The organism is Leclercia barmai (assembly GCF_049312895.1).
Lineage (GTDB): Bacteria > Pseudomonadota > Gammaproteobacteria > Enterobacterales > Enterobacteriaceae > Enterobacter > Enterobacter barmai.
The window spans coordinates 171,006-254,163 of sequence record NZ_JBMNWZ010000006.1 but is presented as its reverse complement, the minus strand read 5'-3'; the positions used below and the strand labels follow the sequence as shown (position 1 = coordinate 254,163).

The 83,158-nt window shown below is 57.0% G+C and carries 73 protein-coding genes, 5 tRNA genes and 1 other RNA gene (1 of these 79 running past the window's edge); 39 read left to right on the top strand and 40 right to left on the bottom strand.

What is annotated here, in order from left to right; genetic code table 11:
* The 5 genes from ACOYA6_RS20315 to ACOYA6_RS20295 all read right to left on the bottom strand — a co-directional run.
* On the bottom strand, positions 1 to 87 hold an 87-nt coding region (locus tag ACOYA6_RS20315), incomplete at its 3' end, for a GTP-binding protein (protein WP_002436303.1).
* Positions 88 to 205: 118 nt separating this feature from the next.
* A tRNA-Thr gene (locus ACOYA6_RS20310) sits at positions 206 to 281 on the bottom strand.
* A 6-nt stretch (positions 282 to 287) separates the two neighbouring features.
* Positions 288 to 362, bottom strand: a tRNA-Gly gene (locus ACOYA6_RS20305).
* 117 nt (positions 363 to 479) lie between these two features.
* A tRNA-Tyr gene (locus tag ACOYA6_RS20300) sits at positions 480 to 564 on the bottom strand.
* 8 nt (positions 565 to 572) lie between these two features.
* Positions 573 to 648 (bottom strand) — tRNA-Thr (locus ACOYA6_RS20295).
* Positions 649 to 985: 337 nt separating this feature from the next.
* Here ACOYA6_RS20295 and coaA point away from each other — a divergent pair.
* A complete protein-coding gene (gene coaA / locus ACOYA6_RS20290) occupies positions 986 to 1,936 on the top strand; it encodes a type I pantothenate kinase (RefSeq protein ID WP_138370866.1) in 951 nt (316 codons plus the stop codon).
* Between the two features lie 49 nt (positions 1,937 to 1,985).
* Here the strand turns inward: coaA and dppF are convergent, their stop codons facing one another.
* From dppF to ACOYA6_RS20240, 10 genes are all read right to left on the bottom strand, one after another.
* On the bottom strand, positions 1,986 to 2,999 hold the full coding sequence (gene dppF / locus ACOYA6_RS20285) for a dipeptide ABC transporter ATP-binding subunit DppF (RefSeq protein WP_039031125.1): 1,014 nt from the start codon (positions 2,997 to 2,999) through the stop codon (positions 1,986 to 1,988).
* Entirely contained in the window at positions 2,996 to 3,979 is a 984-nt protein-coding gene (dppD, locus tag ACOYA6_RS20280) for a dipeptide ABC transporter ATP-binding protein (RefSeq protein ID WP_039031126.1), read from the bottom strand. Before dppD ends, dppF begins: the two co-directional genes overlap by 4 nt.
* 10 nt (positions 3,980 to 3,989) lie before the next feature.
* On the bottom strand, positions 3,990 to 4,886 hold the full coding sequence (gene dppC, locus ACOYA6_RS20275; RefSeq protein WP_039031127.1) for a dipeptide ABC transporter permease DppC: 897 nt from the start codon (positions 4,884 to 4,886) through the stop codon (positions 3,990 to 3,992).
* Between the two features lie 9 nt (positions 4,887 to 4,895).
* On the bottom strand, positions 4,896 to 5,915 hold the full coding sequence (gene dppB, locus ACOYA6_RS20270; protein WP_039031128.1) for a dipeptide ABC transporter permease DppB: 1,020 nt from the start codon (positions 5,913 to 5,915) through the stop codon (positions 4,896 to 4,898).
* 177 nt (positions 5,916 to 6,092) lie between these two features.
* Complete coding sequence (gene dppA / locus ACOYA6_RS20265) at positions 6,093 to 7,700, bottom strand: dipeptide ABC transporter periplasmic-binding protein DppA (protein WP_039031129.1); 1,608 nt, start codon at positions 7,698 to 7,700, stop codon at positions 6,093 to 6,095.
* A 644-nt stretch (positions 7,701 to 8,344) separates the two neighbouring features.
* Positions 8,345 to 8,476, bottom strand: a non-coding RNA gene (locus ACOYA6_RS20260) — RtT sRNA.
* Positions 8,477 to 8,511: 35 nt separating this feature from the next.
* Positions 8,512 to 8,588: transfer RNA gene (locus tag ACOYA6_RS20255), tRNA-Pro, on the bottom strand.
* Between the two features lie 91 nt (positions 8,589 to 8,679).
* A complete protein-coding gene (eptB, locus tag ACOYA6_RS20250; RefSeq protein WP_039031130.1) occupies positions 8,680 to 10,371 on the bottom strand; it encodes a kdo(2)-lipid A phosphoethanolamine 7''-transferase in 1,692 nt (563 codons plus the stop codon).
* A gap of 265 nt (positions 10,372 to 10,636) precedes the next feature.
* Positions 10,637 to 11,839 (bottom strand): L-lactate MFS transporter, encoded by a 1,203-nt coding sequence (locus ACOYA6_RS20245; RefSeq protein WP_039031131.1) that lies wholly within the window; start codon positions 11,837 to 11,839, stop codon positions 10,637 to 10,639.
* 205 nt (positions 11,840 to 12,044) lie between these two features.
* Entirely contained in the window at positions 12,045 to 12,749 is a 705-nt protein-coding gene (locus ACOYA6_RS20240) for an autotransporter domain-containing protein (RefSeq protein ID WP_039031132.1), read from the bottom strand.
* Positions 12,750 to 12,927: 178 nt separating this feature from the next.
* Between ACOYA6_RS20240 and tag the strand changes: the two genes are divergently transcribed.
* Both tag and ACOYA6_RS20230 read left to right on the top strand, forming a co-directional pair.
* Positions 12,928 to 13,491, top strand: a complete 564-nt coding sequence (gene tag, locus ACOYA6_RS20235) for a DNA-3-methyladenine glycosylase I (protein WP_138370865.1) — start codon at positions 12,928 to 12,930, stop codon at positions 13,489 to 13,491.
* Positions 13,488 to 13,934, top strand: coding sequence for an N-acetyltransferase (locus ACOYA6_RS20230; RefSeq protein ID WP_039031134.1), 447 nt, complete (start codon positions 13,488 to 13,490; stop codon positions 13,932 to 13,934). The genes tag and ACOYA6_RS20230 overlap by 4 nt, the downstream gene beginning before the upstream one ends.
* Here the strand turns inward: ACOYA6_RS20230 and ACOYA6_RS20225 are convergent.
* Positions 13,897 to 16,224 (bottom strand): molybdopterin guanine dinucleotide-containing S/N-oxide reductase, encoded by a 2,328-nt coding sequence (locus ACOYA6_RS20225; protein ID WP_422655291.1) that lies wholly within the window; start codon positions 16,222 to 16,224, stop codon positions 13,897 to 13,899. The genes ACOYA6_RS20230 and ACOYA6_RS20225 overlap by 38 nt on opposite strands.
* Before the next feature lie 168 nt (positions 16,225 to 16,392).
* Here ACOYA6_RS20225 and ACOYA6_RS20220 point away from each other — a divergent pair, with 168 nt between their 5' ends.
* The 6 genes from ACOYA6_RS20220 to ghrB all read left to right on the top strand — a co-directional run bounded on the left by ACOYA6_RS20220 (position 16,393) and on the right by ghrB (position 22,395).
* Positions 16,393 to 17,055, top strand: a complete 663-nt coding sequence (locus ACOYA6_RS20220) for an OmpA family lipoprotein (RefSeq protein ID WP_039031136.1) — start codon at positions 16,393 to 16,395, stop codon at positions 17,053 to 17,055.
* A 168-nt stretch (positions 17,056 to 17,223) separates the two neighbouring features.
* Positions 17,224 to 18,240, top strand: a complete 1,017-nt coding sequence (locus tag ACOYA6_RS20215) for a LacI family DNA-binding transcriptional regulator (protein WP_039031137.1) — start codon at positions 17,224 to 17,226, stop codon at positions 18,238 to 18,240.
* 103 nt (positions 18,241 to 18,343) lie between these two features.
* Entirely contained in the window at positions 18,344 to 19,093 is a 750-nt protein-coding gene (locus ACOYA6_RS20210; RefSeq protein WP_422655290.1) for a sugar phosphate isomerase/epimerase family protein, read from the top strand.
* A 4-nt stretch (positions 19,094 to 19,097) separates the two neighbouring features.
* Positions 19,098 to 20,036 carry a sugar kinase gene (locus ACOYA6_RS20205; protein ID WP_422655289.1) on the top strand — a complete coding sequence of 313 codons (939 nt, stop codon included), beginning with the start codon at positions 19,098 to 19,100 and terminating at the stop codon, positions 20,034 to 20,036.
* Positions 20,037 to 20,112: 76 nt separating this feature from the next.
* Positions 20,113 to 21,393, top strand: coding sequence for an MFS transporter (locus ACOYA6_RS20200; RefSeq protein WP_039031140.1), 1,281 nt, complete (start codon positions 20,113 to 20,115; stop codon positions 21,391 to 21,393).
* Between the two features lie 27 nt (positions 21,394 to 21,420).
* Positions 21,421 to 22,395 carry a glyoxylate/hydroxypyruvate reductase GhrB gene (ghrB, locus tag ACOYA6_RS20195; protein WP_039031141.1) on the top strand — a complete coding sequence of 325 codons (975 nt, stop codon included), beginning with the start codon at positions 21,421 to 21,423 and terminating at the stop codon, positions 22,393 to 22,395.
* Positions 22,396 to 22,450: 55 nt separating this feature from the next.
* Here the strand turns inward: ghrB and cspE are convergent, their stop codons facing one another.
* A complete protein-coding gene (gene cspE, locus ACOYA6_RS20190) occupies positions 22,451 to 22,663 on the bottom strand; it encodes a transcription antiterminator/RNA stability regulator CspE (protein WP_032615822.1) in 213 nt (70 codons plus the stop codon).
* A 269-nt stretch (positions 22,664 to 22,932) separates the two neighbouring features.
* Positions 22,933 to 23,643, bottom strand: coding sequence for a DUF3053 domain-containing protein (locus tag ACOYA6_RS20185; RefSeq protein ID WP_039031142.1), 711 nt, complete (start codon positions 23,641 to 23,643; stop codon positions 22,933 to 22,935).
* Positions 23,644 to 23,974: 331 nt separating this feature from the next.
* Here ACOYA6_RS20185 and ACOYA6_RS20180 point away from each other — a divergent pair, with 331 nt between their 5' ends.
* Positions 23,975 to 24,265, top strand: coding sequence for an HTH-type transcriptional regulator (locus tag ACOYA6_RS20180; RefSeq protein WP_039031143.1), 291 nt, complete (start codon positions 23,975 to 23,977; stop codon positions 24,263 to 24,265).
* 36 nt (positions 24,266 to 24,301) lie between these two features.
* On the opposite strand, the gene ACOYA6_RS20175 is transcribed toward ACOYA6_RS20180, so the two are convergent.
* The 4 genes from ACOYA6_RS20175 to ACOYA6_RS20160 form a co-directional block, all read right to left on the bottom strand.
* Positions 24,302 to 25,921, bottom strand: a complete 1,620-nt coding sequence (locus tag ACOYA6_RS20175; RefSeq protein WP_422655288.1) for an ABC-F family ATP-binding cassette domain-containing protein — start codon at positions 25,919 to 25,921, stop codon at positions 24,302 to 24,304.
* 232 nt (positions 25,922 to 26,153) lie between these two features.
* The gene (gene glyS, locus ACOYA6_RS20170) at positions 26,154 to 28,223 is read right to left on the bottom strand and encodes a glycine--tRNA ligase subunit beta (protein WP_223075537.1); all 2,070 of its coding nucleotides are present in this window, start codon (positions 28,221 to 28,223) and stop codon (positions 26,154 to 26,156) included.
* A gap of 9 nt (positions 28,224 to 28,232) precedes the next feature.
* On the bottom strand, positions 28,233 to 29,144 hold the full coding sequence (gene glyQ, locus ACOYA6_RS20165; protein WP_003860141.1) for a glycine--tRNA ligase subunit alpha: 912 nt from the start codon (positions 29,142 to 29,144) through the stop codon (positions 28,233 to 28,235).
* Between the two features lie 159 nt (positions 29,145 to 29,303).
* Positions 29,304 to 29,591, bottom strand: coding sequence for a YsaB family lipoprotein (locus ACOYA6_RS20160; RefSeq protein ID WP_375540655.1), 288 nt, complete (start codon positions 29,589 to 29,591; stop codon positions 29,304 to 29,306).
* A 198-nt stretch (positions 29,592 to 29,789) separates the two neighbouring features.
* Between ACOYA6_RS20160 and ACOYA6_RS20155 the strand changes: the two genes are divergently transcribed.
* A complete protein-coding gene (locus tag ACOYA6_RS20155) occupies positions 29,790 to 30,785 on the top strand; it encodes an acyltransferase (RefSeq protein ID WP_422655287.1) in 996 nt (331 codons plus the stop codon).
* A gap of 112 nt (positions 30,786 to 30,897) precedes the next feature.
* Here ACOYA6_RS20155 and xylB read toward each other — a convergent pair whose 3' ends face one another.
* Positions 30,898 to 32,352 (bottom strand): xylulokinase, encoded by a 1,455-nt coding sequence (xylB, locus tag ACOYA6_RS20150; protein WP_422655286.1) that lies wholly within the window; start codon positions 32,350 to 32,352, stop codon positions 30,898 to 30,900.
* Between the two features lie 59 nt (positions 32,353 to 32,411).
* Positions 32,412 to 33,734, bottom strand: coding sequence for a xylose isomerase (gene xylA, locus ACOYA6_RS20145; RefSeq protein WP_138370856.1), 1,323 nt, complete (start codon positions 33,732 to 33,734; stop codon positions 32,412 to 32,414).
* Between the two features lie 371 nt (positions 33,735 to 34,105).
* Here xylA and xylF point away from each other — a divergent pair, with 371 nt between their 5' ends.
* The 4 genes from xylF (at position 34,106) to xylR (ending at position 39,090) form a co-directional block, all read left to right on the top strand.
* Positions 34,106 to 35,098 (top strand): D-xylose ABC transporter substrate-binding protein, encoded by a 993-nt coding sequence (xylF, locus tag ACOYA6_RS20140; protein WP_039031150.1) that lies wholly within the window; start codon positions 34,106 to 34,108, stop codon positions 35,096 to 35,098.
* A gap of 70 nt (positions 35,099 to 35,168) precedes the next feature.
* On the top strand, positions 35,169 to 36,710 hold the full coding sequence (locus ACOYA6_RS20135) for a xylose ABC transporter ATP-binding protein (protein WP_138370855.1): 1,542 nt from the start codon (positions 35,169 to 35,171) through the stop codon (positions 36,708 to 36,710).
* Positions 36,688 to 37,869: a xylose ABC transporter permease XylH gene (xylH, locus tag ACOYA6_RS20130; RefSeq protein WP_422655285.1), complete on the top strand. Its 1,182-nt coding sequence runs from the start codon at positions 36,688 to 36,690 to the stop codon at positions 37,867 to 37,869. Before ACOYA6_RS20135 ends, xylH begins: the two co-directional genes overlap by 23 nt.
* A 42-nt stretch (positions 37,870 to 37,911) precedes the next feature.
* A complete protein-coding gene (xylR, locus tag ACOYA6_RS20125) occupies positions 37,912 to 39,090 on the top strand; it encodes a D-xylose utilization transcriptional activator XylR (protein ID WP_039031153.1) in 1,179 nt (392 codons plus the stop codon).
* A 35-nt stretch (positions 39,091 to 39,125) separates the two neighbouring features.
* On the opposite strand, the gene ACOYA6_RS20120 is transcribed toward xylR, so the two are convergent.
* Positions 39,126 to 39,950 carry a protein bax gene (locus ACOYA6_RS20120; RefSeq protein WP_072036702.1) on the bottom strand — a complete coding sequence of 275 codons (825 nt, stop codon included), beginning with the start codon at positions 39,948 to 39,950 and terminating at the stop codon, positions 39,126 to 39,128.
* A gap of 313 nt (positions 39,951 to 40,263) precedes the next feature.
* Here ACOYA6_RS20120 and ACOYA6_RS20115 point away from each other — a divergent pair, with 313 nt between their 5' ends.
* Both ACOYA6_RS20115 and avtA read left to right on the top strand, forming a co-directional pair.
* Positions 40,264 to 42,294 (top strand): alpha-amylase, encoded by a 2,031-nt coding sequence (locus tag ACOYA6_RS20115; protein ID WP_422655284.1) that lies wholly within the window; start codon positions 40,264 to 40,266, stop codon positions 42,292 to 42,294.
* A gap of 174 nt (positions 42,295 to 42,468) precedes the next feature.
* Entirely contained in the window at positions 42,469 to 43,725 is a 1,257-nt protein-coding gene (avtA, locus tag ACOYA6_RS20110) for a valine--pyruvate transaminase (protein WP_138370852.1), read from the top strand.
* Between the two features lie 4 nt (positions 43,726 to 43,729).
* Here avtA and ACOYA6_RS20105 read toward each other — a convergent pair whose 3' ends face one another.
* Positions 43,730 to 44,200: a 4Fe-4S dicluster domain-containing protein gene (locus tag ACOYA6_RS20105; RefSeq protein ID WP_422655283.1), complete on the bottom strand. Its 471-nt coding sequence runs from the start codon at positions 44,198 to 44,200 to the stop codon at positions 43,730 to 43,732.
* A 129-nt stretch (positions 44,201 to 44,329) separates the two neighbouring features.
* Positions 44,330 to 45,145: an IclR family transcriptional regulator YiaJ gene (gene yiaJ, locus ACOYA6_RS20100; RefSeq protein WP_039031158.1), complete on the bottom strand. Its 816-nt coding sequence runs from the start codon at positions 45,143 to 45,145 to the stop codon at positions 44,330 to 44,332.
* A gap of 225 nt (positions 45,146 to 45,370) precedes the next feature.
* Here yiaJ and yiaK point away from each other — a divergent pair, with 225 nt between their 5' ends.
* The 8 genes from yiaK to araD all read left to right on the top strand — a co-directional run bounded on the left by yiaK (position 45,371) and on the right by araD (position 53,567).
* On the top strand, positions 45,371 to 46,369 hold the full coding sequence (gene yiaK, locus ACOYA6_RS20095; protein ID WP_138370850.1) for a 3-dehydro-L-gulonate 2-dehydrogenase: 999 nt from the start codon (positions 45,371 to 45,373) through the stop codon (positions 46,367 to 46,369).
* A gap of 10 nt (positions 46,370 to 46,379) precedes the next feature.
* Entirely contained in the window at positions 46,380 to 46,847 is a 468-nt protein-coding gene (locus ACOYA6_RS20090) for a YhcH/YjgK/YiaL family protein (RefSeq protein ID WP_422655282.1), read from the top strand.
* 151 nt (positions 46,848 to 46,998) lie between these two features.
* Entirely contained in the window at positions 46,999 to 47,925 is a 927-nt protein-coding gene (locus ACOYA6_RS20085; protein WP_422655281.1) for a DUF4862 family protein, read from the top strand.
* Between the two features lie 47 nt (positions 47,926 to 47,972).
* A complete protein-coding gene (locus tag ACOYA6_RS20080; protein ID WP_422655280.1) occupies positions 47,973 to 49,292 on the top strand; it encodes an MFS transporter in 1,320 nt (439 codons plus the stop codon).
* 567 nt (positions 49,293 to 49,859) lie between these two features.
* Positions 49,860 to 51,365, top strand: a complete 1,506-nt coding sequence (locus ACOYA6_RS20075; RefSeq protein ID WP_422655279.1) for an FGGY-family carbohydrate kinase — start codon at positions 49,860 to 49,862, stop codon at positions 51,363 to 51,365.
* Entirely contained in the window at positions 51,362 to 52,015 is a 654-nt protein-coding gene (gene ulaD / locus ACOYA6_RS20070) for a 3-keto-L-gulonate-6-phosphate decarboxylase UlaD (protein ID WP_422655278.1), read from the top strand. The genes ACOYA6_RS20075 and ulaD overlap by 4 nt, the downstream gene beginning before the upstream one ends.
* Before the next feature lie 2 nt (positions 52,016 to 52,017).
* On the top strand, positions 52,018 to 52,878 hold the full coding sequence (locus ACOYA6_RS20065; protein ID WP_039031165.1) for an L-ribulose-5-phosphate 3-epimerase: 861 nt from the start codon (positions 52,018 to 52,020) through the stop codon (positions 52,876 to 52,878).
* Positions 52,872 to 53,567 (top strand): L-ribulose-5-phosphate 4-epimerase, encoded by a 696-nt coding sequence (araD, locus tag ACOYA6_RS20060; protein WP_422655277.1) that lies wholly within the window; start codon positions 52,872 to 52,874, stop codon positions 53,565 to 53,567. The genes ACOYA6_RS20065 and araD overlap by 7 nt, the downstream gene beginning before the upstream one ends.
* Here araD and ACOYA6_RS20055 read toward each other — a convergent pair whose 3' ends face one another.
* Positions 53,568 to 54,386: a helix-turn-helix domain-containing protein gene (locus ACOYA6_RS20055; protein ID WP_422655276.1), complete on the bottom strand. Its 819-nt coding sequence runs from the start codon at positions 54,384 to 54,386 to the stop codon at positions 53,568 to 53,570. It lies immediately after the preceding gene.
* A gap of 226 nt (positions 54,387 to 54,612) precedes the next feature.
* On the opposite strand from ACOYA6_RS20055, the gene ACOYA6_RS20050 reads away from it, so the two are divergent.
* Both ACOYA6_RS20050 and ACOYA6_RS20045 read left to right on the top strand, forming a co-directional pair.
* Positions 54,613 to 56,013, top strand: coding sequence for an MFS transporter (locus tag ACOYA6_RS20050; protein ID WP_422655275.1), 1,401 nt, complete (start codon positions 54,613 to 54,615; stop codon positions 56,011 to 56,013).
* A gap of 10 nt (positions 56,014 to 56,023) precedes the next feature.
* A complete protein-coding gene (locus tag ACOYA6_RS20045; RefSeq protein ID WP_422655274.1) occupies positions 56,024 to 57,979 on the top strand; it encodes a glycoside hydrolase family 127 protein in 1,956 nt (651 codons plus the stop codon).
* A 51-nt stretch (positions 57,980 to 58,030) separates the two neighbouring features.
* Here the strand turns inward: ACOYA6_RS20045 and ACOYA6_RS20040 are convergent, their stop codons facing one another.
* Positions 58,031 to 58,771 carry a MipA/OmpV family protein gene (locus tag ACOYA6_RS20040; RefSeq protein WP_039030128.1) on the bottom strand — a complete coding sequence of 247 codons (741 nt, stop codon included), beginning with the start codon at positions 58,769 to 58,771 and terminating at the stop codon, positions 58,031 to 58,033.
* A gap of 119 nt (positions 58,772 to 58,890) precedes the next feature.
* On the opposite strand from ACOYA6_RS20040, the gene ACOYA6_RS20035 reads away from it, so the two are divergent.
* Positions 58,891 to 59,853, top strand: a complete 963-nt coding sequence (locus ACOYA6_RS20035) for a LysR family transcriptional regulator (protein WP_139563945.1) — start codon at positions 58,891 to 58,893, stop codon at positions 59,851 to 59,853.
* Here the strand turns inward: ACOYA6_RS20035 and aldB are convergent.
* Complete coding sequence (gene aldB, locus ACOYA6_RS20030) at positions 59,850 to 61,388, bottom strand: aldehyde dehydrogenase AldB (protein WP_039030130.1); 1,539 nt, start codon at positions 61,386 to 61,388, stop codon at positions 59,850 to 59,852. The genes ACOYA6_RS20035 and aldB overlap by 4 nt on opposite strands.
* Positions 61,389 to 61,554: 166 nt before the next feature.
* On the opposite strand from aldB, the gene ACOYA6_RS20025 reads away from it, so the two are divergent.
* The gene (locus tag ACOYA6_RS20025) at positions 61,555 to 62,442 is read left to right on the top strand and encodes an ROK family protein (RefSeq protein ID WP_039030131.1); all 888 of its coding nucleotides are present in this window, start codon (positions 61,555 to 61,557) and stop codon (positions 62,440 to 62,442) included.
* On the opposite strand, the gene selB is transcribed toward ACOYA6_RS20025, so the two are convergent.
* The 5 genes from selB to ACOYA6_RS20000 all read right to left on the bottom strand — a co-directional run bounded on the left by selB (position 62,439) and on the right by ACOYA6_RS20000 (position 67,976).
* The gene (gene selB / locus ACOYA6_RS20020) at positions 62,439 to 64,292 is read right to left on the bottom strand and encodes a selenocysteine-specific translation elongation factor (protein WP_422655273.1); all 1,854 of its coding nucleotides are present in this window, start codon (positions 64,290 to 64,292) and stop codon (positions 62,439 to 62,441) included. The genes ACOYA6_RS20025 and selB overlap by 4 nt on opposite strands.
* Positions 64,289 to 65,674: an L-seryl-tRNA(Sec) selenium transferase gene (gene selA, locus ACOYA6_RS20015; protein ID WP_422655272.1), complete on the bottom strand. Its 1,386-nt coding sequence runs from the start codon at positions 65,672 to 65,674 to the stop codon at positions 64,289 to 64,291. Before selA ends, selB begins: the two co-directional genes overlap by 4 nt.
* 104 nt (positions 65,675 to 65,778) lie before the next feature.
* Positions 65,779 to 66,387 carry a glutathione S-transferase gene (locus tag ACOYA6_RS20010; RefSeq protein ID WP_422655271.1) on the bottom strand — a complete coding sequence of 203 codons (609 nt, stop codon included), beginning with the start codon at positions 66,385 to 66,387 and terminating at the stop codon, positions 65,779 to 65,781.
* A gap of 93 nt (positions 66,388 to 66,480) precedes the next feature.
* A complete protein-coding gene (locus ACOYA6_RS20005; protein WP_039030135.1) occupies positions 66,481 to 67,617 on the bottom strand; it encodes an HlyD family secretion protein in 1,137 nt (378 codons plus the stop codon).
* A gap of 2 nt (positions 67,618 to 67,619) precedes the next feature.
* Positions 67,620 to 67,976: a DUF3302 domain-containing protein gene (locus tag ACOYA6_RS20000; RefSeq protein WP_039030136.1), complete on the bottom strand. Its 357-nt coding sequence runs from the start codon at positions 67,974 to 67,976 to the stop codon at positions 67,620 to 67,622.
* A gap of 653 nt (positions 67,977 to 68,629) precedes the next feature.
* On the opposite strand from ACOYA6_RS20000, the gene ACOYA6_RS19995 reads away from it, so the two are divergent.
* From ACOYA6_RS19995 to trmL, 8 genes are all read left to right on the top strand, one after another.
* Positions 68,630 to 70,543 carry a PTS mannitol transporter subunit IICBA gene (locus ACOYA6_RS19995; RefSeq protein ID WP_039030137.1) on the top strand — a complete coding sequence of 638 codons (1,914 nt, stop codon included), beginning with the start codon at positions 68,630 to 68,632 and terminating at the stop codon, positions 70,541 to 70,543.
* A 108-nt stretch (positions 70,544 to 70,651) separates the two neighbouring features.
* Positions 70,652 to 71,800, top strand: a complete 1,149-nt coding sequence (gene mtlD / locus ACOYA6_RS19990; protein ID WP_072036667.1) for a mannitol-1-phosphate 5-dehydrogenase — start codon at positions 70,652 to 70,654, stop codon at positions 71,798 to 71,800.
* Positions 71,797 to 72,387 (top strand): mannitol operon repressor MtlR, encoded by a 591-nt coding sequence (gene mtlR, locus ACOYA6_RS19985; RefSeq protein ID WP_039030139.1) that lies wholly within the window; start codon positions 71,797 to 71,799, stop codon positions 72,385 to 72,387. Before mtlD ends, mtlR begins: the two co-directional genes overlap by 4 nt.
* Before the next feature lie 59 nt (positions 72,388 to 72,446).
* A complete protein-coding gene (locus ACOYA6_RS19980) occupies positions 72,447 to 72,809 on the top strand; it encodes a YibL family ribosome-associated protein (protein WP_039030140.1) in 363 nt (120 codons plus the stop codon).
* 269 nt (positions 72,810 to 73,078) lie between these two features.
* Positions 73,079 to 74,734 carry an L-lactate permease gene (gene lldP / locus ACOYA6_RS19975; RefSeq protein WP_138370834.1) on the top strand — a complete coding sequence of 552 codons (1,656 nt, stop codon included), beginning with the start codon at positions 73,079 to 73,081 and terminating at the stop codon, positions 74,732 to 74,734.
* Positions 74,731 to 75,504, top strand: coding sequence for a transcriptional regulator LldR (lldR, locus tag ACOYA6_RS19970; RefSeq protein ID WP_039030142.1), 774 nt, complete (start codon positions 74,731 to 74,733; stop codon positions 75,502 to 75,504). The genes lldP and lldR overlap by 4 nt, the downstream gene beginning before the upstream one ends.
* On the top strand, positions 75,501 to 76,688 hold the full coding sequence (gene lldD, locus ACOYA6_RS19965; protein WP_039030143.1) for an FMN-dependent L-lactate dehydrogenase LldD: 1,188 nt from the start codon (positions 75,501 to 75,503) through the stop codon (positions 76,686 to 76,688). The genes lldR and lldD overlap by 4 nt, the downstream gene beginning before the upstream one ends.
* Positions 76,689 to 76,789: 101 nt before the next feature.
* Complete coding sequence (gene trmL / locus ACOYA6_RS19960; RefSeq protein WP_039030210.1) at positions 76,790 to 77,263, top strand: tRNA (uridine(34)/cytosine(34)/5-carboxymethylaminomethyluridine(34)-2'-O)-methyltransferase TrmL; 474 nt, start codon at positions 76,790 to 76,792, stop codon at positions 77,261 to 77,263.
* Here trmL and cysE read toward each other — a convergent pair.
* The 5 genes from cysE to ACOYA6_RS19935 all read right to left on the bottom strand — a co-directional run bounded on the left by cysE (position 77,260) and on the right by ACOYA6_RS19935 (position 80,377).
* Positions 77,260 to 78,081, bottom strand: a complete 822-nt coding sequence (cysE, locus tag ACOYA6_RS19955) for a serine O-acetyltransferase (protein WP_039030144.1) — start codon at positions 78,079 to 78,081, stop codon at positions 77,260 to 77,262. The genes trmL and cysE overlap by 4 nt on opposite strands.
* 79 nt (positions 78,082 to 78,160) lie before the next feature.
* The gene (gene gpsA / locus ACOYA6_RS19950; protein ID WP_039030145.1) at positions 78,161 to 79,180 is read right to left on the bottom strand and encodes an NAD(P)H-dependent glycerol-3-phosphate dehydrogenase; all 1,020 of its coding nucleotides are present in this window, start codon (positions 79,178 to 79,180) and stop codon (positions 78,161 to 78,163) included.
* Positions 79,180 to 79,647 carry a protein-export chaperone SecB gene (gene secB / locus ACOYA6_RS19945; protein WP_039030146.1) on the bottom strand — a complete coding sequence of 156 codons (468 nt, stop codon included), beginning with the start codon at positions 79,645 to 79,647 and terminating at the stop codon, positions 79,180 to 79,182. Before secB ends, gpsA begins: the two co-directional genes overlap by 1 nt.
* Positions 79,648 to 79,679: 32 nt before the next feature.
* Entirely contained in the window at positions 79,680 to 79,931 is a 252-nt protein-coding gene (grxC, locus tag ACOYA6_RS19940; RefSeq protein WP_032615744.1) for a glutaredoxin 3, read from the bottom strand.
* Between the two features lie 14 nt (positions 79,932 to 79,945).
* Complete coding sequence (locus ACOYA6_RS19935; RefSeq protein WP_039030147.1) at positions 79,946 to 80,377, bottom strand: rhodanese-like domain-containing protein; 432 nt, start codon at positions 80,375 to 80,377, stop codon at positions 79,946 to 79,948.
* A gap of 248 nt (positions 80,378 to 80,625) precedes the next feature.
* On the opposite strand from ACOYA6_RS19935, the gene gpmM reads away from it, so the two are divergent.
* Positions 80,626 to 82,173 carry a 2,3-bisphosphoglycerate-independent phosphoglycerate mutase gene (gpmM, locus tag ACOYA6_RS19930; RefSeq protein WP_422655270.1) on the top strand — a complete coding sequence of 516 codons (1,548 nt, stop codon included), beginning with the start codon at positions 80,626 to 80,628 and terminating at the stop codon, positions 82,171 to 82,173.
* 33 nt (positions 82,174 to 82,206) lie between these two features.
* A protein-coding gene (gene envC / locus ACOYA6_RS19925; protein WP_422655292.1) for a murein hydrolase activator EnvC crosses the window boundary here: on the top strand, positions 82,207 to 83,158 show its 5' portion. 308 nt of this gene lie beyond the right edge of the window; the window shows 952 of its 1,260 coding nt (coding positions 1–952); the start codon lies at positions 82,207 to 82,209; the stop codon falls past the right edge of the window.

Below are 83,158 nucleotides of genomic sequence, written 5' to 3'. Positions count from 1 at the left end.
GGTCAGCGTTGTTTTACCATGGTCAACGTGGCCGATAGTACCGACGTTAACGTGCGGTTTTGTACGTTCAAACTTTTCTTTAGACATCGATTGTCCCTCTAAGACACGGATAAATCGGTGATATCACCACATCAACCAGGCGAAATGCCTGAACTGTTGAATACATTTAAATTGAAACAGAGAGAAACGGGAGGGAGAAGTGAAGTGGTGCTGATACCCAGAGTCGAACTGGGGACCTCACCCTTACCAAGGGTGCGCTCTACCAACTGAGCCATATCAGCACGTATTGGAGCGGGCAGCGGGAATCGAACCCGCATCATCAGCTTGGAAGGCTGAGGTAATAGCCATTATACGATGCCCGCATCCTGAAACTCGGCTACCCAGTTCTTTCTGTAACAAAAAAAGAGATTTCTCTCTTTTTAAGTTCGAGCTGGTTAATTTTTTCAACCAACTCCGGCGGCGTTAACGCTGCCAGAAAGTGGTGGTGGGGGAAGGATTCGAACCTTCGAAGTCTGTGACGGCAGATTTACAGTCTGCTCCCTTTGGCCGCTCGGGAACCCCACCGGACTTGATGGTGCCGACTACCGGAATCGAACTGGTGACCTACTGATTACAAGTCAGTTGCTCTACCTACTGAGCTAAGTCGGCATCAAGTAGCGCGCATTCTATGGAGACATGGGCAGTCATGCAACTAAAAATTTGCATAAATTGTTCTTTCGCTCACATTTTGTGCGAGAAGAGAGAATAACGCTGTATTTTCAGGCAAGCACGCGCAAATATTCACCATATACTGCCGTGAAAGGGGCCCAAACCCGGTCTGTGACGATTCCCGCTTAACGTAACATGGAGCCATATTTTTTCTTATTATTCGGCTCATCTGGTGTTACCCTCCTGCCCATTGTCCAAAATTAACTATTATGTGATGCGCCATACCCCGCATGGCTAGCCTCTGTTGTGGGATGAGACGCCTCACTCAAGCATGCTTATGAGCAAAAAAGAGCAAATGTTAATGACGCCTTATCTCCAGTTTAGCCGCAGCCAGTGGGCTGCTCTGCGTGATTCCGTCCCGATGACCTTAACGGAAGGCGAAATCGCACGGTTAAAAGGGATAAACGAAGACCTGTCGCTTGAAGAAGTCGCCGAAATTTATTTGCCTCTGTCGCGTTTGCTGAATTTCTATATCAGTTCCAACCTTCGTCGACAGGCCGTCCTGGAGCAGTTCCTCGGGACTAATGGGCAGCGCATTCCTTATATCATCAGTATCGCCGGCAGCGTGGCCGTGGGTAAAAGCACCACCGCGCGCGTGCTGCAGGCGCTGCTGAGCCGCTGGCCGGAGCATCGCAGCGTTGAGCTGATCACCACCGACGGCTTCCTGCACCCCAACGAAGTGTTAAAAGAACGCGGCCTGATGAAGAAGAAAGGCTTCCCGCTCTCTTATGATATGCATCGTCTGGTGAAATTCGTTTCAGATTTGAAATCCGGCGCGCCGAACGTTACGGCTCCGGTCTATTCGCATCTGATCTACGACCGCATCCCGGACGGGGACAAAACGGTGGTGCAGCCGGACATTCTGATTCTGGAAGGGTTAAATGTTCTGCAAAGCGGGATGGACTACCCTCATGACCCACATCATGTCTTTGTCTCTGACTTTGTCGACTTCTCTATTTATGTCGATGCCCCGGAAGACTTATTGCAAAACTGGTACATCAACCGCTTCCTGAAGTTCCGCGAAGGGGCGTTCACCGATCCTGACTCTTATTTCCACAACTACGCCCAGCTCTCAAAAGAAGAGGCCGTTAATGTGGCGACCGCACTGTGGAATGAGATCAACTACGTGAACCTGAAAGAGAACATTCTCCCGACGCGTGAGCGCGCCAGCCTGATCCTCACCAAAAGTGAAAAGCACGCTGTCGACCAGATCCGATTACGAAAATAGTGTCGCGCATCCAATAAAAAACCGGCGAATTCGCCGGTTTTTTTATGACTTACGCCTGAGGCTTCTCGCCGTTTTCGTCCTGGTCGACCGCAAAGCAGGCTACCAGTTGTCCGCCGTAGTCTTTTAACTGCGGTTGCAGCTGGGTGCACGGCCCAAAGCGACGACGGCAGCGGGCGTTGAAAGCACAACCCGGCGGTGGATTAAGCGGGCTTGGCAGCTCGCCGGTCAGTTTAATACGCTCCCGACGTTCATCCGGGTTCAGACGTGGCGTCGCAGAGAGCAACGCCTGCGTATACGGATGGCGCGGGTTATTAAAGATCTGATCCTTGGTTCCCTTCTCCACACAGCGGCCCAGATACATCACCATCACTTCATCCGCAATGTGTTCCACCACCGACAGGTCGTGAGAGATGAAGACGTACGACAGACCTAAATCCTGCTGCAGATCCATCATCAGGTTCAGCACCTGCGCACGAACGGATACGTCCAGCGCGGAGACCGGTTCATCGGCGATCACCACGTCCGGGTCGAGCATCAGACCACGGGCAATAGCGATACGCTGACGCTGGCCGCCGGAGAACATATGCGGATAGCGATCGTAGTGCTCGGTCTTGAGCCCCACCTTGGCCATCATCGCCAGCGCCTTCTCGCGACGCTGCTCTTTGCTCAGCGTGGAGTTAATCTGCAGCGGCTCCTCCAGAATCTGCCCCACCTTTTTACGCGGGTTCAGCGAACCATACGGGTTCTGGAACACAATCTGGATTTTCTGGCGACGCAGTTTCTGCGCGTTAGGATCGTGCTTGAGCAGATCCTGCCCCTGATAGTAAAGCTCGCCCCCGGTCGGGGTTTCAATCATGGTCAGCAGACGGCCCAGCGTGGATTTCCCACAGCCGGACTCCCCCACCACCGCCAGCGTTTTACCGCGCTCGAGGGTAAAGGAGACGCCATCCAGCGCTTTCACCAGGCGCTCAGGGGCAAACATCCCCTTCTTCACCGGATAGTGTTTTTTCAGATCGATAGCCTGCAACAGCGGCTGTTGCATGGTGGCCTCTTGCGTACTCATAGTGTGGGCCTCCCGGCATCATCGAGTGGGTAGTGACATTTAGACTGGCGACCGTCACTAAGCGTATAGAGATCTGGCTCATCGGTGCGGCATTTGTCCGTAGCATACGGGCAGCGCGGGTTCAGCAGACAGCCGGTTGGGCGGTCGTATTTCCCCGGTACCACGCCCGGCAGTGACGCCAGACGCGCCTTATCCTGTGCAAACTCCGGCAAGGCACGCAGCAGCGCCTGGGTATAGGGGTGACGCGGCGCGCGGAAGATATCGTGCGAACTGCCGGTTTCCACTACTTGCCCGGCATACATCACGATGATTTTATGCGCCGCTTCGGCCACTAACGCCAGGTCATGGGTGATCAGGATCAGCGCCATGTTCTCTTTCTGCTGTAACTCCAGCAGCAGCTCGATGATCTGTGCCTGAATGGTCACGTCCAGCGCGGTTGTCGGTTCATCGGCAATCAGCAGTTTTGGACGGCAGGCGATCGCCATGGCGATCATCACACGCTGGCTCATCCCGCCGGAGAGCTGGTGCGGATAGACATCCAGACGCGAGGCCGGGTCAGGAATACCCACCTGGTTCAGCAGGTCGATCGCCCGCTGGCGACGGGTTTTCTTGTTACCGCCCTGATGCACCTTGATCGCTTCCATGATCTGGAAACCGACGGTGTAGCACGGGTTAAGGCTGGTCATCGGGTCCTGGAAGATCATCGCCACTTCGGCACCGACCAGGTTGCGGCGCTCTTTTTCAGAAATGCGCTTCAAATCCTGCCCGTTAAATTCCAGGTTTTCCGCCATCACGCGGCCGGGAAAATCAATCAGTCCCATGATAGCCAGTGAGCTCACCGACTTACCGGAACCAGACTCACCTACAATGCCGACCACTTCACCCTGATTTACGCTGTAGCTAACACGGTCTACGGCGCGAAACTCGGAGCCTACGTCACCGAAGTGCACCGATAATTTATCTACATTTAATAACGCCATCTCGTGCCTCTTACTGCTTCAGTTTGGGATCAAGTGCATCACGCAGACCATCACCCATCAGGTTAAATGCCAGCACCGTCAGCAGGATCGCCAGACCCGGGAAGGTCACGACCCACCAGGCGCTTTGCGCGAACTGCAACACGTCGGAGAGCATGGTGCCCCACTCCGGTGTTGGCGGCTGCGCACCCATGCCAAGGAAGCCAAGAGCGGCCATATCGAGAATGGCGTTAGAGAAACCGAGCGACGCCTGGACAATCAGCGGCGCAAGGCAGTTAGGAAGAATGTTGACGAACATCTGGCGCATCGCACCGGCACCCGCCACGCGAGAGGCGGTGACGTAGTCGCGGTTCACTTCCACCAGCACCGCCGCACGGGTTAATCGCACGTAGTGTGGGAGCGCAACGAACGTCAGGGCGAGCGCGGCGTTGCCGATTGACGGGCCGAAGATCGCCACCAGCACCAGCGCCAGCAGCAGGCTTGGCAGGGCCAGCATGATGTCGACGATACGCATAATGGTGTTATCAATCAGGCCGCCAAAGTAACCGGCGATCAGGCCCAGCACCACGCCGAGGATCAGCGAGAGTACCACCACCAGACAGCCAACCAGCAGTGACAAACGTGCACCGTACATCAGACGGGAGAGCACGTCGCGGCCCACGTCATCGGTCCCCAGCAGGTGGGCAAATGTTCCACCCTCCTGCCAGGCTGGCGGGGCCAGCAGCACGTCGCGGAACTGATCCGCCGGGTTATACGGCGCCAGCACGTTCGCAAAAACCGCAATCAGGATCATGATGGAAACGTAAACCAGCCCCACCACAGCGCCTTTGTTGCGCTTGAAGTAGTGCCAGAACTCCTGCAGCGGCGTCATTGGCACCGGTGCAGCTTTATTTGCAGTAACTTGTGACATGATGGCCCCTTACTTCTTATGACGAATACGCGGGTTCACCACGCCGTACAGCAAATCGACCAGCAGGTTAACGAGGATAATCATCGTCGCCACCAGCAGCACACCGCCCTGCACAACCGGATAGTCACGGCGCTGCAGTGCGTCAATCAGCCAGCGCCCCAGGCCCGGCCAGGAGAAGATGGTTTCGGTCAGGATCGCCCCTGCCAGCAGCGTACCTACCTGCAGGCCGATAACCGTTACCACCGGCAGCATGGCGTTACGCAGCGCATGGACGATAATCACGCGCATGCGGGTCAGCCCTTTGGCGCGGGCAGTACGGATGTAATCCTCGCCCAGCACTTCCAGCATCGACGAACGGGTCATACGCACGATAACCGCCAGCGGGATTGTCCCGAGCACCATCGCAGGCAGGATCATGTGCGCCAGCGCATCAATAAAGTTGCCCTCTTCGCCCCAGATAGCCGTGTCGATCAGCATAAAGCCGGTCAGCGGGTTGGTGTCATCAAGGAAGACCATATCGCTGACGCGCCCTGAGACCGGAGTCAGGTTCAACTGCACCGATACCAGCATGATCAGCATCATGCCCCACCAGAAGATAGGCATGGAGTAACCGGTCAGCGCCAGGCCAACGGCGGTGTGATCGAAGATAGAGCCACGTTTTACCGCAGCCAGCACGCCCACCGGGATACCCACGGCGACGGCAAAAATCATGGCGCAGACACCGAGTTCCAGCGTCGCTTTAAATCGTGGTACGAACTCTTCCCACACCGGAAGACGGCTTTTCAGCGAGATACCTAAATCACCATGCATCACACCCCAGATATAGTGGAGATACTGCTGCCACATCGGCTTATCCAGCCCCAGTTCGGCCAACAGTTGTGCATGACGTTCAGGAGAAATGCCACGCTCGCCCGCCATAATCATTACCGGGTCACCGGGGATCATATGGACAAAAGCGAAGGTGAGAAGGGTGATACCGATAAACGTGGGGATAACAAGTCCCAGACGTCGGAGGATGAACTGCAACATAACCCGGATTCTCTCTAATGACGCTCGCCGGAAGGCGTGACGTCTGTATTGCTCACAAATCTTATTCCCTCCCCTTTTAGAGAGGGAATAAAGCACTGCTGCCGGGTGGCGCTACGCTTACCCGGCCTACATGCCGTAGGCCAGTGCAAGCGCAGCGCCGCCTGGCGTTGCTTTTAATTATTCAACAGAGACGTTTTCGAAGTGGTGTTTACCCAGTGGGTCAACCACGTAGCCTTTAACTTCTTTACGCACTGGCTCATATACGGTGGAGTGAGCCACGATCAGCGCCGGAGCCTGGTCATGCATCACAACCTGAGCCTGTTTGTACAGCTCGATACGCTTGTTGTGATCTTCTGCAGCACGTGCCGGCTGAATCAGGTCTTCAAACGGCTTGTAGCACCAGCGAGAGTAGTTAGAACCGTCTTTCGCCGCGGCGCAGCTGAACAGGGTTGCGAAGAAGTTATCCGGATCCCCGTTGTCACCGGTCCAGCCCATCATCACAGCCTGGTGTTCACCGGCTTTAGCACGCTTCAGGTACTCGCCCCACTCGTAGGTCACGATCTTGGCCTGGACGCCGATCTTAGCCCAGTCAGCCTGAACCATCTCGGCCATACGGCGAGCGTTCGGGTTGTATGGACGCTGGACTGGCATTGCCCACAGCTCAACGGTGAAGCCTTTATCCTGGCCTGCTTCTTTCAGCAGCGCTTTCGCTTTCTCAACGTCATAGGTGTAATCCTTAACGTCGTCGTTATAGCCCCACATGGTTGGTGGGATCAGGTTCTTGGCTGCAACGCCAGCGCCCTGGTAAACGGCTTTAATGATCGCTTCTTTGTTCACCGCGTAGGTCAGCGCCTGACGCACTTTCACGTCATCAAACGGTTTCTTCTCGGTGTTGAAGGAGAGATAGCCAACGTTCAGACCCGCCTGCTCCAGCAGGTTGATGTTTTTGTCCTGCTTCATGCGCGCGATGTCTGCCGGGTTCGGGTACGGCATAACCTGGCATTCGTTCTTCTGCAGCTTGGCGTAACGCACGGAGGCGTCAGGCGTGATGGAGAAGACCAGACGGTCGATCTGCGGCTTGGTGCCCCAGTAGCCTTCGAACGCTTTGTACAGGATGCGGGAGTCTTTCTGGTACTGCAGCAGCTGGAATGGACCGGTACCGATTGGGTTCAGGTCAACTTTTTCCGGGGTGCCGGCTTTCAGCATGTTGTCCGCATACTCTTTAGAGAGAATAGAGGCGAAGTCCATGGCCAGGTCAGCCAGGAATGGCGCTTCCGGACGGGTCAGCACGAACTGAACGGTTTTGTCGTCCACTTTTTTGATTTCGCTGATCAGATCCGGCAGACCCATACCTTCGAAGTACTCATAGCTGCCGCCGGAGACTTTGTGGTACGGGTTCTGGGCATTTTTCTGGCGGTCGAAGGAGAACACCACGTCGTCTGCATTCAGATCGCGCGTAGGTTTGAATTCTTTGCTGTCCTGCCACTTCACGCCCTGACGCAGGTGGAAGGTATAGGTTTTACCGTCTTCGCTGACTTCCCACTTCTCTGCCAGACCCGGAATAACTTCCGTGGTACCGGTTTTGAATTCAACCAGACGGTTATAGATAGGTACAGAGCTAGCGTCGTACGTTGTACCAGAGGTAAAGAGCTGTGGGTTAAAGCCTTCCGGCGAGCCTTCAGAACAGTAGACCAGGGTTTTTGCCTGTACGCTTGCTGCGACAGTCATGGCTACCAGGCTCAGACCAAGCTTCAGCATCCCTGACTTCTTCAAGGAAATACTCATTGTTATTCTGCTCCAATGTGATGTTTTTTGTTGTGTTACTCCGCCTGACCTTTAATTTGTTTTTTACCCGGTCCGGTCGGTGCTGCCCTAAGGCGTTATAAGGGATGGAGATTCCTTTCAGAAGAGCGACTGAGTTGCAGCGCAGATCCTCCCTGAATTGCCCCTCGTGCCCTACAATCTGTCAACAGAATGTGAAAACGTCAATACAGGTGACGGGGATTTACGCTAAGTGTGAGAATCGGCAAACAAAGATTAAAAAAACTACCGGGGCGTATTTTCAGCAGGGAAATTTATGCTACCCGCCATGATGCAGCACAACTCTCTGCGCATTCTCCTACAACCAGTGATTAACATTTATTCAACCCGCGTAAATTTTCTTACAGAATGGCGATTATCTGCGCACTAAATGCCGTGAACGTTAAAACGCACAGGGGAAAATGCTGAGGTTATGTATAAGCAACGCGAAAAAAGATCATTCCATATATAAAAAAATACAATGGAATATGTCACATAATCGTTACCAGGCAGAGTGAAACTAAGGTAAAGCGTATTTTGGCTAATTAAGAGAGTTAAGTCTTTTGAGGAAGTAATTTCTGCGGGTGATAAATGCAAAAACCCCGCTCAAAGAGCGGGGTTTTCAAATGTGGTCGGCGAGAGAGGATAACTCGTCACTTCGTGACTCGCCCTTCGGGCCGTTGCTGAAGCAACGTTCTCTCGCTTCGCTCGAGTCGAACCTCCTGCCCCGGAGGTCCTCATCCTCATAACTTTCAGATGAAAAAAACCCCTGCTCAAAGAGCAGGGGTTTCGAATGTGGTCGGCGAGAGAGGATTCGAACCTCCGACCCACTGGTCCCAAACCAGTTGCGCTACCAAGCTGCGCTACTCGCCGAATGCGGAGCGCATCTTACTGCTACGCTGCAACCCCGTCAATCCCTTATTCTGAAAAAGCCATTCGATCGGCTATAAAGTCGCCAGGCCCATTACTTCGCGGCTTTCGCAGCGCTGTCCGGCACTTTACACCAGTTGTTATTCTCGTTAATCCCACCGTCTGGCGAGGTATAACCGAGGCAACCGAGAATGGTGTCATACAGCTCCACATGACGACGCGCCACTTTCATATCCGCCTGCTCTTTGAGGTGGGCAAACATTTTGGCTTTCTCCGGGTTCTCCAGATACTTGTCAGACATCCACACCATCATCGGGACGCGGAACTGCTCCGGCGGCGCCATCTTGCGCGGCGTACCGTGCAGGTGCTCTTTCTCGTTAATCGACTCACCGTGATCGGCGGCGTAGAAGACAATGGCTTTCTTATCACGCACCTGGTCAATCACGCTGTCGATAAAGTGATCCACATAGGTCACCGAGTTGTCATAGGAGTTGATCAGCTGCTGTTTGCTGCAGTCTTTATCCACGCCCTTACACTCCGGCGTCCATTTCGCAAAGCTGCGCGGATAACGCTGGGTATAGTTAAAGTGCGACCCTTTGGTATGCAGGATGATCATATGCTTACCGTCCTGGTTGCCCTGCAGGGAGCGCTGCATCTCGTCGATCAGCAGCATATCGTCCACGCTCTTACCGCGGTTACGCGGCTCAGCGCCAATCTGCTCACGATAGGCGATGTTGTTGGCCATGGTGTTGCTGTAGAACCACATCTCGCTTTGCATCGCGTAGAGGTCGGAGCTAAAGCCCAGCTGGCGTAGCACCGCGAAGACATTCTGCTCTTTCAACGTACGCTGTGGATTATCGCTTGCCCCACCCTCACGCACGAACATGCAGCGCAGCGAGAGCTTGGTCGCCGTATCGCAGGAATACCCGCGGAAGGCGACGAGGTTTTTCTCCTGTGCCAGCTTCGGCGTAGTATCCCGTTCATAGCCCAGCATACCCATATGATCCCAGCGCGTGGTTTCACCAATAATGAAGATCACATAGGTGTCATCAATATCCGCAGGCGCCTGATAGGTAAATTTCTTCGCCGGGTTCATCAGCGATTTGTTGTCGGACGACTCGTCCACCTGCGCCCAGGCGTATAACCCCAGCGCGGAGATCCAGTTGGACGGCAGATAGGAGTTCGCCACCACGCCGCCGTAGCTCGGCATATCCACGCCGGAGGTACGTTCAACGTTCTTCTGCTGTAAATCCAGCAGGCGGATAGGTCCCCAGACCATCAGTCCCGCCAGGACGACCACCGCGGCGCTTCTGATACGCTGTCCCGGGGTACGCAGCTGGCGCAACAGCGTATAGCGGCAGCGGTTGTTCCAGATAAGCAGCAGCGGCAGGATGCTGACGCAAACCAGCCAGAGAACAAAGTGGATACCGACCACCTCTTTCGAGAGGTCAATATCCGTGGTCATCACCGAGGCAATAATGCCGTAGCCGATCACCACGTTCATAAAAGTCATGTAATAGCTGGCACCCGCCGAGCACAGCACCACCAGCGTGGCGAGAACGCGCCATATCCGGCGGCCAAACAGCGACAGCAAACGCAGTAAAAAGAAGGTGACCAGCACAGTGGCAACCAGTTCAACGACCGCAGCGATTCCTTTCCAGGCGGTAAAGTCTTGCGCATAACCGTCAAACCGACGGAAAAAAACCGCGCCATTCATAAACAGACCGATGTACAACGCGAGCAAAAAGCTGAGCTTTTGTTGCGTCATCGCTTTGATATATTTCATTAATGCAACCTGGAAAAAGATAATGTAGAGCCGTCTCACTCTTGGTTAAAAAGTGAACAACATATTTCATTGCCTGGGAGTACGTTATAGGAAACGTCTGTAAGCGCGGTAAGTAGACCACAGGGAAAAGAAAAAGTGGCAGCAGAGAATGTGATCCCTGCAAATATTTACAAAAAAACAAGTCCGATGACATACCACCGGCCTGTTTTTTACGGAGTGCAGCGAAAAAAAAGGCCGGAATATCCGGCCCTTAGAGGGAGTTTACTCAGGCATGCGCTTGTTTAAATATTTCGCGCTGCGGCTGGCGAATCGTAGTGGAAAGCGCCAGAGAAAGGATAAGCAGGGCGAATATTACGCAGAAGGTCACATAGAAGCCGCCGAACAGCGAAGCGATAAGCGAACCGCAAATACTGCCGATACCAAAACCTAAATAAATAACGCCGTAGTTTTTCGCCAGATTATTAAGGCCGAAGAACTCACTTACCAGCGACGGGAAGACGGTGATGGTGCCGCCGAAGTTAAACGCGACGCAGGCAATAGCCGCAAAGAAGGTCACTTCGTTGAGCGGGGCGAAAAGCAGTGCCGCCATCCCCACCAGCGAAACCACCTGGCCGATAGTAATGACGCGGATACGGGCGATTTTATCAGACAGGATCCCCAGCACCAGGCGGCCAGAGAGGTTGGCGATAGAGATAATGGTTACCGCGTTGGCCGCTGTTGCCGCGTCCAGTTTTACCATCCCTTGGGCGATATCTTTCGCCACGCCAATCACATACAGGCCACTCATGCAGGCGGTCAGGAACATGACAGCCAGCATCCAGTACTGCGGCTTACGCATTGACTGGGCCAGCGTAAAGTCGTTCTCGACCACACCGTTAACGGATTTCACTTCCTGCTGCGGGGCATCTTTCATCAGGGTGGCACCGAACAGGATCATCACCAGCACGATGGCGCCCCAGATCATAAAGGTCTTCTCAAGGCCGACGGTGGCGAGCAAATGGCTGTCGATAAATTTGAAGCCCAGGCTGCCAAGACCGTAAGAACCAATGGCAAAGGCGGAGATCAGCCCTTTACGTTCCGGGAACCATTTCACACAGTTCGACAGGGTTAACAGATAGCCCGCGCCATCCGCCAGCCCTACCAGCACCCCGGCGCTCAGCCACAGCATCATCAGATTGCTGGAGTGCGCGGTCAGGAAGAAGCCAACCCCCAGTAAAATCCCGGAGGCCATGGTGACGCGCTTAACGCCGAAGCGCTCCTGTAATTTACCGGCAACGGACGAGGAGAGCGCCAGGCCCAGGCTCAGCAAGCCAAAGGAGAAAGCCACCTGGCTCACCGGTGCATCGAGTTTATCGGAGAGGGCGCTGTTAAACAGGCTCCAGGTGTAGACCGAACCCAGCGCAAACTGGGTCACGATGGTGCCGATAAGGGTCAGCCAGCGGGTGCGGTTGTAAGATGATGTGTTCATGGCAGTTGTCCTGCAGCAGAAGAAAGGGAAATTCACTGCTGACAACGATAACTAAAACCCCAACTTACCAGGGGTAAAACGGCATGAAATGCAGAGGGCGTGGAATGAAATGCCGAAAATCAGGAATGAATGACCTGGACTGCCGTCTGAACCGCACCGGAGAAGGCTTACTTCCGGTGCTGCACAGGTCACTTATGCGCTTAATTCAGAACCTGGCGCTAACGCCGAGAGTATAAAGATAATCTTCGCCGGTGGTCATGTTTTCGGCCTGCGACATAGAAGCATAGGCCGCCATATAGGGGTTGATCAGCATATCTGCCCCGACGGTGACATCCATCCAGTTACCATATTGCGTGGACGGTGCCAGGCGTCCCAGGCCGGACTGCATTTTCCACTGATTATCGCCGAACTGCTGGTTATAGCTGATTTGCGCCCAGGGTCGCAGATCGCCCACGCGTGTATCAACGCGCCAGCCGAGCGTACTGACGCTGGCATGCCATAGCGGATCGATTAGCGACTGCGTGTTCACGCTATCGCCAAACTCGTTGTACATATTGGGCGTGGAGCCGTCATAGTGCCAGGCGGCAACCGGTCCGGTGGTAAAACGGCGGGCCACGGGAATACTCCAGCCCACGCTCATGGAGCTGGTCGCTTCCACGGGCGATTCATCAGGTAAATTCAGCGCTAAACCGGACGTATTCTGCGAAGAGAGAATTCGCTCTTTGAGGATGTCCTCATAACGCGGTTGGTGATCGTCGTCCCATGTATAACGCTCAGTGGTATTACTTTTCGTATCCGAAACGATATATTCCTGTTGCCAGGCGTTTGCTGTGTTGCCTGTCAGCAGACAGGCGAGGAAACTCACCAGACCGGTAACGGCATGGCGGCCACTTATTTTTTTTATAATCATCAAAGCGACTCCAGAGAAGAGCCGAATTCGGCGATATTTGTGATTGTGTAATTGAGGCCTGGTTGCGACATGAGGGATGTTGCGTATCAGCCTGTATTAACTATTGTCTCTTTAGATGACACGTCAAGCCGGGTCGATTGAAATTTTTGTCATTTCAGTAGCAAAAGGGAGAGAACCGATGCAACGTTGTGGCTGGGTTAGCCAGGATCCGCTTTATATCGCCTATCACGATAAAGAGTGGGGAGTGCCGGAAACTGACGGAAAACATTTATTCGAGATGATCTGTCTTGAGGGCCAGCAGGCCGGTTTATCCTGGATCACCGTGCTTAAAAAGCGGGAAAATTATCGTCAGGCCTTTCACCAGTTCGATCCGGTTCTGGTCGCCGGAATGACAACTGCCGATGTCGACAGGTTAGTGCTGGATGCGGGCATTATTCGCCACCGGGGTAAAATCGAAGCCATTATCGGCAACGCCCGGGCTTATCTGGCGATGGAAGAGAACGGCGAGCGGTTCTCCGATTTTGTCTGGTCCTTTGTTGATAACACCCCGCAGGTGACCCGGGCGGCAACGTTGGCGGAGATCCCCACCTCAACGCCCGCCTCGGACGCCCTCTCTAAGGCGCTGAAAAAACGCGGCTTCAAGTTCGTTGGCACCACCATCTGTTACTCCTTTATGCAGGCCTGCGGGCTGGTCAACGATCACGTCACCACCTGCCACTGCTACCCGGGAGGTCATACATGATCCGCAAATGGCTCAGCGACGACGTCGAGCCCCTGCTGACGCTCTGGCTGGAGAGCACCACCGTCGCCCATCCGTTTATCGATGCGCAGTACTGGGTAGAGAGCGAGGAGGTGGTGCGGGAAGTTTACCTGCCTTCGGCCGAGACATGGGTATGGGAAGAGGAAGGCGCGCTTCGCGGGTTTATCAGCGTGATGGAGTCGAAGTTCATCGGGGCGCTGTTTGTCGATCCCGCCTGGGCCGGCAAGGGCATCGGGCATGCGCTGATAAACCATGTTCAGCAGCGCTACCCGTATTTAAGCCTCGAGGTCTACCAGAAGAACAATCGGGCGGTGAATTTCTATCATGCTCAGGGCTTTCGCATTGAAGACAGCGCCTGGCAGGAAGATACCCAGCACCCGACCTGGCTTATGAGCTGGCAGGCGGATCAAACGCCGTCAGCGTAAGCGTCGGCCCCTGGTATTTTTCCAGCCACGCCAGCGCGGTATTCCCCGCGCAGCCGTTCCCCAGCTTCGAGCTGGGGAGATCTTTGGTCAGCACGTTGACCGCTCCGTTCTTACAAATCCCGTCGTTATCAGGATCCAGATCCGGCCATGCCCCCTGGTGAATGCAGATCACCCCCGGCTTGATGCCCTCGCTGACCACCGCGCCTGCCAGCACCTGGCCGCGATGGTTCCAGACGCGAACCACGTCGCCGTCGGCAATGCCGCACGCCTTCGCGTCATCCGGGTGCAGCGTTACCGGCTCGCGCCCGGCCACCGCGTACTGCTCGCGCAGGGAAGAGTAGTTAAGCTGGCTGTGCAGACGGTGCGCCGGGTGGGCAGAAAGAATTTGCAGTTGCCCCGGCTCGGCGTTGCCGTGCCACTCGTCCGGCTCCAGCCACATCGGGTGAGGCGGACAGTCGGCGTAGCCGAAGCCGGCAATGCGATCTGAATAAATCACGAGTTTGCCGCTCTCGGTTTTAAGCGGATGGCTTTCAGGATCGCGACGGAAATCAGCGAAGCGCACGAATTTCGCGTTGTCCTCGGATTCCGGCATTTCGACGATGGCATTGGCTTCCCAGAATTCGGCAAAGGGCGCTAAAGTCACGCCCTGGGCCGCGCCGCGCTGCCCGGCAATCTCATAAAACGTCTCCAGCCACTCCAGATCGGTTTTGCCTTCGGTGAAACGCTCGCCGCCGCCCTGCTCCCAGCGCTCGCTCAGCTCGGCAAACACATCAAGATCGTCACGCGCCTCATCGCGCGGGGCCACAACCCGCTTCATCGGCACCATATGCTGGTTGCTGTAGTCGCCGGTCATGGTCATGTCGTTGCGTTCAAACGAGGTGGTGGCCGGCAGCACGATATCGGCATGCTTCGCCGCCGCCGTCCAGAAGCACTCGGAGATGACCACCAGCTCCGGTTTTTGCCAGGCGCGGATCAGGCGGTTGGTGTCCTGATGGTGAGTAAAGTTGGCGCCGCCCGCCCACCAGACAAAGCGAATATCCGGGAAATGGCGATCCAGACCGTTGTGCTGATAAAAACCGCCGGGATTTTCCAGGGCTTCAACAATACGGGCGACCGGGAATTTATCCACCGCGTCGGTACCGCCTTTGACCGAACCCTGCATTGAGGCCAGCACCGCCGCGCGACGCGTCGGGTTACCGCCGTTGGCAAAGTGATACGAAAGCCCAAAGCCGCCGCCGGGGGTGCCAATCTGGCCGAGCATTGCCGCAAGCGTAACCAGCATCCAGTGTTTCTGCTCGCCAAACTGCTGGCGCTGCATGCCCCAGCCGGACATCAGCATCGTGGTGTTATGGTGGAACAACGCCGCCAGTTCACGAATTTTATCGGCTGGAACGCCGCAAATGTCGGCAGCCCATTCGGCGGTTTTGGCGATACCGTCTGTCGCACCGGTCAGGTAGTCGGCAAACTTTTCATACCCGGAAGTGCAGCGCGCCAGGAAGGCTTCATCCTGCCAGCCGTTTTCCACCAGCGTATGGGCGATGCCGAGCATCAGTGCCACATCGGTGCCCATGTGCGGGGCGATCCACTCGGCGCTGTCGCCAAAGAAATCCATGGTTTCGGAGCGCATCGGATCGATGCAGATCAGGCGCTTGCCGCTTTTACGCAGCGCGTCAAAGTAGGGTATTCCCTGCTCGTCGCTGGCGTTCCACGCGATCTTGAGGGTATTAAGCGGGTTAGCGCTCCACAGCACCACCACCTCAGAGTGCTCCAGCACCAGCGGCCAGCTGGTCTGCTGCTGATAGACTTCGTTGCCGCCCACCACATACGGCATGATGGCCTGCGCCGCGCCGGTTGAGTAATCCCCCAGATGGCCGGTATAGCCGCCCGCCAGGCTCATATAGCGCTGAAGCAGGGTGGCCGCTTTGTGCAGCACGCCGTTGGAGCGCCAGCCGTACGAACCGGCAAAAATGGACGATGGACCATAACTCTGGCGAATGCGTTTATGCTGCGCATCGATAAGCGTCAGCGCTTCGTCCCAGCTGACGCGCACGAATTCATCCTGCCCGCGCACCCCCTGTGGATTATCCGGCGAGGCGAGAAAGCCTTTACGCACCATTGGCCAGCGCACGCGTGTTTTGCTGTGCACCTGGTCGCGCACCGCGGTCTGCAGGGAATTGGGATGCTTTGTCGGCAACGCGCCACGGGAAGAGAGCACCCTGTCGCCGTCGGTTTCGACCAGCATGGGCCCCCAGTGGGCTGCAGTCAGAATGGTTTTTGTTGAAGTGGTCACAGCGTGTGCTCCTGGATTGCCGGTTGCAGGTTTTCTCAGCCTTCATTGAGACTGTTTATGATTTGACACAAATTTAAGAGTTATCCCCGGAATTTTCTCCGTAACTGGACGTCATAATCAACCGCCACGCCCGTCGTGGCAAAGAATAAAAAAGCTTAAGGAAAGAAGATGAAAAAAAGCGCACTTATGATTGCCGCCGTAGTGAGCGGCGCCCTGGTTGTTTCAGGCTGCACCACCAACCCTTACACCGGCGAACGCGAAGCGGGTAAATCAGGCATTGGCGCAGGCATCGGTTCCCTGGTGGGCGCAGGTGTTGGCGCGCTCTCCTCCTCGAAGAAAGACCGCGGCAAAGGTGCCCTGATTGGTGCCGCAGCAGGCGCAGCGCTGGGCGGCGGCGCGGGTTATTACATGGACGTGCAGGAAGCGAAGCTGCGCGACAAAATGCAGGGTACCGGCGTAAGCGTGACCCGCAGCGGCGATAACATCATTCTGAACATGCCAAACAACGTCACCTTCGACAGCAGCAGCGCAACGCTGAAACCGGCGGGTGCCAACACCCTGACCGGCGTGGCGATGGTGCTGAAAGAGTACGAAAAAACCGCGGTGAACGTGCTGGGCTATACCGACAGCACCGGCAGCCAGGATCTGAACATGCGTCTCTCCCAGCAGCGTGCTGACGCGGTGGCCAGCTCGCTCATCACCCAGGGCGTGGCGGTGAACCGCATTCGCACCAGCGGCATGGGCCCGGCGAATCCGATCGCCAGCAACAGCACGGCGGAAGGCAAAGCGCAGAACCGCCGCGTTGAGATCACTTTAAGTCCGGTGCAGTAGGTAAAAGCAAAACGGCAACCTGTTTGCCGTTTTTAGTGTTTGCGCCCTCTCCCCGTGGGAGAGGGTCGGGGTGAGGGCATCAGGCCGCACAAACCCCAGGCCCGGTAAGCGTAGCGCCACCGGGCATTTTCGCGCTAAGGTATGCTCAACCAAGGCAAGGAAACAGCGATGAGCAAATCAACACGGCCCACCATCAGCGACGTAGCGAAAGCCGCAAAAACCGGTAAAACCAGCATCTCCCGTTACCTCAACGGCGAAAAAAACCTGCTTTCCGACGCGCTGCTGGCCCGCATTGAACAGGCTATCGCCGACCTCGACTATCGCCCTAGCCTGATGGCCCGGGGCCTGAAGCGTGGCCGTACCCGCTTGATCGGGCTTATCATCGCCGACATCACCAACCCCTACTCTGTTAACGTCCTCAGCGGCATCGAAGCCGCCTGCCGGGAAAAAGGCTTTACCCCGCTGGTGTGTAACACCAACAACGAGCTCGACCAGGAGCTGCACTACCTCGATCTGCTGCGCAGCTATCAGGTTGAGGGCATCGTGGTTAACGCCGTGGGAATGCGCGAAGAGGGGCTGAACCGCCTGCAACAGTCCGCCCTGCCGATGGTGCTGATTGACCGAAAAATCCCGGACTTCGCCTGCGATGTGGTCGGGCTGGATAATACCCAGGCCGCGACAACCGCTACCGAACACCTGATAGAACAAGGCTTTGAAGCGATTCTGTTCCTGAGCGAGCCGCTGGGAATGGTCAATACCCGCCGCGAACGCCTGAGCGCATTCCGCGCCACCCTTGCCCGCTATGCTGGCGTGGTCGCCGAGAACGTTGAAATCCCACTCCATGAAGCCGAACGGCTGGATAACGCCCTGCGTGAGTTCCATACCCGCCATCGCGGGATGCGCAAGGCGGTCATCTCCGCGAACGGCGCATTGACGCTGCAGGTCGCCCGCTCGCTCAAGCGCATTGGCCTGCACTGGGGCAGCGATATCGGTCTGCTAGGCTTTGACGAGCTGGAGTGGGCCGAACTGGCCGGGGTCGGCATCACCACCCTCAAACAGCCCACCTGGCAGATTGGCTTCGCCGCCGTCGAGCAGGTCGTGCGCCGGATCAACGGTGCCGATGATGCCGTCCGCGAGCAGGTCTTCTCCGGCGAGCTGATCGTCCGCGGCTCTACGGCCCGTTAACCCCCCCTTCGTGATGGCGATCATAAATCCAGCATACTGAACTTTTCTTTGGAACCGGTTCCATCTAGCGTAAAGAGTATCAGCTACGTGATGGAGTCCGCCGATGGGCAGAAAAATTATTGTCGTCACCGCCGCCTATGGCGCTGACAAGGTACGTGAAGCAGGGGGCCAGCGCGCCATGCTGCACGTGATCGCCGGGGCAGGCGCCGACGGCGTCGAGATCCGCCGCGAGTTATTCAGCGATGCCGAGCTGGCATCCTTACCCACGCTTGCCGGATCCATTGAACTGCTCGGCCTGCTGGCCTGCTATTCCGCCCCGGATGCCCTGTTTACCCCGGATGGCGCTCTCAACCCGATGCTACCCCGCTACCTTGCCGAAGCCGCGACGCTCAACGCCCTGTGGCTGAAAGTCTCCCTCGGTAACTTCAGCGACAAGCAGCAGCTTGACGCGCTTCGTGCCCTGCTGGATGAGACCGGCATGACGCTGGTGGTAGAAAACGACCAGACCCGTTGCGGCCAGCTGGCGCCGATGCAGCGCTTCAAAGCGGCCTGCCGGGTGATGAATCTCCCGGTCACGCTGACGTTTGATATGGGCAACTGGCTGTGGGTGGGCGAATCCCCGGAAGAGGCCGCGAAGCATCTGGCTCCTGCGGTGAGCTATATCCACGTTAAGGCCGCCGTCCCGCATAAGCAGCAGTATCGCGCCGTGCCGCCGGACAACGACAGCGCCCGCTGGCAGGCCCTGCTGGAGCAGCTCCCCGCCGATGTGCCGCGTGGGATCGAGTTTCCTCTTGAAGGGCCAGACCTGACGGCTGTCACCCGTCACTACGTCAATTTGCTGCGTGAGGAGTAACGCGATGCCGAATGCTCTGGATGTCATCACCATTGGTGAAGCTATGGCCATGTTTGTGGCGACCAACACCGGCGACTTAAGCGAAGTCGACCACTTTATGAAGCGCGTTGCGGGCGCGGAACTGAACGTTGCCACCGGGCTGGCGCGCCTTGGCCTGAAGGTGGGCTGGGTGAGCCGCGTCGGCAATGACAGCTTCGGCCAGTTCGTGCTCGATACCCTGAAAAAAGAGGGCATCGACACCGCAGGCGTGACCCTGGATGGACGCTACCCCACCGGTTTTCAGTTGAAATCGAAAGTCACGGATGGAACCGATCCCACTGTGGAGTATTTCCGCAAAGGCTCTGCTGCCAGCCATCTGTCAGTGGAAGATTTCAATCCGATCTGGTTTACCGCGGCAAGGCATCTGCACCTGAGCGGCGTGGCGGCGGCGTTGTCCAGCAGCTCTTACGCCCTGCTCGATCGCGCGGCGGGAGCGATGAAAGCTGCGGGCAAAACCATCTCATTCGATCCGAACCTGCGTCCGGTGCTGTGGAAGAGCGAAGCGGAAATGGTGGAGAAGCTCAACCACCTCGCCTTCCAGGCCGACTGGGTGTTACCCGGACTGAAAGAGGGCTTCATCCTGACCGGGGAAAAAACCCCGGAAGGGATCGCTGATTTTTATCTGAACAAGGGCGTGAAAGCCGTGATCCTGAAAACCGGGGCCGACGGTGCCTGGTATAAAACCGCCGACGGCGAGCAGGGTGCGGTGGCGGCGGTGAAGGTCGAGAACGTTGTCGATACCGTCGGCGCGGGTGACGGCTTCGCGGTGGGCGTGGTCAGCGCTCTGCTGGAAGGCAAAACGCTGCATCAGGCCGTCACGCGCGGCAATGTTATTGGTTCGCTGGCGATTCAGGTTCAGGGCGACAGCGAAGGACTCCCTACCCGGGAACAGTTAGGGGAATAAATCCCCGCAACATAATTAAGCCACCCTGTACCCTACAGACAGCGGCGGTCATTTCCTCAACCACAGAGGCAAGCCTATGAACAGTGCAACAAACGCAGTAAAACGCTGGTGGTACATCATGCCCGTCGTGTTTATCACGTACAGCCTGGCGTACCTTGATCGTGCGAACTTCAGCTTCGCGTCTGCCGCAGGCATTACGGAAGACCTGGGGATCACCAAAGGCGTCTCCTCGCTGCTGGGCGCCCTCTTCTTCCTCGGTTACTTCTTTTTCCAGATCCCCGGCGCAATCTATGCCGAACGCCGCAGCGTGCGCAAACTGATCTTCATCTGCCTGATACTCTGGGGTGCCTGTGCGTCACTCACCGGGGTGGTGAATAACATCCCGGCGCTGGCGGCCATTCGCTTTATTCTCGGCGTGGTGGAAGCGGCGGTGATGCCGGCGATGCTGATCTACATCAGCAACTGGTTTACCAAATCCGAACGGTCGCGTGCCAATACCTTCCTTATTCTCGGCAACCCGGTCACGGTACTGTGGATGTCGGTGGTCTCCGGGTATCTGATCCAGTCCTTCGGCTGGCGCGAGATGTTCATTATTGAAGGCGTTCCGGCGGTGATCTGGGCCTTCTGCTGGTGGGTGCTGGTCAAAGACAAACCGGCCCAGGCCAAATGGCTTTCGGAAGATGAAAAAGCGGCCCTGCAGGCGCAGCTGGATAAAGAGCAGCAGGGTCTGAAAGCGGTGCGTAACTACGGCGAAGCCTTCCGCTCCCGCAACGTGGTGCTGCTGTGCATGCAGTACTTCACCTGGAGCATCGGGGTTTACGGTTTTGTGCTGTGGCTGCCGTCCATCATCCGTAGCGCGGGCGATAACCTCGGCATGGTCGAGGTGGGCTGGCTCTCTTCCGTGCCGTATCTGGCGGCAACCATCGCCATGATTGTGGTCTCCTGGGCGTCGGATAAACTGCAAAACCGCAAGCTCTTCGTCTGGCCGCTGCTGCTGATTGCTGCCTGTGCCTTTATTGGTTCCTGGGCGGTGGGCGCAAACCACTTCTGGATCTCTTACACCCTGCTGGTGATCGCCGGTGCCGCCATGTATGCCCCGTACGGTCCGTTCTTTGCCATCATCCCGGAAATGCTGCCGCGTAACGTGGCGGGTGGCGCAATGGCGCTGATCAACAGCATGGGTGCGCTGGGTTCATTCTTTGGTTCATGGTTCGTGGGGTATCTGAACGGTGTGACCGGCGGCCCGTCGGCCTCGTACATCTTTATGGGGGTGGCGCTTTTTGCCTCAGTGTGGCTTACTTTGATTGTTAAGCCTGCTAATAATCAAAACATTCCCGTCGGCGCACGCCACGCCTGAACCCTTTTAAAATCAACGGAGATTAGCATGAAGCCGTCCGTCATTTTGTATAAAGCCCTGCCTGACGCGTTACAGCAGCGCCTTGAAGATCATTTCACCGTAACCCGGGTCAACAACCTGAGCCCGGAGACGGTGCAGCAGCATGCTGAGGCGTTCGCTGGCGCTGTCGGGCTGCTCGGCTCCAGCGAAAAAGTGGATGCCGCGCTGCTGGAGAAGATGCCTGCGCTGCGTGCAACCTCAACCATTTCGGTGGGCTATGACAACTTCGACGTCGATGCGCTGAATGCCCGTAGCGTCCTGCTGATGCACACCCCAACCGTACTCACCGAAACCGTGGCGGATACGCTGATGGCGCTGGTGCTCAGCACCGCGCGTCGCGTGGTGGAAGTGGCCGAACGCGTCAAAGCCGGCGAATGGACCAAAAGCATCGGTCCGGACTGGTTCGGCACCGACGTGCATGGCAAAACGCTGGGTATCGTTGGCATGGGCCGCATCGGCCTGGCGCTGGCCCAGCGCGCCCACTTTGGTTTCAACATGCCAATTCTGTATAACGCGCGCCGCCAGCATAAAGAAGCCGAGGAACGCTTCAACGCACGCCACTGTGACCTGGATACCCTGTTGCAGGAATCTGACTTTGTCTGCCTGATCCTGCCGCTGACGGATGAAACGCACCATATGATCGGCAAAGCGCAGTTTGAGAAGATGAAGAAGTCCGCCATCTTTATTAATGCGGGACGCGGGCCGGTAGTGGATGAGGGGGCGCTGATTGCGGCGCTGAAAAACGGCGAGATCCACGCGGCGGGGCTGGATGTGTTCGAGCAGGAGCCGCTGCCGGCCAGCTCAGAGCTGCTGAAGCTGCCTAACGTGGTGGCGCTGCCGCACATTGGCTCTGCCACGCACGAAACACGCTACAACATGGCGGCCTGTGCGGTGGATAACCTGATCGACGCCCTGCAGGGCAAGGTCGATAAAAACTGCGTCAATCCGCAGGCAAAACCCTGAACGAAAAAAACCCGCCAGAGGCGGGTTTTTAAATTCTTGTAGCTGAGTTGGAAGCTTACAGGCTTACAACGTTACCAGCTGCTGGGCCTTTAGCGCCGCTTTCGATGGTGAAGGAAACTTTCTGACCTTCGTCCAGAGATTTGTAGCCATCGTTCTGGATAGCAGAGAAGTGTACGAACACGTCTTTTGAGCCATCGTCAGGAGTGATGAAGCCGAAACCTTTATCAGCGTTGAACCATTTTACCAGACCAGTCATTTTACCAGACATAGAGATTACCTTTTAAAAATTTGTTTTGCCTTCCGGCGCGATGATGGAATGTGTTACAGATTTTTAAGCGATGAAGGAAGGGTCACTACGAAGGGTATCTAAGGATAACGCATCTGGACTGCTTTACTAAACTGCTTTAGGTCTGTGTAACAAACCGACGGGGTGTATTAAGACATAGTTAGCGGATCAAAGACAAGCTTTATTTTCTGAGAACATAAAAAACCCGCTTTTCAGCGGGGTTTTTATTCATGCAATCTGGACGTCTGACGTTATTCCGTGGCGGCCATCGCCGCGCCCCACGCCTGGCTGAACGCCTGGTGCTGCGCTGCCAGCGGCCCAATCAGCGCATTGTACTGGCTGGCCTGCTGCGAGGTCGGGAACTGAATGCCGTTAGAGACAAAGCTCACCTGGGTGCCTTGCTGCGAAATAAAGTCCGCCACCTGCACCAGCTGCTGCGTGAAGATCTGCGCGGCCGGAATCAGCGGCTGCAGCGCATCGGCAGGTTTGGTCACGACCTTGTCATACACTTTGTCGAACACAGGTTTCAGATCGTCGCCCTGCTTCAGCGCGGAGTGCGCGCCATCAGCCTGCATTTTGGCGTTTTGCAGCTGCTGGCCCAGCACACCCAGTGCGCCGTTTGACTGGCTCAGCGGCTCACGCTGGGTCACATAATCCTGCGGCACGCGAATCGCATTCACGCTGTCCACCACCGGACGCAGACCGGCGTCCATCGCCTGATTCACCTGCTGTGAATAGCCATACAAAATCGCATAGTCAGAAACGAAGGGACCAAACTGTTTTTTCTGATCCGCAGTCAACGTTGGCAAACGCTCGCCGCTGCGCATCGCAGTATTTTGCAGGAAATCGATAAACGCTTTGCGTTGATCGCCTTCCTTATCGAAACACCCACTCAGGCTCACAACCATTAACAACGCCGCAAGCGGCGCAAACCAGCGAGAGCAGGGCTTTCCTGTCGCCATTGTTATTACTCCTTTCACCCAAAAAAGCGCACACCGGCACACGCGTGCCCAACGGTGACAAGAATAGTCCAGGTCAGGCCGGCAAGATACTCTTTTCATGTAAAACGACTATTGCCATATAAATTCTTACGATTTACAAAAAAATACCTGGTGCTATGGCGCTACTGAATAATCAAGTCATTAGCATAGTTAATCGCTCTTCAAATCAGCCAGCGAAACGTATCTCTGACAATTAATCACGCACGTTACGATCTCCTGTGAGTTTTAGCGACTATTCTTAAATTGCTCTCTATGTTCACGATCCCGCAGTGTGATTTAAGAGGAGTTCTCAATGGAATTAAAAGATCCTATGTTCGATCTGTTAAGCAGTCTGGAGCAGATTGTTTTTAAAGATGTACCGCAGACGGTTGCCCTTAAGCAAAAGTCTAACCCCTTTACGGAATTTGAGCGCTTACGCAAAGGGACAGGGATGAAAACTGATGATTTCGCCCGAGCAATGGGTGTCAGCGTAGCGATGGTTCAGGAGTGGGAATCGAAAAGAGTGAAGCCCTCCATGACCGAGCTGAAGCTGATGAGTCTGATTCAGGCTAACCCGGCACTCCGCAAGCAGTTGACTGAATAGTTTTGATTTAGCCCCCGCATTTGCGGGGGTTTGTGTTTACCGTCTTTCACCGCGCCACTCCCCGTCCAGCCACACCAGTTCATGCGTCAGCTTCAATCCATCCAGAAAAGCCTCGTCATGGGACACCACCAACAGTGCGCCTGCAAAGCCTGCCAGCGCCGCCTCGATGGCCGTTGTGGAGGCCAGATCCAGGTGATTGGTCGGTTCATCAAGCAGCAGGAGCTGCGTCGCCTCTTCCCGCCACAGCACGCAGGCTAACGCCGCTTTTAAGCGCTCGCCGCCGCTGAGGGCTGAGAGCGGAAGCGTAACCCGATCGGCACCCAGTTGAAGCTGAGCCAGGCGGCTGCGCAGCACCCCCTCCTCCAGCGGCGTGTTATGCAGATTGAGATGGGAGATAACAGATTGCGACAGATCCAGCTGGGATAAATGCTGGTCGAGATAGGCCACGTTGACCGACACCCGGCAGGAACCGGCAATGGGCTCGCATTCGCCGAGGATCGCTTTCAGCAGGGTGGATTTCCCGCAGCCGTTCGGCCCGCGCAACGCCACCCGCATCGGCCCATCCATGCGCCAGTTGAGCGGCGCCATCGTGACGTGCGGCAGCACCATCTCTTCAAGCACCAGCACCTGCTTGCCCTCTGCCACCTGGCTGCCCGGCAGGGTAAACATCACCGGGTTATCCTCCTCCACCCGCTCCCGCGCCTGGTTGACCGCCGCGTTCAACGTATCCTGCCGATCATGATGCTGCTTGCGCCACGCCCCCGGGCGCTCCTTTGCCGCCCCTTTATATTTGACGCGCTCAAAGGAGGCGATATTGAGCGTGTCGACCGTGCGCAGGGTTTTCGCCGAACGGCGCAGGCTGTCGTCATGCTCCTTTTGCTGACGTGCGCGGGTGCGTTTACGCTCGGTCGCTGCATGCTCCAGCGCCGCACGGGCAGCCTGCTGCTCCGCATTCCGCTGGCGCTGATAGTCCGCGTAATTTCCGCCGTAACTGTGCAAACCGGACGCGCTGAGTTCCAGAATGCGCGGCACCTGACTCAGCAGCTCACGATCGTGTGAGGCGATCAGCACGCCGCCGGTCTGGCGGGCAAGCTGGGCGTAAAACCACGCCCGCCCCTGCCGGTCGAGGTGGTTGGTGGGCTCATCCAGCAAAAGATAATCCGCGTTCGCCGTAAACGCGCCGCACAGCAGGGCGCGAACCCGCTCGCCGCCGCTCAGTTCAGAGGCCAGCCTGTCGGGCTCAAACGCCGGAAGCCCGGCCCTGATAAATGCCTCGCTCAGCCGTTCGGCTAAGTCCCAGTAACCGTCCAGACACTCCAGATCCTCGGGCAGATACTCCCCGCTGTCGATGCGTTTGCGGGCCGCGAAGATAGCCTCGTAGCCAAGCAGTTGCGCCAGCGTGGTGTGTAGGGAGATATCGTGCTGTTGCGCCACATAGCTGTGCGTGCCGAAGCGTTCGATATGGCCGCTGGCGGGTGTGTCCAGACCGGCCAGCAGACGCAGGAGACGGGTCTTGCCGCTGCCGTTACGGCCCACCAGGGCGCACAGCGCCGGCTCAAGTGATAAATTCAGCGGACCAAAAAGGGTATCGCCTGTCGGAAACTGGCAGGTGACCTGATGCAAAATAAAAGAAGGGGACTGCGCAAAATGAGCCATAAGCACTCCTGAATGAAATCAAAACATCCCCTGCCGACGCGGTGGCGTTTAGCAAGGATCGAAATTCATCAGTCGTGGTTGTTCATTTTTGGGGGGCGCTCCAGGGGGAGAAAATTAACGGGGACCAGAATAACGGTTTTTTATTGACCGTTTCAACCATAAAAAAACCCGCCGAAGCGGGTTTAAGCATTTGCAGGCCCTTGCAAGCATAGCGCCGCCGGGCATTCGCACCTTACTGCAGCAGCGAAATATCCGCCACGCGCAGGAACAGCTCGCGCAGTTTTTCGAGCATGGAGAGACGGTTAATACGCAGGTCTTTATCCTCTACGTTTACCATCACTTTCTCGAAGAAGGCGTCGATGACATCACGCAGTTCGGCCAGTTCCACCAGCGCTTCCTGGTAGCGACCTTCCGCGAACACCGGCTCCAGCTTGTCGCGCAGCACCACAACCTGCATCGCCAGGGCGATCTCTTCCGGCTCTTTCAGCGTCGCGGCGTTAACGCGCTCGTTCAGCTTCTCATCGGACTTGGCCAGGATGTTGGAGACACGCTTGTTGGCCGCAGCCAGCGCCGATGCCGCTTCCAGGGTACGGAAGTGGGACACCGCCTTCATACGTGCATCGAAGTCTGCCGGACGGGTCGGACGACGCGCCAGAACGGCCTGAATGGTGTCGACGGTATAGCCTTCGTCCTGATACCAGGCACGGAAACGGCCCAGCATAAAGTCGATGACGTCATCCACCACCTTGGCGTTGGTCAGCTTCTCACCGTACAGACGCACCGCTTCTTCAGTCAGGGTCTGCAGATCCAGGTTCAGGTTCTTCTCAACGATGATACGCAGCACGCCCAGCGCAGCACGACGCAGCGCGAACGGGTCTTTATCGCCTTTCGGATGCTGTCCGATACCGAAGATACCCGCCAGGGTGTCCATCTTATCGGCAATCGCCACCGCACAGGCAACCGGGTTGGACGGCAGATCGTCACCGGCAAAGCGCGGCTGATACTGCTCATTCAGGGCCACGGCAACGTCTTCCGCTTCGCCATCGTGACGCGCGTAGTGCATGCCCATCACACCCTGGGTGTCGGTAAATTCGAACACCATGTTGGTCATCAGGTCGCACTTGGAGAGCAGGCCTGCGCGGGTAGCGTGGTTAACGTCAGCCCCGATTTCACGGGCGATCCAGCCGGACAGCTCCGCGATACGATCGGTCTTGTCACGCAGCGTACCCAGCTGTTGCTGGAACAGCACGGTCTGCAGGCGCGGGAGGTGATCTTCCAGGCGCTTTTTACGGTCGGTATTAAAGAAGAACTCCGCATCCGCCAGACGCGGGCGAACCACTTTCTCGTTACCGGAGATGATCTGGATCGGATCTTTGGATTCGATGTTCGCCACGAAGATGAAGTTCGGCAGCAGCTTGCCGTCGTTAGCATAGACCGGGAAGTACTTCTGGTCGCCCTTCATGGTGTGAACCAGCGCTTCGGCCGGAACGGCGAGGAATTTCTCTTCGAACTTCGCGGTCAGGACCACTGGCCACTCTACCAGCGAGGTCACTTCTTCCAGCAGGCTGTCGCTCAGGTCAGCGTTACCGCCAATCTTACGTGCCGCTTCTTCCGCGTCCGCTTTAATACGGGCTTTACGCTGTTCGTAGTCAGCAATGACTTTACCGCGTTCCAGCAGGATTTCAGGGTACTGATCGGCGTTATCGATGGTGAACTCCGGCTCGCCCATAAAGCGGTGGCCGCGGATCACGCGATCGGATGCGACGCCCAGAATGGTGGCAGGAATAACGGTATCGCCCAGCAGCAGGGTCACGGTGTGAACCGGACGCACGAAGTGCACGTCGCTTGCGCCCCAGCGCATCAGTTTTGGAATTGGCAGCTTCGCCAGCGACGTGGCGATCATGTTCGGCAGCAGCGCTTCTGCGCTTTCGCCTTTCACGTGGGCGCGATAGAGCAGCCATTCGCCTTTGTCGGTGGTCAGACGCTCGGCCTGGTCAACGGTGATCCCGCAGCCACGCGCCCAGCCTTCTGCCGCTTTGCTCGGTTTACCTTCAGCGTCAAACGCCTGGGCAATCGCCGGGCCGCGCTTTTCTACTTCGCGATCGGGCTGGGAAGCGGCCAGATTTGCCACTTTCAGCGCCAGACGACGCGGAGCAGCAAACCATTCAATTTTGCCGTGTGCGAGGCCAGCATTGTCCAGCTCCGCAGTGACGTTCGCAGCAAAGGATTCCGCCAGGCTGCGCAGGGCTTTTGGTGGCAGCTCTTCGGTGCCGATTTCCACCAGGAAAGTTTTATCAGACATGGCCGCCTCTTATTTGTTTCGGTTGCACATCGGGAAGCCAAGGGCTTCACGGGACGCGTAGTAAGCTTCTGCAACGGCTTTGGTCAGGGTACGAATACGCAGAATGTAGCGCTGACGTTCAGTGACAGAGATCGCTTTACGGGCGTCCAGCAGGTTGAAGCTGTGGGCGGCCTTCAGAATACGCTCGTAGGCTGGCAGCGGCAGCGGAGTTTCCAGCGCCAGCAGCTGCTGGGCCTCTTTCTCGTACTGCTCGAAGCAGGTGAACAGGAAGTCCACGTCCGCATATTCGAAGTTATAGGTGGATTGCTCCACTTCGTTCTGATGGAACACGTCGCCGTAGGTGGTTTTACCCAGCGGGCCGTCGCTCCAGACCAGGTCGTAAACGCTGTCTACGCCCTGAATGTACATGGCCAGACGTTCCAGACCGTAGGTGATTTCACCGGTGATCGGTTTACATTCAAGACCGCCAACCTGCTGGAAGTAGGTGAACTGCGTCACTTCCATACCGTTCAGCCACACTTCCCAACCCAGACCCCAGGCACCCAGCGTCGGGTTTTCCCAGTTATCTTCCACGAAACGAATGTCGTGAATGGTCGGATCCATACCCAGCTCTTTCAGCGACCCGAGGTACAGCTCCTGAATATTGTCCGGAGACGGCTTAATGACCACCTGGAACTGATAGTAGTGCTGTAAGCGGTTCGGGTTTTCACCGTAGCGACCATCGGTCGGGCGGCGGGATGGCTGTACATAGGCGGTTGCCATCGGCTCTGGCCCCAGTGCACGCAGGCTGGTCATCGGGTGTGAGGTGCCGGCGCCCACTTCCATGTCCAATGGTTGAACGATGGTGCAGCCCTGGCGAGCCCAGTAATCCTGTAAGGTCAGGATCAGGCCCTGGAAGGTCTTAGTATCAAACTTTTGCATAGGATTTCGTGCTGGATACGTGTGGTTTTAAATGGAAGGGTTCAGTATACCCGCTGAGTGCAAGATATACAGTACGAAACGGGGTTGTTTAGGGAAAATTGGGAAATAAGCATAGCTGACAGCGCCCTGCAGACGCAGCCAGCTCGTTACGCGGCGCTATTAACGCATCGAAAGGTGTAAAAAATGGCCGTCTGCATCGAAAGAACAGATGAAACTCTCATTGCGGGCAGTAAAGCCCTGCATTTCATAGCTGCCCTGAAACTGCTCGAAGGCGGTGACGTCTATCTTTTGCGCGCCGGTATTGTAGCGCTGCGCCGCCCGATCCTTACACAGCTGTTCCATATCCAGCGAACGCACCGGACTGACTTTTTTGGTTTGCGCTTTTTGCGCCGGGGACGTCTCCTGAGCCGCGCAACCGGCCAGTAACGCCGGAAGCAGAAGCAACATCGCGCGTATCATCATTTATATTACCGCCCTGTGCTATGGCTGTTATTTTTAATATCTAAACTTTATAGAGTATGGCCCGGCATTCTGCGAATCTCACCGTTCCGGCACAAGCAGGACGATGCAAACTCAGAATTTTCCAACGAGCGTCTGAATCAATATCACGGTCAGACTCTTTTTAATGCGTAAACAGAGGGATGGATGCAGGACAAAATTAACTGGATTGATAATTTGCGGGGGATCGCCTGTTTGATGGTGGTAATGATCCATACCACCACCTGGTACATTACTAATGCCCCGAGCATCAGCCTCGTTAACTGGGATGTTGCCAACGTTCTCAACTCTGCCTCGCGTGTGAGCGTACCGCTGTTTTTCATGATCTCCGGCTATCTCTTTTTTGGCGAACGGAGCGCGCAGCCGCGCCACTTTTTACGTATCGGCCTCTGTCTGCTGTTTTACAGCACCGTGGCGTTTCTCTATATCGTGCTGTTCACGTCCATTAACAGCGAGCTGTCGCTGAAATACCTGCTGCAAAAACCGGTGTTCTATCACCTGTGGTTTTTCTTCGCCATTATCGTGATTTACCTGCTCTCCCCGCTGCTGCAGGTAAAAAGCGCGAGCGGCAAAATGCTGTTGGCGCTAATGATCGTTATCGGCATCGTGGCGAATCCCAACACGGTGTCGCAAAAAATTTCCGGATTTGAGTGGCTGCCAATCAATCTCTATATCAACGGCGACACCTTTTATTACGTGCTGTACGGCATGCTGGGCCGCGCGCTGGGCATGATGGATACCCGCAGACGCTGGATGAATGTTCTTTGCGCCGCCCTGTTTATTGCTGCGGTCGCCGTCATCTCCCGCGGTACGCTGCACGAACTGCAGTGGCGCGGCACCTTCGCCGATACCTGGTACCTCTACTGCGGTCCGATGGTCTTTATCTGTGCCGTTTCGCTGTTCACGCTGGTGAAAAACACCCTGAATACACGCCCGCTGCCGCTGCTGGGGTTAATTTCACGTAACTCGCTTGGGATCTACGGATTTCATGCGCTGGTGATCCACGCCCTGCGCACCCGTGGCGTGGAGTTAAAAAGCTGGCCGCTGCTGGATATCCTGTGGATCTTCTCGATCACGGTGGCGGTTAGCCTGCTGCTGTCGATGCTGCTGCAGCGGATTGATACGCGCAGGTTTGTCAGTTAGATGCGGCTTGTTTGCCCGGCGGCGCTTCGCTTGCACGGGCCTACAAAACTTCGCTTGCCGCGCAAGCAACGATCGTAGGCCGGGTAAGGCGAAGCCGCCACCCGGCGCAGTTTCACGACATCAGTGGCAGAAGCTGCTGATAGATCTTGCGGAACACTTCGCGACGTTCGGCATAGCGAGCATGCCTGACGGGGTCCGGGGTGTGCTGCTGTTCCAGCGCCAGCTGTGGCAACAGCTCTGACAGCGGCTTACCCGGATTCATCGCAATCTGCGCCAGACGTGCAGCTCCGAGCGCAGGCCCGACATCCCCGCCGGTACGGTAATCCAGCTTCTGCCCGCTGATATCCGCGAGCATCTGCCGCCAGTAAGGGCTGCGTGCCCCCCCGCCAATCAGCGTAATGCTGGTCGGCTGTAGCCCGCACTCATGCACCACATCCATGCCATCGGCCAACGCATAGCCCACCCCTTCGAGGACGGCGCGCGCCAGTTCGGCCGGGCCGTGCTGATGGGTTAAGCCAAAAAATACCCCTTTTGCCTGGGGGTTGTTATGCGGCGTGCGCTCGCCGGAAAGATAAGGCAGGAACCAGAGGGTACCCGCGTTTTCATCGGCCTGCTGCGCGGCATCGAGCAGAGCCGGCACGCTCTCTAGCCCGGTCAGCTTAGCCGCCCAGTCCAGACAGGACGCCGCGCTGAGCATCACCGACATCAGATGCCATTTCCCCGGCAACGCATGGCAGAAGCTGTGTACCGCGCTGTCAGGATTACTGCGATAGCCGTCGCTCACGGCGAAATAGACGCCGGAGGTGCCCAGCGAGAGCATCGCCTGTCCGGCATCGGCCATACCCACGCCAACCGCGCCCGCAGCGTTATCTCCGCCACCGGCCACGACCGGAACGGCGGGCATATTCCACTGTTCAGCCACCGACGGCAGCAGCGCGCCGGTCTGCTCACAGCCTTCGAACAGCGCGGGCATATGGTCGCGGGTGAGATGGCAGGCTTCGAGCATCGTCTCGCTCCAGTCGCGTTTTGCCACGTCGAGCCACATCGTGCCTGCGGCATCGGACATATCGCTAGCGTACTCGCCGGTGATACGCAGACGCAGATAATCTTTTGGCAGCAGTACCTTCGCTACCTGGCTAAAAATCTCGGGTTCATGACGCTGGACCCACAGCAATTTCGGGGCGGTAAAGCCCGGCATCATCAGGTTGCCGGTTATTTCACGCGAGGTCGGCACCCGCTCTTCCAGCAGGGCGCACTCTTCAGCGCAGCGGCCATCGTTCCATAAAATCGCCGGGCGCAGGACGCGGTTGTCCTTATCCAGCAGCGTGGCGCCATGCATTTGTCCGGCAATCCCCAGCGCTTTCACTTCGCGCAGGGAGTGCTGCTCGCCCAGCGCTTTCAGGGCGCGATCCGTGGCCAGCCACCAGGCTTCAGGATCCTGTTCGGACCAGAGCGGATGTGGCCGTGAAACGTGCAGTTTTTCTGTTTGCGTTGCCAGCACCTCGCCCTGTTCATTTAACAGAATGGCTTTCACACCCGACGTGCCAAGATCGATCCCGATATACATGCCCTGGGCTCCTTAAAAAATGTAGGCCGGGCAAGCGAAGCGCCGCCCGGCAATACCTGTCACTTATCAAACAGATAATGATTCACCAGGTTTTCCAGCAGCTCCTGATGACCGCTCTGGTGCTGCGGCGCCAGGTTATGCTGTTCAGCGTACTTCGCCAGCTCGGTAAGCGATAACTGGCCTTTCAAAATTTGCTGGCCCAGCTCACTGTTCCAGCCGCCGTAGCGTTTCGCCACGCGCTTATCCAGCTCGCCATCTTCAATCATGCGGGCCGCCACTTTCAGCGACAGCGCCATGGTGTCCATGGCCCCAATATGACCATAGAAGAGATCGTACTTATCGGTACTCTGACGGCGCACTTTGGCGTCAAAGTTCAGGCCACCGGTGGTAAAGCCGCCCGCTTTGATAATTTCGTACATCACCAGCGCATTCTCTTCCACGCTGACCGGGAACTGGTCGGTATCCCAGCCCAGCTGCGGATCGCCGCGGTTGGCATCCACGGAGCCGAAAATGCCCAGCGCGATAGCGGAGGCGATCTCGTGATGGAACGAGTGGCCAGCCAGGGTCGCGTGGTTGGCTTCGATATTCACTTTGATCTCTTTTTCCAGCCCGAACTGCTTCAGGAAGCCGTACACCGTCGCCACGTCGTAGTCGTACTGATGCTTGGTCGGCTCCTGCGGTTTCGGCTCGATCAGCAGCGTGCCCTGGAAACCGATCTTGTGTTTATGCTCCACCACCATCTGCATGAAGCGGCCAATCTGCTCACGCTCCTGGCGCAAGTCGGTGTTCAGCAGCGTTTCGTAACCTTCACGCCCGCCCCACAGCACGTAGTTTTCCCCGCCCAGCTTGTGGGTGGCGTTCATCGCCGTCACCACCTGGGTGGCCGCCCAGCTGAACACTTCCGGGTCCGGGTTAGTGGCAGCGCCTGCGCCATAGCGTGGATGGGTAAAGCAGTTGGCGGTACCCCACAGCAGCTTCACGCCGCTCTGCTGCTGTTTTTCGCCCAGCACATCGACCATTTGCGCAAAGTTATTCAGGTACTCTTTCAGCGATGCGCCTTCCGGTGAGACGTCCACGTCGTGGAAACAGTAGTAAGGCACGTTCAGCTTATGGAAGAACTCAAAGGCGACATCCGCTTTACGCTTCGCCAGCTCCAGCGCTTCGCCTGGCTGCTGCCATGGACGGTCGAACGAGCCCACGCCAAACATGTCGGCACCGTTCCAGCAGAAGGTGTGCCAGTAGCAGGCAGCGAAACGCAGGTGATCTTCCATGCGCTTGCCCAGCACCAGCTCGTCCGGGTTGTAATGACGAAACGCTAAAGGATTAGAGGATTTCGGGCCTTCATAACGAACGCGCTCGAGTTGATCGAAATAAGCTTGCATATTGAGCTCCATAATCAGGGGTGCGGCGAAAAGTAGATACTGGAGTAATAGTGAATAGTGATCGCAGGTTGCTCAATTACGTTATTTCACACTGCTATTGAGAGAATGCACAAACGTGCGCTGGCTCGCAAAATCAATTTGCAGACAAACGAATTTCACAGCGCAAATTCCATAATCATGTGTAATTAAGAAGTTATGTAATTTAAAATTCGATCGCGGTCATAAATTCGAAAATAAACCAAATATCATAACGAGAAGATAAAAATCTGTAATTGCCAGCCTGCCGTTCCCCGTTAAGAATTTGCTACGTCTCTTGCAATGATTGTTTCTTTTATCTCAGCAACCTAACCCTACAAAAAGGCAATACAATTATGAAGATAAAGAACCTGTGCCTCACTCTTTGTGCATCGCTGCTGCTGGCGAGTACGGCGAGTCATGCAAAAGAAGTCAAAATCGGCATGGCGATTGATGACCTCCGTCTGGAGCGCTGGCAAAAAGATCGCGATATTTTTGTCAATAAGGCAGAGGCATTAGGTGCAAAAGTTTTTGTACAATCTGCCAACGGCAATGAAGAAACGCAGATGTCGCAAATCGAAAATATGATAAACCGCGGCGTCGATGTGCTGGTTATTATTCCCTATAACGGCCAGGTTTTAAGTAACGTGGTAAAAGAGGCCAAACAAGAAGGCATTAAAGTGCTGGCCTATGACCGCATGATTAATAATGCGGATATCGATTATTATATTTCCTTCGACAATGAAAAAGTCGGTGAATTACAGGCGCAAAGCCTGGTCGCAAAAGTGCCGCAGGGTAATTACTTCCTGATGGGCGGCTCGCCGGTAGATAACAACGCCAAACTCTTCCGCGCCGGACAGATGAAGGTGCTGAAGCCCTATGTTGATGAGGGCAAAATCAAGATCGTTGGCGACCAGTGGGCGGACGGCTGGTTACCTGAAAACGCGTTGAAAATTATGGAAAACGCCTTAACCGCTAACAATAACAAAATCGATGCCGTGGTGGCTTCTAACGATGCAACCGCTGGCGGCGCCATTCAGGCACTCAGCGCCCAGGGGCTGGCCGGAAAAGTGGCGATCTCCGGGCAGGACGCAGACCTGGCCGGGGTGAAACGCATCGTGGCGGGCACCCAGACCATGACCGTGTATAAGCCGATCACCGAACTTGCCACCACCGCGGCGGAAATTGCCGTTGAGCTGGGCAATGGCCAACAGCCTAAAGCAGACGCCAGCTTAAACAATGGCCTGAAGGATGTCCCATCCCGTCTGCTCACCCCTATCGAAGTCAATAAAGAGAACATTGACGCCACCGTTGTGAAAGACGGTTTCCACAAAAAGAGCGAACTGTAATCCATTATCGCCCCCGCTTTGCGGGGGCGCATCGACTTGTACCGTTTTCACCGGGTCATGCGGGGCAGTTATGTCTTATTTACTTGAAATGAAAAGTATCACCAAAGCGTTTGGCGCGGTGAAAGCCGTCGACAACGTCAGCCTGCGCTTAAACCCCGGCGAGATCGTGTCGCTGTGCGGCGAAAATGGCTCGGGCAAATCCACCCTCATGAAGGTGCTGTGCGGCATCTATCCTCACGGCAGCTACGAGGGTGAGATTGTTTTTTCTGGCGAAACGCTGCAGGCCACGCACATTCGCGACACCGAGCGCAAAGGGATCGCCATCATTCATCAGGAGCTGGCGCTGGTGAAGCATCTGACCGTGCTGGAGAATATCTTCCTCGGCGCGGAGATCGCCCGTCATGGCGTGCTGGATTACGACACCATGACCCTGCGCTGTGAAAAGCTGCTGGCGCAGGTGAGCCTGGCGATCTCCCCCGATACCAGGGTGGGCGATTTAGGTCTGGGGCAGCAGCAGCTGGTGGAGATCGCCAAAGCGCTGAATAAGCAGGTGCGCCTGCTGATCCTTGATGAACCGACAGCCTCGCTGACGGAACAGGAAACCGCGGTATTGCTGGACATCATTCGTGACCTGCAACACCACGGGATTGCCTGCATTTATATCTCGCACAAGCTCAACGAAGTAAAAGCGATTTCGGACACGGTGTGCGTCATTCGCGACGGGCAGCATATCGGCACCCGCGAAGCGCAAGGGATGAGCGAGGACGACATTATCACCATGATGGTGGGACGTGAGCTCACCGCCCTCTACCCGAATGAGCCTCATACCCTGGGGGAAGAGGTGCTGCGCGTGGAGCATCTTACCGCCTGGCACCCGGTGAATCGCCATATCAAACGGGTGAATGACGTCTCCTTCTCGCTGCATCGCGGGGAAATCCTTGGCGTTGCCGGGCTGGTCGGTGCCGGACGCACCGAGGCCGTACAGTGCCTGTTCGGCGTCTGGCCCGGTCGCTGGGAAGGCAGCATCTTTATTGATGGCAAGCCGGTTGAGATTAAAAACTGTCAGCAGGCCATTGCCCAGGGGATCGCGATGGTGCCGGAAGACAGGAAAAAAGATGGCATCGTGCCGGTCATGGCGGTGGGCAAAAATATCACCCTTGCCGCCTTAGATCAGTTCAGCGGCAAGTTGAGCAGCCTCGATGACGCTGCGGAACAGCACTGCATTCTGCAGTCTTTACAGCGGCTGAAAGTCAAAACGTCCTCGCCGGAGCTGGCGATTGGGCGTCTGAGCGGTGGTAATCAGCAGAAGGCGATCCTCGCCCGCTGCCTGCTGCTCAATCCGCGCATCCTGATCCTCGATGAACCCACCCGCGGGATCGATATCGGTGCCAAATATGAAATCTATAAGCTGATCAACCAGCTGGTCCAGCAGGGTATTGCCGTGATTGTCATCTCCTCGGAGCTGCCCGAAGTGCTGGGTCTGAGCGACCGGGTCCTGGTGATGCACGAAGGAAAACTGAAAGCCAACCTGATAAACCAGAACCTGACGCAGGAACAGGTAATGGAAGCCGCACTAAGGAGTGAACGCCATGTCGAAAAGCAACCCCTCTGAGTTAAAGGTTACGGCACCCACGCCGGGCCTGTTTTCCGGGCTGAAATCGCTCAATCTGCAGGTGTTCGTCATGATTGCCGCCATTGTGGCGATCATGCTGTTCTTCACCTGGATGACCGATGGCTCTTACCTCAGCGCGCGTAACGTCTCCAACCTGCTGCGCCAGACCGCCATTACCGGCATTCTGGCGGTCGGGATGGTGTTTGTGATTATCTCTGCGGAAATCGACCTCTCCGTGGGCTCGATGATGGGCTTGCTTGGCGGCGTGGCGGCGATTTTCGACGTCTGGCTGGGCTGGCCGCTACCGCTGACTATCGTAGTCACCTTGCTGCTTGGTTTACTGCTCGGCACCTGGAACGGCTGGTGGGTGGCCTACCGCAAGGTGCCGTCGTTTATCGTCACGCTGGCGGGGATGCTGGCCTTCCGCGGCATCCTGATCGGCATCACCAACGGTACCACCGTCTCTCCTACCAGCGCATCCATGTCGCAGATTGGTCAGAGTTATCTCTCCGGCGGCGTCGGTTTTACCCTGGGCGCGATTGGCCTGATGGCATTTGTCGCCTGGCAGTGGCGCGGCAGACTGCGCCGTCAGACGTTAGGCTTAGCGACTACACCGTCCACCTCTGTCGTCGGGCGTCAGGCGTTAACGGCGATAATTGTCCTCGGCGCGATCTGGCTGCTGAATGACTATCGCGGCGTCCCGACCCCGGTGCTGCTACTGGTTCTGCTGCTGCTGGCGGGGATGTTTATGGCTACCCGCACCGCCTTTGGTCGTCGTATCTATGCCATTGGGGGCAACCTCGAAGCCGCACGTCTGTCCGGTATCAACGTTGAACGCACCAAGCTGGCCGTCTTTGCCATTAATGGCCTGATGGTTGCCGTGGCGGGTCTGATCTTAAGCTCGCGTCTGGGTGCGGGTTCACCGTCTGCCGGGAATATTGCCGAACTCGACGCCATCGCCGCCTGCGTCATCGGCGGAACCAGTCTTGCCGGGGGGATCGGCAGCGTCGCCGGGGCGGTCATGGGAGCATTTATAATGGCGTCGCTGGATAACGGAATGAGTATGATGGACGTCCCGACATTCTGGCAATATATCGTCAAGGGTGCCATTTTGCTGCTGGCGGTATGGATGGATTCCGCAACCAAACGGCGCGCCTGAGGATGCTCTATCATCTGTCACTGATTCTGGAAAAATAGCGCCATGTTTGAGAAGCGTCACCGCATTACGTTGTTATTCAATGCCAACAAAGCTTACGACCGCCAGGTAGTCGAAGGCGTTGGAGAATATTTGCAGGCGTCGCAATCCGAGTGGGATATTTTCGTTGAAGAAGATTTCCGCACGCGAATCGAAAATATCAAAGACTGGCTGGGCGACGGCGTCATTGCGGATTTTGACGACGCCGTTATCCAGCAAATGCTGGTCGATGTCGACGTCCCCATCGTCGGCGTCGGCGGCTCTTACCACAAGCCGGATAACTACCCTGCCGTTCACTATATCGCGACCGACAACCACGCCCTGGTAGAGAGCGCGTTTCTTCATCTCAAAGAAAAAGGGGTTCACCGCTTCGCCTTCTATGGCCTGCCCGCGTCCAGCGGTAAACGCTGGGCGGCGGAACGTGAGTACGCGTTCTGCCAGCTGGTGGCAAAGGAGAAGTATCGCGGCGTGGTTTATCAGGGGCTGGAAACGGCACCGGAAAACTGGCAGCACGCGCAGAACCGCCTCGCCGACTGGCTGCAAACCCTGCCGCCGCAGACCGGTATTATCGCCGTGACCGATGCCCGCGCCCGTCACGTGCTGCAGGTGTGCGAACATCTGCATATCCCGGTGCCGGAAAAGCTGTGCGTCATTGGGATCGATAATGAAGAGCTCACCCGCTACCTGTCACGCGTGGCGCTGTCGTCCGTAGCCCAGGGAACACGTCAGATGGGCTATCAGGCAGCCAAGCTGCTGCACCGACTGCTGGATAACGAAAATCTGCCCCTGCAGCGTCTGCTGGTGCCGCCGGTCCGCGTTGTGGAGCGGCGCTCAACCGATTACCGTTCGCTGAACGATCCGGCCGTCATTCAGGCGATGCATTACATTCGTAACCACGCCTGCAAAGGCATCAAAGTGGATCAGGTGCTGGATGCGGTAGGCATTTCTCGTTCAAACCTGGAGAAGCGCTTTAAAGAAGAGGTGGGGGAGACGATTCATGCGGTTATTCATGCGGAGAAACTGGAAAAAGCCCGCAGCCTGCTGATTTCGACGTCGCTGTCTATTAACGAGATTTCGCAGATGTGCGGTTATCCATCGCTGCAATATTTCTATTCGGTGTTTAAAAAAGAGTATGACACCACGCCGAAAGAGTATCGCGACCGCTACAGTGAAGTGCTGATATAAAAAAAGGCCTTCCGGATGGAAGGCCTTTTTTACGATTACATATGTGCGGCAATTAAGCGCTGGTTATCCTGGTACATCGCAAAGAGATAGTTGTTATAGCGCTGGCCCTGGGTTGAGTAACCTTTCAGCTTATGGATCATGTTGCTCGCCGTCACTTCCTGGTCTGCTTTACGCAGCTGCGCCCGAGACTTACGGAAGGATTTGTAAGCGGGGTGCGTGTTCAGGTTCACAACATACGCATTCACGGAATCTTTTACCGATTCAAACTGTGAGTAGCCTTTCACTTTGCCCGGCGCATTGTTACAACGACCTTTCGCACATTTCATGCCGAAGAGGTTGTTATTACTGCGTGCGAGCTTCGAGGTGCCCCAGCCACTTTCGGCTGCAGCCATCGTTGCGACCATGCTGCCTGGAATAATATCTACGCGCTCTAACAGTGAGTTCCACGGCACACGGCGCGTGTTTCCGTTCCAGCTCACCTTATAGCGTTTTGATATTTCTTTCAGGCGCGTGCGTTCTGATGGCGACCAGCGGCTATCGTACTGTTTGGAGATCAACCAGTTACGATCCGCAGTAATCGCGGCATTTTGACTTGTTATGTAAGGCATTACCGTCCGGAGAAACGCTTTTTTCCTTGGTGTCCCGGAAGGGTATTTTCGCAAATCAGGAAGTGAACTACTCTTTGCACTATTGCGAGAATACTCTTGTTTACTGCTAACCTTACTACTTGTCGTCTTTATGACGTGGGCTTTCTTACTCGTTGTATCCGTGTGCGTCTTCGCAAGCACCTCACCAGAAATTGCCATGGTGAGTAACATGAGTATCGCGGCCCCATATCGTCGAATGGGAGTCGATATCATTAGGTCTCCTGGTCGGATAGAAACATTCCAACACCTTATTTTTTTCGTAAAATGAGAGGCGAATCTCAGATCCTAGCAAAAATAGACGAGAAGAGCATCCAAAGAAATAGTCCAAATCCGAAACCCTGTCACCTGAAATTCGCTCACTTAAGCATCATTTTCATCAAAATGTGCTCAATATCGCAGTTAATCTGCGTATTTAGCGTGAGATCACTCACCCTCTTTGCTCCTCCCTGCGCGTTAGCGCCAGGGGATGAGTTTGCCCACTAAAATAGATGGCAAACTGAGCAAAATGCTGTGACAGGAAAATGGTATGAAACGTTCTGCTCTCGCTCTTCTGTTCTTGCCTGCAATAGCCAGCGCCGACTGGTCCGTCCCGGGTTTTCCGGCCTTTACCGCTGAAGGTTCGGGGATTTTCACGTCACAGGCAAAGCTGACGAAGGGTACCCGGCCGCTCACGCTGAATCTTGACAAGGCGTGCTGGCAGCCCACAAACGCCATTAAACTCAACGAGATGATGTCCCTGAAGCCGTGCGAAGGCGATCCGGTGCAGTGGCGCATCTTCCGCGATGGTGATTATCAGGCACGGATTGATACCCGTTCCGGCACGCCAACGCTGATGTTGACCGTCGCCAGCACAAGCGAAAAAGCGGTGACCTCGGTGGTTCGCCAGTGCCCCAAATGGGATGGCAAACCCTTAACGCTCGACGTCGGCAATACCTTCCCGGAAGGGAGCGTGGTGCGGGATTTCTACAGCAAACAGACCGCCACCGTGCAGCAGGGCAAAATCACCCTGCAACCTGCACCGGGCAGCAACGGCCTGCTGTTACTCGAGCGTGCAGAGACAGACAAGCCTGCCCCGTTCAGCTGGCAAAACGCCACCGTCTATTTTGTCCTTACCGACCGGTTTGAGAATGGCGACCCGTCTAACGACAATAGTTATGGACGCCATAAGGACGGCATGCAGGAGATCGGCACCTTCCATGGCGGCGATCTGAAAGGGCTCACCAGCAAGCTGGATTACCTGCAACAGCTCGGGGTTAACGCCCTGTGGATCAGCTCCCCGCTGGAGCAGATCCACGGCTGGGTCGGCGGCGGCACAAAGGGGGATTTCCCCCATTACGCCTATCACGGTTACTACACCCAGGACTGGACCCGGCTCGATGCCAACATGGGCACCGAGGACGATTTACGCAAGCTGGTGGATGAAGCCCATCGCCGGGGGATCCGTATCCTGTTTGACGTGGTGATGAACCACACCGGTTATGCGACGCTGGCAGACATGCAGGAGTATCAGTTCGGTGCCCTCTATCTGCAGGGCGACGAGCTGAAGAAAACCCTCGGTGAACGCTGGACCGACTGGAAACCGGCCGCCGGACAGAGCTGGCACAGCTTTAACGACTACATCAACTTCAGCGATAAAGCGGGCTGGGAAAAGTGGTGGGGCAAGAAGTGGGTGCGCACCGACATTGGCGATTACGACAACCCCGGCTTTGACGATCTGACCATGTCGCTGGCCTTCCTGCCGGATCTGAAAACGGAATCCACCACCCCATCGGGCCTGCCGAATTTCTATCGCCATAAACCTGATACCGGTGCAAAAGCCATCGACGGCTACACGCCCAGGGATTACCTTACCCACTGGCTGAGCCAATGGGTGCGTGAATACGGTATTGACGGTTTCCGGGTCGATACCGCGAAGCACGTTGAGCTGGCCGGCTGGCAGCAGCTGAAGGATCGGGCCAGTGAGGCGCTAAAGGCATGGAAAGCGGCCAACCCGGATAAAAAACTCGACGATGCGCCGTTCTGGATGACCGGTGAATCCTGGGGGCACGGGGTAATGCAGAGCGATTACTACCGTCATGGCTTCGATGCGATGATCAATTTTGATTATCAGGAGCAGGCGGCCAAAGCGGTGGATTGCCTGTCCAGTATGGACCTCACCTGGCAGCAGATGGCAGAGAAGCTGCAGAGCTTTAACGTCCTGAGCTACCTCTCCTCCCACGATACCCGCCTGTTCCGCGAGGGCGACCAGCGTGCGGCCGAGCTGCTGTTACTGGCGCCGGGTAGTGTGCAGATCTATTACGGGGATGAATCAGCAAGACCCTTTGGCCCAACGGGCTCCGACCCCTTACAGGGTACGCGCTCGGACATGAACTGGCAGGATATCAGCGGTTCGCAGGCAGAAACCGTCGCCCACTGGCAAAGGCTCGGCCAGTTCCGGGCCCGCCATCCGGCGGTGGGTGAAGGCACACAAACCACGCTGACGATGCCGCAGGGCTACGGCTTTGTGCGTGAGCATCAGGGCGATAAGGTGATGGTGGTGTGGGCGGGCAATCGCTGATCGTCATCGATAACCCCCTCTACCATCAGGAGAGGGGGTTGCAGGATAATTCGCTACCTGATGGCAAACTGGCAATACAAAGCCACCCTTCTTCGTTTCGACGCTGATTTGCACCCGCGCAGTTGTAGCGTTATGGTGAGCCACACTTAGAATAGGCTCGACAGAACACCTGCTATGACTTTTTCACTTTTCGGCGACAAATTCACCCGCCATTCAGGCATCACCCGCCTGATGGAGGATCTCAACGACGGGCTGCGCACACCGGGCGCCATCATGCTCGGCGGCGGTAACCCGGCACAAATCCCCGAGATGAACGCCTATTTTCAGACGCTCCTCGCGGATATGCTGGAAAATGGCAAAGCCACTGATGCGCTGTGCAATTACGACGGCCCGCAGGGTAAAACCGAGCTGCTCGCCACGCTGGCGGAGATGCTGCGCGACACCCTCGGCTGGGAGATCGAACCACAGAACATTGCACTGACAAACGGCAGCCAGAGCGCGTTTTTCTACTTATTTAACCTCTTCGCGGGCCGGCGCGCCGACGGCACCACCAAAAAGGTGCTGTTCCCGCTGACGCCGGAGTACATCGGCTATGCCGATTCCGGCCTGGAGGACGATCTTTTCGTCTCCGCGCGTCCGAACATTGAGCTGCTGCCGGAAGGCCAGTTCAAGTACCACGTCGATTTTGAGCATCTGCATATTGGCGAAGAGACCGGGATGATCTGCGTCTCGCGCCCAACCAACCCGACCGGCAACGTCATCACCGATGAAGAGCTGATCAAGCTGGATGCGCTGGCAAACCAGCACGGTATTCCGCTGGTGATTGATAACGCCTATGGCGTGCCTTTCCCGGGCATCATCTTCAGCGAAGCGCGCCCGCTGTGGAACCCGAACATTGTGCTGTGCATGAGCCTGTCCAAGCTAGGGCTGCCGGGCAGTCGCTGCGGGATCATCATTGCCAACGAGAAAATCATCACCGCCATCACCAATATGAACGGCATCATCAGCCTCTCCCCTGGCGGGATTGGTCCGGCAATGATGTGCGAGATGATTAAGCGCAACGACCTGCTGCGCCTGTCCAACGAGGTGATTAAGCCGTTCTATTATCAGCGCGTCCACGAGACCATCGCCACTATCCGCCGCTATCTGCCGGAAGAGCGCTGCCTGATCCACAAACCCGAAGGGGCGATTTTCCTCTGGCTGTGGTTTAAGGATCTACCCATCACCACCGAGCTGCTGTACCAGCGCCTGAAAAAGCGTGGGGTATTGATGGTGCCGGGAGATTACTTCTTCCCGGGCCTGGATAAGCCGTGGCCGCACACTCACCAGTGCATGCGCATGAATTACGTGCCAGACCCGGAGAAAATCGAAGCCGGCGTGAAGATCCTCGCAGAAGAGATCGACATCGCCTGGCGGGAAAACGGTCAGTAGCGATTTACGCCAGACAACGCAGCCGTTCGGCACGTAATCTGGCAGGATCGACGCAGCTTAATGCGCGGGTCGGGCACGCCTCTATACAGGCGGGTCCGCCTTCGCGGTGCGAGCAGCGGTCGCACTTCAGGGCCTGAACCCGCCCCGCATCCGCCGTGATCTGCATCGCCCCGAACGGGCAGGCAACCATACAGCTTTTACAGCCGATACAGCGTTGCTGATCCACCTGCCAGACGCCCTTCTCACGCTGAATCGCCTGGGTCGGGCAGACGTTAGCGCAGGGGGCATCTTCACACTGGTGACAGGTAACCGCCGTAGTAAAAGTTCCGCCTTTCACCACCCGAATGCGGGAGCTGAATGTCCTTGCCGTCACTGCCGCACAATTCTGACTCTCCTGATGGGACACCACGCAGGCCACTTCGCAGGTGCGACAGCCAATACATTTTGCCGGGTCCGCAACAATAAACGGGTTCATTTCCCTGTTCCGCCTCTACGTTTTAAAAATGCAGAGTGCCAGACTGAGGCGCGCTGGCGCTTTGATCAAACAGGGGAAAGCGGCCAGATTTGTGGCATCTGCCACCCGATCTGGCGTATTGCCTGAGGTTTACTCGCTAACGGTAAAGCCCAACTCACGGGAGATAGCCTCTGCGGTTTCACGCAGGGGTTTTAACAAGTTCTTCTCACCCACCTGCTTCATGCGTGAAGTCGACAGCGAAATAGAGATGGCATACGGCACGCGGCCATGAATATCAAAGACCGGAACGGCAATACAGGAGACGCCCAGCTCATTCTCTTCTTTGTCCATCGCCATGCTCTTCTCACGGATATCCGCCAGTTCGCCATACATCGCGGGCAGTTCGGTAATAGTATTGCGGGTCAACGCCTGGATCTGTTCCTGATGGCTTTCCCAGTAACTCGCCACATAGTCATGGTGACCAAACGCCATATAGATTTTGCCCATTGCGGAGCAGTAGAGCGGCATATGCTGGCCGATATAAGCCCGCGTGCGCAGCATGCCAGTCGTCGGCTCGAGCTTGTAAATCAGAATCGCGTGATCGTCTTCGCGGCTGGAGAAGTTCACCGTCTCGCCGGTCGCGATATTCAGCGCCTCCAGATGGGGGGCCGCCACGTGGATAACGTTCAGCGACGACAGCGCCTTTTGTCCGACGGCGATAAATTTGGTGGTCAGACGATAACTGCCTGCCGCCGGGGCCGGGGTGACATAACCACAGGACTGCAACCCCTGGAGTAACCGGTGCACGGTGCTCTTATTCAGCCCCGCAAGTTCAGATAAATGGGCGAGTGGGCAACCGTTCGGATAGTTGCTGAGGATCTCAATCAGCGTCAAGCCGCGAAACAAGCTTTGGCTACCTGCTGGCCTCTCTTTTTCTTGCGTCATTTCGCTCTCTTTCATGCTCATAAAATTGCTCCTTTTCATCGCGCCCTGATGGTAGCGCAAAGTGTGGCTCAGTTCACGATCTCAACACAAAATACACAACCTGTTGATTTTAATTGATTTTGAAAATCGTGAATGTCGTTGATTTGGCAAAATTTGATCGCTATATTTGAAATCAGATTTCGCATAGTGAAATTTAGCGATAAAAAAGCACTCACACTTGCCCCTAAAAAGAACAGGAGAACAGGGATGAAAGTGACCTTCGAAGAGTTAAAAGCGGCGTTCAATCGGGTTTTGCTCGCACGCGGCGTGAAAGCGGAAACCGCTGACGCCTGCGCAGAGATGTTTGCCCGCACGACGGAATCCGGTGTCTATTCACACGGCGTCAACCGCTTCCCGCGTTTTATTCAGCAACTTGATGCGGGCGATATCATTCCTGACGCCCAACCCAAACGCATCACCACGCTGGGCGCGATTGAACAGTGGGATGCCCAGCGCGCCATCGGAAACCTGACGGCGAAAAAGATGATGGATCGCGCCACCGAACTGGCATCCGATCACGGCATTGGTCTGGTGGCACTGCGTAACGCAAACCACTGGATGCGCGGCGGCAGCTACGGCTGGCAGGCCGCAGAGAAAGGCTATATCGGAATTTGCTGGACCAACTCCATCGCCGTGATGCCGCCGTGGGGTGCAAAAGAATGCCGCATCGGCACCAATCCGCTGATCGTGGCCATTCCGTCCAGCCCGATCACCATGGTGGACATGTCGATGTCGATGTTCTCCTACGGCATGCTGGAGGTGAACCGCCTCGCAGGCCGCGAGTTGCCGGTGGACGGCGGGTTTGATGATGAGGGCAATCTGACCAAAGAACCTGGCGTTATCGAAAAAAACCGTCGCATTCTGCCGATGGGCTACTGGAAAGGTTCCGGCTTATCTATCGTGCTGGACATGATCGCCACCCTGCTCTCCAACGGATCCTCCGTGGCGGAAGTGACCCAGGACAACAGCGATGAGTACGGCGTGTCGCAGATCTTTATCGCCATTGAGGTCGACAAGTTGATCGACGGCCCAACCCGCGACGCCAAGCTTCAGCGCATTATGGACTTCATCACTACCGCCGAACGTTCCGATGAAAATGTCGCCGTCCGTCTGCCGGGGCATGAATTTACGCGCCTGCTCGAAGAGAACCGCCGCAACGGCATCACCATTGACGACAGCGTGTGGGCAAAGATCCAGTCTCTGTAAGGAGTGGGCCATGATATTCGGACATATTTCGCAGCCAAATCCGTGCCGCCTGCCGCTGGCGATTGAAAAAGCCCTCGATTTTCTGCGCACCACGGATTTCACCACGCTGGCGCCTGGGGTGGTGGAAATTGACGGTCGCAACATCTTTGCCCAGGTGCTTGACCTTAACACTAAGGAGCAGCACGAGAATCGCCCGGAAGTTCACCGCCGCTATCTGGATATTCAATTCCTGGCCTGGGGTGAAGAGAAGATCGGTATCGCCATTGATACCGGAAATAACAAAATCAGCGAATCATTGCTGGAACAGCGGGATATTATTTTTTATCACGACAGTGAAAATGAATCCTTTATCGAAATGATACCTGGCAGCTACGCCATATTTTTCCCGCAGGATATTCATCGTCCTGCCTGTATTAAAAACAAGGAAACCGCAATTCGTAAAATTGTGGTGAAAGTGGCAATCAGCGAATTACCGTAATTTTCTGATATACCCTAAATAATTCGAGTTGCAGGAAGGCGGCAAGAGAGTGAATCTCCAGGAGCTTACATAAGTAAGTGACTGGGGTGAACGAGCGCAGCCAACGCACATGCAACTTGAAGTATGACGGGTATAAATACAGGAACGCGAAATGACCAATACCGATTTTATTATTGGTGCGTACCCCTGCGCACCCTCGTTTCACCAGAAAGGGGAACAAGAAGAACAGGCCTTCTGGCGGGAACTTTCTGACACGCCACATATTCGCGGGCTGGAACAACCCTGTCTTGAAAACCTTCATCCTCTTGGCGACGAATGGCTGTTTCGCCATACGCCGGGCGACTGGCAAATTGTGGTAACAGCGGTGATGGAAACCATGCGCCGTCGCGGACTTAACGGTGCGTTTGGCCTGGCCTCTGCTGATGAAGATCAGCGCAAAGCCTGCGTCGAATTTTACCGCCATCTTCACCAGAAGATTGATGCCGTAAACAGTCGCTTTCCGGGCAAGGTGATCGCCCTGGAGATGCAGGCGGCACCGCAGGCGGGTAATGCTTGCGTTGATCGCGCCACCGAAGCGTTCTCCCGCTCTATCCGGGAAATCGCGGGCTGGGACTGGTCCTGCGATCTGGTACTGGAGCACTGCGATGCCATGACCGGCCCGTCACCGCGCAAGGGGTTCTTACCCCTGGAGCAGGTGCTGGAGGTCGTGAAAGAGACCGATATTAGCCTGTGCATCAACTGGGCGCGTTCGGCTATCGAAGGGCGCAACACGACGCTTCCGCTCGAGCACGTCAAAGCCGCGCTCAGGGCAGGAAAACTGGGGGCATTGATGTTCTCCGGAACCACCGCCCAGGGCGAGTACGGTGAATGGCAGGATCTGCACGCGCCGTTTTCTTCGTTCTGTGCCGAAAGTTTAATGACGCCTGAACAGGCAGAAGCACTCTTTACTGCGGCAAGCGCCGCAACGTTGAAATTCTCCGGTATTAAATTACTGGAAATAAATGCTAATGCTGACGTCAGTCATCGAATCGCTATTTTGCGCGACGGCATTAGCGCCTTAAATAAAGCCACACGATAACAATACAAAAAAGACGTATTCCGGTTACCTTCACTGAGATATTAAATATGAATATTTCTACTCATGCCCTACAAGCGGAAATTCCGCGCCAGCGCTGGCTAAGAATCATCCCTCCTATTCTTATTGCCTGTATTATTTCTTATATGGACCGCGTAAATATCGCCTTTGCAATGCCCGGCGGTATGGATGAGGAGTTAGGTATTTCCGCCACCATGGCGGGCCTCGCGGGCGGCATCTTCTTTATCGGCTACCTGTTCCTGCAGGTTCCCGGCGGCAAGATTGCCGTTCATGGTAGCGGTAAAAAGTTTATCGGCTGGTCACTGGTCGCCTGGGCGGTGATCTCAGTGCTGACCGGTCTCGTCACCAGCCAGTATCAGCTGCTGGTGCTGCGTTTCTTACTCGGCGTGGCGGAAGGGGGAATGTTACCCGTCGTGCTCACCATGATCAGCAACTGGTTCCCGGATGCCGAACGCGGCCGCGCCAATGCCATTGTGATCATGTTCGTGCCGATTGCCGGGATCATTACCGCCCCGCTGTCGGGCTGGATCATTACCGCGCTCGACTGGCGCTGGCTGTTCATCATCGAAGGGCTGATGTCCATCTTGGTGCTGGTGCTGTGGGCCTACACAATTTACGACCGTCCGCAGGAAGCGCGCTGGATCTCAGACGCCGAGAAGAACTATCTGGTGCAAACGCTGGCGGCGGAGCAGCGGGCCATTGCCGGTAAAGAGGTGAAGAACGCCTCGCTCAGCGCCGTGCTGTCCGACAAAACCATGTGGCAGTTGATCGCCCTGAACTTCTTCTATCAGACCGGGATTTACGGGTACACCCTTTGGCTGCCCACCATTCTGAAAGAGTTGACCCACACCAGCATCGGCCAGGTGGGGATGCTCGCCATCCTGCCTTATATCGGTGCCATTGCGGGCATGTTCCTCTTCTCCACGCTCTCCGACCGCACCGGCAAACGCAAGCTGTTTGTCTCCCTGCCGCTGATTGGCTTCGCGCTCTGCATGTTCCTCTCCGTGGCGCTGAAAGAGAACACCTGGCTGGCGTATGCCGCGCTGGTGGGCTGCGGCTTCTTCCTGCAGTCCGCCGCAGGGGTGTTCTGGACGATCCCGGCGCGTCTGTTTAGTGCAGAGATGGCGGGCGGCGCACGCGGGGTAATCAACGCCCTGGGCAACCTCGGTGGGTTCTGTGGGCCTTATGCCGTTGGCGTGCTGATCACCCTGTACAGCAAAGACGCAGGCGTTTACTGCCTGGCGGTTTCGCTGGCGCTGGCCTCGCTGCTGGCCCTGCTGCTCCCGGCGAAATGCGATGCCGGAGCCGATCCTCATCCCACGGCGAATCCGCATAAGCGTGCGGCCTGAATAAACGCCCGGCGGCGCTTCGCTTGCACGGGCCTACAACACCAATGAACCGTAGGCCGGGTCAGCGTAGCGCCACCCGGCAACAGCAGCACCAAACCGTAGGCCGGGTAAGCGTAGCGCCACCCGGCAACAGCAGCACCAAACCGTAGGCCGGGCAAGAGCAGCGCCACCCGGCGGCAACAGCACCAAACAGTAGGCCGGGTAAGCGTAGCGCCAACCGGCAACAGCAGCACCAAACCGTAGGCCGGGTAAGCGTAGCGCCACCCGGCAACAGCAGCACCAAACCGTAGGCCGGGTAAGCGTAGCGCCACCCGGCAACAGCAGCACCAAACCGTAGGCCGGGCAAGAGCAGCGCCACCCGGCAACAACAGCACCAAACCGTAGGCCGGGTAAGCGTAGCGCCACCCGGCAACAACAGCACCAAACCGTAGGCCGGGTAAGCGTAGCGCCACCCGGCAACAGCAGCACCAAACCGTAGGCCGGGTAAGCGTAGCGCCAACCGGCAACAGCAGCACCAAACCGTAGGCCGGGTAAGCGCAGCGCCACCCGGCGATAAGGGAATCAAAGATGAGTGAAAAAGAGCCCTTCTGGCTGGGTATCGATTGTGGCGGTACTTATCTGAAAGCCGGGTTATACAACAGCCAGGGCAAAGAAATCTCCATTGAGCGCTGCTCGATTGCCACGCTCAGCCCCCGTCCCGGCTACGCCGAAAGGGATATGCACCAGCTCTGGCAGCACTGCCATGCCACCGTCGCTCTGCTGCTCAAAAATGCCCGTATCAGCGGCGAGCAGATCAAAGGCGTTGGCATATCTGCTCAGGGCAAGGGCCTGTTTATGCTGGACAAAAACGACCAGCCGCTGGGTAATGCCATGCTCTCCTCCGATCGCCGGGCGCTGGTGATTGTTCAGCGCTGGCAGCAGGACGGTATTCCCGAAAAACTGTATCCGCACACGCGTCAGACATTGTGGACGGGGCATCCGGCCTCGCTCCTGCGCTGGGTCAAAGAGAACGAGCCCCAGCGTTATCAGCAGATTGGCTGCGTGATGATGGCGCATGACTATCTGCGCTGGTGCCTCACCGGCGTAAAAGGCTGTGAAGAGAGCAACATCTCTGAATCCAACCTCTACAACATGAACACCGGCCAGTACGCTCCCCAGCTTACGCGCTGGCTCGGTATCAGCGAAATGGATGGCGCACTGCCGCCCATTGTTGGTTCAGCAGAAATTTGCGGGGAAATCACCTCTCAGGCAGCCGCCCTGACCGGTCTCGCGGCGGGTACGCCCGTCGTGGGCGGACTGTTTGATGTGGTTTCCACCGCGATCTGCGCCGGACTGCACGACGAACATACGCTTAACGCCGTGATGGGGACCTGGGCCGTCACCAGCGGAATTGCCAATGGCATCCGCGACGACGAACCTTTCCCTTACGTCTATGGCCGCTACGTTCATCCGCAGCAGTACATTGTTCACGAAGCCAGCCCTACCTCTTCCGGCAACCTCGAGTGGCTGACCGCGCAGTGGGGCGACATGCCGTTCAGTGAAATCAACCACGCCGTCGCCGGTCTGCCCAAAGCCGAAAGCGATGTGTTTTTCCTGCCGTTCCTCTATGGCAGCAACGCCGGGCTGGAGATGACCAGCGGCTTCTACGGCATGCAGGCGCTGCACACCCGCGCGCATCTGCTACAGGCGGTCTACGAGGGCGTGGTGTTCAGCCACATGACCCATCTCAACCGCATGCTCGAACGCTTTACCCACGTGCAGGCACTGCGCGTAACGGGCGGCCCAACCCATTCGGATGTGTGGATGCAAATGCTTGCGGACGTCAGCGGCCTGGCCATTGAACTGCCGCAGGTGGAAGAGACCGGCTGTTCCGGTGCGGCACTGGCCGCCCTGGTCGGTACCGGCGTTTATTCCGATTTTCATGCCGCCCAGCGCGCCCTTAAACATGACATCCGGGTCATTGAACCCGACATGCGCGCCCACGCGGCCTACCAGCGCAAATATCAGCGCTACCAGTTACTCATTTCAGCACTACAGGGCTATCACGCCCAGGTTAAGGAGCACGACCTATGAGCCGACCATTACTGCAGCTGGCGCTCGACCACACCTCACTTCAGGCCGCACAAAACGATGTTGCGACGCTTTCCGATCACGTCGATATCGTCGAGGCGGGCACCATTTTGTGTCTGACAGAAGGGCTGAACGCCGTGCGTGCGCTGCGCGAGCAGTGCCCGGATAAAATTATCGTCGCCGACTGGAAAGTGGCCGATGCCGGAGAAACGCTGGCGGAGCAGGCGTTTGGCGCAGGCGCGAACTGGATGACCATCATCTGTGCCGCGCCGCTGGCCACCGTCGAAAAAGGCCATGAGGTGGCCCAGCGCTGCGGCGGTGAAATCCAGATGGAACTGTTTGGTAACTGGACTCTGGATGATGCCCGGGCGTGGTATCGCGTCGGCGTGAAGCAGGCAATCTACCATCGCGGACGCGACGCGCAGGCCACCGGTCAGCAGTGGGGAGAGGCCGATCTCGCTAAAATGAAGGCGCTTTCCGATGTGGGTTTACAACTCTCCATCACCGGCGGCATCACCCCCGCCGACCTGCCGCTGTTTAAGCAGATCAACGTCAAAGCCTTTATCGCCGGGCGCGCGCTGGCAGGCGCCGCAAATCCACCTCAGGTGGCACAGACATTCCATTCGCAAATCCGCGACATCTGGGGAGCGTAACCATGCGCCAGCATCCGTTGGGTATTTATGAAAAAGCGCTGCCGAAAGCACTCACCTGGCCTGAGCGTCTGGTTCTGGCGAAAAGCTGCGGCTTTGATTTTGTTGAAATGTCGGTCGACGAGACTGACGAGCGTCTGTCGCGCCTCGAGTGGAGTACCACGCAGCGGGCGTCGCTGGTCGAAGCGATGCTGGAAACCGGCGTGGCGATCCCGTCGATGTGCCTGTCTGCCCACCGTCGTTTCCCGTTTGGCAGCCGCGATGAAACTGTGCGCGAGCGCGCCCGCGAGATCATGACCAAAGCCATCAGGCTGGCCCGGGATTTAGGCATTCGCACCATCCAGCTTGCGGGTTATGACGTCTACTACGAAGAGCATGACGAGGGCACGCAGCAGCGCTTCGCCGAAGGGCTGGCGTGGGCCGTCGAGCAGGCCGCCGCTGCGCAGGTGATGCTGGCGGTAGAGATCATGGATACCGCGTTTATGAACTCCATCAGCAAGTGGAAAAAGTGGGACGAGATGCTCGCCTCGCCGTGGTTCAGCGTTTACCCGGATATCGGCAACCTGAGCGCCTGGGGCAACGACGTCACCGCCGAGCTGACGCTGGGCATTGACCGCATCGCCGCGATCCACCTGAAAGATACCCAGCCCGTCACCGAGCAAAGCCCCGGCCAGTTCCGCGATGTGCCCTTTGGCGAGGGCTGCGTCGATTTTGTTGGCACCTTTAACACGCTGAATAAGCTGAACTATCGCGGCGCATTTCTGATTGAAATGTGGACCGAAAAAGCCAAAGAGCCGGTGCTGGAGATCATTCAGGCACGGCGCTGGATTGAAGCCCGTATGCAGGAAGGAGGCATGACATGTTAGAACAACTCAAAACCGAGGTGCTGGCGGCAAATCTGGCCCTTCCCGCCCACCAGCTGGTGACCTTTACCTGGGGCAACGTCAGCGCGGTTGACCGCCAGAGCGGGCTGATGGTGATCAAACCCTCCGGCGTGGAGTACGACGTGATGACCGCGGAGGATATGGTGGTGGTGGATATCGCCACAGGGCAGGTGGTGGAGGGCAGTAAAAAGCCCTCTTCCGATACCCCGACCCATCTGGCGCTCTATCGTCGTTATCCGGAGATTGGCGGGATCGTGCATACCCATTCCCGCCATGCCACCATCTGGTCCCAGGCGGGGCTGGATTTACCGGCCTGGGGTACGACGCATGCCGACTATTTCTATGGCACCATCCCCTGCACGCGCCTGATGACCCCGGCAGAAATTGAGGGCGAATACGAATATCAGACGGGCGAAGTGATCATTAAAACCTTTGAGGAGCGCGACTTAAGCCCAATGCAGATCCCGGCCGTGCTGGTCCACTCTCACGGGCCGTTTGCCTGGGGCAAAGATGCCGCCGATGCGGTGCACAACGCCGTGGTGCTGGAGGAGTGCGCTTATATGGGGCTGTTCTCGCGCCAGCTCTCGCCGCAACTGCCGGTGATGCAGCAGGAATTGCTGGATAAACACTATCTGCGCAAGCACGGGGCGAATGCCTATTACGGGCAGTGATCAGGCGGAATTAATGTGCTCTTTGCAGTAGCGACGCTTCCAGACGCCGGGCGTTAGCCCCGTGTGTTTGCGAAAGATCTGCCGGAAATAGCCTACATCGTTAAACCCGCAGCGCATCGCGACCTCCTTGAGCGACACGGCGTCGTTGAGGAGTAACTTTTCCGCAGCCCTGACCCGCTGACGGTGGATCGCCTCGGTCAGCGTCAGATGAAAGACCCGACGAAACACCCGCCCGAGATAGTCGGCGTTGCAGTGCAACTCCCGGGCGAGCTGCGACGTCGACAGCGGCAGATGGAACTGGGTGCCGATCAGCTGCCGCGCCTTCCACGCCAGGTTGACGCCCGCTTCATCCGGCGACATCTCCTGCCCGGCCGTCAGGGAGAGCTGCTGGAGGATCAGCAGCAAAATAAACTCCAGCGCCGGGCTGCGCTGAAGTTTCTCCTGTTCGCTCAGAAACTGGCGGAAAAGCGCGGTCATCGCCTGCGGATCGCCTGTTTTACCATGCTGCTGCACCGACAGCAGCGTGCTCCAGGGTGACGCTGAGGCCTGTTCCTGCACCTCAAAATGCAGCCAGTAAAAGCGTAAGTCGGCGGGAAAATCCTCGATACCTTTATGCCGACGATGAGGCCAGAGGAGCAAACTTTCCCCCGCATGGACTTCAAAGACCGTTGTCTCCTCCTGGATCGTTAACGTCCCCTTTTCCACAAAGATGATTTCCCACGAGTCGAGCCTGCGCGCCGGGTGTCGCCCTACGCCACGGGAGATGAAGTAGCCGCCGTTTTGCACCTTAAGCGGAAGCGCTATGGATAATTCGAGCATGGTTATTCACTTTCTCGCTATTAATGAACGATTTATTTTTCTTTATCCCTGATTATTAACAGCTATTTGCCCTTCTTCCCGATCTAAATCACATTTTGCGAACAAGGTCGGAATCCTCATCTTTTTATACTTTTCCCTTCCCTTGTTGGACCCGGGGAAGAGTGCAAAATTAATCGGGTACTCTGCAAAACAACATAAAAAATCCGATAACCCGAGGAGTTACCTCATGACTTCTACTCCGATTACACAGACAGAGCTTGCCCAACAGGCCGTCAACGATCGCCTGACGGTGCGAGAAAAAATCGGCTACGGCCTGGGCGATGCTGGCGGAACGGTGATCACCTGTCTGATCATGAACTTCCTGACCTTTTTCTATACCGATGTCTTTGGCTTAACCCCGGCGCTGGTCGGTACGCTGTTTATCGCGCTGCGCGTGTTTGATGCGATATCCGATCCGGTAATGGGGGTCATCGCCGACCGGACCCAAAGCCGCTGGGGGCGCTTTCGCCCGTGGCAGCTCTGGGTCGCCCTGCCGATTGGCATTATCGGCGTGCTGACCTTCACCGTGCCGGACGCGGGCATGGGGGTCAAAGTCGCCTGGGCCTTCGGCACCTATCTGCTGCTCTCGGTGGGTTATACCGCCATCAACGTGCCCTACTGCGCGCTGATCAACACCATGACCACCCGTCACAGCGAAGTGCTCGCCTGCCAGTCCTGGCGCTTTGTGCTGTGCGGCGTGGCCGGTTTCCTGGTCTCCGTCGGCCTGCCTTGGCTGGTTGATCTGCTCGGCAAGGGCAACGTGGCGCAGGGGTATCAGCTGGGCGTCGGGGTGCTGTGCGCCATTGCGGTGGTGATGTTCCTGTGCTGCTTCTTCTGGGTGCGCGAGCGGGTACCGCTGGCGATGATGGGAAGATTTACGCTCAGGGAGCACCTCGCCGGTCTGCGTCAGAACGACCAGTTGCTGCTGATGCTGGTGATGTCCTTCCTGCTGATCAACGTCTTTAACATTCGCGGCGGCGGCTACATGTATTTCATCACCTACGTGCTGGAAGGCAGCACCGCCTACACCTCGCTGTTCTTCACCATGGTGACCTTTGCCGCCATTCTGGGGGCGGTGATCGTTAACCTGCTGTCGCGCCGCAGCGATACCGTCAAACTTTACTACTACACCAACCTGGTGCTGGCAGTACTGGCGCTGGGGATGTGGTTCCTGCCCGGCGGCCCGGCGCATCAGACCCTGTGGCTGGTGGTTATTCTGGCGAACGGCGTGATCCTCGGCTTTACCCTGCCGCTGCACTTCGCGCTGATGGCCTTTGCCGACGACTACGGCGAGTGGAAAACCCGCGTGCGCTCCTCCGGCATGAACTTCGCCTTTAACCTGTTCTTTATCAAGCTGGCCTGGGCCTCCAGCGCCGGGATCATCAGCCTGGTGTTTATCTTCGTGGCCTACCAGCCGGGCGCGGGCAACCAGACTCCCGCCTCGTTGCAGGGCATCACCGCCATGGAAACCCTGCTACCTGCCCTTTTCCATCTGCTGCTGGCGCTGGCGATCCGCAAGTGCCGACTCGATAACCCGATGATGGCGCGCATTGCCACCGACCTGCGCCAGCGTCACGCTCACTCCTGAGGAGAACATGATGTCCATAATGGAACCCGACCTGCATAAACTGAAAATCAGCGACCCGTTTCTGGGGCAGTATCAACAGCTGGTGCGCGACGTCGTTATTCCCTACCAGTGGGATGCCCTGAACGATCGCATCGAGGAGGCCGAACCGAGCCATGCCATCAGCAACTTTCGCATCGCGGCAGGCCAGCAGAGCGGTGAGTTTTACGGAATGGTCTTTCAGGACAGCGACGTGGCGAAATGGCTGGAGGCGGTCGCCTGGTCGCTGTGCCAGAAGCCCGACGCGGAACTGGAAAAGACCGCCGATGAGGTGATCGAGCTGGTGGCCGCCGCGCAGTGCGACGATGGCTATCTGAACACCTACTTCACGGTAAAAGCGCCGGAAGAACGCTGGACCAATCTGGCGGAGTGCCATGAACTTTACTGCGCCGGACACATGATTGAAGCAGGCGTGGCCTACTTCCAGGGCACCGGCAAACGCCGTCTGCTGGAGGTGGTCTGTAAACTGGCCGACCATATCGACAGCGTCTTTGGCCCGGGCGAGCAGCAGCTGCACGGCTATCCCGGCCACCCGGAGATCGAGCTGGCCCTGATGCGCCTGTTCGATGTCACCCAGGAGCCGCGCTATCTGGCGCTGGTGAAGTATTTCGTCGAGGAGCGCGGCACCCAGCCGCACTTCTACGACATTGAATATGAGAAGCGGGGCAAAACCTCCTACTGGAACACCTACGGCCCGGCGTGGATGGTGCAGGATAAAGCCTACAGCCAGGCGCATCAGCCGCTGGCCGAACAGCAAACGGCGATCGGCCATGCGGTGCGCTTCGTCTATCTGATGACCGGCGTCGCGCACCTGGCCCGTCTGAGCCAGGACGAAGGCAAACGCCAGGACTGCCTGCGCCTGTGGAACAATATGGCCCGACGCCAGCTGTATATCACTGGCGGAATTGGCTCCCAGAGCAGCGGCGAGGCCTTCAGCAGCGATTACGATCTGCCCAACGACACCGTGTATGCCGAAAGCTGCGCCTCGATCGGCCTGATGATGTTTGCCCGCCGGATGCTGGAGATGGAGGCCAACAGCCAGTACGCCGACGTGATGGAGCGGGCGCTCTACAACACCGTTCTCGGCGGCATGGCGCTGGACGGCAAGCACTTCTTCTACGTCAATCCGCTGGAAGTGCATCCGAAGACGCTGAAGTTTAACCATATCTACGATCACGTGAAGCCGGTTCGCCAGCGCTGGTTCGGCTGCGCCTGCTGTCCGCCGAACATCGCCCGCGTCCTGACCTCGATTGGTCACTACATCTATACCCTTCGCGACGACGCCCTGTTTATTAACCTCTACATCGGCAACAGCATGGCGTTCCCGGTGGGCGAGGAGGAGTTGCAGGTGCGGATTAGCGGCAATTATCCGTGGCAGGAGCAGGTCAAAATCGAGATCGTCTCACCTGTGGCCATCGACCATACCCTGGCCCTGCGTCTGCCGGACTGGTGCGACGCGCCACGGCTGACGCTGAATGGCGAAGCCGTTACGGGTGAGGTGCGTCAGGACTATCTCTACCTGACCCGCCGCTGGCAGGAGGGCGATACGCTGCTCTTAACCCTGCCGATGCCGGTCCGCCGGGTTTACGGTAATCCGCAGGTGCGCCAGCAGGCCGGGAAAGTGGCGCTGCAGCGCGGACCGCTGGTCTACTGTCTTGAAGAGGCGGATAACGGCGCCGGGCTGCACAACCTGGCGCTTCCGGCGAACAGCGAATTTAAGCTGTTTGAAGGCAAAGGGATTTTTGCTCACAAGATGCTGATCCAGACGCAAGGCTTTACCCGCCACGCTGCGGACGCTGAACAACAGCCGCTGTGGCAGTACGACAGGGCACCCACCACGCAACAGGCGCAGACCCTGACCTTTATTCCGTGGTTTAGCTGGGCGAACCGGGGCGAAGGGGAGATGCGGATCTGGGTGGATGAGGCGTAAGCAATAAACGACTGAGGCAGCCCTCGTCCCTGAGGGCTGATTTTTGGAAACTCAGAATTTCCAGGAGAGGCCGGTCATCAGCGCGAAGCTGTCGTCACGGTCGATCATCGGGCTGTTTTTCACGTCGTCAGGCAGCACGGTATAGACGGCGCTGGCGTTCAGCCAGAGGTTCTGCGTCAGCTGGTATTTCGCCGCTACGCCCAGGTACGGGGTGACGGTTTCACCTGCGGTGTACTGCTGCAGACCGCTGCGACGGGACTCTTTCGCAGAGACGCCGTAGTAATAGTCGTTGAAGCTCTCATCGTGGAAGAGCACGCCCACCGATGGCGTCAGGGTCAGGCGCTCCATGCGGAACGGACGGAAGTAAGACATTTCACCCATCACGCCACCGCTCTCATCCATCGCATCGGCGGCAATCGCAAACTTCAGGCTACCCCAGCTTTCGTGGTGGTAGTATGCCCCGCCCAGCATCGCCGAGGCTTTACGCTCGTCCAGCTGCTTCATCGCCTGGTCGTCGTTGTCTTCCGGGTCGAAGCTCAGCGGCATCCAGGAGGCGGTGAGGCTGAGTTCGTTTTTGGCATCTTTCCAGACGATCCAGCCGCCGGTAGCCTGACGCACGTAGAAGTGTTCCCCTTCGTAGCTAATTAACGGAACCGCGGAGACATTCTCGTTATAGCCTTTATATGGCGACTCATTAAACACGGCACCTGCGCCAATTGAAAAATCATCGGCCATTGCGGACGTCGCCGTAAATAAAGCGGCCGCGATAAGTAAATTATTTTTAAACTTCATTGTTTGTAATCCATTAAATGTCATACGACCCGGCGCATAATAATGGTTACAAAAATCGCAATGCAATTTTGATATTCGTATAATATTATATATAAATTCATATAGATGAGCGTCAGGCAATGAACAAGCTGCAAATCAAACCGAGAGAATTAAAAATTGTTTCCGTCATTGCCGCGACGCACAGTATCGGTGACGCTGCCGCATTGTTAGGCATGGCCCAGGCCAATGTGAGTAAATATCTCTCTGATTTTGAGACCCGCGTTGGGCTGAAGGTGTTTGAGCGCACCACCCGCCATCTGGCGCTTACCCAGTTCGGCGAGGCACTGCTGCCCTTCATCAACGCCTCGCTGGAAAAGAACGATCAACTGGTTAATTTTATTGCAGATTATAAGCATGAAAAACGCGGCAAGGTGACCATTTATGGGCCGACGGGGATCATTACCTATCTGGCGCGCCACGTGATTCATGAGATCGAAAATATCGGCGATATTCGCATTAGCCTGAAAACCTGCAACCTCGACCGGAATGAATATTTCGAAGGCGTCATTTTTCCCGACGATTGCGATATTTTAATTTCTTATGCTCAACCGAAAGATGAAAACCTGGTTGCCACGACCTTAACGAAATATTCTGTTACCGCTTTTGCCACCCCAGAATATATTAAGAAGCACCCTATTAATCACCCTGACGATTTAATTAACCACTCCTGCATTCTTATTGATTCAATGATCGTCGATGACGCTAACATCTGGCGTTTTCGCTCGAATCACAGCAAGCAGGTCCAGGATTATAAAGTCACCGGAAACTATATTTGCGACAACACCCAGACGGCGCTGGAACTGGCGCGCAATCATCTGGGGATCGTCTTTGCGCCCAAAGAGAGCCTGAACAAGGAGATTGAACAGGGCTTGATGGTGCCCTGCTTCACCCATCAGGAGGAGTGGTGGCTGGATCTGGTGGCTATCTTCCGTAAACGTGACTATCAGCCGTGGCGGGTGCAGTTTGTGCTGGATGGCGTGCTGAATACCCTGCGTAAGCAGATTGAGCAGGCCACCCATGGGCGGCCTGCACTGAAAGGTTAGAACAGGCCGAGCGGTTTATCGGAGTAGCTGACCAGCAGGCACTTGGTCTGCTGGTAGTGTTCCAGCATCATCTTGTGCGTTTCACGGCCAATACCCGACTGCTTATACCCGCCAAACGCGGCATGGGCAGGGTAAGCGTGATAGCAGTTGGTCCACACGCGACCCGCCTGGATCCCGCGCCCCATCTGATACGCCAGATTGCCGTTACGGCTCCAGACGCCCGCCCCCAGGCCATACTGCGTATCGTTAGCCAGCTCCAGCGCCTCCTCCATGGTTTTGAAGGTGGTTACCGCCAGCACCGGGCCAAAAATCTCCTCCTGGAAAACGCGCATGTTGTTTTTACCGGAGAGGATGGTCGGCTCGAGGTAGTACCCCTCTTTCAGCTCACCGGCCAGCATCTTGCGCCGTCCGCCGGTCAGGATATCCGCCCCCTCTTTCTTGCCGATATCGATGTAGTTGAGGATCGTCTCCAGCTGCCCGTGGGAGACCTGCGCCCCCATCTGGGTGACGTTATCCAGCGGGTTGCCGCTGCGGATTGACTCCACGCGGCGAATGGCGCGCTCCATAAAGCGCTCGTAAATGGACTCCTGTACCAGCGCCCGGCTTGGACAGGTACAGACTTCGCCCTGGTTGAAGGCAAAGAGCGCAAAGCCTTCCAGCGCCTTATCAAAGAAGGCATCCTCTTCGTCCATCACGTCGGCGAAGAAGATGTTCGGCGATTTACCGCCCAGCTCCAGCGTCACCGGGATGATGTTCTGGGTGGCATACTGCATGATCTGCTGGCCCACTTCGGTGGAGCCGGTAAACGCCACCTTGGCGATCCGTTTCGAGGTCGCCAGATATTCACCGATTTCGCCACCCGCGCCGTTCACCACGTTCACCACGCCCGGCGGGAGCAGGTCGCCCACCACTTCCATCAGCAGCAGTATCGACAGCGGCGTCAAGCGCGCCGGCTTCAGCACCACGCAGTTCCCTGCCGCCAGCGCGGGGGCCATTTTCCAGGCCGCCATCAGCAGCGGGAAGTTCCAGGGGATGATCTGCCCGACCACGCCCAGCGGCTCATGAAAGTGATAGGCCACGGTGTCTTTATCCACCTCGCTGATCCCCCCTTCCTGGGCACGAATACAGGAGGCGAAATAGCGGAAATGGTCGATAGCCAGCGGCACGTCGGCGGCCATGGTTTCACGGATCGGTTTCCCGTTGTCCCAGGTTTCTGCCGTTGCCAGCAACTCCAGATTCTGCTCCATGCGATCGGCGATTTTGAACAATACCGCGGCGCGATCCTGCACCGAGGTGTGCGCCCATTTCTCTTTCGCTTTATGGGCGGCGTCCAGCGCCAGATCGATATCGCGCTTACCGGAACTGGCGATTTCGCACAGCGGCTGGCCGGTCACCGGGGTGAGGTTCTGGTAGTAATCGCCGTCGGCCGGAGGAACCCAGTCGCCGCCGATAAAGTTGTCATAACGGGCTTTAAGCTTGAGAGGAAAACCATATTCGCCAGGCAGGATACGTGCTGATGGAGGGTTGTTCGTCATGACTGTCTCCTTGTGTGTAGTGTCATTCAAAGGTAGACCGCGACGGTGAAAATATCGCCAGTTGTCATCTGCTTTGCGAGCCCCTTCACGCATTACCTTACTTTACGTTTGGTTTCCGGCGCTGAGCCATACTTAAAGCGCATAAACCGGGCGGAGGTAAGGATAAATGCGGCTTTTTATCGGCTTTGACGTGGGCGGAACCCACATTAAACACGGCGTGATCGACGAGGACGGCAACGAACTCACCACCGATCAGTTTGATACGCCAGAGGATGAAGAGAGTTTCAAAAAACAGTGGCGTGAGGTGGTCAAAGCTTACCAGGACGAACATGAGATCGTGGCGATCGGGGTGAGCATCCCGGGACACATCAATACCCATACCGGCGAGGCGGCGAAAGCGGGCGCGCTGGAGTACCTGGATAACGTCAACCTGTATGACCTTTTCGCAGAGCTGACCGATCTGCCGCTGGTGGCCGACAATGACGCCAGCTGCGCCGCCCTGGGTGAGCGCTGGCGCGGCGCGGGGCGTGAGTATGAGAATTTTGTCTGCATGACGCTCGGCACCGGGATCGGCGGCGGCATTGTGCTCGGGGGCGATCTCTATCGCGGCTCGCACTACCGCGCCGGGGAGTTCGGGGTGATACCGGTCGGTAAGAACGGCGAAGGGATGCATGAGGTCGCCTCGGCCAAAGGGCTGATGGAGACCTGCCGCCGGGCGCTGGGGGTTTCCGGGGATGATATGCCGAAAGGCGAAGAGCTGTTCGAGCGCATGGAGAACGACCTGCACCTGCGCGAAGCCGTTGAAGAGTGGGCGCTGTTTCTGGCGCGCGGGGTCTACAGCGTGATTTCGATGTTCGACCCGCAGGTAGTGCTGATTGGCGGCGGTATCAGCGAGCAGGAGAAAATTTATCAACTGCTCGACAGGCACCTGCGAACCTTTGAAGAGTGGGAATCGCTACAGGTGCCGATCCTGCCCTGCCAGTTGGGTAACCAGGCGGGCAGGCTGGGCGCCGTGTGGCTGGCAAAACAGAAGCTTGCCAGAAGCGAGACCTAAGGCTGTGCCTCCCCGCTAAAGAGCAGCGCGTCACGCAGGAGGTGATCGTTGCCTCGGCGGCGGGTGAAGCCAATGCGGTTGAAGTACTCGAGGATCTGGATCGCCAGCTTGCGCCCGACGTTAAGCCGATCGCGGAAATCCGCCGCGCAGGTGGAGCCGCGCTCGCTGTCCAGCTCCCGGATCAGGTTGGCAAAGGTGACGATGCGATCGTGGCGGTAGTAGCGATCTTTGACGATCGCCGTGATCAGCCCCTGCTGCGCCGCATGCTTCAACACCTGACGCATGGTCTGCTCGTCGGTGGCGGTTTCACGCGCCAGGTCGCGTACCCACCAGGGTTCTTCCCTAAACAGCGCCTCCGCTTTTTGCCAGATGGCCTGCTGCTCCGGGGTAAAGCCCGCTTTATGATCCGGCAGATGCAGCCAGCCGTGGTAGCTGTGCAGCTCCCCGCTCTCGCGCATCCGCTCGATCAGCAGCAGCACCAGGGCTTCATCTTCCATCGGCAGCGCCATGCGACGCAGGCGCTCACGTCCGGGGCCAGGTTCATCCTGATGCTGCTGATGGTAGGTCGCCAGCACATCCAGAATTTTACGCTGCCAGCGGGCGGCAACAGGGGTATTGAGCAGGCTGGAACCGGCCTGGATAAAACCCGGCTGCTGGACCAGCTGGCGCAGACCTTCCCCGCTGAGCTGGCGTGCCCAGCCAAACTCATCCAGATTAACCGCCCCGCGCGCCAGATGCGCCAGCAGCGCGTCGTGGTCATCCGCCGCCGTTGCCAGCGTTGCCAGCCAGCTCAGGTACTCCGGCTTACGCTTCCCGCGACGCGGAGGATTGAGCGTCACGACCCGCGCCCCGGCCAGGGTGACGCGGGCAGAGATATCGCGCAGCACCAGACGGTCGTTGTCGGCCAGCCACAGCGGGGTATCGAAGACCAGCTCCGCAAGACGGCCTTCCAGCAGCGAGACGCGGCCGGTAACGTGGCTGGCGGCATGGTGAATATGCAGCGGCTGCCACTGGGTGAGCGGCACGTCGCTCTGCAGGGTGACAATCACGCGCGTGGTCGGCTCCGGTGGTGCTTCGGCCAGCAGCCAGTCGCCGCGGTTAAGCTCGGCTTTTTCCGTATCGCCCACCAGGTTCAGGGCGATGCGCTGCCCGGCGTGGGCCTGTTCGACAGGCTGATTCTGCGCGTGAAGGCCACGAATACGCACCGGCTTATTAACTCCGGTCAGCCACAGGCTGTCGCCCACGCGCACTTCGCCAGAGAGCGCCGTGCCGGTCACCACCAGCCCCGCCCCTTTCACGGTGAAGGCGCGGTCGATAGCCAGGCGAAAACGGTGATGATCCGCATGGGCGCGGTCAGGAAGCTGTTGCAGATGGGTGCGCAGGGCATCAATGCCCCGCCCTTCGGTGGCGACGGTGACAAACAGTGTGGCATCCGCGAAGCCATAGTCGCGCAGGGTGGCCAGCACCTCTTCGCGCACCTCCTCCACCCGGGCGTCATCAACGCGGTCGGCTTTGGTCAGCGCCACCGTCAGCTGCGGATTGCCGGTCAGATTGAGGATCTGCAGGTGCTCGCGCGTCTGCGCCATCACCCCGTCATCGCAGGCCACCACCAGCAGGGCGCGATCGATGCCGCCCACCCCCGCCAGCATGTTGGACAGAAACTTTTCGTGCCCCGGCACGTCGATAAACCCCAGCACCCGGCCATCCGGCTGCGGCCAGTAGGCATAACCCAGATCGATGGTCATGCCGCGCTTTTTCTCTTCCGGCAGGCGGTCGGCGTTGACGCCGGTGATCGCCTGCAACAACGTCGTTTTGCCGTGGTCAACGTGACCGGCAGTGGCAATAATCATTTCAACAACATCTCCAGAAACAGTGCTTCATCTTCCAGACAGCGTAAATCCAGCCACAGTCGCCCGTCCTTGATCCGCCCCAGCACCGGCACGGGCAGCGAGCGCCAGCGCAACGCCAGCGCATCCAGCTGACCGCCGCGCCCGTCGCGCGGGGTGAAGGTCAGGGCGGCGCCCGGGAGACGATCCACCGGCAGCGACCCGCTGCCCGGCTGGGACAGGCACTCTTCCACACGAACCTCAAAGTCCGGGTAGTGGGCGGCGACCTGCGCCAGTAGCCGCTCCCCCTGACGGCGAATAGCGGCGGCATCGCGACTCAACAGGCGCAGCGTCGGCAGCCGTTCGGCCAGCGTCTCCGGGTGGAGATAGAGACGCAAGGTCGCCTCCAGCGCGGCAAGGGTCATTTTATCCGCCCGCAGGGCGCGTTTCAGTGGGTGCTGTTGCAATCTGGCAATCAGATCGCGCTTGCCGACGATAATCCCGGCCTGCGGACCGCCCAGCAATTTGTCCCCTGAGAAGCTCACCAGGCTGACGCCTGCGGCAATTAACGCCTGCGGCATCGGCTCTTTTGGCAGGCCGTAACGGGTGAGATCCACCAGCGAGCCGCTGCCCAGATCGACAATCACCGGCACGTCCTTCTCCTGGCCGATACGCACCAGCTCCGCCTCGTCGACGGCATGGGTGAAGCCTTCGATCTGGTAGTTACTGGTGTGGACCTTCATCAGCAGCGCGGTATTTTCATTGATGGCTGCGGCGTAATCCCGGCCGTGGGTGCGGTTGGTGGTGCCCACCTCGCGAAGCTGGCACCCGGCCTGGGTCATCACATCCGGGATGCGAAACGCGCCGCCAATTTCCACCAGCTCACCGCGCGAGACCACCACCTCTTTACCGCTCGCGGTGGCAGCCAGCATCAGCAGCACCGCCGCGGCGTTATTATTCACGATGCAGGCATCTTCCGCCCCGGTGAGCTGGCACAGCAGCGCCGCCAGGGCCCGGTCGCGGTGGCCGCGTCCGGCGCCGTCGAGATCGTACTCCAGGGTCACCGGGACCTGCATCGCCTGGGTAACGGCGGCAACCGCTTCCTCAGCCAGCAGCGCGCGCCCCAGATTGGTATGCAGCACCGTACCCGTCAGGTTCAGCACCTGCCGCAGCCCCTGGGCTTCATCCTGCGCCAGCCGTTTTTCGGTCTCCTGCGCCCAGTCGTCACACCAGGCCGGCAGGCGATTGTCGGCGCGGATCCCGGCGCGGGCTTCGTCCTGAAGCAGGCGCAAGGTCTCCACCGTTCGGCTGTGACCAAAGCGGGCAATAACGGGAGTAAGACGGGCATCGCGAAGCAGACGATCGGTCGCGGGGAGTTGGCTGTAGAGAGCGTGCTGAGTAGTCATGAATGCGCCTGACGGTTAGGTATCCTCCCCCCTCCCGACGGGAGAGGGAGTCAATGTCAGGTGCGATTGTAGCGCGTCCGGCAGGGAAGTGTTAACGGGCTACGTCAAGCCTTTGGCGGTTCGGTACGTGCGAAACTTTCGCGCTGGAAGAGGGTTTCCGCCAGCTTAACCAGCAGCGGACGATCGACGCACCAGCCCGGCGAAACGCGGCGGAAATTGAGGTAGCCGATGGCGCAGGCGATAGCGATGGTCGCCAGATTGACGCTGTCGGTGGCAATTTTCCCCTCGCGGATCAGCTGTTCACAGTGGTCGAGGCTACGAACGATTTTCTCGCGCTGGCGCAGCAGTTCCGTCTCAGACTGCTGTGCCGCCGGGCGGGCCTGTTCACGCACGGAGGCCAGCGCCGCATCCATAATCCCGTCCGCCAGCGCCTCGATTTGCCGGATAGCCAGCGCCGCTTTGGGCTCAGAGGGGATCATCGCCGGGGCGATATCCAGCAGTTCGATGTAGCTGGCAATGATCGGCGAGTCGAACCAGTGCTCACCCTCGTCGGTGACCAGGGCCGGGACTTTGCCCAGGGGATTGTACTGCGCGACACCGCTTTCAGCCTGATAGGGCTGTTCATTAATAAATTCAAAAGTGATGCCTTTCTCCAGCAGGAGAATGGAGATTTTACGCACGAAGGGACTGGTATAACTGCCGATGAGTTTCATTGCCTGCTCCTTATCCGCCAACAAAAGGATAAGTATGGCCCAGGCATAGAAAAAAAGGCAGGTACGCGGATCGCATACCTGCCTTTTTGGGGATTAATGATCGAGATAGAGGTAGTGCATCCAGCTGGTCATACGCAGCAGGACTTTACGCATCACGGAAACGTGGGCGAAGTGATCGGAATAGACCGCCACCTGGGCGTAGATACCGTCAGGCAGGGCGTCCACGTCGGCATTCGGATCCAGTTCGATGGTACCAATCACACCGTCGGTACCCGGCACTACCGTCAGCGCCTGCAGCACCCCCTGCGCCTGGTAAGAACCGCCCGGCACCACCGGCAGAATGCTGGTCAACTTACCGGAGAAGACCTGGCCCGGCAGGGCATTAAATACCACTTCGGCTTCATCGCCTGGTTTCAGACGCAGTAACGAGTTCTGGCGGAACTGCGCCACAATCTGGCGTTTCTGCTCAGGGATAAAGACCATCACCGGACGCAGCGGCAGTGAAGCCGCGTAGGTACCTGGGCGAATCAGCACCTGGGTGATGTAGCCGTTGCTCGGCGCACGGATGACGGTCTGGTCCAGGTTGTATTGCGCTTCCGCTAACTGGGCGCGCAGGGAGGCAATCTGCGACTGCTCACCGTTAGACATGCTCTCTAACTGGCTCTGGATCTGAACCTGTTCCGCCACCGACGCTTTCACCATGGCGTCCTGCGCCAGGTAATTTTGCCGCGCGTTATCAATATCGCTTTCTGAGAAGGGATTCACCTTCGCCTGGCTGCCTTTTACATAACGCTGATAGTCTTTTAACAGACGATCGCGTTCGGCCGACACGCGGGTGGTATTCGATTGGGCTTCCGCCAGCTGGGCTTTCAGGACATCAATATTGTGTGTCGCCGTCACCAGGTCCGCCTGCAGGCGATCGACGCGGGCTTTATACCTGCCCGGATCGATTTTAAATAATACTTCGCCTTTTTTAATAAGCTGGTTATTTTTATCCGTGACTTCCGTAACAACTCCCGTTACCTGCGGCGTAATCGGAATAGAGATAACCGCTTTCTGCGCCGTGAACGTATACGGGTGGTTATAGTTCATTAATAAAATAAGCGCGGCAACAATAAACACACCGCCCAGGGTCGCGGTCGCCAGTGTCCACTGGTTTACCGGAATACGAAATATTTTAAAGATGGCCCACGCAAACGCGGCATAGGTCAGAATGATCAACAGATCCATGATTAGTGCTCCGGCGTATTCTTATCAGCAACAGGCGGCACTGCGGCCAGTTTTTGTTCCAGCTCGGCTACGCGCTTTGCCAGCGCATCCACGTCGGGATTACGGTCTGGCGGCTGAATGTGGTTTTGCATACCCCACCCGCGTTCGGGCTGATAAAGGGTTGCCCAAATCCACAGAAATGGCCAGATAGCATGGAGCGTAAACAGGCTAATCCACCCCGCCGTATGAATGGCATCGGCATGGGGATGATTGCGCTTTTTGGCCATGTTATACGGAATGTCATGGATAGCGATGATTCCATAAAAAAGAACCAGGAAGACAAAAATCAACACACCCAGCGCAAAATAGTTGAGAAACATATTTGCCTCACTAAATAAATCGTAAACTCATTAAAATAATCAAATGGTAAGTAGCCACATTAATTCATTCTTAAGCACATAAAGATGTACTTATTATTTCAGAGCCGGGGAGTATGGTTTTTTCTTATATCTCCATGCAAGTTTAGAAGCGTGTCAAAATATATCCTGAATAATAATAGACTTAAGTTTACAGTTTGAGCTTAATCCAGCTTAGAACTTTTCGCCATACCACATTACCGCTACGCTTTTTTAGCTATAAGTGTTGCTGAGTTACAGCCTGGCGTCGATTGTAAGAGCAGATGTTGCCAGCGATCACATCCAGAGAAATCCGCATAAAAATTTTTTGTGGATTTGATCACACTCCGGAAACAAATCCGCGACGACGAAATGTGATTTGTTTCACATTTAATGGCCTTAGCTGCCGCTTTTGCGTTCATTGTATTTTTTTTACACGTCATTTTTGTGACATTGATCACTTCATTTCTCACCACACCCCCTACATTTACGTGACGCAGATCACACAAATTTGGCCTGTCTGGACAGCTAAACAATTAAGTGCCAGATTTCACGCATCAGAACAGGGCAACCTCTGCCGCCGCATTAACAACAAACCTCGGGCTCAAGGCCTGCGTAAACAGAAGAAGGGGTGTTTTATGTCATCCGATTTTAAGATCAAAGTACAAAGCTTTGGTCGATTCCTCAGCAACATGGTGATGCCAAATATCGGCGCGTTTATCGCGTGGGGTATCATCACCGCGTTATTTATTCCGACAGGGTGGTTGCCTAACGAAACGCTGGCGAAACTTGTTGGCCCAATGATCACCTATCTGCTGCCGCTGCTCATCGGTTATACCGGTGGTCGTCTGGTGGGCGGTGACCGTGGCGGCGTGGTCGGTGCGATCACCACCATGGGTGTTATCGTCGGTGCGGATATGCCGATGTTCCTCGGCGCAATGATTGCCGGTCCTCTGGGCGGCTGGGCGATTAAGAAATTTGACGTCTGGGTCGATGGCAAGATCAAATCCGGCTTCGAAATGCTGGTGAACAACTTCTCTGCCGGCATCATCGGTATGATCCTGGCGATTCTGGCGTTCCTCGGCATTGGCCCGGCAGTTGAAGTGCTCTCCAAAATTCTGGCGGCGGGCGTTAACTTCATGGTTGCCCACGACATGCTGCCGCTGGCGTCCATCTTTGTTGAACCGGCGAAAATCCTGTTCCTGAACAACGCCATTAACCACGGTATCTTCTCACCGCTGGGTATTCAGCAGTCTCACGACCTCGGCAAGTCTATCTTCTTCCTGATCGAAGCTAACCCGGGTCCGGGTATGGGCGTCCTGCTGGCGTACATCTTCTTCGGTCGCGGTAGCGCTAAACAGTCTGCGGGCGGTGCGGCAATCATCCACTTCCTGGGTGGTATCCACGAAATTTACTTCCCGTACGTGCTGATGAACCCACGTCTGATCCTCGCCGTTATCCTCGGCGGTATGACTGGCGTGTTCACCCTGAGCGTGCTGGGTGGCGGCCTGGTTTCTCCGGCATCTCCGGGTTCTATCCTGGCGGTACTGGCGATGACCCCGAAAGGCGCTTACTTCGCTAACCTGGCAGCAATCTTCGCGGCCATGGCGGTCTCCTTCGTGGTCTCTGCAATCCTGCTGAAAACCAGCAAGGTGAAAGAAGAAGACGATATCGAAGCGGCAACCCGTCGTATGCAGGACATGAAATCCCAGTCTAAAGGTGTTGCTGCAACGCCGCTGGCTGCGGGTGATGTCTCTAACGACCTGAGCCACGTACGTAAAATCATCGTCGCCTGCGACGCCGGTATGGGTTCCAGCGCCATGGGTGCAGGCGTCCTGCGTAAGAAAGTGGCGGATGCGGGTCTGACCCAGATCTCCGTGACCAACAGCGCGATTAACAGCCTGCCGCCGGATGTTGACCTGGTCATCACCCACCGCGATCTGACAGAGCGTGCGATGCGCCAGGTACCGCAGGCGCAGCACATTTCGCTGACCAACTTCCTCGACAGCGGCCTGTACACCAGCCTGACCGAACGTCTGGTTGCGGCGCAGCGCCACGAAGATAACGAAGTGAAAGTGCGTACCAGCCTGCAGGACAGCTTCGACGAGAGCAACAGCCACCTGTTCAAGCTGGGTGCGGAGAACATCTTCCTTGGCCGTACCGCGAGCCATAAAGAAGAAGCGATTCGCTTCGCCGGTGAGCAGCTGGTGAAAGGCGGCTACGTTCAGCCAGAATATGTTGAAGCGATGCTGGAACGTGAAAAACTGACCCCGACCTACCTGGGCGAATCCATTGCGGTGCCGCACGGTACGGTTGAAGCGAAAGATCGCGTCCTGAAAACTGGCGTGGTGTTCTGTCAGTACCCGGCAGGCGTGCGCTTCGGTGAAGAAGAAGACGACATCGCCCGTCTGGTGATTGGTATCGCGGCCCGTAACAACGAGCACATTCAGGTGATTACCAGCCTGACCAATGCCCTGGACGACGAGACCGTTATCGAACGTCTGGCTAACACCACCAGCGTCGAAGAAGTTCTGGCGCTGCTGAACAAGTAAGTTCTGTACCTCCCTCTCCCCGTTGGGGAGAGGGCTAGGGTGAGGGGAAATTAACGTGGTTCCTCACCCCAGCCCTCTCGGGTAAAAACATTGATGAAGGTTAATACTATGAAAGCATTACATTTTGGCGCAGGTAACATCGGTCGTGGCTTTATCGGCAAACTGCTGGCAGACGCGGGCATTACGCTGACATTCGCCGATGTAAATCAGACGGTACTTGATGCCCTGAATGCACGTCATAGCTATCAGGTGCATGTGGTAGGTGAAAACGAGCAGGTCGAAACCGTAAGCGGCGTGAACGCGGTTAGCAGCATTGGCGACGACGTTATCGATCTGATTGCCGGGGTTGACCTGGTCACCACCGCCGTCGGTCCGGTGGTTCTGGAGCGTATCGCGCCGGCGGTGGCGAAAGGTCTGGCAAAACGTAAAGCTCAGGGCAACGAGGCCCCGCTGAACATTATCGCCTGTGAAAACATGGTGCGCGGCACCACCCAGCTGAAAGGCCATGTTATGGCGGCGGTGGCTGAAGAAGATAAAGCCTGGGTTGAAGAGCATGTCGGCTTTGTCGATTCCGCCGTGGACCGCATCGTTCCCCCGTCAGAATCCGCCACTAACGATCCGCTGGAAGTAACCGTTGAGACCTTCAGCGAGTGGATCGTCGATAAAACCCAGTTCAAGGGCGCGCTGCCTGAGATCGCCGGAATGGAATTAACTGATAACCTGATGGCATTTGTCGAGCGTAAGCTCTTCACGCTGAACACCGGGCATGCTATAACCGCCTACCTCGGTAAATTAGCCGGTCATCAGACCATTCGTGACGCCATTCTCGATGAGAACGTCCGCGCCGTGGTAAAAGGTGCAATGGATGAGAGCGGCGCGGTACTGATTAAACGCTACGGTTTTGATGCCGATAAGCATGCGGCATATATTCAGAAAATCCTCGGTCGTTTTGAAAACCCGTATCTGAAAGATGACGTTGAGCGCGTTGGCCGTCAGCCGCTGCGCAAACTGAGTGCGGGCGATCGCCTGATCAAACCGCTGCTCGGCACCCTGGAATACGGTCTGCCGCACAGCAACCTGGTTCAGGGTATTGCCGCCGCGATGCACTACCGCAGCGAAGAAGATCCGCAGGCGCAGGAGCTGGCGCAGCTAATTGCCGAGAAAGGTCCACAGGCCGCGCTGGCGCAGGTATCCGGTCTGGATGCCAACAGCAACGTGGTTGTGGAGGCGGTGAACGTTTATAACGCAACCAAATGATGCAGGAACTGGCGCAGGTCATCCTGCGCCCGGAAGATAGATTGTCAGATATGCAGGCAATAATGGAACAAACCCAGGCCTTTGAAAACCGTGTGCTGGAGCGTCTGAATGCTGGCAAAACCGTACGAAGCTTCCTGATATCCGCCGTCGAGTTATTAACCGAGGCGGTGAATATCCTGGTGCTTCAGGTGTTTCGCAAAGACGACTACGCGGTGAAATACGCAGTTGAACCGTTGCTCGACGGTGACGGCCCCTTGGGCGATTTATCCGTGCGTATGAAACTGATCTATGGCCTGGGCGTCATCAGCCGTCACGAGTATGAAGATGCCGAACTGCTGATGGCATTGCGTGAAGAGCTGAATCACGACGGTAACGAGTATGCGTTTACCGACGATGAGATCCTCGGCCCGCTGGGCGAGTTGCACTGCGTCACCGCCCTGCCCCCGGCACCGCATTTTGATACCAGCGATCCTGAGCTGTACGCCATGCAGAAACAGCGTTACCAGCAGATCGTTCGCTCCACGATGGTACTCTCCCTGACCGAGCTGATTTCCCGAATCAGCTTAAAAAAAGCGTTTCAGAAGTAAGCCTGCGCACATTCGTGTATCATTTGTAGTAATTCCCCCTGTTTTTAGAGCCATTTGTCATGAAAGAAGTCGAAAAGAGTGAAATCAAACGCCTGAGCGATCGCCTGGATCTGATCCGCCACCAGCAGGCCAGCCTGTCGCTGGTTGACGCCGCCGAGAAGTACGCCGAGCTGGAAAAAGAGAAAGCGACGCTGGAAACCGAAATCGAGCGCCTGCGCGGCGTGAAAGAGCAGAAGCTGAGCAAAGAAGCGCAGAAGTTGTCCAAACTGCCTTTCCGCCGTGCCATCACCAAAAAAGAGCAGGCCGATATGGGCAAGCTGAAGAAAAGCGTGCGTGGCCTGGTGGTTGTACACCCGATGACCGAGCTGGGTCGTGAAATGGGTCTGAAAGAGATGACCGGTTTTTGCAAGACTGAGTTCTGATTTTTGCCGGGTGGCGCTGCGCTTACCCGGCCTACCTTTCTGTCACGTCTAAAATTGGCCCAACCAATTTCGCAACCAACCCTTCCCTGGTTCACACTTCCATAATCTTCACTTACAAAATCATTGCCGACCAATAACATTTGGTTAACCATTTGTTGTCATTAACCCTACATCACACTATTGGCAGGACCACTTTTACACTGAATGTGACGCAGAGATGAGCACAGACTCACCGCCTCACAACGGGTGTGGTCCTCAGGAGACCTGCAATGAGCCTCTGGCAACAAAACTACGATCCGGCAGGAAACATCTGGCTGTCGAGCCTGATCGCCTCGCTTCCTATCCTGTTTTTCTTCTTCGCCCTGATTAAACTCAAGCTGAAGGGATACCTTGCCGCGACGTACACCGTCGCTATTGCCCTGATGGTCGCGCTGTTCTTCTACAAAATGCCGGTCGATCGCGCGCTGGCCTCTGTCGTCTATGGCTTCTTCTACGGCCTGTGGCCGATTGCCTGGATAATCATTGCTGCGGTCTTCGTCTATAAAATCTCGGTCAAGACCGGGCAGTTCGACATTATCCGCTCGTCGATTCTTTCCATTACGCCGGACCAGCGCCTGCAGATGCTGATCGTCGGCTTCTCCTTCGGCGCGTTCCTTGAGGGGGCCGCCGGATTCGGTGCGCCGGTGGCCATCACCGCCGCCCTGCTGGTCGGGCTGGGCTTTAACCCGCTGTATGCCGCCGGGCTGTGTCTGATCGTGAACACCGCGCCGGTGGCGTTTGGTGCGATGGGCATTCCGATTCTGGTCGCCGGGCAGGTCACCGGGCTGGACAGCTTTGAGATTGGCCAGATGGTGGGCCGCCAGCTGCCGTTCCTGACCATTATCGTGCTGTTCTGGATCATGGCGATTATGGACGGCTGGCGCGGCGTGAAGGAGACCTGGCCTGCGGTGATGGTCGCCGGTGGCTCGTTCGCTATCGCCCAGTACCTGAGCTCCAACTTCCTCGGCCCGGAACTGCCGGACATTATCTCGTCCCTGGTTTCTCTGGTCTGCCTGACGCTGTTCCTGAAACGCTGGCAGCCGGTGCGTATCTTCCGCTTTGCCGATATGGGCGCCTCGCAGGTCGATCAGACCCTGGCCCGCACCGGCTACACGCCGGGACAGATTGTCCGCGCCTGGTCGCCGTTCCTGTTCCTGACCGCGACCGTTACCCTGTGGAGTATTCCGCCGTTTAAAGCCCTGTTCGCTCCGAACGGCGCGCTGTACGACATGGTGGTGAATATCTCCGTGCCGTTCCTCGACAAGATGGTCGCGCGTATGCCGCCGGTCGTTCACGACGCCACGCCGTACGCGGCGGTATTCAAATTCGACTGGTTCTCTGCCACCGGCACGGCAATCCTGTTTGCCGCTATCCTTTCGGTGGTGTGGCTGCGCATGAAGCCGGCTGCTGCAGTGCAGACGTTTGCCGCGACCCTTAAAGAGCTGATGCTGCCGATCTACTCCATCGGCATGGTGCTGGCGTTCGCGTTTATCTCGAACTATTCCGGCCTGTCATCGACGCTGGCGCTGGCGCTGGCCCATACCGGCTCCGCGTTCACCTTCTTCTCGCCGTTCCTCGGCTGGCTGGGGGTGTTCCTGACCGGGTCGGATACGTCGTCGAACGCCCTGTTTGCGGCCCTGCAGGCCACGGCCGCCCAGCAGATTGGCGTGTCGGATGTGCTGCTGGTGGCAGCCAACACCACCGGCGGCGTGACCGGCAAGATGATCTCGCCTCAGTCCATCGCCATTGCCTGTGCGGCGGTAGGCCTGGTGGGCAAAGAGTCGGATCTGTTCCGCTTTACCGTTAAACACAGCCTGATATTTACCTGCATGGTCGGGGTGATCACCACCCTGCAGGCCTATGTCTTAACCTGGATGATCCCATGATAGTGATGCCCAGACGCCTGTCCGACGAGATCGCTTCTCGCGTGCGGGCGCTGATTGAAGAGATGCAGCTGGAGGCGGGCATGAAGTTGCCCGCCGAGCGCCAGCTTGCCACCCAGCTTGGCGTGTCGCGCAACTCGCTGCGCGAAGCCTTAGCGACCCTGGTCAGCGAAGGGGTTCTGGTGAGCCGCCGCGGTGGCGGGACCTTTGTGCGCTGGCAGCACGATGACTGGTCCGGGCAGAACATTGTTCAGCCGTTGAAAACCCTGATGGAGAACGACCCGGACTACAGCTTCGATATCCTCGAAGCCCGCCACGCCATCGAAACCAGCACCGCCTGGCATGCGGCTATGCGGGCGACCGAGGCGGATAAAGAGAAGCTCAAAGCCTGTTTCGACGCCACGCAAAGCAGCGATCCGGATATCGCCTCGCAGGCGGACGTGCGTTTTCATCTGGCCATCGCCGAGGCCTCGCACAACGTCGTTCTGCTCCAGACCATGCGCGGCTTCTTCGACCTGCTGCAATCCTCTGTTAAGCAGAGCCGCCAGCGCATGTATCTGGTGCCCCCCGTTTTTGCCAGGCTGACCGAGCAGCACGAGGCGGTACTCAACGCCATTCTTGCCGGTGATGCCGAAGCCGCACGCGCAGCGATGATGGCGCATCTGGGCTTCGTCCACACCACCATTAAACGATTCGATGAAGATCAGGCCCGACAGGCGCGTATTACCCGTCTGCCTGGCGACAACGCTATTTCCAGGGAGAACAATTCATGATCATTTCCGCAGCCAGCGATTATCGCGCCGCCGCCCAGCGCATTCTGCCGCCGTTCCTGTTTCACTATATCGACGGCGGGGCCTATTCCGAATACACCCTGCGTCGCAACGTGGAAGACCTGTCGGAAGTGGCCCTGCGTCAGCGCGTGCTGAAGAATATGTCTGACCTGAGCCTTGAGACAAAACTGTTCAACGAAACGCTCTCCATGCCGGTGGCCCTCGCCCCGGTCGGGCTGTGCGGCATGTATGCCCGTCGCGGTGAAGTGCAGGCCGCAGCGGCGGCGGATGCGAAAGGCATTCCCTTTACCCTCTCCACCGTCTCGGTCTGCCCGATTGAAGAGGTCGCCCCGACCATCAAGCGCCCGATGTGGTTCCAGCTTTACGTCCTGCGCGATCGCGGGTTTATGCGCAATGCCCTGGAGCGCGCCAAAGCGGCAGGCTGTTCGACCCTGGTCTTTACCGTGGATATGCCGACGCCCGGCGCGCGCTATCGCGATGCCCACTCCGGGATGAGCGGTGCGAACGCAGCGATGCGCCGCTACTGGCAGGCGGTGACGCATCCGCAATGGGCCTGGGATGTGGGGGTGAACGGTCGCCCGCATGACCTGGGGAATATCTCCGCCTATCTGGGTAAACCGACGGGACTGGAAGATTACATTGGCTGGCTGGCGAATAACTTCGATCCGTCGATCTCGTGGAAAGACCTGGAGTGGATCCGCGAGTTCTGGGATGGCCCGATGGTGATCAAAGGGATCCTCGATCCGGAAGATGCCCGGGATGCGGTGCGCTTTGGCGCCGACGGGATTGTGGTGTCGAACCATGGCGGTCGCCAGCTCGACGGCGTGCTCTCCTCGGCCCGCGCCCTGCCCGCCATTGCCGATGCGGTTAAGGGCGATATCGCCATTCTGGCAGATTCCGGGATCCGCAACGGTCTGGACGTGGTGCGCATGATTGCCCTCGGGGCCGACACCGTCCTGCTGGGCCGGGCGTATCTGTACGCTCTGGCGACCCACGGTCAGGCGGGGGTGGCGAATCTGCTGAATCTGATCGAGAAAGAGATGAAGGTGGCGATGACGCTGACCGGCGCGAAAACCATCCCGGAAATCAGCAAGGAGATGCTGGTGCAGGAGTTGAGTAAGATCCCTGCCGGGCTGGCACCGCTGGCGCAGGGAAATGCGGCTTAGGCTGATGCGGTCTGATCCCCTCACCCTGACCCTCTCCCCAAAGGGGAGAGGGGATGGTAAGCTGCCCCCCGCAATTTCAGAGCCTAATGAAATGGGGCAGCATGCTTAACATCGTCTTATTCGAACCAGAAATTCCGCCTAATACCGGCAATATTATCCGCCTGTGCGCCAACACCGGTTTTCGTCTGCACATCATCGAGCCGATGGGCTTTACGTGGGACGACAAGCGTCTGCGCCGCGCCGGGCTGGATTATCATGAGTTTACCGCCGTGATCCGCCATAAGGATCAGGCCGCATTTATGGAAGCGGAAAAGCCGGAACGGATCTTTGCCCTGACCACTAAAGGCACGCCTGCCCACAGCGCGGTTAGCTATCAGGAAGGCGACTATCTGCTGTTTGGCCCGGAAACGCGCGGCCTGCCGGCCACCATTCTTGATGCCCTGCCCGCTGAACAAAAAATCCGTATTCCGATGATGCCGGACAGCCGCAGCATGAACCTGTCGAACGCGGTGTCGGTGGTGGTGTATGAGGCCTGGCGCCAGCTGGGATACCCTGGCGCCATTCTCAGAAGTTAAATCCCGTCGCCATACTCAAAGGTATGGTGGATGCCGTTGAAGAACTGATCCATATCCATCGCCGGTTTATCGCTGTCCGGCTTGCCGACGATACGCGCCGGTACGCCTGCGGCGGTGGTATGCGGGGGCACAGGTTGCAGCACGACTGAACCGGCGCCAATCTTCGCGCCGCGTCCCACTTCGATATTGCCGAGGATCTTCGCGCCTGCGCCAATCATCACCCCTTCACGAATTTTCGGGTGACGGTCGCCACTGGTTTTCCCGGTCCCGCCGAGGGTTACGGACTGCAGGATCGAGACGTCGTTTTCAATCACCGCCGTTTCACCCACTACAATACCGGTCGCGTGGTCGAGCATGATGCCACGACCAATTTTTGCCGCCGGGTGGATATCCACCTGGAAGGTTACGGAAACCTGGTTTTGCAGGAAGATGGCCAGCGCGCGGCGGCCTTCGTTCCACAGCCAGTGGCCGATACGGTAGGACTGCAGGGCGTGAAAACCTTTCAGATAGAGCAGCGGCGTGGAGTATTTATCCACCGCCGGGTCGCGGTTGCGAACCGCCTGAATGTCACACGCGGCGGAGGCGATCATCTCCGGGTCGGCCGCATAGGCCTCTTCCACCACTTCGCGAATGGCGATAGCGGGCATGATCGGTGAAGCCAGTTTATTGGCGAGCATATAGCTCAGGGCGCTGCCGAGGTTTTCGTGCTTGAGTAGCGTCGCGTGGTAGAAGCTGGCCAGCATAGGCTCACAGTCAGCCAGAGCCCGGGCTTCGGCTTTAATATTGTTCCAGACGATATCCAGTTCTTCACACGGCATTGCTTACTCCAGACGTAATGATAATGACCGGCCAGTTCTTTGCCGGCCGGGTCATTCAGGTGACAACGCTTTCCTGCAGTTAACTGCTGCTACGCTCGTCCTTGCGTGCACGGCCTAATAAGGTCAATGCTGCCTCGCGCGCATTTTTTCCGCAATACAATACCTGATAAATTTCCTCGGTTATTGGCATTTCGACACCAAAACGGTGTGCCAGCTCGCGGACTTCTTTGGTATTGCGGTAGCCTTCCACCACCTGGCCGATCTTCTCCTGCGCGCCGATCACGTCCATGCCCTGGCCGAGCATCATGCCGAAACGACGGTTACGGGACTGGTTGTCGGTGCAGGTCAGCACCAGATCGCCTAACCCTGCCATCCCCATAAAGGTGGCCGGATCGGCACCGAGCGCCGCGCCAAGACGGGACATTTCAGTCAGCCCGCGGGTGATCAGGGCGGTACGCGCGTTCGCGCCAAAGCCGATGCCGTCGGACATGCCCGCGCCGATAGCGATCACGTTCTTCACCGCGCCGCCCAGCTGGACGCCGATAAAATCGGGGTTGCTGTAGACGCGGAAGCTTTTGCCGCAGTGCAGCAGCTGCTGCAGATCGTCAGCGAAGGTCTCGTCGGTGGAGGCCAGCGAGATAGCCGTTGGCAGCCCTGCCGCCAGCTCTTTCGCAAAGGTCGGGCCGGAGATCACCGCCAGCGGAATAGCATCCCCAAGCGCTTCACGGGCGACATCCTGCAGCAGGCGGCCAGTCTCGGCTTCCAGCCCTTTGGTCGCCCAGACCACGCGGGCATCATCACGCATCAGCGGTTTAATCTGACGCAGCACTTCGCCAAAGACATGGCTCGGCACCACGATCAGAATATTACGGCTGGCGGCAAGCGCAGTCGCAAGGTCGCTTTCAAGATGCAGTGAGTCAGGGAAAGGCACATCGGGGAGAAACGCAACGTTGCAGCGATCGGCTTCTAACGTCGCGATATGTTCAGGATTGTGGCCCCAGAGAACCACTTCGTGACCATTTCTTGCCAGGGTGATAGCAAGAGCGGTGCCGTAAGAGCCGGCACCGATCACAGTCATTGACGCATTGACAGTACTCATCAGGCATCCTGATGTTGGTCAGTACCTTCGCCAGCTTGCTGCTGCAGATAGTTCATAAACAGCGCATCGAAGTTCACCGGCGCAAGGTTCAGTTGCGGGAACGTACCGCGGGAAACCAGGCTGGTGATGCATTCACGGGCATACGGGAACAGGATGTTCGGGCAGTATGCGCCCAGGCAATGCGCCATCTGATTACCTTCGATGCCGCCGATGGAGAAGATGCCGCCCTGCTGTACTTCACACAGGAATGCAGTCTCTTCGCCCAGAGAGGCGGTTACGGTAACACGCAGCACGACTTCATACACATCTTCCGCCAGCTGGGTGGAAGCGGTATCCAGATCAAGTTTAACCTCTGGCTGCCAGTCTTTCTGGAAAACGTGCGGCGCATTAGGTGCTTCGTAGGAGACATCTTTGGTGTAGATGCGCTGGATCTGGAAAGTCATTTCGGTATTGTTTTGTTCTGACATGGAAAAACCCTTTTTAATTGTCCTAAAACGCCTTAGCGCAGCAGGGGATCAAGTCCACCACGCGCATCAAGCGCATACAAGTCATCACAGCCACCAATGTGCTGCGCATCGATAAAAATCTGCGGAACCGTCGTACGGCCACTACGTTTAATCATCTCTTCACGCTTTGCAGCATCGCCATCAATAGGCAACTCCTGGAAAGCAACGCCTTTGCTGTCCAGCAGCGCTTTTGCACGATGGCAGAACGGGCAGGTCGCTTTGGTGTAGATCTCGATATTGGCCATGACTCAACTCCTGTTTATTTACCGCGAACCAGAGGCAGATTCTCGCCGCTCCAGCCAGAGATGCCGTCTTTCAGGACAGTGACGTTAGCAAAGCCTGCTTTGACGAGGTTATTTGCCGGCTCCTGAGCCTGCATACCGGTGCCATCAACGACAATAACGGGTTTATCTTTATGCTTTTCCAGTTCGCCAAGGTTATTGGCTTTGATTTCGGTCGGCAGCAGGTTAATGGCGCCTGCAATGTGACCTTTACGGAAATCGTCGCGCTGACGCAGATCGACAACGACGGCCTCTTCTTTATTGATGAGACGCGTTGCTTCGCCGCGGTTGATCACCTTCACTTTCGAAGTGAGGCCTTTAAAAGTGGTGAACAGTACTGCTGCCAGTAGACCAATCCACGCGATACAAAGTATGGGGTGGCGGCTGACAAATTGCATAATTTCTTGCATGGGGGGTAACGACTCCCGACTGAGTGAATAAAAAACCAGGACAGGAGTATACCTGTGCGTTGTGGCAAATACAGCCAGCGACAATAAGCTAATCCATTTTCTGCGTACTGCCACGAAAAAAAAGACCAAAATTCCCCTATCCTTACCCTTGGCCCGGCGGTTTCTTTGATCTTCTGCGGCTATTTGATCGATTCAGCTGTAGTAAAATTACGCAAATTTTTTGTCTTTTGAGCAAAGAGGTTGTCGCAATGTCGGTTTCTAAAAAACCTATGGTACTGATGATTCTGGACGGCTATGGCTATCGCGAAGATCAGCAGGATAACGCCATTTTCAACGCTAAAACCCCGGTCATGGATGCGCTGTGGGCAAAACGTCCACATACGCTGATCGATGCTTCCGGCCTGGAAGTGGGTCTGCCGGATCGCCAGATGGGCAACTCCGAAGTTGGACACGTCAACCTGGGCGCAGGCCGCATTGTTTATCAGGATCTGACCCGTCTGGATGTTGAAATTAAAGAACGTACCTTCTTTGCTAACCCGGTCCTGACCGGCGCGGTTGAGAAAGCGGCGGCAGCGGGCAAAGCCGTGCACATTATGGGCCTGCTCTCTGCGGGCGGCGTTCACAGCCACGAAGATCACATTATGGCGATGGTGGAGCTGGCTGCGGAAAAAGGGGCGGACAAAATCTATCTGCACGCCTTCCTCGATGGCCGCGATACCCCGCCGCGCAGCGCTGAATCTTCCCTGAAAGCTTTTGAAGAGAAGTTTGCCGCCCTGGGCAAAGGCCGCGTGGCCTCCATCATTGGCCGCTACTACGCCATGGACCGCGACAACCGTTGGGATCGCGTAGAGCAGGCCTACAATCTGCTGGTTGAAGCCAAAGGCGAGTTCCAGGCAAACACCGCCGTTGCCGCGCTGGAAGCCGCTTACGCCCGCGATGAAAACGACGAATTCGTGAAAGCGACCGTCATCCGTGCTGTAGGCCAGGCCGATGCCGCGATGGAAGATGGCGATGCGCTGATCTTCATGAACTTCCGCGCCGACCGCGCCCGCGAAATTACCCGCGCCTTCGTGAATGTCGACTTCGACGGCTTCGCCCGTAAAAAAGAGGTTAAGCTCGGCGATTTCGTGATGCTGACCGAATACGCGGCCGACATCAAAGCGCCATGCGCCTATCCGCCGTCTTCCCTGGCGAACACCTTCGGCGAGTGGATGGCGAAGCACGACAAGACCCAGCTGCGCATCTCCGAAACCGAGAAATATGCTCACGTTACCTTCTTCTTTAACGGCGGCGTTGAAGAGTCGTTCAAAGGCGAAGATCGCATTCTGATCAACTCGCCGAAAGTGGCGACCTACGATCTGCAGCCAGAGATGAGCTCTGCCGAGCTGACCGAGAAGCTGATCGCGGCTATCGAAAGCGGCAAATATGACACCATCATCTGTAACTATCCGAACGGCGACATGGTTGGCCACACCGGTGTGATGGAAGCGGCAATCAAAGCCATTGAAGCGCTGGACGAGTGCATTGCGAAGGTGACCAAAGCAGTGGAAGCGGCGGGAGGCCAGATGCTGATCACCGCCGACCACGGAAACGCCGAACAGATGCGCGACCCGGCCACCGGCCAGGCGCACACTGCGCATACTAACCTGCCGGTACCAATGATTTATGTCGGTGATAAATCAGTCAAAGCAGTGGATGGCGGTAAGCTTTCGGACGTTGCCCCGACCATGCTGGCCCTGATGGGCATGGAAATCCCGCAAGAGATGACTGGTAAGCCGCTGTTCATCGTGGAATAATCCCTCCCCATGAGGGGAAAGGCGATTGTTTCAATCACATGGGTCGTGAAGCCGTTACGGTTATCAGTCAGGCCTTTACTGTACGCCAGCGCACTCAGCGCTGGCGTATTGTTGTGCGCTGCATCTGCCCAGGCAGATGAGCGCGATCAGCTCAAAACCATTCAGGCCGATATCGCCGCCAAAGAGCGCGCGGTACGCCAGCAGCAGCAGCAGCGCTCCTCCCTGCTTGCGCAGCTTAAAAAGCAGGAAGAGGCCATCTCCGCGGCCGCGCGTCAGCTGCGTGAAACCCAGAACACCCTCGCCCAGTTGAATAAACAAATAGACGAGATGAATGCGTCTATCGCCAAACTTGAGCGCCAGCGTGCGGCTCAGGAGCGCAGCCTTGCCGCCCAGTTAGACGCGGCCTTTCGCCAGGGTGAACACACCGGCGTTCAGCTGATCCTCAGCGGCGAAGAGAGCCAGCGCGGTCAGCGCCTGCAGGCCTATTTCGGCTATCTTAACCAGTCCCGCCAGGAGACCATCGCCCAGCTGAAGCAGACGCGGGAAGAGGTCACCACGCAAAAAGCAGAGCTGGAAGAGAAGCAGAGCCAGCAGCAAACCCTGCTTTACGACCAGCAGGCCCAGCAGGCCAAACTCGAGCAGGCGCGCAACGAGCGTAAGAAAACCCTTGCCGGGCTGGAGTCCTCCATTCAGGAAGGCCAGAGCCAGCTGAGCGAAATGCGCGCTAACGAATCTAAACTGCGCAACAGCATCGCCCGCGCGGCAGCGGCCACCAAAGCGCGCGCCGAGAAAGAGGCCCGTGAAGCGCAGGCCGTGCGCGACAAGCAGCAGGAAGCCTCCCGCAAAGGCACCACCTATAAACCCACCGAAAACGAACGCTCGCTGATGTCCCGCACTGGCGGTCTCGGCTCTCCGCGGGGTCAGGCCTACTGGCCGGTACGGGGCTCAATTCTGCATCGCTATGGCGAACAGCTGCAGGGTGAGC

Coding starts and splice junctions, on each gene's coding strand:
- coaA (WP_138370866.1), top strand. CDS start 986: ATGAGCAAAAAAGAGCAAATGTTAATGACGCCTTATCTCCAGTTTAGC.
- dppF (WP_039031125.1), bottom strand. CDS start 2,999: ATGAGTACGCAAGAGGCCACCATGCAACAGCCGCTGTTGCAGGCTATC.
- dppD (WP_039031126.1), bottom strand. CDS start 3,979: ATGGCGTTATTAAATGTAGATAAATTATCGGTGCACTTCGGTGACGTA.
- dppC (WP_039031127.1), bottom strand. CDS start 4,886: ATGTCACAAGTTACTGCAAATAAAGCTGCACCGGTGCCAATGACGCCG.
- dppB (WP_039031128.1), bottom strand. CDS start 5,915: ATGTTGCAGTTCATCCTCCGACGTCTGGGACTTGTTATCCCCACGTTT.
- dppA (WP_039031129.1), bottom strand. CDS start 7,700: ATGAGTATTTCCTTGAAGAAGTCAGGGATGCTGAAGCTTGGTCTGAGC.
- eptB (WP_039031130.1), bottom strand. CDS start 10,371: ATGAAATATATCAAAGCGATGACGCAACAAAAGCTCAGCTTTTTGCTC.
- ACOYA6_RS20245 (WP_039031131.1), bottom strand. CDS start 11,839: ATGAACACATCATCTTACAACCGCACCCGCTGGCTGACCCTTATCGGC.
- ACOYA6_RS20240 (WP_039031132.1), bottom strand. CDS start 12,749: ATGATTATAAAAAAAATAAGTGGCCGCCATGCCGTTACCGGTCTGGTG.
- tag (WP_138370865.1), top strand. CDS start 12,928: ATGCAACGTTGTGGCTGGGTTAGCCAGGATCCGCTTTATATCGCCTAT.
- ACOYA6_RS20230 (WP_039031134.1), top strand. CDS start 13,488: ATGATCCGCAAATGGCTCAGCGACGACGTCGAGCCCCTGCTGACGCTC.
- ACOYA6_RS20220 (WP_039031136.1), top strand. CDS start 16,393: ATGAAAAAAAGCGCACTTATGATTGCCGCCGTAGTGAGCGGCGCCCTG.
- ACOYA6_RS20215 (WP_039031137.1), top strand. CDS start 17,224: ATGAGCAAATCAACACGGCCCACCATCAGCGACGTAGCGAAAGCCGCA.
- ACOYA6_RS20210 (WP_422655290.1), top strand. CDS start 18,344: ATGGGCAGAAAAATTATTGTCGTCACCGCCGCCTATGGCGCTGACAAG.
- ACOYA6_RS20205 (WP_422655289.1), top strand. CDS start 19,098: ATGCCGAATGCTCTGGATGTCATCACCATTGGTGAAGCTATGGCCATG.
- ACOYA6_RS20200 (WP_039031140.1), top strand. CDS start 20,113: ATGAACAGTGCAACAAACGCAGTAAAACGCTGGTGGTACATCATGCCC.
- ghrB (WP_039031141.1), top strand. CDS start 21,421: ATGAAGCCGTCCGTCATTTTGTATAAAGCCCTGCCTGACGCGTTACAG.
- cspE (WP_032615822.1), bottom strand. CDS start 22,663: ATGTCTGGTAAAATGACTGGTCTGGTAAAATGGTTCAACGCTGATAAA.
- ACOYA6_RS20185 (WP_039031142.1), bottom strand. CDS start 23,643: ATGGCGACAGGAAAGCCCTGCTCTCGCTGGTTTGCGCCGCTTGCGGCG.
- ACOYA6_RS20180 (WP_039031143.1), top strand. CDS start 23,975: ATGGAATTAAAAGATCCTATGTTCGATCTGTTAAGCAGTCTGGAGCAG.
- ACOYA6_RS20175 (WP_422655288.1), bottom strand. CDS start 25,921: ATGGCTCATTTTGCGCAGTCCCCTTCTTTTATTTTGCATCAGGTCACC.
- glyS (WP_223075537.1), bottom strand. CDS start 28,223: ATGTCTGATAAAACTTTCCTGGTGGAAATCGGCACCGAAGAGCTGCCA.
- glyQ (WP_003860141.1), bottom strand. CDS start 29,144: ATGCAAAAGTTTGATACTAAGACCTTCCAGGGCCTGATCCTGACCTTA.
- ACOYA6_RS20160 (WP_375540655.1), bottom strand. CDS start 29,591: ATGTTGCTTCTGCTTCCGGCGTTACTGGCCGGTTGCGCGGCTCAGGAG.
- ACOYA6_RS20155 (WP_422655287.1), top strand. CDS start 29,790: ATGCAGGACAAAATTAACTGGATTGATAATTTGCGGGGGATCGCCTGT.
- xylB (WP_422655286.1), bottom strand. CDS start 32,352: ATGTATATCGGGATCGATCTTGGCACGTCGGGTGTGAAAGCCATTCTG.
- xylA (WP_138370856.1), bottom strand. CDS start 33,734: ATGCAAGCTTATTTCGATCAACTCGAGCGCGTTCGTTATGAAGGCCCG.
- xylF (WP_039031150.1), top strand. CDS start 34,106: ATGAAGATAAAGAACCTGTGCCTCACTCTTTGTGCATCGCTGCTGCTG.
- ACOYA6_RS20135 (WP_138370855.1), top strand. CDS start 35,169: ATGTCTTATTTACTTGAAATGAAAAGTATCACCAAAGCGTTTGGCGCG.
- xylH (WP_422655285.1), top strand. CDS start 36,688: ATGTCGAAAAGCAACCCCTCTGAGTTAAAGGTTACGGCACCCACGCCG.
- xylR (WP_039031153.1), top strand. CDS start 37,912: ATGTTTGAGAAGCGTCACCGCATTACGTTGTTATTCAATGCCAACAAA.
- ACOYA6_RS20120 (WP_072036702.1), bottom strand. CDS start 39,950: ATGATATCGACTCCCATTCGACGATATGGGGCCGCGATACTCATGTTA.
- ACOYA6_RS20115 (WP_422655284.1), top strand. CDS start 40,264: ATGAAACGTTCTGCTCTCGCTCTTCTGTTCTTGCCTGCAATAGCCAGC.
- avtA (WP_138370852.1), top strand. CDS start 42,469: ATGACTTTTTCACTTTTCGGCGACAAATTCACCCGCCATTCAGGCATC.
- ACOYA6_RS20105 (WP_422655283.1), bottom strand. CDS start 44,200: ATGAACCCGTTTATTGTTGCGGACCCGGCAAAATGTATTGGCTGTCGC.
- yiaJ (WP_039031158.1), bottom strand. CDS start 45,145: ATGAGCATGAAAGAGAGCGAAATGACGCAAGAAAAAGAGAGGCCAGCA.
- yiaK (WP_138370850.1), top strand. CDS start 45,371: ATGAAAGTGACCTTCGAAGAGTTAAAAGCGGCGTTCAATCGGGTTTTG.
- ACOYA6_RS20090 (WP_422655282.1), top strand. CDS start 46,380: ATGATATTCGGACATATTTCGCAGCCAAATCCGTGCCGCCTGCCGCTG.
- ACOYA6_RS20085 (WP_422655281.1), top strand. CDS start 46,999: ATGACCAATACCGATTTTATTATTGGTGCGTACCCCTGCGCACCCTCG.
- ACOYA6_RS20080 (WP_422655280.1), top strand. CDS start 47,973: ATGAATATTTCTACTCATGCCCTACAAGCGGAAATTCCGCGCCAGCGC.
- ACOYA6_RS20075 (WP_422655279.1), top strand. CDS start 49,860: ATGAGTGAAAAAGAGCCCTTCTGGCTGGGTATCGATTGTGGCGGTACT.
- ulaD (WP_422655278.1), top strand. CDS start 51,362: ATGAGCCGACCATTACTGCAGCTGGCGCTCGACCACACCTCACTTCAG.
- ACOYA6_RS20065 (WP_039031165.1), top strand. CDS start 52,018: ATGCGCCAGCATCCGTTGGGTATTTATGAAAAAGCGCTGCCGAAAGCA.
- araD (WP_422655277.1), top strand. CDS start 52,872: ATGTTAGAACAACTCAAAACCGAGGTGCTGGCGGCAAATCTGGCCCTT.
- ACOYA6_RS20055 (WP_422655276.1), bottom strand. CDS start 54,386: ATGCTCGAATTATCCATAGCGCTTCCGCTTAAGGTGCAAAACGGCGGC.
- ACOYA6_RS20050 (WP_422655275.1), top strand. CDS start 54,613: ATGACTTCTACTCCGATTACACAGACAGAGCTTGCCCAACAGGCCGTC.
- ACOYA6_RS20045 (WP_422655274.1), top strand. CDS start 56,024: ATGTCCATAATGGAACCCGACCTGCATAAACTGAAAATCAGCGACCCG.
- ACOYA6_RS20040 (WP_039030128.1), bottom strand. CDS start 58,771: ATGAAGTTTAAAAATAATTTACTTATCGCGGCCGCTTTATTTACGGCG.
- ACOYA6_RS20035 (WP_139563945.1), top strand. CDS start 58,891: ATGAACAAGCTGCAAATCAAACCGAGAGAATTAAAAATTGTTTCCGTC.
- aldB (WP_039030130.1), bottom strand. CDS start 61,388: ATGACGAACAACCCTCCATCAGCACGTATCCTGCCTGGCGAATATGGT.
- ACOYA6_RS20025 (WP_039030131.1), top strand. CDS start 61,555: ATGCGGCTTTTTATCGGCTTTGACGTGGGCGGAACCCACATTAAACAC.
- selB (WP_422655273.1), bottom strand. CDS start 64,292: ATGATTATTGCCACTGCCGGTCACGTTGACCACGGCAAAACGACGTTG.
- selA (WP_422655272.1), bottom strand. CDS start 65,674: ATGACTACTCAGCACGCTCTCTACAGCCAACTCCCCGCGACCGATCGT.
- ACOYA6_RS20010 (WP_422655271.1), bottom strand. CDS start 66,387: ATGAAACTCATCGGCAGTTATACCAGTCCCTTCGTGCGTAAAATCTCC.
- ACOYA6_RS20005 (WP_039030135.1), bottom strand. CDS start 67,617: ATGGATCTGTTGATCATTCTGACCTATGCCGCGTTTGCGTGGGCCATC.
- ACOYA6_RS20000 (WP_039030136.1), bottom strand. CDS start 67,976: ATGTTTCTCAACTATTTTGCGCTGGGTGTGTTGATTTTTGTCTTCCTG.
- ACOYA6_RS19995 (WP_039030137.1), top strand. CDS start 68,630: ATGTCATCCGATTTTAAGATCAAAGTACAAAGCTTTGGTCGATTCCTC.
- mtlD (WP_072036667.1), top strand. CDS start 70,652: ATGAAAGCATTACATTTTGGCGCAGGTAACATCGGTCGTGGCTTTATC.
- mtlR (WP_039030139.1), top strand. CDS start 71,797: ATGATGCAGGAACTGGCGCAGGTCATCCTGCGCCCGGAAGATAGATTG.
- ACOYA6_RS19980 (WP_039030140.1), top strand. CDS start 72,447: ATGAAAGAAGTCGAAAAGAGTGAAATCAAACGCCTGAGCGATCGCCTG.
- lldP (WP_138370834.1), top strand. CDS start 73,079: ATGAGCCTCTGGCAACAAAACTACGATCCGGCAGGAAACATCTGGCTG.
- lldR (WP_039030142.1), top strand. CDS start 74,731: ATGATAGTGATGCCCAGACGCCTGTCCGACGAGATCGCTTCTCGCGTG.
- lldD (WP_039030143.1), top strand. CDS start 75,501: ATGATCATTTCCGCAGCCAGCGATTATCGCGCCGCCGCCCAGCGCATT.
- trmL (WP_039030210.1), top strand. CDS start 76,790: ATGCTTAACATCGTCTTATTCGAACCAGAAATTCCGCCTAATACCGGC.
- cysE (WP_039030144.1), bottom strand. CDS start 78,081: ATGCCGTGTGAAGAACTGGATATCGTCTGGAACAATATTAAAGCCGAA.
- gpsA (WP_039030145.1), bottom strand. CDS start 79,180: ATGAGTACTGTCAATGCGTCAATGACTGTGATCGGTGCCGGCTCTTAC.
- secB (WP_039030146.1), bottom strand. CDS start 79,647: ATGTCAGAACAAAACAATACCGAAATGACTTTCCAGATCCAGCGCATC.
- grxC (WP_032615744.1), bottom strand. CDS start 79,931: ATGGCCAATATCGAGATCTACACCAAAGCGACCTGCCCGTTCTGCCAT.
- ACOYA6_RS19935 (WP_039030147.1), bottom strand. CDS start 80,377: ATGCAAGAAATTATGCAATTTGTCAGCCGCCACCCCATACTTTGTATC.
- gpmM (WP_422655270.1), top strand. CDS start 80,626: ATGTCGGTTTCTAAAAAACCTATGGTACTGATGATTCTGGACGGCTAT.